Source organism: Streptomyces brasiliensis (assembly GCF_014647875.1).
GTDB classification, from domain to species: domain Bacteria; phylum Actinomycetota; class Actinomycetes; order Streptomycetales; family Streptomycetaceae; genus Streptomyces; species Streptomyces brasiliensis.
This window is the reverse complement of sequence record NZ_BMQA01000005.1, coordinates 172088-284881: the sequence shown is the minus strand read 5'-3', so window position 1 is coordinate 284881 and position 112794 is coordinate 172088. Positions and strand designations below refer to the sequence as shown.

The window sequence follows — 112794 nt, the reverse complement described above, 5'->3', positions numbered from 1 at the left end:
GTCAACGCGTCGTACCGCCCATGGGGCCGGGACCTGGACCTGGACCAATGGTGTAGACCAGTAGAGGGGAGCTTGGCCCAGACCAATAGGCCTGTCAAGGGTGTTCAGGCAGGCTCCCGGCGTCCGTGATGCGACCGAGATATGCAGGGACCTTTCATTCCCCAAGCGACAGATCGGACGGCCCGGTTGACGTGGACCACCGGCTCTTTGGCGACCCTGTGGACTAGACCAACTGGAGGTGCGGCGGTATACAGAGGGGATCACGGAGCGTGCGGGTGACCTCCCGCCGTACGAAGCCGTGCCACGATGTGAGCCGTGGCCGATGGAATGTCGGTCGCTTCGGCACGAGGAGCCGGGAAGGCAGAGCATGAGCACCGACGTCAGCAGTGCGGAGAACGAGGGTGGGGCGACCGTCCGTACCGCGCGCGTGCCCAAGTACTACCGCTTGAAGAAGCACCTGCTCGACATGACGGAGACGCAGTCGCCGGGCACCCCCGTGCCGCCCGAGCGCACCCTCGCCGCCGAGTTCGACACCTCGCGCACCACCGTCCGCCAGGCCCTGCAGGAGCTGGTGGTCGAAGGCCGCCTGGAGCGCATCCAGGGCAAGGGCACCTTCGTCGCCAAGCCGAAGGTCTCCCAGGCGCTGCAACTCACTTCCTACACCGAGGACATGCGCGCGCAGGGCCTGGAGCCGACCTCGCAGCTCCTCGACATCGGGTACATCACCGCCGACGACCGCCTCGCCGGACTGCTCGACATCGCGGCCGGCGGCCGGGTGCTGCGCATCGAACGGCTGCGCATGGCCAACGGCGAGCCGATGGCCATCGAGACCACACATCTGAGCGCGAAGCGCTTCCCCGCCCTGCGCAGGTCGCTCGTCAAGTACACGTCGCTCTACACCGCCCTGGCCGAGGTGTACGACGTCCATCTCGCGGAGGCCGAGGAGACCATCGAGACCTCGCTGGCCACCCCGCGCGAGGCGAGCCTGCTGGGCACCGACGTGGGCCTGCCGATGCTGATGCTCTCCCGCCACTCCCTGGACCGCGGGGGCAACCCGGTGGAGTGGGTGCGCTCGGTGTACCGCGGCGACCGCTACAAGTTCGTGGCCCGGCTCAAGCGGCCGACGGAATAAGCCTGCACCGGTCGCCACGAGGTGACCGTTCACCACGCGAGCAGTCGCCGAGCCGGGTGGGCCGACGATGTGCGTGCGCGAACTGAACGGCAAATCCGCGTATGCCCGGTATCTCACGCATGCCTGGAAGGTGTACCCGGAGGCGGAGATACTGCCCCCGGTGAGAATTCGAACGTATACGCATGGACCGCCAGGAGTCGGACCCGCGGCAGGGCTTCCGGTGCTGCTGAGATTTCCGTTCGGGACCGAAATACGGAAGGGGGCTTCCGCATAGTTGCACCGTCACCTACATTGCCTGCGCGTTGCACAGGTGTTCAGCGAGGGGACGGAGCCGTGGCATGTCAGATGCACCTGAAGTGAAACCGCCGGTCGTAACACCGGTACGGGTGGTGATCGCCCTGTGTCTGGTCGCGCCCTTCGTGGCGATGCTCTGGGTGAGCTCCTATGCCAAGACCGACCCCACGTTCATCGGGATCCCGTTCTTCTACTGGTACCAGATGGCGTGGGTGCTGATCTCCACCGCGTTGACGATGACCGCGTACCAGCTCTGGCAGCGTGACCAGCGCGCCCGCAAGGCCCGGAAGGACGGTGCGTCGGCATGAAGGACGGCGTGAACGGCGTCGCGCTCGGCGTCTTCATCTTCTTCTTCCTGGCCGTCACGGTCATGGGCTTCCTGGCCGCGCGCTGGCGCAGACCGGACAACGAGCACAGCCTCGACGAGTGGGGCCTGGGCGGCCGGTCCTTCGGCACCTGGATCACCTGGTTCCTGCTCGGCGGCGACCTCTACACGGCGTACACCTTCGTGGCCGTACCGGCGGCGATCTACGCGGCGGGCGCGGCGGGCTTCTTCGCGGTGCCGTACACGATCCTGGTCTACCCGCTGATCTTCACGTTCCTGCCCCGGCTGTGGTCGGTGTCGCACAAGCACGGTTACGTGACGCCGTCGGACTTCGTGCGCGGCCGCTTCGGTTCGAAGGGTCTGTCGCTGGCGGTGGCGGTCACCGGCATCCTGGCGACCATGCCGTACATCGCGCTCCAGCTGGTCGGCATCCAGGCGGTGCTCGACGTGATGGGCGTCGGCGGCGGCGAGAGCGCCAACTGGTTCGTGAAGGACCTGCCGCTGCTGATCGCCTTCGGCGTGCTGGCCGCCTACACGTACTCCTCGGGCCTCAGGGCCCCGGCGCTGATCGCGTTCGTGAAGGACGCGCTGATCTACATCGTCATCGCGGTGGCGATCATCTACATCCCGATCAAGCTCGGCGGCTTCGACGACATCTTCGCCAAGGCCGGCGACGCGTTCGCCCAGGTCAACCCGGCGACCGGGGCCCCGCGCGGAGCGCTCGCACCGGCTCCGGCGGGCCAGTGGACATACGCCACGCTGGCCCTCGGCTCGGCGCTCGCGCTGTTCATGTACCCGCACTCGATCACCGCGACGCTGTCCTCGCGCAGCCGTGAGGTGATCCGCCGCAACACCACGATCCTGCCGCTGTACTCCCTGATGCTCGGCCTGCTCGGCCTGCTGGGCTTCATGGCGATCGCGGCCGGCGTGAAGGTGCAGAACGGCCAGCTGGCGATCCCGCAGCTGTTCGAGAACATGTTCCCGGACTGGTTCGCGGGCGTGGCCTTCGCGGCGATCGGCATCGGCGCGCTGGTGCCGGCGGCGATCATGTCGATCGCTGCGGCGAACCTCTTCACCCGCAACATCTACAAGGACTTCATCAAGCCGAACGCCACAGCCAAGGAGGAGACCAAGGTCTCCAAGCTGGTCTCCCTGCTGGTGAAGGTGGGCGCGCTGGTCTTCGTCCTGACCATGGACAAGACGGTGGCGATCAACTTCCAGCTGCTCGGCGGCATCTGGATCCTGCAGACCTTCCCGGCCCTGGTCGGCGGCCTGTTCACCCGCTGGTTCCACCGCTGGGCGCTGCTCGTGGGCTGGGCGGTCGGCATGGTGTACGGCACGGTCGCCGCGTACGGGGTGGCCTCGCCGACCCAGAAGCACTTCGGCGGCTCGGCGAAGGAGATTCCGGGCATCGGCGAGATCGGCTACATCGGCCTCACGGCGTTCGTCATGAACGTCGTGGTCACGGTGGTCCTGACCTTCGTCCTGAAGGCCCTGAAGGCCCCCGAGGGAGTCGACGAGACAAGCCCGGAGGACTACACGTCGGACGCGGGCGACGCGGGCGTCCAGGTGGAACTGCCTCCGGCGACGGCGGGGTCGAGCCACTAGACACCGCACGGCCCCGCGCCCTCGAAAGGGCGCGGGGCCGTGTCGATATGCGGCTCCGCCGCGTGGGCGCGACCAGCCACCGACAACCCGCAGCGGGCCGCCGGGAGCAAGAAAATCGGCGGCCCGCTGCCATGCCCACCCGCACACTCGATGCCATGGGCATCGCAATCCGTACCGCCACCCCCGGCGACTACGCGCCCCTGGGCGACATCACCGCCCGCGCCTGTCTCGACGACGGCCTCCTCGGCTTCGGTGAGAACGACGCGTACCTCGATGAGTTGCGGAACGTGGCCAAGCGCGCGGCGTCCGCCGAAGTACTGGTGGCCGTGGCCGACGGACAAGTGCCGCCCCGGAGAGGCCGAGATACGGATGCTCGCCGCCGACCACCCCGCCCGCGGCCGGGGCGTCGGCGACGCGCTCGTGCGCGTTTGCGTCGAGCGGGCGAGGGGCGTCGAGGGCTGCGCACGGATCGTCCTGTCGACGCAGCGCACCATGCGCACCGCCCACCGCATCCACGAGCGCCTCGGCTTCGTCCGGGTCCCCGAGCGGGACTGACAGCCCCTTCCCGAAACTCGACGACATCCTGCTGCTCACCTATGAGTTGACGCTCTGACACGCTCCGAAATCACCGCGACACAACATATGGGGGTGCCGCCGGCGAGCGGCACAAGATGTATGCTCATGCTCGCTGTCGCCGCAGGGGAATCCGGTGCGAATCCGGAACTGTCCCGCAACGGTGTACATGCGTGCATCCGCACGCCTGCTTCAGTCCGAGGACCTGCCGACAGCGCGCCCGGCCGTCCGGTCGGGTGCCCTGACGTCCGGGCCTCGTGGAGTGGGCCGGTGGACGCGACGCCGCGTGCGCTCGTGTGCTGCCCCCTGCCCTCCGCAAGGCCCCGTGCCGAGCGAGGGAGAGTCCCACGTGACCATCGCGCCAGCCGAACCGGCTTCAGCCACCGGTCCGTCCGCCCCGGCCCCGGAGCCCGACGGTCCCGGAAGCGCGCTGCTGCGCACCCTGACCGAGCTGACCGCAGACCTCCCCGACGCCGACCCCGGCCGGGTCGTCGCCGCCGCGCTGCGCGGCCGGTCGGCGCACGCCGACGAGACGGAGCTGCGCGAGCTGGCGACCGAGGCCGCCGCCGGCCTGATCTCGGAGGACCCCGCCTACTCGCGGCTGGCCGCCCGCCTGCTGACCATCGGCATCCGCGCCGAGGCCGCCTCACAGGGCGTCACCTCGTTCACCGAGTCGGTCGCCGTGGGTCACCGCGAGGGCCTGATCGCCGACCGCACCGCCGAGTTCGTACGGCTGCACGCCCGGCGGCTCGACGCGCTGGCCGACCCTGCCGCCGACGACCGCTTCGGCTACTTCGGCCTGCGCACCCTGCACAGCCGCTATCTGCTGCGCCACCCGCACACCCGCAAGGTCGTCGAGACGCCCCAGCACTTCCTGCTGCGCGTGGCGGCCGGCCTCGCCGAGGACGACACGACCCGCTCGGTCGACGAAGTCGCCGCGCTGTACGGCTTGATGAGCCGCCTCGACTATCTGCCCTCCTCCCCCACGCTGTTCAACTCCGGTACGCGGCACCCCCAGATGTCGTCCTGCTACCTCCTCGACTCCCCGAAGGACGAGCTGGACTCGATCTACGATCGCTACCACCAGGTCGCCCGGCTCTCCAAGCACGCGGGCGGCATCGGGCTGGCGTACTCCCGTATCCGCTCCCGGGGTTCGCTGATCCGCGGCACCAACGGGCACTCCAACGGCATCGTCCCGTTCCTCAAGACCCTCGACGCGTCGGTGGCGGCGGTGAACCAGGGCGGCCGGCGCAAGGGTGCCGCGGCCGTCTACCTGGAGACCTGGCACTCCGACATCGAGGAGTTCCTTGAGCTGCGCGACAACACCGGTGAGGACGCCCGGCGCACCCACAACCTCAATCTCGCGCACTGGGTCCCGGACGAGTTCATGCGCCGGGTCGACTCCGACGGCCAGTGGTCGCTGTTCTCGCCGTCCGACGTACCGGAACTGGTCGACCTGTGGGGCGAGGAGTTCGACGCCGCGTACCGGGCGGCCGAGACGAAGGGCCTCGCGAAGAAGACGATCCAGGCCCGCGATCTGTACGGCCGTATGATGCGCACCCTCGCACAGACCGGCAACGGCTGGATGACCTTCAAGGACGCCGCCAATCGCACGGCCAACCAGACGGCGGCCCCGGGCAACGTCGTCCACTCCTCCAACCTCTGCACGGAGATCCTGGAGGTCACAGACGACGGGGAGACGGCGGTCTGCAACCTGGGGTCGGTCAACCTGGGTGCCTTTGTCGACACGGCGACGGGCGACCTCGACTGGGAGCGGCTGGACGAGACGGTCCGCACCGCCGTCACCTTCCTCGACCGCGTCGTCGACATCAACTTCTACCCCACCGAGCAGGCGGGCCGTTCCAACGCCAAGTGGCGTCCGGTGGGCCTGGGCGCGATGGGTCTCCAGGACGTCTTCTTCAAACTGCGCCTGCCCTTCGACTCGCCCGAGGCACGCGACCTGTCCACCCGCATCGCCGAGCGCATCATGCTCGCCGCGTACGAGGCCTCCGCCGATCTCGCCGAGCGGAGCGGCCCGCTCCCGGCCTGGGAGAAGACGCGTACCGCGCAGGGAGTCCTGCACCCCGACCACTACGGCGTCCAGCAGGCGTGGCCGGAGCGCTGGGCCGCGCTGCGCGAGCGGATCGCGTCCGTCGGCATGCGCAACGCGCTGCTGCTCGCCATCGCCCCGACGGCCACCATCGCCTCGATCGCGGGCGTGTACGAGTGCATCGAGCCGCAGGTGTCCAACCTGTTCAAGCGCGAGACCCTCTCCGGCGAGTTCCTCCAGGTCAACTCGTATCTGGTGAACGACCTCAAGGAGCTGGGTGTCTGGGACGCCCGCACCCGTGAGGCGCTGCGCGAGTCCAGCGGCTCGGTGCAGGACTTCGCCTGGATCCCCGAGGACGTACGGGCCCTGTACCGCACGGCGTGGGAGATCCCGCAGCGCGGACTGATCGACATGGCGGCGGCCCGCACCCCGTATCTGGACCAGTCCCAGTCGCTGAACCTCTTCATGGAGACGCCGACCATCGGCAAGCTCTCCTCGATGTACGCGTACGCCTGGAAGCAGGGCCTGAAGACGACGTACTACCTGCGCTCGCGCCCGGCGACCCGCATCGCCCGCGCGGCCCGGGCCACCGTCCCCGTCCAGCAGATCGCCGACCCCGACGCGGTCGCCTGCTCCCTCGAGAACCCCGAGTCCTGCGAGGCCTGCCAGTAATGCCCGCCCGCCACCCGACCACCGACCCTGGAGGACGGCGCTTCGCGCCGATTGCCATGACTGACCAGAATCTCCTCGACCCCGGCTTCGAGCTGACGCTCCGGCCCATGCGCTACCCCGACTTCTACGAGCGCTACCGGGACGCCATCAAGAACACCTGGACCGTCGAGGAGGTCGACCTCCACTCGGACGTCGCCGACCTCGCGAAGCTGACACCGGGTGAGCAGCATCTGATCGGCCGGCTGGTCGCGTTCTTCGCGACGGGCGACTCGATCGTCGCGAACAACCTGGTGCTGACGCTGTACAAGCACATCAACTCTCCCGAGGCGCGGCTGTACCTGAGCCGTCAGCTCTTCGAGGAGGCCGTGCACGTCCAGTTCTATCTGACGCTGCTGGACACGTATCTCCCCGATCCGGAGGACCGCGCCGCCGCCTTCGCGGCCGTGGAGAACATCCCGTCCATCCGCGAGAAGGCGGAGTTCTGCTTCAAGTGGATGGACTCCGTGGAGAAGCTGGACCGGCTGGAGTCCCGGGCCGACCGCCGCCGCTTCCTGCTCAACCTCGTCTGCTTCGCCGCGTGCATCGAGGGACTGTTCTTCTACGGCGCCTTCGCGTACGTCTACTGGTTCCGCAGCCGTGGTCTGCTGCACGGTCTCGCCACCGGCACCAACTGGGTGTTCCGCGACGAGACCATGCACATGTCCTTCGCCTTCGACGTGGTCGACACCGTCCGCAAGGAGGAGCCGGACCTCTTCGACGACGAACTCCGGGAGCAGGTCACCGACATGCTGCGGGAGGCCGTCGAGGCCGAGCTGCAGTTCGCGCGCGACCTGTGCGGTGACGGCCTCCCGGGCATGAACACCGACTCCATGCGGCAGTACCTCGAGTGCGTCGCCGACCAGCGGCTCACACGGCTCGGCTTCGCTCCGGTCCACGGCTCGGAGAACCCGTTCTCCTTCATGGAGTTGCAGGGGGTTCAGGAGCTGACCAACTTCTTCGAGCGGCGTCCTTCGGCGTACCAGGTGGCGGTGGAGGGCACCGTCGACCTGGACGAGGACTTCTGACCCTCCTCGCCGGCCCGCTCCTCCTGGGCCTCCCTGAGCTGCCGGTCGACGCGCCGGTCGCGTACGACTCCGATCAGCGACGGGAGGGCCAGGAGGACGAGGATCCCGAGGACGGTGACCATTCCGATCATGCCTTCGATCTGGTTCGTGTTCATGGACACCACTGTCGCGCCGAATGCTCCTTACCGTGAGTGGCAGGACTGCCGCACACCCTCGAATTGCTGCCACTTCTGAGGCACACTGGCGGCATGCTGACGAACGTGGCCGTCCCCCTGCTCGACGGCGTGCATCCCTTCGAACTCGGCGTGCTGTGCGAGGTGTTCGGGCTCGACCGCAGCGACGAGGGGCTGCCGGTGTACGACTTCGCCGTGGTCTCCGCCGAGGGCCCGTCGCTGGGCACCCATGTCGTCGGGCTCACCGTGTCGACGCCGTACGGGCTCGACCGGCTGGAGGACGCCGACCTGATCGCGATCCCGGCCTCGGACGCGAACGTCGACCGGGAGTATCCCCCCGAGCTGCTCGACGCCCTGCGCCGGGCCGTGGGCCGGGGCGCCCGGGTGCTGAGCGTCTGCTCGGGCGTCTTCGTGCTGGGCGCCGCCGGACTGCTCGACGGGCGGCGCTGCGCGGTGCACTGGCGGCACGCGGACCTGCTGGCCCGCCGCTTCCCGCGCACCCGGGTCCAGCCGGACGTGCTCTACGTGGACGAGGACCCGGTGATCACCTCCGCGGGCACCGCGGCCGGCATCGACGCCTGTCTGCACATCGTGCGCAAGGAGCAGGGCCCCGAGGTCGCCAACAAGATCGCCAGGCGCATGGTGGTGCCGCCGCACCGGGACGGCGGACAGACCCAGTACATCGAGCGGCCGCTGCCCAAGGACACCTGCGACACCGTGGGCGAGGTGCTGGCCTGGATGGAACAGCACCTCGACCGGGAGGTCACCGTCGAGCAGCTCGCCGCGCGCGCTCATATGGCGCCGCGCACCTTCGCCCGCCGCTTCCAGCAGGAGACCGGCACCACCCCCTACCGCTGGATCTTGCGCCAACGCGTACTGCTCGCCCAGGAGTTGCTGGAGGGGAGCGACGAGACGATGGACGCGATCGCCGACCGCACCGGCTTCGGCTCGGCGGCCGCGCTGCGTCACCAGTTCGTCCGGGCGCTGGGGACGACGCCGAACGCCTACCGGCGCGCGTTCCGGGGCCCGCAGGCCGCCTGAACGCGCGCCGGGATCAGCGGACGCCCCTCACCAGGGCAGGGGCTTGACCAGCAGGTTGTCCGGACGGAGCGTGATGCCGACCCGGGGCGTGTCCTTCGACCCGGCGACCTGCTCGAAGCGGTACTTGGCCGACAGCGCCGCGATGACCAGGCTGAGCATCGCCATCGAGAAGTGGTCGCTGGGGCACTTGCGGTTGCCGACGCTGAACGGACGCATGGCGTACTTGGGCACGTCCTTGGACCGCTCCGGCAGCCAGCGGTCGGGGTCGAACCCGAGGTTCTCCGAGTAGGAGCGGTGGTCGCGCTGGATGGCGTACGGGCTGTAGATGATGTCCGCCCCGGCCGGAATGCGGTACCCGCCGAGCTCGGTGTCGGCCACCGCCCGACGCGTCAATACCCATATGGCCGGCCGCAAACGCATGGCCTCGACCAGAACGTTGTTCGTGTACGAGAGCTTACGGACGTCATCGAATGCGACGGGCCGGTCGCCACCGGTCACGGATTCGACCTCGGCACGCACCTTCTCCGCGTGTTCCGGGTGTTCGGCGAGCACGTGAAGCAGCCACATGATCGTGGACCCGATCGTTTCGCTGCCCGCGGTGAGTATGTCGACGACCTGGTCGTGGATCTCCTGTTCCCCGATGGGGTCGCCATTGTCGTCCTTCGCCTCCAGCAACGCCGTCAGCAAATCGTCCGGCTTTTGACCGGACGCGCGGCGTTCGGCGACGATCTCGTCGACCAGCAGATGAAAATCGGCCAGGGCCCGGTTGAATTCGCGGTTGGCCGGAAGGGGCAGTTTGTACAGCGGTCCGAGCGGGACCACCATCCGCCGGTACATGCCCCGGAAGAGGGTGGCGAGCGCACCGCACAACCGATCAGCCGCCTCGTCCATGTAGTGGCCCCGCAGCAGACAGCGGGCCGCGACGCGCACGGCGATGCGGAAGGACTCGGACGTGCAGTCGACGGTCTCACCGGGCTTCCAGCGCTCGGTGAGCGCGTGCGCCTCCTCCTCCATGATCGGCCCGTAGGCGGGGATGGCGTCGAGCCTGAACGCGGGCTGGATGGTGCGTCGCTGACGCCGGTGCAGGGCGCCGTTGGCGGTGGCCACCCCCTCCTTCCCGAGCAGGTCTTCGAGGGACTCCCACAGCGGGCCCGCGACGTGGTAGTCGGGGCTGAGCGCCACCGCGCCGGTGAGGGCCGGGGTGGTGACGGCGTACACCGTCTTCGGGCCGAGCTTCAGCCGTACGACGTCGCCGTGGTCGCGCAGCTGCGACATGAAGGCCAGCGGGTCACGGACCAGTTTCCAGCCATGGCCCAGGAGCGGGACGGTGCCCCCCGCGAGGGGCGGCTCGATCGGCTCGGGCGCCTCGGGCGCCACGGGCTTCACGGGCTTCACGGATTCGACGGTCATTTCTCACCTGCCGATTCGTTGTTGACGTACGGGGGCGTGGACCGGTCGTCCCAGCTGTCGACCATGTACCGGCCGGACTCGTGATGGAACCAGTAGACCGAGCTGAACCAGTTCCGCATATTGCCGACGCAGGCCCGCATGGCGACGCTGACTTCCTTTCCGTGCGTCGTGCCGTCGGCGAGGTCGTCGGCGAACCGCAGCGATTCCTGCTCAACCGCAAGAAATTCGGTGATGCAGTCGTCCACGCGTCGCCTCACCTCCGCGACCGCCTCTTCCAGATTCAGCCCCTCATGCGTGATGAGACTGATTCCGAGATTGTGAACCTCGTCCCCCGCAATTTCTTTCGGAAGTGAACACAGATCGTTGTACCAGGCGGCGAATTCTTGACTCAGCAGCGCCGGACGGCGATATGCCGGGTGCTTGCGCACGGCGTCCGGAATTTCCAGTCCCGCGCTCGGCTCCAGCAGATCCGTCCAGATCCAGTGCGCGAAGGTCAGACGTCTGAGGGCGAGGTACTCCTCGACCTGCGGGACGTATCCCTCGGTCCGGTTGCGGAACTCCCGGTCGTACGCGTCGATCACCGCGTGGAAGTGCCGGGCGAAGCGCGCGTTCCAGGTGCGCGGCAGGAACGAGTACAGCCGCATCATGCTGTCCGCGAATCCCGCGACCAAGGGATCCGGGTGGTGCAGGTGGTGCCGTGGTGCATCCAGAGCCGCGTGCAGCCGCAGCCGCAGCCGTCGCCAGTCGCCGGTGCGGCCGTGCACGACATCGCGGTCGTGACGGTCGTCCCAGACGAAGAACCACGCACTGTAGTCGGCGATCGCCTGCATCACCTCGTCGGGGGCGCCCAGGTAGTACCCCGCCATCAGGTCCGTGTAGCAGAGGCCGTCGACATGTTCCTCAACCTTGTCCGCCGGCATCAGCCGCTTTTCGAGCAGCCAGAGGCGTGTCTTCTCCTGGAGCTTCGGCCAATACGGATGCAGCTCCCGTGGAAACTCCGCCTCGATCACCGGGAGGGCGAGCGACGGTGGAACGGTCACCGTCGTCGGCGTCGATGTGGTGCCGTGTGGTAAAGCGTGCACGAACAAACCCCTCTCAGCCGCCAGTAACGCACACCCCTCCCGTTGTGCCGGGCGTGCGCCGTTGCGTATCCCCGCACTTCCATTCAGCACCACAACTCAGCGCTCTGGGAACGGATTTGCTCCATTCGCTACCCCAAGGTGCCGAGAATCTCCCCTTGTGTGACTGAATAAGAGGCGCTAGACACAGGGAGCGGCCGAATGTACGGGGCACACATGAACGACGCCTGGTCAGAACGATTCTGACCAGGCGTCACAGGCGTCGTCGTGCGTCTCAGTCGTTGGCGACCACCGGGTAGCGCGGCTCGTTCTCGGCCATCTGCCGCAGCGCATCCCGGCGCTCACGCTTGGAGAGCCGGTCGATGTAGAGGTAGCCGTAGAGGTGGTCGGTCTCGTGCTGCAAACACCGCGCAAAGTAGCCGGTGCCGCGCACCTTGATCGGGTTGCCCTTCTCGTCCTGCCCGGTGACCTCGGCGTAGTCGGGCCGGGCGAGCGGCGCGTAGGCCGTCGGCACGGACAGACAGCCCTCGTTGCTCTCGTCCAGGTGGCGCTTGTCGGCGGGCAGGTCGACCAGCTTGGGGTTGCAGACCACACCGACGTGCCGGGTGCCCTCGTCGTCCTGGCAGTCGTAGACGAAGACCTTCAGGTCGACGCCGATCTGGTTGGCGGCCAGGCCCACGCCCTCGGCGGTGCGCTGGCTGGCGAACATGTCCGCGACCAGCTGCTCCAGCTCGGCGCCGAACTCGGTGACGTCCTTGCACTCCTTGTGCAGCACCGGGTTGCCGACGACCGTGATGGGCCGCGAGGTGCCGCGCTCACGCCAGGCGTGCTCGCGCTCGTCGGTGTCCACGATGTCGATGACGAAGCCCTCGTCGTTCACGGGAAGCACGCCCGCGTGCTGCTGATCGGTGTCCTGCTGCGCCATGACCGACGTATGCCTTCCTGCAAGTCCTGGAAAAATCTGGAGTACAGCCTAGTCGGGGTCCCTGCGGATGACCGGCTCAGCAGACCTCTTCCAAGTCCCGCCAATCCCTCGAGTCGGGGCTGTCCGCGACCCACCCGTCCAGCAGCCCCCTCACGAGCGTGGCGGGCGCGGCGACGCCGCACTCCCGCTCCGGCACCCACAGCTGCCCGTCGGTCCGGTGGCCGAGCGGGCCCGGGTGGCCCGGCTCGCTGTGGTCGTGCGGGTCGAGATGGACACCGTCGCCCTCGTCGGACGGCATCCGCGACTCCGAGCACATGCGGCACAGCAGCCGTACGGACGACGACCAGTCCTCCGCGGCGAATCCGGCGTCGGCCGCGAGCTGCTCCAGCGCGTCCCGGTCGGCCTCGGTCGCCGCCTCCAGGAGGACCACCCAGGTCGGCACGGGTGACGGCGCCCACAGCTCGATCTCGTCGAAGACCGGGTAGGCGTGACCCGTGGCGGTGGTGCGCTCGCCGTGGGGCACCCCGTCGTGCAGCACGACCTCGCCCCAGCGTCGCCCGGACGAGGGAAGCGGAATGGACAGCACCTCGATGCGCGCGGGATCGAGCCGCCGGCCCCAGACGACCTCGGCCTCCCCCTCCGGCGACATCCGCACGGCCGCGCTGCCCAGCTCCATGCCGAGTGGCTCCCCGGCGGCGGCACCTCCCCCAGCCTTCGGCCGGGAGGTGCCCCCGGGCACCCGCAGCCCGTAGGCCTGCCAGGCGCGGCGGGCCAGCGGCCAGTCCTGCAGGGCGGTGGCGGCGATGCCGACGTTCCACCAGTCGGGCGCGCCGGACTCCCGGTCGAGGAGGGCCACGGCGCGCAGTCCGGCGGCGCGGGCCTGCTCCCAGTCGTGCCGGAACTTGTGCAGCAGCGCGAGGTTGAACCAGGACTCCGACAGCCAGGGCTCCAGATCGGCGGCGCGGGTCAGCAGCTCGCCCGCGTCCTCGTACCGGCCGTCGCCGATGAGCGTGAACGCCCTGTCGGTGGCCTGCCGCCAGGAGGCGGAGGGCCGGTGCCGTCCCTTGCCGAAGATCCTCACGATTCCCGCCTGCCAGTTCCAGTTCCGCACAGTGGGCTGGCTTGTGCCCCCGGACACCCTCTCCCTCGCATCCAACCACGTACGGCGGGAGAGCCGCTCATTACCCATGGGTTACCCAGCCAGGGGCAACCTAAGGCCGCCCCGTGAGAGCACCCGGGCCAGCGATTCCACGACCTCGGGCGCATAGTCCCCGGCCGTTCCCAGCCGCAGTTCCTCGAGCGCCTTGAGCGGGCCTCCGGGTCCGGCGTCCCGGGCCTTCTCCTCGTAGGCGTTCACGGTCCGTACGATCCGCGCGGCCATGGGCTGTTCCGGGTAGGGGTCGGCCTGGCGCTCCACGACCACGGCGACCGCGGCGTCCACTCCGGTCTGCCGTACGACGGCGCCGCCGAGCAGAGCGATACGGCGCTGTTCGGCCGGAGGAAGTCCGGCGGTGGCCCCGGCGGGCACCGGGTCGACGAGGCTCAGCTGGCCGATGTCGTGCATCAGGGCGGCGTACTCCAGCACGGTCAGGTCGGGTCCTGACAGCCCGAGGTCACGGCCGACGGCCTGGCTGAGGGCGGCGACGCGGCGGGCGTGCCCGGCCGGGGTGCAGCCGGCCACCTCGGTGGCCCGGGCGAGGGAGGCGATCGTCTGCCGGTAGGTGGCGCGCACGGCGGCGTACCGGCGCACCGAGAGCTGGGTGAGCAGCAGCGGGAGACAGAACACGGGCAGCGCCCACAGGCCGACGACGGCGACCGCCAGCGCCATCACCGCGCCGGTCGCGCACACCGCGGACCCGATGCCGGGCAGTCCGCGCAGTTCGTCCCGCAGCAGGGGGCCGAACGGCCAGCCGGTGCGGCAGTGGGCCAGCGCGGCGGCGAGCACGGCGTCGCACAGGGCGGTGAGGACGAGGAGCGCGAGGAGCAGCAGGGCGTGGGCGGTGCCGCCCCAGGCGCCGAACAGACCCCTGGCGTAGAGGGGTTGGAAGCATATGGCGGCGAAGCCGACGGTGAGGACGCGGCGGGCGAGGCGATCGGGCACGTCGGTACGGCCGCGCCAGATGTGCGGGACGTTGCCGAGCAGGGAGGCGGCGAACACGACGCTGACGACCTGCGCGGCCCCGCCGGCGTCGGCGAGCAGGGCGTACGACAGGGCTGCCGCGGTCCCGAGCGGCGCTGCCTCCCGGTCATGGGCGCCGGTGGCGGGGGTGGCCCCGGCACGGACGGCCCCGGAATCCCGCGGCAGGCTCAGTTCCCCGACGACGATGAGCGCACCGAAGGCAAGGGCGACACCACGATCGTCGAGCCCGCCCCAGAAGGTCATCCCGAGGGCCCCGAGAACAAGCACTCCGGCACACCCGTGGACAACCCGGAGCCCGCTCACGGCTCCGCACCACTCGGGTCTGCCGCCCAACGCGGTCATCGAGGTGCTCGTGGGCCGGTGGACACGGGGGTGGCCCTGGGGTTCGCACTCGATGTCTCGTCCGCGGTCACCGTGGGGCGCCAGTCGTGGCGGCGCAGGGCCCGGGTCAGCGCGCCGACCATGCGGGGGTCGAACTGTGCCCCGGCGCACCGCTCCAGCTCCGCCAGCGCCGTCGGGACGGGCCGGGCCCTGCGGTAGGAGCGCGTGGAGGTCATCGCGTCGAAGGCGTCGGCGACCGCCACCACTCGTGCGCACTCGGGGATCTGAGTCCCCACCAGGCCGTACGGATATCCGCTCCCGTCCAGCCGCTCGTGGTGGTGCAGGATCGCCGCCCGGGCCTCGCCCAGGAAGGAGATGCCGCGAACCATCTCGTGCCCGTACTCGGGATGCAGTTCGATCACGCGCCGCTCCTCGGGCGTGAGCGGTCCGTCCTTGCGCAGCAGCCGCGTCGGCACGCCGAGCTTGCCGACGTCGTGCAGGATCCCGGCGAACCGCAGCACCTCGACGCGCTCGTCGTCCATGCCCAGCTCGCGGGCGATCATCACGGAGGCCTGTCCGACGCGTTCGCTGTGCCCACGCGTGTAGCGGTCCTTGATGTCGACGGCCTGCACCAGCGCGCGGATCGTCGCCTGGTGGGCCGCCCGCTCCCGGTGGTACTGCGCGAACACCCACCAGGACACGCCCATCGGCAGCAGCACGAGCAGCGCGGCGACGGGACCGTACGGACTGCGCCACAGCACGGCCATCATCAGTCCGGCGAGACCGTGCGCCCCGATCGGCGCCAGCGACCGCGGCAGCAGCCCGCGCCACGCCCGCCGCACCGGCACCGTCTCGGCAAGGGCGAGGACGCCGCCGTCGAGCACGGCCAGTACCAGGCAGAACGCCAGCACCGCGGCCCCGGCGGGCACGAGCGCGTAAGGGAAGTCGGAGCCGACGACCGCGTCCCGGCCGCCCAGCCCCTCGTGCACCTGCGCCGCGGCCCACACGGCCAGCGACGACTGCGCGGCGCGCCAGATCCGCCGCAGCGGCCGCGGCTGCGCGGCACCGGCGAGCAGGATCCCCGGCAGCGGTACGAGCGCGGCGACGGGCGGCGGCAGCAGAAAGGCCCCGGCGAGCAGCACGGGGTAGAACGTTCCGCCGAACCGGCGCAGCACGACGTGCTCGCAGACCGCGTACAGCGCGGCGAGCGGCGCGACCGCGCCCCAGGGCACGGGGGTGTCGGGCAGCGGCAGCAGACAGAGCACGGCGAGGACGGCGACCAGGGCGACGTACACACGTGCCCGCGCCGGCACCGCGTCCATGGCACCTCCCCCGACCATGCCTTTCCAGGCTCCGGAGCCTAGGACGGCGGTCGCGGGGGACGCGGGACTATGTCCGCAGAATTAGCACGTTCGGGTGAAACCTGCGGTCACCGGGGAGCGCGGGGACCCCGAGGAGTCAGGACTCCTGCGGTGTGGCGGGCGTGGCCGTCACGTCGTGTTCGGGGACCGTCTGCCCGGAGCGGATCAGGTCGATCCGCCCCATGACCTTGGCGCGCAGGTCCGTCGGTACGTCGTCGTGGCCGCAGCACCGCTTGACCAGCTTCTTCACCGCCTGCTCGAGGCCGTACTTCTCCAGGCACGGCGAGCATTCCTCGAAGTGGTGCTGGATCTTGTCGCGATCGACTTCCGGCATCTCACTGTCAAGGAACTCGTACAGATGATCGAGTACCTCACTGCAGTCCGTCTCGTGCGGCTCTCCGCAGCTCATGAGCCCGAGCCTTTCGCTTCGTCCGACTCTCCGGCGCCGGCCGGGACGAGCCCGCGCTCGCGGGCGTAGTCCTCGAGCATGCCGCGCAGTTGACGGCGGCCCCGGTGGAGCCGGGACATCACCGTACCGATGGGTGTCCCCATGATGTCCGCGATCTCCTTGTACGCAAAGCCCTCTACGTCCGCGAGGTAGACGGCGATGCGGAATTCCTCGGGGATCGCCTGCAGCGCTTCCTTCACGTCCGAGTCGGGCAGGTGGTCCAGCGCCTGCGACTCGGCGGAGCGCAGTCCGGTCGACATGTGCGACTCGGCGCGCGCCAGCTGCCAGTCCTCGATCTCCTCGGCCGCGCTGCGCTGCGGCTCGCGCTGCTTCTTGCGGTACGAGTTGATGAAGGTGTTCGTGAGGATCCGGTACAGCCACGCCTTGAGGTTCGTGCCCTCACGGAACTGGTGGAAGGACGCGTACGCCTTCGCGTACGTCTCCTGCACCAGGTCCTCGGCGTCGGCCGGATTGCGCGTCATGCGCAGTGCGGCCGAATACATCTGGTCGAGGAATTCGAGCGCATCCCGCTCGAAGCGCGCGCTGCGCTCCGTGCTGGACTCAGCGCCGGCGCCCTGGCCCTCGGGCAGCTCCGCCTGGCCGTTGTCGGTCCCTGCGTCGGTCCCAGTGACCGGACCCACCTCCTCAAGATCCTGGGCAGGACCGAGACCGGTCCCACTCGTTTTGGAGGATAGAACACGACCCGTGCCTGCCGCCGCTCGAATCGGAACGGTCTTGGCCGCGCGCAGCACCGACCAGTCCAGGTCAGGCTTGCTGCTGCTGCGGCTCGGGCAGATGGTCGAACCCATGCGGCGGACTTCCTCTCCTACGACGGCGGTGCCATGCCTCAAGCACTTCTGTCCGCCTCAACAGTGGGCCCGGCCGCCACATTCCCGTCCCTTTACCCGAGTGACGTGACCCACCGCGCGACACCCTCGGTGACGATCTCGAGTGCCCGTTCCTGTCCGATCTCCGCCCGTTTGGGCACGGCGAACCCGTGATCGCCGTACGGCACCTCGACCAGTTCGTAGGGCCCCTCGGGAAACTCCTCCGGCTTCCCGAACGGATCGTTGCCGCCCTGCACCACGAGCGTGGGCACCCCGGCGCCGAGCAGCTCGTCGGCACGGGACTTCTCGGGCCTGCCCGGCGGATGGAGCGGGAAACCCAGGGCGAGGACGGCGTGCGCGCCCAGCTCGGTCGCCGTACGACAGGCCACCCGGGCGCCCGCGCTCCGCCCGCCGGAGATCACCGGCAGACCGCTCTTGGCCAGCACGGGCCAGACGCCCCGCCATCCCACGTCGAGGGTCTTCGGGGCGGGTGCGACCTTCTTCCCGGCCACCCGCCACGGCTGCTCCACGAGCGCGACGCTCACCCCGCGCCCGGGCAGCACCTCCGCGAGCGCCCGCAGGTCCCGCGCCTCGATGCCGCCGCCGGCGCCATGGCTCACGGCCAGCAGGAACTTCGGCTTCTTCGCCTTGTGCCAGGTGACGCGGGCGTCCCCCGCGTCCGTGGCGATGATCTCCGTCGTCACGTCAGAAGAGTGTGCCCTCTTCGGGCCCGTCCAGCTCCTTCAGCAGCTCCGGGCTGTTGTTGCGGACGTTGCTGACGGCCGTGGCGACGGGGTACGCGCGCATCAGGCCGGGCGGCGGCGGTGCCAGCAGCGAGCGCAGGTCCTCGGGGTCGGTCCTGGCCGGGTCCAGCCATGCGTCCCAGCGGTCCGGGGTGAGCATCAGCGGCATCCGGGGGTGGATCTCGGCGAGCGTGTGCGGTCCCTCGGCAGGAGAGACGGCCAGCGGAGTGGTCTCCGCCTCGGTCGTGATCACCGAGCAGGTGACCCACCAGGCCTGCGGGTGTTCGTCCGGCAGAGTCCTGTCCCGCCAGAACTCGTACAGCCCGGCCATCGCGAACACCGACCCGTCGGCGGGCAGCACGAAGTACGGCTGCTTGCGCGGCCGCTTCTTCTTGCCCTCCTCCTCCAGGTCCCGCTCCTGCTTGCCGGTGACCCACTCGTAGTAGCCGTCGGCGGGCACGATGCAGCGGCGGGCGGCGAAGGCACGGCGGTACGACGGCTTCTCGTGCACGGTCTCGGCGCGTGCGTTGATCATCCGGGCGCCGCCCTCGGGCGACTTGGCCCACGAGGGCACGAGCCCCCACTTGAGCTTGCGCAGCTGCCGAACCGGCCGCGGGTCTCCGGTGTCTTTCACCGGACGGTCCAAAACGGCGTAGACCTCCTTGGTCGGAGCCACGTTGTAGTCGGGCTCCAGGGTCTCCTCGGGCTCCCATTTCTCGATCTCGAAGATTCCTGCGAGATCCTCGGGCCCACGACTCGCCGCATACCGTCCGCACATACGTGCCAGACTGCCAGGCCGACCCGTCGCCCGGCCACCACCCACCGACGACGGCGCTGCGCGCCGACCCCATTGCACTCAGGACAGGGAGCGACCACCGAACATGGACACCGCCGTCACCGCGCTGCCCGACCTCTGGGACCGGTTGTGGGGCACCCAGCCCGACCCCGATCTGTGGGTGGTGCTCGCCACCCTGGTCGCGGCGCTCGCCGTGGTCGTCCCGCACGGCTTCTGGCGCGTCTCGCGCAACGCCGTCACGATCGCGCACGAGGGCGGCCACGGTCTGGTGGCCCTGGTCACCGGGCGGCAGCTGACCGGCATCCGCCTGCACTCCGACACCAGCGGCCTCACGGTCAGCCGCGGCAAGCCGTACGGCCTCGGCATGATCCTGACGGCCGCGGCGGGCTACACCGCTCCCCCGCTGCTCGGCCTCGGCGGCGCGGCGCTCCTGGCCACGGGACGCATCACGCTCCTGCTGTGGCTGGCCACCGCTCTCCTGGTCGCCCTGCTGGTGATGATCCGCAACGCGTACGGAGCCCTGACCGTCGTCGTCACCGGCGGCACGTTCCTCCTGATCTCCTGGCTGACCGGGCCCCAGGTCCAGGCGGCGTTCGCGTACGCGGTGGTCTGGTTCCTCCTCCTCGGCGGAGTCCGCCCGGCCTTCGAGCTCCAGGCCAAGCGCGCGAGGGGCGGCGCGGGCGACTCGGACGCGGACCAGCTCTCCCGCCTCACCCATGCCCCGGCGGGCCTGTGGCTGTTCCTGTTCCACGCGGTGTCGCTGTGCGCACTGATAGGCGGAGGCAGGTGGCTGCTGGGAGTGTGACCCCGAGGTGATGCCCGCCGGAGGGCGAGTCACGGGGGCGCGGGGCGGTGTCGACATACGGCTCCGCCGCGTGGGCGCGACCGGCCCCCACGACGCCGCACCCGGCCACGCACTGCACCTCGTAGCCCGAAGAACACGCACCCGCACCCGACAACCCCTGCCCACTAAAGTGGGGCCATGGCCCCGAACAACGCACACACCGCCCTCTGGCCCGCCCCGCACGCGAGCGGAGCCGTCGACGCGACGGTCCACGTGCCCGGGTCCAAGTCCGTCACCAACCGCGCCCTCGTGCTCGCCGCCCTCGCCTCCGAACCCGGCTGGCTGCGCCGCCCCCTGCGCTCCCGCGACACCCTGCTGATGGCCGGGGCCCTGCGTGCCATGGGCGTCGGCATCGAGGAAGGGGTGGGCCCCGACGGCTCCGGTGAAGCCTGGCGCGTCCTGCCCACGGGACTGCACGGCCCGGCCACCGTCGACGTCGGCAACGCCGGCACCGTGATGCGCTTCCTGCCCCCGGTCGCCGCGCTGGCCGACGGTCCCGTCCGCTTCGACGGCGACCCTCGTTCGTACGAACGCCCCCTGAACGGCGTGATCGACGCCCTGCGCACGCTCGGCGCCCGGATCGACGACGACGGCCGGGGCGCGCTGCCGCTGACCGTGCACGGCGTGGGCGCGCTGGACGGCGGCCCAGTGTCGATCGACGCGTCCTCGTCGTCTCAGTTCGTGAGCGCCCTGCTGCTGTCCGGCCCGCGCTTCAACCAGGGCGTCGAGGTCCGTCACACCGGGGCCACGCTGCCGTCCATGCCGCACATCCGGATGACCGTCGACATGCTGCGCGCGGTCGGCGCACAGGTGGACACCCCGGAGTCGGGCGGCGAGCCGAACGTCTGGCGGGTGACGCCGGGCGCCCTGCTCGGCCGGGACCTGACCATCGAGCCGGACCTGTCGAACGCGCAGCCGTTCCTGGCGGCGGCCCTGGTGACCGGCGGCAAGGTGATCGTTCCTGACTGGCCGGCGCGGACGACCCAGCCGGGCGACCGGCTGCGGGAGGTCTTCACCGAAATGGGCGGTTCCTGCACGCTCACCGAGTACGGCCTGGAGTTCACCGGGTCCGGTTCCGTCCACGGCATCGACGTCGACCTGGGCGACGTCGGCGAGCTGACTCCGGGCATCGCGGCGGTCGCCGCCCTCGCGGACTCCCCCTCGACCCTGCGCGGGGTGTCCCATCTGCGGCTGCACGAGACGGACCGGCTGGCCGCGCTCACCAAGGAGATCAACGAGCTGGGCGGCGACGTGACGGAGACGGCCGACGGCCTGCACATCCGGCCGCGCCGGCTGCACGACGGGATCTTCCACACGTACGAGGACCACCGCATGGCGACGGCCGGCGCGATCATCGGCCTCGCGGTGGAAGGCGTGCAGATCGAGAACGTGGCGACGACGGCGAAGACCCTGCCGGACTTCCCCGACCTGTGGACCGGGATGCTCGGGGCGTAGGGACCCGGGGAACACGCCATGCGCCGCTACGGCAAGCACACCGACGAGGACGACATCCGCAGCCGCCCGAACCGCAAGGGCAACCGTCCGCGTACGCACATCCGCCCCAAGCACGAGGACGCTGCCGAGGGCATGGTCCTCACCGTCGACCGGGGCCGCCTGACCTGCCTCGTCGACGGCCGTCCGGTCGTGGCGATGAAGGCCCGCGAACTGGGCCGCAAGGCCGCGGTGGTGGGCGACCGGGTCGCCCTGGTCGGCGATCTGTCCGGCAAGAAGGACACCCTGGCCCGCATCGTCCGCATCGAGGAGCGGGTCTCGGTCCTGCGCCGTACCGCGGACGACGACGACCCGTACGAGCGGGTGGTCGTCGCCAACGCCGACCAGCTCGCCATCGTCACCGCCCTCGCCGACCCGGAGCCCCGGCCCCGGCTGATCGACCGCTGTCTGGTCGCGGCCTACGACGGCGGCCTCGAACCACTGCTGATCATGACCAAGTCGGACCTCGCACCGCCGGACAAGCTCCTGGAGCTGTACGGCGACCTGGACATCCCGTACGTCGTCACCAGCCGTGCGGAGCTGGAGAACGGCGACGCGGCCGAGCTGGTGCGCGAGCAGCTGGACGGCAAGATCACCGCCTTCGTCGGCCACTCCGGCGTCGGCAAGACGACACTGGTCAACGCGCTGGTACCGGAGGACAGGCGCCGTACGACGGGCCATGTGAACGCGGTGACGGGACGCGGCCGGCACACGACCACGTCCGCGCTGGCGCTGCCGCTGAGCGACGACGAGGGCTGGGTGATCGACACCCCGGGCGTACGGTCCTTCGGCCTCGCGCACATCGACCCGTCGCGTGTCATCCACGCCTTCCCCGACCTGGAGCCCGGCACGGTGGACTGCCCGCGCGGCTGCAGTCACGACGAGCCGGACTGCGCGCTGGACGAGTGGGTCGCCGAGGGCCACGCCGACCCGGCCCGGCTGTACTCCCTGCGCCGACTGCTGGGCACCCGCGAACGCAAGGAAGGTGACTGACCTCAGGGGTGTTTGCATGGTCGGCCGCATGGCAAGTGCATAATCGCACCGTGCCGGACTGCACCGTGCCGGACCTACGGGAGGACAGCACATGGCGTGGCTGCTGGTCATCGTGGCCGGGATGCTCGAGACCGGTTTCGCGGTGTGCCTGAAGCTCTCCCACGGCTTCACCCGGCTCTGGCCGACCATCGCGTTCGCCTCGTTCGCCCTCGGCAGCTTCGGCCTTCTCACCCTGTCCCTGCGCAAGCTGGACGTCGGCCCCGCGTACGCGGTGTGGACCGGCATCGGCGCGGCGGGCACCGCGATCTACGGCATGATCTTCCTCGGCGACCTGGTGTCGACCCTGAAGATCGTCTCGATCAGCCTGGTCATCATCGGCGTGATCGGCCTCCAGCTGTCGGGCTCTGCGCACTAGCAAGCGGGCGTCGGGACCGGCCACTTCGCGCGGTCAGGCCGCCGCTCACACCGACTGCTGCCGGTGGAGCGCGCCGCGCACCAGTTCGGCGACCCCGCCCTCCACGGGCGGCGCGGCCAGACAGGACAGGGCGAGCCGTACGACGAGTTCGCAGGAGCGGGCCAGCTCGGCGCTGTCGGCCTTCGGGGCACCGGGACCGGCGAGGACGGCGACGGCCCGGTCCCGCACCATCTGCACGAAGTCGCCGGGCGACGGCAGTGGTCCGTCGGCCCGGCGCTGCGCCGGAACAGCGGAGGAGGACGGGACGGCCGAGAGCGTCGGCGAGGGCAGCCGTTCGCTCCAGAATCCGGTGAGCATGGCCCGGACCAGCACGTTCTCCCGGGCGGCCGAGGCGGTCCACTCGGCGGCGGCGGTCAGCCGGTCACGGGGGTCACTGAACCCGGTCAGGGCGCGCTCGACGCCGGCGAGATACGCGTCGGCCTCCCGTCTGACGAGCGCCCGCGCGAGCCCCTCCTTGCTGCCGAACTCGTTGTAGAGGGTCTGCCGGGACACCCCGGCCGCCGCGGCCACGTCCACCATCCGCACGGCGGACCAGGGCCGGCGCGCGAGTGCCGTATAAGCGGCGTCCAGAAGGGATTCCCGGGCAGCAGGCATCATCGCCTCCCTGGGGCGAGCGGCTCTGCGCCCAGATTTGACGCGCCCGTGACCACTGTCAAGGGTCCGGGAACCACTGAAGCGACCCGTTCCGGCCACCCGGAGTTTCCGACGCCGACGACGTCCCGGTCGTCAAGAGCCGGCAAGGACGCCGCGCCGGCATCCCGCGGCACCGCCCATGACCGCCCGACGGACCCCGCCCCGGCCCCGTGTAGCCCCACATGGCTCCCGCCGGATACCGTTCACCATATGCCCGACTACCTGGACGACCTCCGCCTCGCGCACGTCCTCGCGGACGCGGCCGACGCCGCCACCATGGCCCGCTTCAAGGCTCTCGACCTCAAGGTCGAGACCAAGCCGGACATGACGCCCGTGAGTGAGGCGGACAAGGCCGCCGAGGAGCTGATCCGGGGCCAGCTCCAGCGGGCCCGGCCCCGGGACGCGATACTCGGCGAGGAGTACGGCATCGAGGGCACCGGCCCGCGCCGCTGGGTGATCGACCCGATCGACGGCACGAAGAACTACGTACGCGGGGTGCCAGTATGGGCCACCTTGATCTCCCTGATGGAGGCGGCGGAGGGCGGCTACCAGCCCGTCGTCGGCCTCGTCTCCGCGCCCGCCCTCGGCCGCCGCTGGTGGGCCGCGAAGGGCCACGGCGCGTTCACCGGCCGCAGCCTGTCCTCCGCGAGCCGTCTCCACGTCTCCAGCGTCTCCCGGCTGGCGGACGCGTCGTTCGCCTACTCCTCGCTGTCCGGCTGGGAGGAGCAGGGCCGGCTGAACGGCTTCCTCGACCTGACCCGCGAGGTCTGGCGCACGCGCGCGTACGGCGACTTCTGGCCGTACATGATGGTCGCCGAAGGCTCGGTGGACCTGTGCGCTGAGCCCGAGCTGTCCCTGTGGGACATGGCCGCCAACGCGATCATCGTCACAGAGGCCGGCGGCACCTTCACGGGCCTCGACGGCCGCCCGGGCCCGCACAGCGGCAACGCGGCGGCCTCCAACGGGCCGCTCCACGACGAGCTGCTGGGCTACCTCAACCAGCGCTGCTGATCAGGCGGCGCTGCTGATCACAACGTCTTGACCTGGCCGCCGTCGATCGTGAACTCCGCTCCCGTGATGTTCGCGGCGAGCGGGGAGGCGAGGAAAAGAGCCAGGTCGGCGACCTCATGCGGTTCGGTGACGCGTCCCGTGGAGATACCCATGTGCTGCGGCACCACGACGTCGATGGCCTCCTGCACGGTGGTACCCGCCTGAGCCGCCGTCATCTCGGCGAAGCCACCCGGCGCGGTCCAGAAGGGCGTACGCACCGGCCCCGGGGCGATCGCGTTGACCCGGACACCTCGCGGTGCGAACTCCTCGGACAGCGACTTGGTCAGGCTGCTCAGCCCGGCCTTGGCCGCGGAGTAGTCCACGACCATGGGGAAGGGCAGACGCGCGTTGATGGAGCTGATGTTGATGATCGAGCTGCCCTCCGAGTCCACCAGGTGCGGAAGCGCCGCGCGGCTGGCCCGGACCGCGCTGAACAGGGTCATGTTGAAGATCCGCTGCCACTCGGCGTCGTCGATGTCCAGGAAGCCCGAACGGGGTTTCGCGGCCCCCAGCGTGTTGATCAGGATGTCGAGCCTGCCGTACTGGTCCACCGCGCGCCGGACCAGGGTGTCCGGTCCGTCGTCGGTGGACAGATCGACCGGGACCGCGGTGACGCCGTAGCTCTCCTGGAGCTCTTCGAGTTCGGGCGTGCTGCTCCGGCTGCCGGCGACGACGTGGGCGCCCTCTCGGGCGAACGCTTCGGCGAGGGCGAGGCCGATGCCCTTGCTCGCTCCGGTGACGAGGGTGACGCTGTCCTTGAGCTGGAGATCCATGCCAGTCCTTTTCCGGGGGTTTCGCCCTTTTTATCCGGTATGGACTGCCCAGCGTAGACGGAACGACAGCCACCGGCTCAAGCACCCGCGGCTACCCGCACCCGAGTATTATCGAACGTGTGAGCGATAGTCGTCCCATCATCGTCCAGCCGCCGTCCCCGACGGGCGGCCGGCGGATCCGGGTGAACGGCGAAGTCCTGGGCCTGGCACACAACGTCGGTGACCTGGTGGAGTTCCTGCGCCGGGCCGGGTTGGAGGTCGAGCCGGAGGACGTGGCGGACTCGCCGCTCATCGACTGGCGCGGCGCGGGCCCGGGCCGATGGACGTACGAGTCGCACCCCTGACCGGAACCGGCCCTCGCACACGCCCTCAGCCGGCGTCACGCGCCCCCTTGTTGACCCCTGCTTTACCTGCAACCCTGAGAGGACCCTCACTTGTGAACTTGTGAATTCCTGAACTAGTTCGGGAATCCCGTAGGAGGTGGCTCCCGACCATGCTCGTCCGTGACGCCATGAGCACGGTGGTCCTCACCATCGGCCCCGCACACACCCTCCGCCAAGCTGCCGCCCTGATGTCCGCCCGCCACGTGGGCGCCGCCGTCGTCCTCGACCCCGACGCCGGCGGCATCGGCATTCTGACCGAGCGCGACATCCTCAACTCCGTTGGCCTCGGCCAGGATCCCGACACGGAGCGCGCGCAGGCCCACACCACCAACGACGTGGTGTTCGCCGCCCCGACCTGGACCCTGGAGGAGGCGGCCCGCGCGATGGCGCACGGCGGCTTCCGGCACCTGATCGTGCTGGACCGCGGCGAGCCCGTCGGCATCGTCTCGGTCCGCGACATCATCCGCTGCTGGGCCCCGGCACGTCAGCAGGTGCCGGCCTGAGGACGCCGATGGGCCGGGCCCCGTGAGGAACCCGGCCCATCCGCCACGACAAGCGGTCCAGTGCTGAAGTGTCAGCCGCGCAGGGCCTGGACCGCGGCCTCCAGCCGCTTGCCGAAGTCAGCGTCCGCCGCACGGAAGTTGGCGATCGCGCGCTCGGCGATCTCGTCGCGCGAGACCTTGGCGATGAAACCTGCCAGGTTCTCGACGAGGCGCGCCTGCTCGTCCTCGGACATCAGCCGGTAGAGGTTGCCGGCCTGCACGAAGTCGTCGTCCTCGGCGTGCGCGACGGCGGCGTGCTCGCCGGTCGCGCCGGTCACCGCGGCGGGCTGCCACAGCGGCCGGTCCGTCTGCGCGGGCCCGCCGAAGCTGTTGGGCTCGTAGTTCTTCGCACCCTTGTGGCGGCCGTCGTACAGGTAGCCGTCACGGGAGTGGGTGCGCGCCTCGGTGGCGTGCGGACGGTTCACCGGCAGGTGGTCGGCGTTGATGCCGACGCGGTAGCGGTGCGCGTCGCCGTACGCGAAGAGGCGGCCCTGGAGCATCTTGTCGGGCGAGGGCCCGATGCCCGGCACGAAGTGCGCGGGGCTGAAGATGCTCTGCTCGACCTCAGCGAAGATGTTCTCCGGGTTGCGGTTGAGCTCGAGCTTGCCGATCTCGATCGGCGGGTAGTCCGCGTGCGGCCACACCTTGGTGAGGTCGAACGGGTTGAAGCGGTACGCCGCAGCGTCCGCCGCCGGCATGATCTGCACCTGCACGGTCCAGGTCGGGAACTCGCCGCGCTCGATGGCCTCGCGCAGATCGCGCTGGTGGCTGTCCGGGTCCTCACCGGCGAGCCGGCCGGCCTCGTCCGCAGTGAGGTTCTTGATGCCCTGGTCGGTCTTGAAGTGGTACTTGACCCAGAAGACCTCGCCGGCCTCGTTGTTCCACTGGTAGGTGTGGGAGCCGTAGCCGTTCATGTGGCGGTACGACGCCGGGATGCCGCGGTCGCCGAACAGCCACGTCACCTGGTGCGTGGACTCGGGCGAGAGCCCCCAGAAGTCCCACACGTTGTCGGCTTCCTGGCTGCCCGTGTACGGGTCGCGCTTCTGCGTGTGGATGAAGTCGGGGAACTTGATGGCGTCCTTGATGAAGAACACCGGGGTGTTGTTGCCGACGAGGTCGTAGTTGCCCTCCTCGGTGTAGAACTTCAGCGCGAAGCCGCGCGGGTCCCGGACGGCGTCCGCGGCACCCAGGTTCCCGGCCACGGTCGAGAAGCGCAGGAACGTCTCCGTCTGCTTGCCGACCTCGGAGAGGAACGCGGCGCGCGTGTACGGCGTGACGTCCGCGGTGACCGTGAAGGTTCCGTAGGCGCCTGCGCCGCGGGCGTGTACGACGCGCTCCGGGATGCGTTCGCGGTTGAAGTGGGCCAGCTTCTCGAGCAGCAGCTGGTCCTGTACGAGAACAGGCCCGCCGACGCCCGCGGTCTCGCTGTTCTGGTTGTCCGCGACCGGAGCACCGGCCTCTGTGGTGAGCGGTCCCTGCGTCACGTGCGCCTCCTGCGTCACTTCTGTCAATCCTGTCGCTCGGCTAAGCGAAACTCGATCCTACATTAGACACAGTACAAGTCAATCTTGGCTCCAAAGTCACACCTGTTCGGAAAATGGTCCCTCTGCTGTTAGCATCTGGACTATGAGTGACCTTCTGGAACGGCTGCGCGGACGCGGATGGCGGATGACCGCGCAGCGGCGCGTAGTGGCCGAGGTCCTCGACGGCGAACACGTCCACCTGACGGCCGACGAGGTCCATGCGCGGGCCGTCGCCAAGCTGCCCGAGATCTCCCGGGCGACGGTCTACAACACCCTGGGCGAGCTGGTGTCCCTCGGCGAGGTCCTCGAGGTCGCCACCGACAAGCGCGCCAAGCGGTACGACCCGAACGCGCACCGGCCGCACCACCACCTGGTCTGCGCCCGCTGCGGCTCGATCCGCGACGTCCACCCGACGGGCAACCCGCTCGCCGACCTCCCCGACTCGGAGCGCTTCGGCTTCACGGTCTCGGACGTCGAGGTGACGTACCGCGGCCTGTGCCCGAACTGCGCGAGCGCGTAACCCACCACGCCCCGAAGCCCCGGCGCCGGAACGGCACCGGGGCTTCGCGCTGCCCGAAACGGCGGGCCGGCGCTTCACGCACACGGGGTTCCCGTTTCTGACGGGCCATCATATGGTCAACGGCACCCACCAGCCCGTACCGCACCGCGCGAGGAGCCCCCGTGGGAGAGCCGTATCCAAAACTCCACGCCCAGAACCTGACCCGCACCTTCGGCCGCGCGCCCCACCCGGTCGAGGCCCTCGGTCCGCTCGATCTCACCGTCGCCACCGGCGAGTCCGTCTGTCTCGTCGGCCCCTCGGGCTGCGGCAAGTCCACACTGCTGCGCATCGCGGCGGGCCTGCTGCGCCCGAGCACGGGCACGCTGGAGATCCGTACGTCGAGCCCGCGACCGGCCGCGATGATCTTCCAGGACTACGGCATCTACGACTGGAAGACGGTTCGCGCGAACGTCCGCTTCGGCCTCGACATCCTGCGCGTCCCGCGCCGCGAGGCGAACGCCCGCGCCGACGCCTGGCTGGCCCGCACGGGCCTCGCCGACTTCGCGCACGCGTACCCGGCGACGCTCTCGGGAGGTATGCGCCAGCGGGTGGCGATCGCTCGCGCGCTGACCGTGGAACCCGAACTCCTCCTCATGGACGAACTCTTCGCCGCTCTCGACGCCCAACTCCGCACGATCCTCCAGGACGAGCTGCTCGAACTGGCCCAGACCACCAGCACGACAACCCTCTTCATCACGCACAGCCTGGAAGAGGCGTTGGTCCTGGGCGATCGTGTCCTGGTGATGTCGGCCCGCCCCGGCCGGATCATCGCCGAGCACCGCCCGCCGTTCCCGCGCCCACGCACCGGCGACATCCGCTCCACCCCGGAATTCACCGCACTCAGGAGCGAACTCTGGGACCTGCTGCGGGAGGAGGCGACACCGGCATGACGACGACCACACACCCCGAACGGGAGTCGGTCCTGGTCCGCGCCCCGGGCCCGGACGAACTGCACCCGGCCCGCACCCACCGCCGGCGCCGTGCCCTGGAACTGACCCTGGCGGCGGCCGTCCCGTTCGCCCTGCTCCTCCTGTGGCAACTGGCCGCGAGCCGGGCCTGGATCGACGACCGCGTCTACCCGGCACCGTCCACGATCCTCGCCGACGGCTGGGACCGGGCGGCCGCGGGCGACCTGTGGCCGGACGTGTGGGCAACACTGCGCCGTGTGCTCGCGGGTTACGCGATCGGCACGGCGGCGGGCTACGTCCTCGGCCTCCTCATGGGCTCACCGCCCCTGGTACGCGCGGCCCTCGAACCCCTCCTCGACGCCCCGTACGTCGTCCCCAAGCTGGCGCTGCTGCCGGTGTTCCTGAACATGTTCGGCCTCGGCGAGGGTCCGCAGGTGGCCCTGGTCGCGGCCACCGTCTTCTTCTTCGTGTGGATCTCCACGATGGCGCCGGTGATCGCAGTCCCCTCCGGGCACCGCGACGCGGGCCGGGTCTTCGGCTTCGCCCTGGCAGATGTTCCGCCACGTCCTGCTGCCTGCGTCCCTTCCCTCCGTGCTGGTGGGCGCTCGGATCGCGGCAGGGGTGGCGGTCCTGGTCATCGTCGCGTCGGAACAGATAGCGGCGTCGAACGGCCTCGGCCATCTCATCTTCGACTCACGCGCGCTGTTCGAGAACGACGTGATGTTCGTGGGAATCGTCTGCGTGGCGGTCCTGGGCGTGGTTTTCTCCGAACTCGTACGGACAGCGGGACGCCTGCTCACTCCGTGGGCACCGAGGGACAGGGGACGAGGCCAGTCACGACGCGCCGCAGAAGACACGCCTACGGGCTCGGAGCACTTCTCGCACTGACCGCGCTGCTGGTGACGGCGGGCTGCTCCTCCCCGTACGCCGGGAACACGGCCCCGAAGACGGGCCCGGGCAACCGCACGATCCGGCCGATGGAGGGCTGCAGCACGTCGTCCTGGACGGACCCCGCCGACCTCTCCCCCACGCGCACGCCGGCCCGCTGCGAGCCACGGGCACCCGTGGCACAACCGCTGAGCCAACGGCGGAAGATCACGATCGCCACGGGAACCCTGAGCGCGGAGTACGTGGCACCGCTCGAAGTGGCCCTCGACAAAGGCGAGTTCAAGGCGGAGGGCCTGGACGTCACGCTCCGCGTCCTGCCCACCCCCGACGCACTCCCGCTGCTGGCGAAGGGCGACATGGACGCGCTCTGGGCAGCACCCGAAGCGGCGGTGATGAACGGCATCCGGGGCGGCTTCGACATCAAGTGGGTGGCGGGCAACTTCTCCCCCGACCCGAAGTCGAAGAGCGGCCTTTGGGTGAAGCTGAAGGACGGAGAAACGGCGTCACAGGCACGGCTGGCGAACCGCACGCTGGGCACGATGATCGGCAAGGGCTCGGTGATCGCGTACCCCGTGCAACGGACGCTGGCCCGGCACGGCGGCGGCCTGGACAAGATCCGCTACCAGCAACTGGGCTCGGCCGACGTCCTCACGGCGCTGCAGAACGGCGGCGTGGACTCGGCGTGGCTGCTCGACCCGGTGTGGCGCAAGGTGGCCGGCACGCCAGGCTATGCCTTCCTGGGCGGCCAGCCCCTGGGCGAACCCCTGGGCGGCATGCTGTACGGCCGCACGCTGCTCCAGGACGACGTGGACGCGGGGGTGGCGCTGCTGCGGGCGTACATCCGCACCGTGAACACGTACTTCTCCGGGGACTACAAGAGGAACGAGGGTTTCACCACGTACCTGGCAAAACTGCTGAAGACGGACAAAAGGGTTCTCGAGTCGACACCGTCGCTCCGCATGGACTGGGAGATCAGAGCGGGTACGACGATGCGCCTGCAGTCGGCGTACGAGGCACAGGGCGTGACAAAGGGCACACCGCTCCCCGAATCAAGAACGGTGAACCGGGCCCTGTACGAGGAGGCGGTGGGCCACGCCCCGTAGCGCCGTAAGCGACCTGCACGAACGCGAAACGCCAGGGGCCGGAATCCATTCCTGGATTCCGGCCCCTGGCCATCAGTAGCGGGGACAGGATTTGAACCTGCGACCTCTGGGTTATGAGCCCAGCGAGCTACCGAGCTGCTCCACCCCGCGTCGGTGAACTGAACATTACGTGAAGGACGCGGACCGAAGCAAATCGATATCGGGAGGCTCTGCCGGGGACAGGGCAACCTTCCAGCCCACGGACTCGGGCGGCGGGTGGACGAACGGAGCCTGGGCGAAGCCCCGCCGGGGGCACAGGGGACGGAGTCCCCGCCGGGGTCCGGGGCGAAGCTCCAGGGCGAGGGGACCTTTTCACCCCCCGAGCCGGGCGGGCGGGCAAGGACCCGCCGAATACCTCACGCCGACAACTCCGACCGCAACGCATCCCGCAACCGCTCCGCCCGCTCGGAAACCTCCGCCGGCCCCAGGTTCACCGCCCTCTCCGCCCACCGCTGCCCCTCCGCAAGCTCCCCACGACGCGCGTAGACGAGGGCCAGCCGAAGCGCCGCCCGACCGTGCCCCGCGTCAGCGGCCCGCGTCCACCACACCGCCGCCTCCGGCTCGCTCCCCTCCCGGGCCAGCAGCAACCCCAGATTGAACGCCCCGTTCCGCGACCCGGCCTCCGCCGCCTCCCGGTACCACCGCGCCGCTTCCACGACGTCGCCGCGCGCCGCCGCAAGCATCCCGACCCGCACCTGCGCCCGCCGATGCCCCTGCGAGGCCGCCCGCTCGTACCACTCCTCGCACTCGGTCTTCTCGTGCACGGACTCCCCCAGCCCGTGCTCGGACACCGCGGGCCGCCGCGCGTCGAGCAGCGCGGCCAGCCGGAAGGCCGCCTCCGCGCTCCCCGCCCCCGCCGCGCACCGCAGATGCCGCTCCGCGTCCCGCTCGTCCCCCTCCCGCAGCCGCGCCATGCCGACCTGCAGCGCAGCCTCGGTGTGCCCGGCGGCAGCGGCCCGCTCGTAGCACCGCAGCGCGACGCCGTCCTCGCCCCGCCCGGAGTACAGGATCCCCAGGTTGAACGCGGCGTCCACGCTCCCCGCCTCCGCCGCCTTGGAGAACCACGGCTCCGCCCCGGCCGCGTCTCCGCCCTGCAGCAGCAGCACCGCCAGCGCATTCGCGGCCTCCCGGTGCCCGGCGTACGCCGCCCGCCGGTACCACTGCTCGGCCTGCCCGGTCCGCCCCTGCTCGGCACAGAGCAGCCCGAGGTTGTACGCCCCGTTGTCGTCCCCGGCGTCCATCGCCGCCCGGTACCACCGCTCGGCGGTCTGCGTCTCACCGCGCTCGGCGTGCAGCGCACCCAGTGCGTTCGCCGCGTTGCCGTCGCCCTCCTGCGCGGCCCGCAGCCACCACACGGCCGCGCTCTCGGTGTCCCCGGCGTCCCGCAGCAGAAACCCCAGCGCGCAGGCGGCCCGCGCCTCACCGTCCTTGGCGGAGGTCAGATACCAGCGCCCGGCCTCCTTGAGGTCCCCGCGCTTCTCCAGGATCGCCCCGAGCTGCAGCGCGGCCCGCCGGTGCCCGCGCGCGGCGGCCTGCCGGTACCACTGCTCGGCGTCCGCGGCAGCGCCCGCCCCGACACCGTTGTCGGACCCGGCGTCCCCCTCGGACCCCGCCGCGCGATCAAGAGCGCGCGCCAGCCGGTACGCCGCCTCCCGGTGCCCGCGCTCGGCGGCGGCCCGCATCCACTGCTCGGCGCCGCCGTCCCCGCGGTGTTCGAGCAGGTCGGCGAGCGCGTACGCGCCCAGCACATGACCCTGCTCGGCGGACTGGCGCAGCCAGTACTCGGCCGCGGGTTCGTCCCCGCGCTCCCGGTGGTGCCGGCCCAGCGCGTGCGCGGCGGCCGCGGACCCGGCGACGGCGGCGATGCGCCACCAGCCGGCGGCCTCGTCGGGGTAGCCGCGCTGATGCAGAAGGACCCCGAGGTTGTTGGCGGCGGCACGGTCACCGGCGACGGTGGCGGCGCGCAACTGGGGCTCGGCTCCGTCGAGATCACCGCGGCGCAGCAGCATGGCCCCGAGGACGCTCATCGCCTCGACGTCACCGGCCTCGGCGGCGAGCCGTCGGCGCGCCTCCTCGGCGGCCTCCCCGGTCTCGTCGCGGTCGGACGACTGCGCCAAAGCGGCAGCCGCCTGCACAACGGCAGCAGCCTGCACAGAACCGGAAGACGGCGCAAAGCCGGAAGGCTGCGCAAAACGCCCTGTCTCCAACAGAGTTGCCTTGTCCCCCATAACGTCCATCGTCGCACCACCTGCAACCTCGGTACACCCGGTATACCGCAGCCCGGGAGGTCACTTCAGCGTTTTGTCGACATGCCCACAGAACGACAAGTCAAACACACATCTCCCAACTCCCCACGGCGGCACGGCGGCCCGCACACCGGTACATCCGTTCGTCGCCCGTCCGCACACCACGAAGGCCCGGATCCTTGGAGGATCCGGGCCTTCGACTTCAGTAGCGGGGACAGGATTTGAACCTGCGACCTCTGGGTTATGAGCCCAGCGAGCTACCGAGCTGCTCCACCCCGCGCCGTTGTCCGGCAACCGTACCACGGCACGGAGTGGTCTTGATCAACGGCAGTGGATCAACCGCTCCCACCGCTCGGACTGCCGCTCGGACTGCCGCTCGGACCAGGACTGCTGGTGGGACTCGGACTGCTGCCAGGCTTGGCGCCGCCGTTCTTGCCGCCGGCCGCCTTGTCCGCCTCGGTCTGCGCCTCCTCGGCCCGCTTCAGCGCCGACTCGAGGGCCTTCTGCGCCTTGTCGTACGCCACCCAGTCGGGCTTCTTCAGGGCCGCCTGGCCGTCGTCGAAGGCCTTCTGGGCGTCCTCCAGCGCCTGTTGGACCGTGGGATTACTGGACGTCGGCGGGTTGGTGCTCCCGGTGTCCGGTGGCGTGCTGGTCTCGCCCGCCGTGCCGAAGACCTTGTCGAGCGCCTCGCCGAGGGTGTTCTCGAACGCGGTGGTGCCGCCGTAGGTCACCAACACCTTGCGCAGCAAGGGGTACTTGAGCCCACCACCGCGGACGTAGACGGGCTCCGCGTAGAGCAGTCCCCCGTCGAGCGGGACGGTCAGCAGGTTGCCGTACTCGATCTCCGAGTCACCGCCTCTGATGAGCCGGACGAACTCGGCGATGTTCTGCTGCGAGTTGGAGTTGAACTGGCTCTGCACCTGTTTCGGACCGTCGACGGTTCTGCTCGTCGGCAGTTTCAGGATTCTGATCTGACCGTAGTCACTCGTCCCCGCCTCGGAGTCGACGGCCATGAACGCACTCAGGTTGTCGCGCCCGTTGGGCGTGAAGGTCGTCGTCAAAGAGAACGCCTGCCCCTGCTGCCCGGGCATCTTCATGCTCAGGTAGTAAGGCGGCACCGCGTTGCCCGACTTGTTGGTCGGGTCATCGGGCACCTGCCACACCTCGCTGCCGGTCAGGAAGGTCTGCGCGTCCGTGACGTGGTAGCGGGTGAGCAGCTCGCGCTGGACCTTGTACAGGTCCTGCGGGTAGCGGAGATGGGACATCAGGTCGGCCGAGATGTCGCTCTTCGGCTCCACCGTGCCCGGGAACGCCTTCATCCAGGTCTTCAGGACCGGGTCCTCGGTGTCCCACTGGTAGAGCTTGACATCGCCGGTGTACGCGTCGACGGTCGCCTTCACCGAGTTGCGGATGTAGTTGACCTGGTTCTGCTGGGCCACGACCGCACGGGAGTTGTTGGCCGCGGTCAGCGAGTCGGCCGTCGTGTCACCCAGGGTCGTACGCGAGGAGTACGGGTAGCCGTTCGACGTCGTGTAGGCGTCGACGATCCACTGTATACGGCCGTCCACGACCGCCGGATATGCGTCCCCGTCAATGGTCAGCCAGGGGGCGACGGCCTCGACGCGGTCCTTCGGCGTGCGGTTGTACAGGATCCGCGAACCCTCGCCGATGGCACCGGAGTAGAAGATCTGCGGCTCGTTGAACGCCACCGCGTACGCCGCCCGGTTGATCGGGCTGGCGAGGCTGACGCCGCTATCGCCCTTGTAGCTGGTCGTCTTCTCACTGCTGTCGTCGGAGTAGTCGATCTCCTTCTGGGGACCGCCGACGATCGAGTACGCGGTGGTCTTCTCGCCGTAGTAGATCTCCTGCTGGTACGTCCCCAGGTCGCCCTTGGACGGCAGGTCGGACTCGGTGAAGACGGGCGTGCCGTTCTTGGCGTCGGCCTCGGTGCCCTTGGCCGCGACCACACCGTAGCCGTGGGTGTAGCGGAAGTGGTCGTTGATCCAGTTCTTCTTCGGGATGCCGTCGAGGTTCAGCTCGCGCAGACCGATGACCGTGTCCTGGACCTTGCCGTCCTTCGTGTACCGGTCCACGTCCAGGTTGGTCGGGAACGAGTAGTAGCTCTTCATCTGCTGGAGCTGCTGGAACGTCGGCGAGAGGATGTTCGGGTCCAGGATGCGGATGCTCGCCGCCTTGTCGACGTCGTCACGCAGCTGCGGCTTGTCCGCGGTGGCGCTCTTGCCGTCGTACTCGGACACCTTGGCGTCGGCGATGCCGTACGCCTCGCGCGTGGCCTTGATGTTCTTCGCGACGTACGGCGCTTCCTTGGCCTGCTCGTTGGGCTGGACCTGGAACTTCTGGACGATCGCCGGGTACAGGCCGCCGATGAGGATCGCCGAGAGGACCATCAGGCCGAAGCCGATGACGGGCAGCTGCCAGGTGCGTCGCCACAGGGTGGCGAAGAACAGCAGCGCGCAGATGACCGCGATGCAGAACAGGATCGTCTTGGCGGGCAGATAGGCGTTGGCGTCGACGTAGCGCAGGCCCGTCCAGTTGCCGGTCGCCTTGAAGTCGCTGGACTTGACGGCCAGTCCGTACCGGTCGAGCCAGTAGGCGACCGCCTTGAGGGCTACGAAGATGCCGATGAGCACCGACAGATGCCCGGTGGCGGCGGCCGTGGCGCGCGCGCCCGGACTGGTGACGCGCAGCCCGCCGTACAGGTAGTGCGTGAGCGCGGCGGCGATCACGGACAGGATCGCGGCGGCGAAGCCGAAGCCGAGCAGGAAACGGTACCAGGGCAGCTCGAAGGCGTAGAAGGAGACGTCGAGGTGGAACTGGGGGTCCTTCTGGTGGAAGGGCACACCGTTGACCCACATCAGCCAGGTCCGCCACTGGCTAGACGCGGACGCCCCGGCGATCAGACCGACCAGGGCGGTGATGCCGAACAGCAGCCACTTCTTGTACGGCGCGATGCCCATCCGGTAACGGTCGAGGCTCTGCTGCTCCATGGACATGGCGCTCAGCGGCGGCCGCAGCCGGTGCGCGATCCAGATGTTGAAGCCGACGGCGGCCGCCATGAGCAGGCCGAAGACGAAGAACAGTCCGATCTTGGTCCACAGCGTGGTGGTGAACACCGACGAGTAGTGCACCGACCGGTACCAGAGCCAGTTCGTCCAGAAGCCCGCGAACATGGTGAACGCCATGCCGAGGACGGCAAGGACGCCCAGTGTCATGAGCAGGGTCCGGACACGCCGGGACGGGCGGCCCGCTCTGATCCGTGGCCCCGTCGGGCCTCCGCCGCGGTCCGGCATCTGGAAAGCCAAGGTGCGCACCTCGAAGTTCGCTGTTGGTTCGCTGTCGTTGCGTCAGGCCCCCGTGTCCGCGGACCGTACGGTGCGCCCGTGATCCTGGGCCCACACCTATGCAACTTACTCACCGTTTACTCGGTTCCCGATTCCGGCTGTGAACGAGGCAGGATTGTGACCATGTCCAACACTCCCATGGCAGCGAGCCCGCTCACCCGGGCCGTACTCGAGATCGACGAGTACGCCTCCGGCCTCGGCTGGGACCAGCCCGCCCGCCTCTTCGCCCTCGTCGACACCGCACGGCTGCGGTCCCAGGAACCCGCGCTCGCGGCCCAGCTCGGCCTGCAGGACGAGCCGGAGACCACCGGCCTCACCCCGATCGAGCAGGACGAGATTCCAGCGGACAAGCCGCTCGACGAGTTCCTGGGCACCATCGCCTGGCCCGACGCGGTGACCGGCTGCGCGCTCACGGTGGAGCGCCTGATGCTGCCGCCGTCCGCCGAGGCCCAGGTCCCGGACGGGCTGGACGAGGCCGGCCTGGCGAAGTGGGTGGCGAGCCACCCCGAGCGTCAGGAAGTCCGGATGACCGTGGCGGTGCTGCGCGACGGCACCCGCGAATCGGCCCTGCGCCTGCGCGAGAAGGACACCCCGACGGAGGTCCTCACGGGCCCCGACCTGGTGCCGGGCCTCGCGGAGGCGCTCACGGCGACGTTCGAGGACTGACGCCCACCGGTCTTCGGTCACGGTGTACGGCGATGGGGGCGCCCTCCGATGGGCGCCCCCAGCCATGCCGAGCGCGCGATCAGCCCTTGGTGGTGCACTTCGGCAGGGCCGCGGTGTCGCCGTCGCGGATGTCCTTGAGGGCGCCAAGGGCGTCGCCGATCGTCTTGACCTTGACGAGGGTGAGCCCGGCCGGGGTGTCCTTGGCGGCGGCCGCGCAGTTGTCGGCGGGCGTCAGGAAGTACTGGGCGCCCTTGCTGCGCGCGCCGGCGGTCTTCATCTCGACGCCGCCGATCGGGCCGACGGCGCCGCCGTCGTCGATCGTGCCCGTGCCGGCGACGAACTTGCCGCCGGTGAGGCTGCCCGGGGTGAGCTTGTCGTAGATGCCGAGCGCGAACATGAGGCCGGCGCTGGGGCCGCCGACGTCGGCGAGCTTGATGTCGATGGTGAACGGGAAGGTGTGGTCGGTCCCGGCGGAGATCCCGACGATCGCGCGTTTGGCCCCGCTGTCCTCGGAGGTCGCGGTGGTGATCGTCACGTCCTGGGTCTTCGTCGCCGTCCGGTTCTCCTTCTCGGCGGCGGCCTGCTCCTTGGCCGGGACGATGGTGAACACGACGTCCTGACCGGGCTTGTGCCCGGTCACCAGCTTGGCGACATCGGAGGGCTGCTTCACCGCCCTGCCGTCCACGGCCTTGATCACGTCACCGGCGTGCAGCCTGCCCTGGGCCGGGGAGCCCTTGATCACTGTGGAGACGATCACCCAGGACTTCACCGGGACGTGCAGTTCCTTCAGCGCGGCGACCTTGGCGCTCTCCTGCGACTGACTGAACTCCTCGGCGTTCTCCTGCGTGGACTGCTCCTCCGTCTTGCCGTCCGGATAGAGCGTGTCGTGCGGCACGACCTTGCTGTCGTGCGCGAGCCATCCGTACACGGCCTCGACCAGGTTCATCCGGTAGTCGGCACTGGTGACGCGGACGGTCGTCATGTTGAGGTGCCCGGACGTCGGGTACGTCTTACGCCCGGAGATCTGCAGCACCGGCTCGCCCCCGTGCTCACCGAGGGTGTTCACCGTCGGCCCCGGGGACATCTCCGCGTACGGCACGGGGGAGAGCACTCCCACGCACAGGAGCGCGATCAGCATCAGGGTGGAGGCGAGCATCGTCGCGGTGCGGCGTGGCATGCCTCGACAGTACGGGACGGGTCTGTCAGCACACCGTCAGGGCACCCCTGTCCTCTGAGTCAGGTGCGGGTGTGAGGCCTCTCCATCGCCTCGCGGAACCGGGCATAGCCGTCCAGCTCGGGACCGTCACTCCGTACCTTGCGGGTCCTGTTGGCCCAACTGCCCCACAGGCCAGCGCCTATCGCGGCCATAAGCGGAATCAGCAACCAGGCGAGCGCCGCCATGCCGACCTCCCAACCCCATGAGCGTCCGCAACCGAATGATCAGCAGATTAACCAGTCGCACTGACAACGCTCACGGCAGGGGTGCGGTTACGCAAGCGGAATGACCCGAAGGGATGCCGGAAGGCAACCGGACGGACGACGGCAGGGAACCTGGACGGATTCGGCAGGCGCCGACCCGCCCTCCCGCCACCCGACCACCACCCCCCAACGACAGCGCTACGCGCCGACCCGCCCTCCCGCCACCCGACCACCACCCCCCAACGACAGCGCTACGCGCCGACCCATTCATCGGTGCCGTCGGAGAACTTCTGGTGCTTCCAGATGGGCACTTCGTGCTTGATGTCGTCGATCAGCTTCCGGCAGGCGTCGAAGGCCTCCGCGCGGTGCGGACACGACACCGCGACCACGACGGCGAGATCCCCGATCCGCAGATCCCCCACCCGGTGGACGGCGGCGAGCGCCCGCACCGGGTACTCCGCGACGACCTTCTCGGCGATCCGACGCATCTCGGCCTCGGCACTGGGGTGGCACGAGTAGCCGAGCCGGTCGACATCGGCACCCGAGTCGTGGTTCCGCACGGTCCCCACGAACAGCGCGACGCCGCCCGCCGCGTCGTCACCGACGGCCTTGAACACCTCGTCGACGGAGAGCGCGGTCTCCTGAACGGCGATCAGCTTGACGGGCTCCTGAGCGGCCTGCTCACCGGGGTGGTCATTCGTGGGTGCCATACCCCCATCGTGCCGCACCGCACTCGCACACCGGAATACGGCTTTCACCAGTCCCGCGCGTGCGAGCGTTCGGAGTCTCCTACAACCGACAACGCAGGATGCCACCCGACACCGGCCGGCATCAGATGCCGCGTCGGGCCTTCCGAGCCCGCCGCACCACCGCCGCCGCCCCCAGCAGAGCGACCGTCGCCCCCGCGGCCCCCGCCGCCGTCGCATCCTTGCGGCCCAGCCGCCGCCCGGCGACCGTGTGCCGGCCGGACACCTCCTCCAGCAGCTCCGCGAGCACCTCCTCGTTGGTCCACTGCGGCCGCCACCCGGCGTCGTGCAGCCGGCTCCCGCTGACCACCCAGGGGTACATCGTGTACGCCAGGTCGCCCGCCGGAGACGGCGTGAGCCCGATCCGGTGCAGCCGCGCCGCCGCACCCAGCGCGACCGCCGACGGCAGTTCCATGCGCCGGATCCCGCTGAGCTCCTCGACCTCCTCCTGCTCGAGCCACCCGTCGCAGCCGACGGCGAGTTCCCCGTCGACCTTCTCCAGTACGGCGTACTCCAGCGCGCCGCACAGATCCTCGACGTGGCAGAACTGCCAGGCGGGCCGCGACCCGGCCACGACCAGCAGCCGGGGTGACTCGAAATACCTGGTCAGCGCGGTGTCGGTACCCCCGACGAGCACCGCGGGACGGACCACCGTGACGTTGAGCCCGGGATGCGCTCGCGGCGCCCGCCGGGCCAGCCGCTCGATCTCCAGCAGGTCCCCCACGCCCGTGGCCTCGGCCGTGGCCCGCAGCTCCGCGTCCTCCGAAAGTGGCAGTTCGTTGTCCGGCAGCGCTCCGTAGACCATCGCGGACGTGCACAGCACCACCCGGTGCACCCCGGCCGCCGCGGCGGCGGTCAGCACGGTCTGCGTCCCCCGTACGTTGTACGCCGTACGCGCCGCCGGGTCGGTCTCCAGGTCCAGGTCGAGCGCGAGATGCACGACCACGTCCGCGCCCCGCAGCTTGTCGGCGATCGCCGGGTCCCGCACGTCGAGGATGTGCCACTGGGCCGCCGCGCACTCCCCGCGCCGCTCGTCGATGGCGACGACCTGCTTGATCTCCTCGGAAGCCGCCAGCCGTTCGGTGAGCAGCGCGCCGATCCCGGTCGCGGCGCCGGTGACCGCGACGACGGGCCCGCGGGCGGCGGGAGTGGTTGACTGGTTTCGCGCTGCGCGAACCTGCGGATCTGGGGAACTCACCGGGCGTCTCCAGCGGTTGTCTTCAGTACGGGCGCGGGTGACGCGTACGTACCAGGTGGCATCCATCCTGCCGCAGGCCAAGAGTCGGCGAAGCACCGAGGCCCGATCGGGTTCTGGTGTCTACGCTGGGTGGTGTTGTCGGGCAGCCGCGCCGCCGGAAGAGCCGGCGGCCTTACCAGCCGAGGAACCCCGTGAGTGACACCCCATTCGGATTCGGCCTTCCGCCGGAGGAGCCGGACGACGGCGACGAGGGCAAGAAGAAGGACCAGCAGAGCGGCGGTGGTCAGGACCCGGCCAACCCGTTCGGATTCGGGCTGCCCGGTTTCGGCGGCCCGGGCGGTCCCGGCGGCGACAATCCGCTCGCTGCCATGTTCGGTTCACTGAACCCCACCGACCTGGGCGCCGCGTTCCAGCAACTGGGCCAGATGCTCTCGTACGAGGGCGGCCCGGTGAACTGGGACATGGCCAAGCAGATCGCCCGCCAGACGGTCTCCCAGGGCACCCCGGACGGCGTCAAGGACGCGAGCATCGGCCCCGCCGAGCGCACCGCGGTCCAGGAGGCCGTCCGCCTGGCCGACCTGTGGCTGGACGACGCGACGTCCCTGCCGTCGGGCTCCGGCTCCGCCGTGGCGTGGTCCCGCGCGGAGTGGGTCGAGGCCACGCTTCCGGCCTGGAAGGAGCTGGTCGACCCGGTCGCCGAGCGCGTCGGCGCGGCCATGGGCGACGTCCTGCCGGAGGAGATGCAGGCCATGGCGGGCCCGCTGATCGGCATGATGCGCTCGATGGGCGGCGCGATGTTCGGCACCCAGATCGGGCAGGCCGTCGGCGTGCTCGCGGGCGAGGTCGTCGGATCGACCGACATCGGCCTGCCGCTCGGCCCGGCCGGCCGGGCCGCGCTGCTGCCGGCGAACATCGAGGCGTTCGGCAAGGACCTGGGCGTGCCGAAGGACGAGGTGCGGCTCTACCTCGCCCTGCGTGAGGCCGCCCACCAGCGTCTGTTCGCGCACGTGCCGTGGCTGCGCTCGCACCTGTTCGGCGCGGTCGACGGGTACGCGCGCGGGATCAAGGTCGACACGGCGAAGCTGGAGGACGTGGTCGGCCAGTTCGACCCGCAGAACCCGGAGCAGCTGCAGGACGCTCTGCAGCAGGGCATGTTCCAGCCGGAGGACACACCGGAGCAGAAGGCGGCCCTGGCCCGTCTGGAGACGGCTCTGGCGCTCGTCGAGGGCTGGGTCGACGCGGTGGTCCACGCGGCCGCGAAGCCGCGCCTGTCGTCCGCCGACGCCCTGCGCGAGACGCTGCGCCGCCGCCGTGCCACGGGCGGCCCCGCCGAGCAGACGTTCGCGACGCTGATCGGTCTGGAGCTGCGCCCGCGCCGCCTGCGTGACGCCTCCCGACTGTGGGCCTCGCTCACGGACGCGCGCGGTGTCGACGGCCGGGACGCCCTGTGGGCCCACCCGGACATGCTGCCGACGGCCACCGACCTCGACGACCCGGACGGCTTCGTGCACCGCGAGCAGCTCGACTTCTCCGAGCTGGACAAGATGCTCGGCGAGGCGGCGGGCGGCTCCGGCGAGAAGCCGAACCTGAAGAAGGACGACGACAGCAAGGACGACGACACCGAGTGAGCCTGCACGACGACGCGGTCCTCGTACTGAAGGCTCACGAGGGCCAGGAAGAGCTGCGCCGGGCCTACCTGGAGCACTTGGAGGCCCACCCGGACGGTGTGTGGAAGGCCTGCGGGGCCGGGCACATCACGGCGAGCGCCCTGGTGATCGACCCCGAGCGCGGGCGGGTGCTGCTGACGCTGCACAGGAAGCTGCGGATGTGGCTGCAGATGGGCGGCCACTGCGAGCCGGAGGACACCTCGCTCGCCGCGGCGGCCCTGCGCGAGGCCACGGAGGAGTCCGGAGTCGCGGGCCTGACGCTACTTCCGGGCGGACCGGTGCGCCTGGACCGGCATCCGATCCCGCCGCCGTGCCACGTCCACTTCGACGTCCAGTTCGCGGCCGTGGCCCCGAGGGGCGCCGAGCACGCGATCAGCGACGAGTCGCTCGATCTGCGCTGGTTCGCCTACGACGAGGTGGCGGACGTGGCCGACGCGTCGGTCGTACGCCTGCTGAAGGCGACGCTCGACAGACTCTGAAACGAAGCTGGACAGGCCCTGGAACGGTAAGGGGCGCCGCACCCGAGCAGGCGCCCCTTACGTCGGCTTTCTGGACGCTCAGCTCCAGACGTTCCCCTGGTTCTGCCCACGCGCACCGTGCTGGCCCATGCCGAACTGCGCGGCGATGCCCTGACCGAACTGCGCGTGCTGGGGCGGCAGCAGTTCGCTGGGCTGGACGAGCGCGTAACCGCTGCCCATGAAGCTCAGCTCCCAGCCCTCACCGGTGCTACCGCGCCGCCGCCACACCCCGGAGGAATGCGTCTGGGCCTGCATCTGCACCCGCAGCCCGGTGGACCAGGCCACGATCGCGTCCGCGTCGCAGTTGACGTACTTGTCGGGCGTGACCTGCATCATCAGCGGAGCGCCCGAGGTCATCAGCGCGACCTTGCCGCGGCCGGTGATGTTGAGCTGGTACTTCCCGGACCCCGAGATGCCGTACTGGCTGTCGACGGCGATGACCTCGTGGTGCAGCGAGGAGTCCATGGCGAGGACGTAGTTGCTGTCCACCGTCAGCCCGTCCTGATCCACGTCGACCACGTGTACGTACTGGGCCAGGTTGGCGAGATAGACCGTGCCCTGCCCGTGGCAGCGCATGAGGTCCAGGCCCTCTCCCGTGTACGCACGCGCGCGTGCCTGGCTGTTGCTGCGGTACTCGCCGTCGAACTCGACGAGGCCCTGGTAGGCGACCATGGTGCCCTTGCGGGCGAGGAGGTCGTCGTGACCCGTGAGGGTGATGCGCAGCATCTGCTTGTTCTGCAGGCTCCAGCGTTCCTGGGTCTGCTGGTCGTTGAAGGCGAAAAGCGGGCTCTGCATGGCTTTCTGACTCCCCCTCAGCCCCGGACCCGGAGACGGTCGGTGCTGTCCTCGCTGGGCTGGACGACGACGATGCCCTGGCCGGAGAAGGCCATCTGGTAGGCCTCGCCGCTGCCCCGGCCGATCAGTGACTGCGCCTTGAAGCTGCGCTTGCCCTTCACCTTGAGGTTCGGGGACCAGGCGACGAGTGCGTCGGGGTCGACGTACGTCTCGTCCTCGCCGCCGCCGCAGTCGACGACGATCGGCTTGCCCCGGGAGGTCAGCGCGACCCAGCCCTGCCCGGAGATCTTCGTGTTCCACAGACCCTGACCGGCGAACTTCGCGAGCCCCTTGACCCGCTCGACGCCCCAGGTGAGGTGGGCGTCGAAGGCGAGCAGATTGGTGGCGTTGACGGAGATGCCGTCGCCATTGAGGTTGATCACGACGACGTTCGCGCCGTAGTCGGCGAGGTAGAGCAGGCCGTCGCCGGAGCACTTCATCAGGGGCGCGCCCTCGCCGGTCATCCAGTCGCGGGCGATCTGGCGCACGGCCGGCGGGTTGGGCTCGTACTGGACGAAGCCCTCGTAGGCGACCATCGAGCCCACGCGCGCCAGGAGATCGTTCCCGGTCTGCATGGCGACCTTCAGCATGTGGTCGCCATGGTTCTCCATACGGGCGGTGACGGGTGCGGGGGCGTAGCCCGCGAGCGGCTGGTTCATGACGGGCTCCCTCAGACCTCGTACGGCTGGACGACGATGAAGTTGCCGGGCGCGCCCCGGAACTGCAGGTTGATGCTCTCGCCGGTGTCCCCCGGGTACGCGTTGCGGCGCATGCGGACCTGGCTGGAGACGATCACCTGGGAGGCCGCCGACCAGGCGACAACCGCGTTGCAGTCGGCGAACGTGGTGGGCGTGACGGGCAGGACGACGGGCGTGCCGTGCGTCTTGACGACGACGGTGCCGGTGCCCTGGAACTGCATCGTGAACAGCGCGCCCCCGGGGATGCCGTGCCCCTCGATGCGGCGCACCTCGTACTGGAGGCTCTCGTCGAAGGCGAGGACGTTCTCGGCGGAGACGCAGATCGCGTCGCCCTGAAGCTCGACCGGGTGAAGGTGCGTGGCCTCCTCGGCGAGGAACACCTGGCCCTGGCCGCTACAGCGCATCAGCTGCATCTCCTGGCCGGTCGCGTTGCCCACGATCCGGCCGGCGAAGCCCGCGCCCTTGTAGCTGAAGTCGACCTTGCCCTGGTAGAGCACCATGCTGCCCTGGCGGGCGAGGACGGGCCGGCCGCCGATGCCGAGGTCGACGCGGATCAGTTTGGAGTTCTGCTGCGTCCAGCGCTGCCCGGTGGGCGTCTCCTTGAACTTCTGGAGAGCGGCGCTCACACCGGCGCCTTGCGGTGCGCCCTGCGGCACCCCGTACGGGGCGGCCTGCTGGCCGGGTACCTGCCCGAACGGCGGCTGCTGACCATAGCCCGGAGGCGCAGGCGCGGTCGGCTGCCCGTAGCCGGGCGGCGTCGGGGCCTGCGGGGCTGTGGGCCGGCCATAGCCAGGAGGCATGGGGGCGCTGGGCGCGGCGGGCTGGCCGCCGTACGACGGTTGGGGCTGACCGTACGGCGCGGGGGCAGGGGCCGGGGGCGGCACCGTGCCGCCCGGGGACGGGGTCAGGGGCGCGATGACGGTCGGGGCGGCGTGCACGTCGGGCATGGGCGCCGGGCCGGGCGCGGGAGGCGGCGTGGCTCCCGGGGGCGGCGGCGCGAAGCCCTGCGGGGCGGGGGCCGGAGCGGGTGCGGGCGCCGGTGCCGGGGCGGCCGGGACGCCGAACGCGGGCGGGGCCGCGGACTGGGCGGGCGGGGCGAAGCCCGGAGCGGCCGAGGTCTGCGGCTGCTGGGGTGCCGGGGCGGCGGGCGCGGGTGCCTCCTCCTCGAGCACCTCACCCCCGAAGTTCTTCAGCAGCGCCTCCAGGCCGCCGTCGAAGCCCTGGCCGACCGCGGCGAACCGCCACACGTCCTTGAGGTAGAAGTCGCCCAGCATCACGGCGCGTTCGGTGGTGAACTCCGAGCCGTTGAAGGCGTACCGGGCCACCTCCTCGCCGCCGGCCACGATGCGGATGTGTCCGGGGTTGATCTGGGACATCTGCCCGGCGCCGTCGATGGTCGCCGTGAACGACAGCTTCTGGATCTGCGGCGGGATCCGGTCCAGCGTGATCCGGAAGGACTCCGTGTCGCCCGCCTGCGCACCCAGCAACTGGATGGACTCCTCGGGGGACTTCGGCTGGTTGAAGAAGACGAAGTACCGGTCGTCCGAGAGACGTTCGTCGGCGTCGAGGCCGAAGCAGCTGATGTCGAAGGTCAGTCCGGGGGCGGAGATCTGCACGCCTACGTACAGATCCGTGCCCGCGGTGAGGTCACTGATCCTGGCCTTGTGGCCGCGTTGGAATTCCCTGGCCATGCGTAACGACCGTCCCCCATCCCGAATATGAGTGCGTCGCGCCAGGCTAACGGCAAACACCGACATCGGATGATGTCGGTACAGACCCGGTACACAACCGCGTTGGGCCACGCACGCGTGGGCGCGCGGCCCCGGGATCACTCGCTGCGCGCGCCGGGCACATGGGGCAGCCGGTCGGCGGCCACCACACCTTCGAGGTAGCCGCGGGCCCGCTCGGTCCGCGGGTACGCCTCCAGCAGCCGCCAGAAACGCGGACCGTGTCCGGGCACCAGCAGATGAGCGAGTTCATGGCAGAGCACGTAGTCGATGACGTACTCGGGCATGCCCTGCAACCGGTGCGAGAGCCGGATGCTGCCCTCAGCCGGGGTGCACGAACCCCAGCGCGTGTTCTGGTTGGTGACCCAGCGCACCGAAGCGGGCCGGGCCCGCCCGCCGAAGTACTGCTCCGACAGCTGCTGCGCGCGCTCGGCCAGGTCGCCGTCGCCCAGCGCCCGCTTGCTCTCCTGGGCGGCCAGTTTGTCGAGCATGACGGTCACCCAGCGCTGCTCCTCCGCCTCGGACATCCGGGCGGGGATGAGCACTACGGTGCGATCGCCCTCGCGATACGCGGAGACCGTCCGGCGTCGCCGGGCGCTCCTGCGGACCTCGATCGCGCTCGCCCCCGAGCCGCTCGGCGGCGGGCTCGTCGTGCTGCGCTGTGGTTTTCCGGCGCGGTGCAGTGGGTCGGCGGGCACGCCCCGACGTTACCCGCTGCATATGGGGGAAGTCCCGGGTCCGGGACGGTTCGATGCCGATCCCCCACCATGCGCTTGATTTGTACGACGACTCCCCGCTGCCTGTGGACAACTTGCGGCACCGGCTCGCGGCGGCGGGCATGCTGGCAGTCGTCGGCGGGATGTGACCGATTCCTCCGGCAAACACTGAAGTTCCAGGACTTGCCCATATCGATCCATGTCGACGGGGGGACTGTCATGCATCCACTGGTGAAGCCCGCGCTCAGGCGCGGCTGGCGCGACCTCAACACCGTGCAGTTCGGGATGACTCCGGCGCACGCGATGACGCTCGGGCCGATGGACACGGCGACGGGCAGTTTCCTCGACCTCCTCGACGGCGCACGTGGCCTACCGCTCCTGCGCGAGGAGGGGCGCCGCATGGACCTGCCGGACGGCCACGTCGACGCGCTGGCGGACCGGCTGACCAGGGCGGGGCTGCTCGACGACGCGCTCGGCGGTGGTCCGGCCGCTGACGCCCTGCGGGAGAAGAAGGACGTCCTCGACCGGCTGCGCCCGGATCTGGCGTCGCTCTCGCTGTACTCGCCCGAACCGGGCGGAGCGATCGGCCGCCTCGCGGCCCGGCGCTCCCTGCGCGTCCAGGTGAGAGGCGCGGGCCGGGTCGGCGCGCTGCTGGCCTCGCTGCTGTCGGGCGCGGGCGTCGGCGAGGTCGACGTGCGCGATGTCGGCCGCGTCGAGCCGTGGGACGTGGCGCCGGGCGGTCTGCCCGTCGAGTCCGTCGGTGAACGGCGGGACGAGGCCGCGCGCCAGGCCGTCCGACGGGCGGCGCCGGACCGCCCGTCCCGCCGCCGCGACCGCTCGGCCCCGCCGGATTCCGGCGCCCCCGGCTTCTCCCTGGTGCTCCTCGCCCCACGGGACGAGGTCGGCGTGCACGCCCCGGACCCGTTCGCCGCCGCGCCGCTCATGAGCTCCGGGACGCCTCATCTCTACGCCGGTGTGGTGGAGGGCACCGGCATCGTCGGCCCCTTGGTACTGCCGGGCGGGACGGGGTGCGCCGGCTGTCTCCACGAGGACCGCACGGACCGGGATCCGGCCTGGCCGCGGCTGGTCGCACAATGGCGTTCCGGGAAGGCGCGCCCGGTGACACCCTGTGATCTCGCGCTGGCGACGACGGTCGCGGGGCTCGCGGCCGCGCACGCCCTCGCCTTCCTCGACGGCGAGTCCCCGTCCAGCGCGGGTGCACGCTGGGAGGTGTCCGTGCCCGGCCTGCACTGGCACGCGAGGCCGGTGTGGCCGCACCCCGCGTGCCCCTGTGGTGCCGCGCGGAAAGCCGAGGGGGAACACTCCTCCACGGAAGAGGAGCCGCACGAGACAATGGCGAAGCAACGGCCGTCGACGGAGCGACCACGTACGGCGGAGACGGCGCGGCCGGCTGGGACTTGGAGGGCGCATGTCTGATCTTCCCCGGAAAGCGGTCACCCGGACCGCCAAGCTCGCCGCGCTTCCGCTCGGCTTCGCCGGCCGGGCGACCTGGGGGCTGGGCAAGCGGATCGTGGGCGAGTCCGCGGAGATCGTCGGCCGCGAGCTGCAACAGCGCACCGCGGAGCAGCTGTTCAAGGTCCTCGGCGAGCTGAAGGGGGGCGCGATGAAGTTCGGGCAGGCCCTGTCCGTCTTCGAATCGGCCCTGCCCGAGGAGGTCGCAGGCCCCTACCGAGCGGCCCTGACGAAGCTCCAGGAGGCGGCGCCACCCATGCCGACCCGCACCGTGCACTCCGTGCTCGAGGAGCGGCTGGGGGAGGACTGGCGGGAGCTGTTCCTGGAGTTCGAGGACAAGCCCGCCGCGGCGGCCTCGATCGGACAGGTACACCGGGCGGTGTGGCAGGACGGCCGCGAGGTGGCGGTCAAGGTGCAGTACCCCGGGGCCGGCGAGGCACTACTGTCCGACTTGAACCAATTGAGCCGCTTCGCCCGCCTGTTGGGGCCGCTGATCCCGGGGATGGACGTCAAACCGTTGATCGCCGAGCTGCGGGACCGCGTCTCGGAGGAGCTGGACTACGGCCTGGAGGCCCAGGCCCAGCAGGCACACGCGGAGGAGTTCGCGGGCGATCCCGACGTCGTCGTCCCGGCTGTGGTGCACCAGTGCGAGCAGGTGCTGGTCACGGAGTGGATCGACGGGATCCCGCTCTCCGAGGTGATCACGGACGGCACCACCGAGCAGCGTGATCGCGCCGGTCAGCTCCTGGCCCGCTTCCTCTTCTCGGGCCCGGCCCGCACCGGCCTCCTGCACGCCGATCCGCACCCGGGCAATTTCCGCCTGCTGCCCGGCGACACGGACGAGCAGGGCGACTGGCGCCTGGGCGTCCTCGACTTCGGCACCGTCGACCGCCTCCCCGGCGGTCTGCCGACCCCCATCGGCGACGCCCTGCGCATGACCCTGGACGGCGAGGCCGATGCGGTCTACGAGATGCTCCGGGCCGAGGGCTTCGTCAAGGAGTCGATAGAGCTCGACCCCGATGCCGTCCTCGACTACCTCCTGCCGATCATCGAACCGGCCCGGGTGGACGAGTTCACCTTCACCCGCACCTGGATGCGCAGCCAGGCGGCCCGTATCGCCGACCCCCGCTCCCCCGCGTATCAGCTGGGCAAGCAGCTGAACCTGCCTCCGGCGTACCTGCTGATACACCGGGTGACCCTCAGCACGATCGGTGTCCTGTGCCAGCTCGGCGCCACGGTACGGCTGCGACAGGAACTGGAGGAGTGGCTGCCCGGCTTCGTTCCCGAGGAGGAATGGCAGGAGGAAGTGGTGGAGGAGTCGGCGGCGGAGGCATGACGGCGGGCGGAGGCGTTCCGACGGGGCTACCGACGGCACCCGTTCTCCCGGTCTTCTGGTCCCCCGCCGGCGCGGATCACCACCAGGCCGAGTCCAGCCGCCCCTCGATCGCCCTGAGGTTCTCCCGGGCACAGGTGTCGCAGAAGTAGTGACGGACGCCGTTCTCGACGGAGCAGATCCAGGTGGGCAGGGGCTGCTCGGCCCAGGTGCCGCAGCGAGCGCAGACGAAGGCTTGCGGCTCCGTGGTGGGGCGGCCGTGGTCACTGTCTCCGGAAAGACTCGTCACTCGGCGACGATATCCCCGCCCGCGGTGGTTCGCCGGGCACAACGCACCGCGGGGGCCAGTCCGTTCGGACGGACCGGCCCCCGCGGGGGAAGTCATCGCCTCCCGAGGCCGGGAGGCCACCGCTTCAGGTGTGATCGGTTACTGCATGACCGCCATGGCGAGCGCACGGCGCGCGCGCAGCGAGGCGCGCTCCGCCCGGCGCTGCATCCGACGGGCGGTCGCCAGGCGCACGGCCCGGCGCTCCCGCTCGGCGTCCTGCAGCCGGTCGTGCATATGCGCACGAGCCAGGGCTTCTGGGATGAGTTGCATCTCCCGGGTCCTGTTCTGACGCGAGTCGGTCGCGCCGGTGGTGGTGACGTCTGAGGTTGCGGAGCCTGCGGGCTCGCTGGTGGACGGCTTCATCGGGGCCTGCTTCTTGGGGTCGTGCGTGACGGGGCGATCGATCGTTCCTGCGGTGTTCATGCCGTGACCGGGTTCTTGCGCGGGCGACCACGCGGCCGCTTCCGGGCGACGACGACACCCTGGACGAACAGCTCGCCACCCCAGACGCCCCAGGGCTCACGCCGCTCCTTGGCGCCGGCGAGGCAGGCCTCGATCAGCGGGCAGGTGCGGCAGAGGGACTTGGCGTACTCGACGTCCGCCGGCGACTCGGCGAAGAAGACCTCCGGGTCGTAGGAACGGCAGGGGACGGGTACGCCAAGGTTCTCGATGGCGTCATCGAGCGCGGTGAGCGCGGTGAGCGGAGTCAAGGTGAAGTCCTCCGTGGGGCCGGGCGGGGGGATCGTTTCGGAAGGCGGTACGGACGGGGCGTGCGCTTCGAGTTGCACGGTTCGTCTTCCTCGTCTGGTCGTTCCGGTCGGGTTGGACCGGGTGGCGGCTGGTACCGGGTTCTTTTCTTGTCCCGAGGCCCCTTCGCCCGTTGACCAAGTTCTCTTGGACAAACAGAAGGGCCGCGGATCCCGGATGGGGTTCCGCGGCCCTGAAGGCGCCGGCCTGATCTTCGTCAGGCTGGATCACTCCAGGGTTCTGGCCCACGGAAGGCCCACATCAGGTGGTGCTGCGTCGTCTGCTTCCGGAATCCGGCACCGGCCGCCGCAAAGGCATAGGCCTGGGCCTGTGCCACTACTGCTTCCAGCGCCTTGGTCGGTCGCTCGTTGCGCTCACGGACGGAGAGACCCGCGAGAGAAACGGAGGACGCCGGACGCGCGGCAGGAATGCCGGGCAGACCGGTGCCCAGGTTCGAGACGCCGAGCATGCACAGGGAGACGGCCGAGCGATCGCTCATTTTGGCCGCGCTGACGTTGCTGGTCTTGATGCTGATCACTGGACTCGCCTCCTCTCGGCGTCTCTGGGACTGGGATGAACCAGTCCGCGGATATGCAAGTACAACACGGAATCAGCGCCTCGAGAAGGCCGCCGTTTCCGTGTCTAGAACCTATGGGGATCGCTGGGGCATGCGCAAACTATTTTTTCGACGAGTTCGTATCAGCCGTCCCCGTCGTCCCCCGCGACCTCACGGCCTGCGCAGATGGCCAGAACATCGGCCCCGTAGCGGTTGAGCTTGCGCACTCCGACACCGGGGATACGCGCCAGTTCGGCGTCGTCCTCCGGGGCGGCCTCGGCGATGGCGATCAGGGTTTTGTCGGTGAAGACGCAGAAGGCGGGCTGTCCGCTGCGTACGGCCTGGTCCTGGCGCCATGTGCGCAGCCGCTCGTAGAGGCCCTCGTCCATGTCGGACGGACAGTCCTCGCAGCGCATCAGCTTCATCTCGCCGGCGTCGGTGAGCGTGCGGCCGCACACCCGGCAGCGGGCGGGGGTGCGCTGGGCGCGTCGGAGCGCGGTGGGACCGCCGCTCGCCCGGCCGCGCTCGATGCCACCGGAGGCAGTGGCGGCGGAACGGACGGCGGCGGCCGTGGAGCCGGGGCGCAGCCCGTCGAGGAAGCGACTGGGACGGCGGCTGGGACGGCCGCCCGGGGATCTGGCGAGCGCCCAGGACACATGAAGCCGTTCTCGAGCGCGGGTCACGCCGACGTAGAGGAGCCGGCGCTCCTCCTCGATCTGCTCGGCGGTCTTTGCGTAGGTGATCGGCACCATGCCCTCGGCGACGCCGACCAGGAAGACGACGTCCCACTCCAGTCCCTTGGCCGAGTGCAGCGAGGCGAGGGTGACCCCCTGGACGGTGGGGGCGTGCTGGGCGTTGGCCCGCTCGTCGAGTTCGGCGACGAAGTCGCTCAGCGTGGCACCGGTTCTGGCGGCGGCGAAGCCGTGCGCCAGAGCGACCAGGGCGGCCAGGGATTCCCACCGCTCTCTGACCGCACCCGAGCCGGCCGGGGGCTCGCTGGTCCAGCCCTCCCCCGACAGGACCGCGCGCACCTGGGACGGCAGGTCGACGACGTCGTCGAGCAGGGAGTCGTTGCCGCCGAAGCGGGCCGCACCGCGCAGTGCCATGCCTGCCTTGCGCACCTCGGGACGCTCGAAGAACCGCTCGGCACCGCGCAGCTGATAGGGGACACCGGCGTCGGCCAGGGCCTGCTCAAAGGTCTCGGACTGGGAGTTCGTGCGGAACAGGATCGCGATCTCACTGGCCGGAACCCCGGCGTCGATCAGGTCCCGGATGCGGCGGGCGGCGCCCTCGGCCTCGGCGGGCTCGTCGCCGTACTCGCTGTAGACGGGCTCGGGGCCTGCGTCGCGCTGGGAGATCAGCTCGAGACGGTGGTCGGCGGCGCGGCCGCGGGCCTGGGCGAGCAGGCCGTTGGCGAGGTGGACGACCTGCGGGGTGGAGCGGTAGTCGCGGACAAGCTTGACGACCGTGGCGCCGGGGTGGCGGGTGCGGAAGTCCAGGAGATGGTCCGGAGTTGCTCCGGTGAACGAGTAGATCGTCTGGCTGGCGTCGCCGACGACGCACAGGTTGTCCCGCTCGCCGAGCCACAGCTCCAGCAGGCGCTGCTGGAGCGGGCTGACGTCCTGGTACTCGTCGACCACGAAGTGCTGGTACTGCGAGCGGACCTGCTCGGCGATGTCGTGCCGGTCCTGGAGGACCGCGACGGTCAGCAGCAGGACGTCCTCGAAGTCGATGACCGCGCGATCGCGCTTGAGGGCCTCGTACGCCGAGTAGAGCTGGGCGATCTCGGCCGGGTCGCGGGGAGCTTCGCGCCCGGCCTTGACGATGGCGAGCGGATAGTCGGCGGGGACGGTCTGGGTGACCTTGGACCACTCGATCTCCGCGGTGACGTCGCGCAGCTCGCCGCGGTCGAGGCGGATGCGGCAGGCGGCGGATGCGTCGGCCACGAGCTGGATCTTGCGGTCGACGAGCCGGGGCATGGAGCCACCGACGGCTTTCGGCCAGAAGTACTGGAGCTGGCGCAGGGCAGCGGAGTGGAAGGTGCGGGCCTGCACGCCGTGGGCGCCGAGCTGGCGCAGGCGGCCGCGCATCTCGCCTGCGGCGCGGTTGGTGAAGGTGACGGCGAGCACGGTGGAGGGCTGGAGGATGCCTGCATGCACTCCGTAGGCGATGCGGTGGGTGATCGCCCGTGTCTTGCCGGTGCCGGCGCCGGCGAGCACGCACACCGGTCCGTGCAGGGCGGTGGCCACTTCGCGCTGCTCGGGGTCCAGTCCTTCGAGCACCGCGTCGGCCCCGCTCGGCGTGGCCGGGTACGGAGAGCTGCCGGTGCCCTGCGGGAAGAGGGTGGAGTGCGTTGCTGGTGTCACACCGCCATGCTGCCAGGTCGCCGGAGACGGCTGTGTCAGTTGTCCACAGGGAGGCCCTTGCAGTCGTACTGATGCGGCAGGCGTCACGTCGGGGCCCTGCGGCGGGCGTCGCGCAGGGTCGATGCGGCGGGCGTCACGTCCGGCCGCCGCCCTGGATACCCCCCGCGGGAATGGCGGACGGGTCGCGTACGTTGCCACCACGGACGTTCTTCACCGACCCGCCTAAGGAGCGCGAGAGACATGCAGGGCACTGTGACGATGTACAGCACGACTTGGTGCGGCTACTGCCGTCGGCTGAAGAGCCAGCTGGATCGCGAGGGCATCGCGTACACCGAGATCAACATCGAGCAGGACCCGGAGTCCGCGGCGTTCGTGGAGAAGGCCAATGGCGGAAACCAGACGGTTCCGACTGTCCTCTTCGCCGACGGCTCCACCCTGACGAACCCGTCCCTGGCGCAGGTGAAGCAGAAGATCAGCGCGTAAGCAGACTGGCGTCGAAGCCTTGTGGAAGGCGGTCCCTGAGGTGACTCAGGGACTGCCTTCTCGTGGTTTGTCCCACACCACGATGTAGCGCCACAGCAGCCGGCGCCGGAAGCGGCACCCGGGCAGAAGTCGGCGTGCGGCCCGCCGTACCTCACCCCAGTCCAGGGCCGGGTCCTCCATGGGCATGCCCGCCGGGCCGCGCTTTCCGCCGCGCAGCAGCGCGAGAAGCCGGTTCGCGGGCACCCCGCAGCCGCTGATCAACCAGTCCAGGAGGGACCCGTTGCGGGCCAGGCCGACGACCACGAGGCGGCCACCGGGTGCGAGCAGCCGGGTCAGTCGGTCCACCGCGTCCTCGAACCGGGTGTGGTGGACGACGGCGACCGCGCTGACGAAGTCGTACACGCCTGCCTCCACCACATCGCCGGCGAGGTAGTCCGCTTCGCGGAAGACCACGTTTCCGGCTCCGCTCGCCCGCGCGAGCCGGATCATCTCCGGTGAGCGGTCCACGCCCGTCACCGACCCGCACCGGGCGGCGAGCTTGCGGGCCAGCAGCCCGTCGCCGCAGCCGACGTCCAGGGCCCTGCGGCAGCCGTCCGGGACGGCGGCGAGCACCACGGAGTGGTAGTGGACGTTGTGGTTCCAGTACGGGTCGGCGCTCACCCGTGGCGCCTCAGACGAAGCTCCGTGTCGGCAGCGGCTTGCCGTACCAGAGCTCGATCAGGCGGGCCGCGATGGAGATGCCGTACGGGGGCAGCACCTCACCGGACTCGAAGGCCGCGCGCAGCTCGTCCCTGGAGAACCAGCGGGCCTCGTGGATCTCGTCCCCGTCGACGTCGATGCCGGTCGTGGTGGCGTGGGCCAGGAAGCCCAGCATCAGGCTGGACGGGAACGGCCAGGGCTGGCTGGCGACGTACTCGACCTGGCCGACCGTGATGCCGACCTCTTCGCTGACCTCGCGGCGCACCGCCTGCTCGATGGACTCGCCGGGTTCGACGAAACCGGCGAGCGTCGAGAAACGGCCCTCGGGCCAGTGGACCTGGCGGCCGAGCAGGATGCGGTCGTCGGCGTCGGTGACGGCCATGATCACGGCGGGGTCGGTGCGTGGGTAGTGCTCGGCGCCGCAGGCGGGGCAGCGGCGGATGTGACCGGCGGCGGCGATGATCGTGCGCTCGCCGCAACGCGAGCAGAAGCGGTGGGTGCGCTGCCAGTTCTCCAGACCGACCGCGTGCACCATCAGGCCGACGTCCCGGGCCGACAGGAGCAGGCCCGCCTCGCGCAGCCCCGCCGGGCGGGCGGACTGGTCGATCCGGCCGGGCAGGGAGTCCTTCTGCAGCGCGAAGTAGCTGACGCCGTCCTCGTCGGTGCCCAGGAAGTAGCGGTGTGCTTCGGTGAGGGGGGCTTCGAAGGAGGGGGTCATGACGAGTTCGGTGCGGCCGTCGGCCGTCTCGTCGATGAGGACCTGGCCGCCGGAGACCACGAAGCAGCGGGTCGAGGGGTGACTCCAGGCCGCCGCGAGCCAGGCCTCGTCGAGCCGGTGGTGGGCGGCCCGGTCGATGCCGCTCGGAGCGGTGAGCGAGATGGGTCGGTCGGCGGTGTGGTCGGTCCAGGTGGTCACGGGTGCTTCCAACTCCCCCAGTGCAAAGGTTTGTTTTGGCGGGCGGTTCAGCGGGATGTAGCGCGGGAGGGGACCGGGTCGGGTGCGGGCGGGCTGTGCGGGGCGGTTCTTCCAGTGTGCCCCGCGCGCGGAGCCGCTCCGGAGGGCGCCGGATCAGGGGGCACGGCGCCAGTTCTCCCCGAGGTCGCCCCACAGGTACGCGGTGGTCTCGACGCCCTTGAGGAGCAGGTCCAGCTCGACCTTCTCGTTCGGCGCGTGCCAGCCGTCGGACGGGACGGAGATGCCCAGGAACAGGACGGGCGCGCCGAGGACCTCCTGGAGATCGGCAGCCGGTCCGGAGCCGCCCTCGCGGGTGAAGCGGACCGGTGTCTGGAAGGCGCGGGCCATGGCGCGGGTCACGGACTGCAGGGCGGGGTGGTCGAGCGGGGTCAGGCACGGGCGCGTGGCGGCGCCGAAGTCGATCTCGCAGCGGATTCCGGCGGGCACCTGGCCGGCGGCCCAGGCGCGCACGGCCTTCTCGATGCGGTCGGGGTCCTGGCCCGCGACCAGTCGGAAGGACAGTTTCACCATCGCCGTGGCCGGGATGATCGTCTTGCTGCCGGGGCCCTGGTAACCGCCGCCGATGCCGTTGACCTCGGCGGTGGGGCGGGCCCAGATGCGCTCCAGGGTGGTGTGCCCGGCCTCGCCGTGGGTGGCGTACGACTTGGCGGTGCTCAGCCACTGCTTCTCGTCGAAGGGCAGCTCGGCGAAGAGTGCGCGTTCGCGGTCGGTCGACTCGACGATCCCGTCGTAGAAGCCGGGGATCGCCACGCGCGCGTGCTCGTCGTGCAGGGCGGCGACGAGGCGGGCGGCGGCGGTCGCCGGGTTGGGCACGGCGCCGCCGAAGGAGCCGGAGTGGATGTCCTGGTCGGGGCCGTACAGCTGGATCTCGCACTCGGCGAGGCCGCGCATGCCGGTGCACACCGTGGGGGTGTCCGCGGACCACATGCCGGTGTCGGAGACGATCACGGCGTCGGCGGCGAGCCGGTCCGCGTGCTCCTCGACGAGGGCCCGGAAGTGCGGGGACCCGGACTCCTCCTCGCCCTCGACGAGCAGCTTCAGATGGACGGCGGGGGCGGTGCGGCCGGTGGCGGCGAGATGGGCGCGGACGCCGAGTGTGTGGAAGAACACCTGGCCCTTGTCGTCGGCGGCCCCGCGCGCGTGAAGTCGGTTGTCCCGGACCACCGGCTCGAAGGGGTCGCTGTCCCAGCCGTCCTCGCGGGCGGCGGGCTGGACGTCGTGGTGGCCGTAGACGAGGACCGTGGGCGCCTCGGGGTCGTCGGCGGGCCACTCGGCGAAGACGGCCGGGGCGCCCGGCGTCTCCCAGACCTCGGCGGTCGGGAAGCCGGTCTCGGCGAGCCTGGCGGCGAGCCAGTCGGCGCTGCGGCGTACATCGGGCGCGTGGTCGGGCTGGGCCGACACGGAGGGGATGCGCAGCCATTCGGCAAGGTCGTCGAGGAAGGCGGCGCGGTGCTGCTCGATGTACGCGCGGACGGCGCTGTCCGGGGTCTGGCTCATGCATCGAGCCTATCGGCCCGAGCCGGCATCCCGATTGGGCGGTGCGTCACACTCGGCGTCCCCGGTGAGCAGCCGTTCGAGCGCGGTCCGGTCCGGGAGCCCGTCGGGTCGTACGACCTCGCCGGTGCGCACGTACAGGAACGTGGCCGTGACCGACTCGGGGGGCACGCCCTGCTGCTCGGCCCAGCCGAGTCGGTACACGGCGAGCTGGAGCGGGTCGGCGGTGCGGGTGCGGCTGGTCTTCCAGTCGACGATCTCGTAGGTCGCCTCGTCCCCGTCGCCGGTTCTGTAGACGGCGTCGATACGGCCCCGTACGACGCGGCCCGCGAGGGTGAGCTGGAAGGGGACCTCGACACGGTAGGGCGTGCGATGAGCGTACTCGGTGCGTTCGAAGGCCTCCTTGAGGACTTCGAGGTCGCGTTCGTCGGCGATCTCGGCCTCGCTGCCGGGCAGGTCCTCCGGCTCCAGCATCGGGAGCGTCAACTCCTCGAAGCGGGTCTCCACCCAGGCGTGGAACCGGGTGCCTCGGCGCGCGGCCGGTTGCGGGGGGCGCGGCATGGGGCGTGCGAGTTCCTGCGCGAGTCCGTCCGGGTACTCGGCGAGGCGCAGCAGCTGGGTCGCGGTGAGGGTGGCGGGCAGTGGTACGTCGGTGACGCTCTGCCGGGCGCGCAGGAGTTCACCGGTGAGTGCGTCCAGATCACGGTCCCAGGAGGCGAGGGTGCGGGCCTCCTCGGGAGTGAGGGGCTCGCGCTCCGGATCGGCGGGGTGGGGGCGTGCGTCGGCCGGGACGGTGGGGGCGGTCGCCTGGTGCGGGACGGTCGGGCGGGCGGTGGTCCAGGTGTCCCAGTCGGCGGGGTCGTCGGCGAAGGGCGGTTCGTCGAGGTCGGCCGGTTGCGTGTCGGTCGGCTCGTGCTCCAGGAGTGCCTCGTCGAAGTGGGGCTCGTCGTCCGGTGGAGTGGGCCAGTCCGGGTCGTCGTAGGTGTCCGGATCGTGGGTGGCCGACGGATGGGTGTCCTCGTGGGCGGCGAGGTTCTCCAGATGGGCGAGAACCGTCTCGGCCGCGGCGCGGCGGCGGGCCAGGGCGTCGGCGTCGAGGGGCAGCGGCCAGGCCTGGTCGGCGGTCGCCCGGTGCAGGACGGGGTTCTCCTCGTCCTCCCCGGGGGCGTCCTCCCAGGCCTCGATCTCGCCGTGCCCGGCGGCGCAGTGCTCGTACAGGGCGAGCAGGAAGTCGGAGGGGCCGCGGGGTTTCTTCTGGGTGGGCCCCCACCAGTGTCCGGAGCCCAGCAGCAGGGAGCGGGGGCGGGTGAAGGTGACGTAGCCGAGGCGCAGTTCCTCGGTGTGCTGGTGGTCCTTCATGGCCTCGTGGAAGGCCTTCATGCCGCGTGAGTCCCAGGCCCCGACGTCGGGCAGGGTGTCGCTGTCGCCGCGCAGGGCGTGCGGCAGCACCTTGGCCTGGGAGGTCCACTTCTCGCGGCCCTGGGCGCTGGGAAAGGTGCCGGTGACGAGGCCGGGGACGGCGACGACGTCCCACTCCAGGCCCTTGGACCTGTGTGCGGTGAGCACCTTGACGGTGTTCTCGCCGCCGGGGAGGGCGTTGTCGAGGCCCTTCTCGTACTGGGCGGCGGTGCGCAGGAAGCCGAGGAAGGCCAGCAGGGTGGCCTCGTTGTCGCCCGCGGCGAAGGAGGCGGCGACGTCGAGGAAGTTGGACAGGGTCTCGCGGCGGCGGGCGGCGAGGGCGTGCGGGGAGGCCGACAGTTCGACCTCGAGGCCGGTGACGGCGAGGACGCGGTGCAGGACGTCCATCAGCGGGTCGGACAGGGAGCGGCGCAGCTCGCGCAGTTCGGCGGCCAGGCGGGCGAAGCGGACGCGCGCGTCCGGCGAGAAGGGCAGCCCGTCGTCGTCCCCGTCGCCCTCCCAGGGGGTTTCCAGGAACGTGTCGAGGGCATCCGCGAGCGAGATCACCTCGGACGGGTCGACCCCCTCCACGGCCTCGGCGAGCCGGCGGTCCGGGTCGTCGTCCCCGCCCACGCGCGCGTGTGCCACCAGCAGGCGGGCGCGGCGGCCGAGCAGGGCGAGGTCGCGGGGCCCGATGCGCCAGCGCGGTCCAGTCAGCAGACGGACGAGGGAGGCGTTGGCTCCGGGGTCCTGGAGGACTTCGCAGACGGCCACGAGGTCGGCTACCTCGGGCAGGTGCAGCAGCCCGGACAGGCCGACCACCTCGACGGGGACGTCCCGCGCGACGAGGGCACCCTGGATCTCCGCGAAGTCGCCGGCCGTCCGGCACAGGACGGCGATCTCGCCGGGCGCCTTGCCGGTCCGGACGAGGTGGGCGACGGAGTCGGCGAGCCAGTCGATCTCCTCGGCGTGGGTGCGCAGCAGGGCGCAGCGGACCGTGCCGTCGCGTTCGGCGCCCGGGGCCGGGTGGAGCGCCTCCACGCCCGCGTGCATGGCGCGCAGGGGTTCGGCGAGGCCGTTGGCGAGGTCGAGGAGGCGGCCACCGCTGCGGCGGTTCTCGCTGAGGGCCTGGCGGGCGGCGGGGCGGCCGTCGGCGTGGGTGAAGTGCTCGGGGAAGTCGTCGAGGTTGGCGACGGAGGCGCCGCGCCAGCCGTAGATGGCCTGGCAGGGGTCGCCGACGGCGGTGACCGGGTGGCCGGTGCCGTCGCCGAACAGGCCTGCCAACAGGACGCGTTGGGCCACCGACGTGTCCTGGTACTCGTCGAGGAGGACGACGCGGAACTCGTCGCGCAGGATGCGGCCCACCTCGGGAACGCGGGCGAGGGCGGCGGAGAGGGCGATCTGGTCGCCGAAGTCGAGCAGGTCGCGTTCGCGTTTGGCCGCGCGGTAGCGCAGCACCAGCTCGGCGAGTTCCCGGCGGGCGGCGGCCGTCTCGGGGACCTTGCGCAGATCGGCGTTGCTCAGCCGGGTGCCCTCGAGGGTGTGCAGCAGGCCGGCGTCCCAGGCACGCAGATCCTCGGGGCGTACGAGGTGTTCGGCCAGCTCGGCGTCGAGGGCGAGCAGGTCGCTGACCAGGTCGGCGAAGGAGCGGGTCAGGGACGGGTAGGGGCCGGGGGCCTCGCGCAGCACGCGCGCGGCGAGCTGGTAGCGGGTGGCGTCGGCCAGCAGGCGGGAGGCCGGTTCGAGCCCGATGCGCAGGCCGTGGTCGGTGAGGAGGCGGCCCGCGAAGGCGTGGTACGTGGAGATGACCGGCTCGCCCGGCGGGTTGTCCGGGTCGATGACGTCGGGGTCGGTGACACCGGCCCTGACGAGCGCCGTGCGGACGCGCTCGGCGAGTTCACCGGCCGCCTTGTTGGTGAAGGTCAGGCCGAGGACCTGGTCGGCGGCGACCTGCCCGGTGCCGACCAGCCACACCACGCGCGCGGCCATCACCGTGGTCTTGCCCGAACCGGCTCCGGCCACGATCACCTGCGGGGCGGGCGGCGCGACGATGCAGGCCGTCTGCTCCGGAGTGAACGGGATGCCGAGGAGCTCCTTGAGCTGCTCGGGGTCGGTGATACGGGCGGGCATGCCGGAGAGGCTAGCCGCGGCCACTGACAGCGGGTGCCCAATCGGCGGCCGGACCGGGAGAAACGCAGGTCAGTGCGTGTGGTGCGATGCGTCACGCGGGTCACTCGACCACGTGTTTGCCCTCCGGTCTTGCACTGCACGAGGCCCGGAAGGCGCAGTGCGCGCAGTGCTGCCCCGAGGTCGGCGTGAACCGTTCGTCGAGGACCTTGCCGGCCGCCGTCGCCAGCAGGTCGCCGACCCACTCCCCCTCCAGCGGCGCCTGGGCCTGCACCTTGGGCAGCGTCTCGCCGCCGTCCCGCTGGGCGGCACCCTGCCTGAGGTGGACCAGTTCGGCGCCGCCCGGCTCGGGCCGTACGCCGTCGAAGGCGTCGTCGACGGCGCCCTCGCGGACGGCGAGCTGGTAGACGGCCAGCTGCGGATGGCGGGCCACCTCGGCCGCGCTGGGCGCCTGCTTGCCGGTCTTGAAGTCGACGACGTAGGCGCGGCCCTCGCCGTCCTCCTCGACGCGGTCCATCTGGCCGCGGATGCGCACTTCGTAGTCGCCGGCCTCGAGGGTGACGTCGAAGTCGTGCTCGCTGGCCACCGGTGTGCGCGCCCGGTTGGAGTCGACGTGCCACTTCAGGAAGCGTTCGAGCGCCACGCGCGCGTTGGCCTTCTCCTGCGCCGACTTCCAGGGCGCGTCGAAGGCGAGCGCGTTCCACACGGACTCCAGGCGCTCCATCAGCACGGCGAGGTCGGCGGGGGTGCGCCCGGAGGCGACCTCGTCGGCGAGGACGTGCACGACGTTGCCGAAGCCCTGGGCGGTGGTGGAGGGCGCGTCGGCCTTCACCTCACGGCCCAGGAACCACTGCAGGGCGCAGGTGTTGGCCAGCTGGTCGAGGGCGCTGCCGGAGAGTACGACGGGCTGGTCGCGGTTGCGCAGCGGCACCTTGCTCTCGGTCGGCTCGAACATGCCCCACCAGCGGTAGGGGTGCGCGGACGGCACCAGGGGGCGGCCGTCCTCGTCCGCGAGCGCGGCCAGCCGGGCCAGCCGGCGGGCGGCGGCCTCGCGCAGGGCGGCGGACGCGCGCGGGTCGACGGTCGTGGCGCGCAGCTCGGCGACGAGCGCGGCCACCGACAGGGGGCGGCGGGGCCTGCCGGTGACGTCCTGGGGTTTGACGCCCAGTTCCGTGAGGAACCGGGAGGGCTGGTCACCGTCGTCCGCGGGGGCCTTCACCGCGGTGACGACCAGGCGTTCACGCGCGCGCGTGGCGGCGACGTAGAACAGGCGGCGCTCCTCGGCGAGCAGCGCGCCTGGGGTGAGCGGTTCGGCGAGTCCGTCGCGTCCGATGCGGTCGGCCTCCAAGAGGGAGCCGCGGCGCCGCAGGTCCGGCCACAGACCCTCCTGGACACCGGCGACGACGACCAGGCGCCACTCCAGGCCCTTGGCACGGTGCGCGGTCATGAGGCGTACGGCATCGGGGCGTACCGTCCGCCGGGCGAGCGTGTCGGCGGCGATGTCCTCGGCGTCGATCTCCTCGAGGAAGTTGAGGGCGCCCCGGCCTCCGATGCGCTCCTCCGCGCGCGCGGCGGTCGCGAACAGCGCGCACACGGCGTCCAGGTCGCGGTCGGCGTTGCGGCCGGCGGCACCGCCGCGCCGGGCGAGCCGCTCCAGCCTGGCGGGCCACGGCGTGCCGTCCCACAGATCCCAGAGGGCCTCCTCGGCCGTGCCGCCGCCCGCGAGGCGCTGCCGGGCCTTGCGCAGCAGGCCGCCGAGGCGCTGGGCACCCCGGGCGTACGCGGGATCGTGCGCGACCAGCCGCTCCGGCTCGGCGAGCGCCCGCGCGAGCAGGTCGTCCGAGGGCGGCGGCAGCGGGTTGCCGGCCGCCCGCTCCTCCTCGCGCAGGGCCCGGCCGAGGCGGCGCAGATCGGCGGCGTCCATGCCGGCGAGCGGCGAGGTGAGCAGGGTGAGCGCGGTCTCGGTGTCGAGCCACGGGGTGTCCGGGACGGGTTCCTCCGGCGCGGGGCGCGATGCGGCTTCCGCCGTCGCGACCGCCCTGAGGGCGGTGAGAAGCGGCGCCACCGCCGGTTCGTGGCGCAGCGGCAGGTCGTCGCCGTCTATGTCCAGCGGCACGCCGGCGGCCGTCAGGGCGCGGCGGACCACGGGAATGGTGCGTGCTCCGGCGCGCACCAGGACGGCCATCTCACTCCAGGCCACGCCGTCCTCGAGATGCGCTCTGCGGACGATGTCGGCGATGTTGTCCAGCTCCGTGCCGGGCGTGGGGTAGATGTGCACGTCGACGCGGCCGCCGTCCCGTACCGGGGTGAGGTCGCGGTGGGCGCGCACCTTGTCGGCGGGCAGGCGGGTCAGGGGCATGCGCTGGGTCAGCAGACGGGTCGCGGCGAGCAGGGCGGCGCCGGAGCGGCGGGAGGTGCGCAGGACCTCGACGGGGGCCGGGCGGCCGTCCGCGCGTGGGAAGGCCGACGGGAAGTCGAGGATGCCGTTCACGTCGGCGCCGCGGAACGTGTAGATCGACTGGTCGGGGTCGCCGAAGGCGACGAGGGTGCGGCCGCCGCCCGCCAGCGCGTGCAGGAGGCGCACCTGGGCCGGGTCGGTGTCCTGGTACTCGTCGACGTACACGGCGTCGTACTGGCCGGCCAGCCGCTCGGCGACCTGCGGGCGGCGGGCGAGCAGCACGGCACGGTGGACGAGTTCCGCGTAGTCGAGGACGCCCTGCAGGTCGAGCACGTCGAGGTACTCGGCGAGGAACGCGGCCGCCGCCCGCCAGTCCGGGCGGCCGATGCGGCGGGCGAACGCGTCCAGGGCCCCGGGGCCCAGGCCCAGTTCCCGGCTGCGGGCGAGGACCGCGCGGACCTCGTCGGCGAAGCCCCTCGTGGTCAGGCAGGCGCGCAGCTCGTCCGGCCAGCGCACATGGGTCAGGCCGAGCCGTTCCAGGTCGGGCTGGCCCGCGAGCAGCTCGCGGACGGTCACATCCTGCTCGGGGCCCGAGAGCAGACGCAGCGGCTCCACGAACAGCTCGCTGTCCTGGTGGGCGCGGACCAGGGCGTAGCAGTACGAGTGGAAGGTGGTCGCCCGGGGCGCGCGGGCGGCGCCGACGCGCAGGGCCATGCGGTCGCGGAGTTCGACGGCGGCCTTGCGGCTGAAGGTCAGCACCAGGATCCGCTCGGGGTCCGCGCCGCGGGCGATCCGCGCAGCCACGGACTCGACGAGCGTGGTGGTCTTGCCGGTGCCCGGACCCGCCAGTACGAGAAGCGGTCCGGACCCGTGGTCAACCACCGCGCGCTGAGCGGCGTCCAGACGAAGGGGATCGGGTCGGTCCGGCGGAGTACGGACCAGTCGGTAAGCGCCACGGTTCCCCTGCCGCACCTGAGGGTGCGGCAGGCGCTCGGTGGAAGAAGAGGAGCTCACGTGGTTCGCCGGTCCTGGTGCTTGTGCTCGGGGCTGTCTCTGTCGGCGCGATGCGCCGCCGTCGGGGGACGGCCGGGTGTCGGGTGGGCGGGCCACCGCGCGTGGAAGGCGGTGACCGCGGGGTGAGCGGGACACGTGCAGCCGACGCTACGCCGGTGAACGGGACGGAAGCAGGGCTTCCGATTCTTCCCTCGCGGCACTCGCGCCACGCGCGTCCCACGACTCTCGAACGTACGGCATGCCACGCACGTCCCCTGTGTCCCCCGTACGGGCCACACGCTCCCCTCTCGGGGGTCCGATGGCGGAAGCTGTCAGGTGTGACCCTCCGCGCCCGCGCCGCCGTCCCACCTGGCCCGCTTCATGTCGAGTCGCGGCAGGTGGCCGTCGGCGGCCCTGCCCGCCACCTTCAGCGGGGTGCCCTCCGCGCGGTAGCGTTCGAGGGCGCGCAGTTCGTGCCCCGGGAGCAGGACCCCGTCGGCGCGCACCACGCGCCACCACGGGACGGCGCCGCCGTAGAGGGCCATCACGCGTCCGACCTGGCGCGGACCGCCCTCCTCCAGCCACTCGGCGACGTCCCCGTACGTCATGACCCGCCCCGGCGGGATCCGCTCGGCGACGTCGAGGACCCGCTCGGCATACTCCGGCAGCGCGTCCCCGTCCTCGCCGGTGTCATCCGGAAGCCTCTCCTCGCTCATTCGCCCCATCCTGCCCCACCCCACCGACAACGTGACTCCCGCGGCGCCACGTCTCCGCCTCGCCCTTCAGCGGCGCTTCCGGCAGACTGTGCGCCCCCGCACTTGCACCCTGACGTCACCGTGTGTCGGTGGGGCATGCCACCATCGTGCGGGCGGTGACAGGTGATACGAGACCAAGAAGAGACGATGAAACAGCAGGGTGTGCACCCCGAAGGCGCGGAGGGCACCTCTGACGCCGGGGCGCGCCCGGACGCCGCCGACCCGCGCGCGAAGGACTCCGCCGGCTCGCCCGTGAACGACTCCTCGGGCAAGCCCACCAAAACCGAGCGTCCCGCACCGGACACCGACTGTCCCGAGGAAGCGCACGTCGACGAGGTCGAGGGCGACGAACCGCTCCTCCCCGCGCGCGTGCACCGTCCCTCCGACCTGATGCGGCTCCTGGTGGGCGTGCTCGCCATCGCCGTCCTGCTCGCCATCGCCGCCTTCGCCCACGGCACCACCTCGGGTCTCGAACAGGACATCAACAAGGGCACGGGCCAGGCGCCCGACCTGCTGATCAAGATCGCGGGGCTGGCGTCCAGCATCGCGATCCTGCTCGTGCCGGTCGCTTTCGCCATCGAGCGGCTGATCAAGCGGGACGGGCTGCGCATCGCCGACGGCGTGCTCGCGGCGGTCCTCGCGCACGGGGTGACCCTCGCCACCGACCTGTGGGTCGCCAGAGCCGCCCCGGACTCGATCCAGGAGGCGCTCACCCAGCCCTCCCCCGGGGACATCCACGCCCTGACCGACCCGGTGCACGGCTATCTCGCGCCCGTCATCGCGTACATGACGGCCGTCGGCATGTCCCGCAGACCGCGCTGGCGTGCCGTGCTGTGGATCGTGCTGCTGCTCGACGCGTTCTCCATGCTGGTCACCGGCTACACGACGCCGTTCTCGATCATCCTGACGGTGCTGATCGGCTGGACCGTCGCCTACGGCACCCTGTACGCGGTGGGCTCGCCCAACGTCCGGCCCACGGGACAGACCCTGCTGGCGGGACTGCGACACGTCGGCTTCCACCCCGTCGGCGCGGCGCGCGAGGAGGCCGCCGACACCGAGAACGGCGACCGCGGACGGCGCTACTTCGTGACCCTGGAGGACGGCCCGCCGCTGGACGTCACCGTCGTCGACCGGGAGCAGCAGGCCCAGGGCTTCTTCTACCGCGCGTGGCGCAATCTGACGCTGCGCGGCTTCGCCACCCGCAGCAGCCTCCAGTCCCTGCGCCAGGCGCTGGAGCAGGAGGCCCTGCTGGCGTACGCCGCCATCGCGGCCGGCGCGAACGCCCCCAAGCTGATCGCGACCTCCGAGCTGGGGCCCGACGCCGTCATGCTCATCTACGAGCACACCGGCGGCCGCACCCTGGACTCGCTGGCCGACGACGAGATCACCGACGAACTGCTGCACAACACCTGGCACCAGGTGCGCGCCCTGCAGTCCCGGCGCATCGCGCACCGCAGGCTGGCGGGCGACGCGATTGTGGTGGATCGTTCCGGGGCGGTGATCCTCACCGACCTGCGCGGTGGCGAGATCGCGGCCGGTGATCTGCTGCTGCGCATGGACGTCGCCCAGCTCGTCACCACACTCGGGCTGCGGGTCGGCGCGGAGCGCGCCGTGGCCTCCGCGGTGGGCGTCCTCGGCCCCGACGCCGTCGCCGACTGTCTGCCGATGCTCCAGCCGATCGCCCTGACGCGCTCCACGCGCGCGACGCTGCGCCGACTCGCACGCGAGCGTGCCCAGCGCGAACGCGAGGCCGTCCTGGAGGCTTCCCGGCAGGCCAAGCTCGCCCGGCTCGAGGAAGCCTCGGAGGACACCCGGACCGCGCTGGAGAATCCCGACAAGAAGACGGTGCGTGCCGAGCAGCGGGCCGAGAAGCGGGCCATCGACGAGGCGCTGGAGGAGGCCCGCGAGGAGGACCTGCTCACGCAGATCCGGCACCAGGTGCTGCTCATCAGGCCGCAGGCGCCCGTGGAACCGGCCCGTCTGGAGCGGGTGCGGCCACGCACGCTGATCAGCTTCATCGCCGGCGCCATCGGCGCGTACTTCCTGCTGACGCAGCTCACGCACATCGAGTTCGGCACCCTGTTCGCGCAGGCCCAATGGGGCTGGCTCATCGCGGCGGTGCTCTTCTCGGCGCTCAGCTATGTGGCCGCGGCCATGGCGCTGCTCGGGTTCGTGCCCGAGCGGGTGCCGTTCCTGCGCACCGTGGCCGCTCAGGTCGCCGGGTCGTTCGTGAAGATCGTCGCACCGGCCGCCGTCGGCGGTGTCGCCCTCAACACCCGCTTCCTGCAGCGCTCGGGCGTGCGGCCCGGGCTGGCGGTGGCGAGCGTCGGTGCCTCGCAGCTGTTCGGACTCGGCTGTCACATCCTGATGCTGCTGTCCTTCGGCTATCTGACCGGCACCGAGAAGACGCCGTCCCTGTCGCCGTCCCGCACGGTCATCGCGGGTCTGCTGACGGTGGCGGTGCTGGTGCTCGTGGTGACCTCGGTGCCGTTCCTGCGGAAATTCCTCGTCACGCGCGTGAGGTCGCTGTTCGCGGGTGTCGTCCCGCGCATGCTCGACGTGCTGCAGCGGCCGCAGAAGCTGGTCACCGGCATCGGCGGCATGCTGCTGCTGACCGCCTGCTTCGTGATGTGCCTGGACGCGTCGATCCGCGCGTTCGGCGACGAGTCGACATCCCTGAGCATCGCCAGCGTCGCGGTCGTCTTCCTCGCCGGCAACGCCCTCGGGTCCGCGGCGCCGACCCCGGGCGGCGTCGGCGCGGTGGAGGCCACCCTGACGGTCGGTCTGATCGCCGTCGGCCTCCCCAAGGAGGTCGCCGCACCGGCCGTGCTGCTGTTCCGGCTGCTCACGCTGTGGCTGCCCGTGCTGCCCGGCTGGCTGGCCTTCAACCACCTCACGCGCAAGGGCGCCCTGTAGGGCCGTACCTCTTACGGCCCGTGCCCCGAGCGCCCCGCCGTGCGCGACCGCAGGATGGGTTCATGCCGAACCCATCCCGGATCCGCGCCGCCCTGACCGCCGCCGTCCTGCTGCCCTCGCTGCTCGTGGGCTGCGGCGACGGCTCCAGGAACGAGGACCTGACGGCGCAGAAACTGGACTGGAAGGACTGCCCGGCCCCATCCCAGGCGGAGGGTGGCGGCACTTCCCCGTCCCCGCTGCCGGGCGGCGGCTCATGGCAGTGCGCCACCCTGAAGGCGCCGCTCAACTGGAGCGACCCCAAGGGCGACACCATCGGGCTGGCCCTGATCCGGGCCCGGGCCAGCGGCCCCGCGAGCAAGCGGATCGGCTCGCTCGTCTTCAACTTCGGCGGACCCGGCGGCAGCGGTGTCACCACGCTGCCCGCCTTCGGCGAGGACTACGCGACGCTGCGCACCCGCTACGACCTGGTGAGCTTCGACCCGCGGGGCGTCGGGCGCAGTGCCCCCGTGGAGTGCAAGAGCGACGCGCAGCTCGACGTGTTCTTCCAGCAGGACGCGACGCCCGACAACAGCGCCGAGCGCACCCAGCTCCTGGACCGCACCAGGAATTTCAACGCGGCCTGCGAGAAGAACTCGAAGAAGATCCTGCCGCACGTGCGCACCACCGACGCGGCCCGTGACATGGACCTGATGCGCCAGGTCCTCGGGGACAGCAAGCTGCACTACTTCGGCATCTCGTACGGCACCGAACTGGGCGGTGTCTACGCCCACTTGTTCCCCAAGAACGTCGGCCGGGCCGTGTTCGACGCCGTCGTGGACCCCACGCAGAACCCCGAACAGAGCTCCCTCGCGCAGGCGAAGGGCTTCCAGCTCGCGCTCGGCAACTTCGCCGAGGACTGCACGTCGAAGACGACGGAGTGCCCGATCGGGAACACCCCGCAGGACGTCAAGGACCGTATCGCCAAGCTGCTCGCGGACCTCGAGAAGAAGCCGATCCCGGGCATCTTCCCGCGCGAGCTGACCCAGACCGCCGCTACCAACGGCATCGCGCAGTCCCTGTACTCCAAGGACTTCTGGGAGTACCTCACCGAGGGCCTGCAGGACGCTTACGACGGCGACGGAAAGATCCTGATGCTGCTGTCCGACTCGATGAACGGCCGCAGCGAGAACGGCGAGTACAGCAACATCATGTCGGCGAACGTGGCCATCAACTGTTCCGACGAGAAGCCGCGTTACAGCGCCGGCTTCGTCCAGCAGAGGCTGCCCGAGTTCCGCGCCGCCTCCCCTCTGTTCGGGGACTACCTGGCCTGGGGCATGGTCACCTGCACCGACTGGGCGGTGCCGGGCGCCGCCGACCATCCCGATGTGAGTGCGCCCGGATCGGCGCCGATCCTCGTCGTGGGCAACACCGGCGACCCGGCGACTCCCTTCGAGGGGGCGCGGAAGATGGTGGAAGCGCTCGGCAAGGGAGTCGGCGTCGAGCTGACGTACAAGGGGCAGGGGCACGGCGCCTACGACAGCAAGAACAAGTGCGTGCAGAGCGCCGTGAACGGCTATCTGCTCGACGGCAAGGTGCCCGCGGCCGGGACGGTCTGCTCCTGACTCACCCCCGAATTCCGGAAAACTCGCAGGTCAAAAGGTTATCCACAGGCGACGATCGGCTCGGCTCGATCCGCCTACTATGGCCTGACCGCTCTCCGCCGGATGCGCGGAGGGCTTGCGAGGGGGGTTGGGCATGTCGCGTTTCGTGCGGTGGACGGCCGCGGTCGCCGCGGCCGTGCTGCTGGCCGGGTGCGGTGGTGGTTCGTCCGGCGGGGACGAGGACGAGGGGAAGGGCGGGTCCGGCGCTCCGGCGACGTCACCCGCCGCCACGTCCGCCGACCTGCCCTCCTCTCTCACCTCGCAGAAACTCGACTGGGGTCGCTGCAAGGGCACGGCGGACACGGCCGCGCCGGGCGGCGACTGGCAGTGCGCGACGCTCAAGGTCCCGCTGGACTGGGCACATCCGGACGGCGCGACCATCGGCCTCGCGCTGATCCGGACCCGCGCCACCGGAAGCGACCGCATCGGCTCGCTCCTGTTCAACTTCGGCGGACCGGGCGGCTCGGGCGTGTCGACGATGCCGTACTACGCCGCCACGGTCTCCCAACTGCGCGAGCGCTACGACCTCGTGAGCTGGGACCCGCGCGGCGTCGGCGCCAGTGAGGGCATCCGCTGCCGCAGTGACCGGGACATCCGGGCCGCCGAGACGATCGACGCCACCCCGGACACCCCGGCCGAGGAGAAGGCGTACTTCCAGGACGCCGCCGACTTCGGCAAGGGCTGCGAGCGGGCGGCCGGCACGCTGATGGCCCATGTCTCGACGACCGACACGGCCCGCGACATGGACCTGATGCGCCAGGTGCTGGGCGACACGACGATGCACTACTTCGGCATCTCGTACGGCACCGAACTGGGCGGCGTGTACGCCCACTTGTTCCCGAAGAACGTGGGGCGGACGGTCCTCGACGCGGTGGTCGACCCGGCCGCCGACTCGGTGGGCCACGCCGAGAACCAGGCCAGGGGGTTCCAGCGGGCCCTCGACGACTACCTCAAGTCCACGGGCCAGGACCCGAAGCAGGGCTCGCAGAAGATCGCCGCCCTGCTGAAGCGGATCGACGCGGAGCCCTTGTCCACCTCGTCGGGCCGCAAGCTGACCCAGAGCCTCGCGGTCACCGGCATCGTGCTGCCCCTGTACAGCAAGGCCAGCTGGCCGACGCTGACCAGTGCCCTGAAGTCCGCGGAGGAGGGTGACGGTTCGGGGCTGCTGTCGCTGGCCGACAACTACAACGAGCGTGACTCCTCGGGCCACTACGGCACGACGGCCCACGCACAACGGGTCATATCGTGCTTGGACGACAAGCAGCGGCCCACGCTCGCGGAGACGAAGAAGCTGCTGCCGGAGTTCGAGAGGATCTCACCGGTGTTCGGGGACTTCCTCGGCTGGGACACGGCCGGGTGGTGCCACGACTGGCCGGTGGCCGGGCAGTACGACACCCCGGAGGTCGGCGCGCCGGGCGCGGCGCCGATCCTGCTGGTCGGCAACACCGGGGACCCCGCGACGCCGTACGAAGGGGCCCGCAGGATGGCCGACGAACTGGGCAAGGACGTCGGTGTGGAGCTGACCTGGAAGGGCGAGGGTCACGGGGCGTACGGCAACGGGAGCGACTGCGTGGACTCGACGGTGAACGCGTATCTGCTGGACGGGACGGTGCCGAAGGACGGCAAGGTCTGCTCGTAGCGCCGGACGCCCGCGAGCAACTCCGGGCAGCGCGAAGGGGCCCGGCACACCAGGTGCCGAGCCCCTCCGGGGCCGGGGAAGGCCCGTGTCTAGTAGACCGGCTTGGTCGGCTCGATCTGGTTGACCCAGCCGATCACACCGCCGCCGACGTGCACGGCGTCCGCGAAGCCCGCGGACTTCAGCACGGCGAGGACCTCGGCACTGCGGACACCCGTCTTGCAGTGCAGGACGATCTTCTTGTCCTGCGGGAGGGTCTCCAGGGCGCTGCCCATGAGGAACTCGTTCTTCGGGATCAGCTTGGCACCCGGGATGGAGACGATCTCGTACTCGTTCGGCTCGCGGACGTCGATGATCTCGATGTTCTCGCCGTCGTCGATCCACTCCTTGAGCTGCTTGGGAGTGATCGTGGAGTCGGCGGCCGCCGCCTGGGCCTCCTCGGAGACGACGCCACAGAAGGCCTCGTAGTCGATGAGCTCGGTGACGGTCGGGTTCTCGCCGCAGACCGCGCAGTTCGGGTCCTTGCGGACCTTGACCTGGCGGTACTGCATCTCCAGGGCGTCGTAGATCATCAGCCGGCCGACCAGCGGCTCGCCGGTGCCGGTGAGGACCTTGATCGCCTCGGTGACCTGGATGGAGCCGATGGACGCGCACAGCACGCCCAGGACGCCGCCCTCGGCGCAGGACGGGACCATGCCCGGGGGCGGGGGCTCCGGGTAGAGGCAGCGGTAGCAGGGGCCGTGCTCGGACCAGAAGACCGAGGCCTGGCCGTCGAAGCGGTAGATCGAGCCCCATACGTACGGCTTGTTCAGCAGCACGCAGGCATCGTTGACCAGGTAACGGGTCGCGAAGTTGTCCGTGCCGTCGACGATCAGGTCGTACTGGCTGAAGATGTCCATCACGTTGTCGGCCTCGAGCCGCTCCTCGTGAAGGATCACGTCCACGTACGGGTTGATGCCCTTGACACTGTCGCGGGCGGACTCGGCCTTGGACCGGCCGATGTCGGACTGGCTGTGGATGATCTGGCGCTGCAGGTTCGACTCGTCGACCTCGTCGAACTCCACGATGCCGAGCGTGCCCACGCCGGCCGCGGCCAGGTACATCAGCGCCGGCGAGCCCAGGCCGCCGGCGCCCACACAGAGCACCTTGGCGTTCTTCAGCCGCTTCTGCCCGTCCATCCCCACGTCGGGGATGATCAGGTGGCGGGAGTACCTGCGGACCTCGTCTACGGTGAGCTCAGAAGCTGGCTCGACCAGGGGTGGCAGCGACACGGGGACTCCGTTGGTCGGTCAATCACTACGGTTGTTCTGTGTGTAACACTGCCATGGCCTTCTTCATTCCGAGACACCCGTTCCGACCCGCGAGACGATTTCGTCCCAGTAACCGGGCATGGTCCCCCAAGGGTCGGTGCGCCCGCCGCGATCGGTGTGGTCGGTGAAGTAGATCGTGGCGGCTCCCTGCCAGCGCGCGATGCGCAGCGCCTCCTCGAGGTGACCGCGGGGCACACCGTGCACGAAGTGGCAGAAGCGGTCCGGCGGATAGTCCGCGGTCCACTCGGCCACCTGCGACCAGCGGTACTCGGTCCAGGGGCCGGAGAAGGTTACCAACTGGTCGGCGTTCTCGGCGTAGCCCGCATGGGGATGGCTGCCGTGGCCGAGGACGATGTGGGCATTGTCACGCAGGGCCCGCAGCGCGGTGACGGCGTGCCGGACCTCGGGGAGCGCGCCGCGCTCGGTGGGACAACGGTTCAGAAGGAAGCCGTCGACGCGGTACCAGTCGACGTAGAGCCGCGCGTCGGACAGGAGGTCGATCACGGGCCGGGCGCCGTACGCCGTGTCGAGGTGGCCCAGGACACGGACACCGGCGTTGCTCAGCCGCCCGGCCGCCTCCAGGCAGTGCGGGTCGGGGCGGGTGCCGGGGCCGTCCGCGACGTTGAGGGCGACCCAGTGCAGAGGTGTGCCGGGCCGGGTGAGCTCGGCCCATTCGGCGGGGGCGACGAGGGGGTGGGCGTAGCCGGGGATGCCGAAGGCGGTGCTGAGTCCTGTGCTCGTGGCGCTCGGTTTGGTGCTGGTCAGATGCGGCATGCCGCCTCCATCCAGATGTCTGCGAGGGATTCTTCGAGGTTGATCCGGGGGCGCCAGCCGAGCCGGTCGCGTGCGGTGCGCACGTCGGCCTGCTGCCAGCTGCCGCAGCCGTCGGGGTACGGGTACGCGACCGGGGCCGCGTGGTCGGATTCGCTGCGGGGGTGGCCGATGGATGCCCGCAGCGGGCCGGGAGGTCCGTCGAGTTCGTGCAGGGTGCCCCCGTATCCGGCGACGCGGGCGAGGACGGCGGCGGCGTCCCGGAGACGGACGGCACGGCCCGAACCGATGTTGATGACGCCCTGCGCGGCGGAGAGAGAGGCCGCGTGCACGGCGCGCGCGACGTCGCGGACGTCGATGAAGTCGCGCTGGGCGCCCAGGCCGCCGAGCTTGAGTTCACCGTCGCCGGACTGCATGGCACGGCGCATGGCCTCGGCGAGCCTGCCGAGCGGGGAGCCCGCCGGGGTGCCGGGTCCGGCGGGTGAGAACACCCTCAGGATGACGGCGTCCAGGCCCGAGCCCAGGACGAGTTCGGTGGCGGCGAGTTTGCTGACGCCGTACGGGCCTCCGGGGCGGGGTACGGCGTCCTCGGCCGTGGAGGAGCCCGGCTGGCTCGGACCGTACTCGGCGCTGCACCCGATCTGCACCAGACGGGCTCCGCAGCCGCTGCGGCGCAGGGCCTCGCAGACGGTGGCGACGGCGACGGTGTTGTGCCGGGTGAGTTCGCGGGCGCCGCCGCGGGTGGCGCCGGCGCAGTTGACGACGACACCGGGGTGGACCGCGTCCAGGAAGCGGGTGAGCGCGCCGGGGCTGCCGCTGGCGAGGTCGAAGCGGACGTCGGCGTCGTCACCGCGGCCGAGTGCGGTGAGCTGGACGGCCGGGTCGGCGAGCAGGCGGTCGGCGACGAAGCGGCCCAGGTAGCCGTTGGCTCCGATCAGCAGGACCCTCATCGGGCGGCTCCCGGGGTGTGCGCGCCGGCCGCTCCGGTGGCTCCGGATGCTCCGGATCGGGAGGTGGTCATCTGGTCTTCTCCTTCAAAGGCGTGATGCGGTTGCCTCCGGCTGCGGGGCCGGTCGCCTGCGGCAGGGGGCGGGTGTGGTCCTGGAGGTGGCTTCCGCTCGGCGGGGGCGGGTGCCCCGGTGCGGGTGCCCTCCGAGCGCGGGCCGGTGCGGGCGTGTTCATGTCTGCTCTCCCGTCGGCGCGTGGGCCGAGGCCCGGGACAGGGCGCGGGTCGCGTGCCACAGCAGCGTCAGTGCGGCCGCCGCGCAGGCGAGCGTCGGGACGCCGCCCGCGCCCCAGTGGTCCACGAGGGTCTGGACCGCCACGGCCAGGAAGGAGCACCCGGGGAGGTGGCCGATGAGGACCAGTCCGGGCGCCAGTGCCTCGGCGCCGGCGGCAGCGGCGAGGGCGAGGAAGGCCGTATGAGGTTGGTGGTGGACGGTCAGAAGGCGGGCCAGCAGGAGGAGAGCGCCCAGCGCGAGGGTCTCGGGGTAGAGCGCGGGCTCGTCCAGGGCCGTGCCGGACAGGGCGGCGAGGGCCGCGAGAGCGCACAGGAACAGGGCGAACGTGCCGAGCAGCAGCGGCTGTACGGCGGCGGAGAACTCCTCCAGGCCACGGCTCGCCGCGAGCCTGCGGCGCGCGTACGCGGCGAAGAGGTGGGCGCTCCAGGCCGCGGGGGCGCAGGCCAGGGTGAGGGCCAGGACGGGTGCGGCGGTCAAGGGCCAGGGGCCGTCGGTGGTGCCGTTCGGCAGGTCGTCGGGGCCGCCTGCCAGGACGGCCCCGAGCAGACCGTCGCCGAGGAGGGCGTAGGCGAGGAGCCACCAGGTCCACGCGCGTGTGTGAGCAGTGGAGCGCCACGCGTGCGTGCCGGGTGGGACGGCGAGCGGGCCCCGGCGGAATGCCGCGCGCACGCCGATGCTCACGGCGAGGACGCCGCCGGCGGCCACGAAGAAGCGGGTGCGGCCGTGGGTGAGGTGCAGCCCGGCCACGGTTGCCGCGCACAACACGCCGGGAAGGAGGGCGAGCAGGGCCCAGTCGGCGCGGGCGCGGGGAGCGGCGGCGGGTGTGGGGCGAGGGCGCGGCTCGGCGTCGCGGGGTACGCGCGCGTACATCTCCTCGGCGAGGGAGAAGACGTCGCGGTGGCGGAAGCGGGCGGCGGTGCGGTCGGTGACACCGTGGGCCTCGAGCCCGGCCGCGATCTCCAGCGGGTCCACGGCGCGTTCGCACAGCTCGCGGTGACGGTGCATCAGCGATTTCACCGGGTCGGCCGCACCGCGCCGGGCGGCGGGTCTGCGGTCCTTGCCGTCTTCCGGGTCGGCCGCGGGGCTCGTGCGCGCCGCCGCGTCGGCCTCGGCGGGAACACCCGGGTCGCGAGGAGACTCCGTCTCGTCAGCGAGGTCCGCGTCGCCGTCCCCCGCCAGCCACTCCTCGGATCGCGTGTCCCACGCGCCGGTGCTGCCCGGGGTCCCGGGGGGGTCGAGTTCGCCCAGGCCGGTCATCGGGCGCCCTCCGAGGTCGCGAGGCGAGCGCCCCGTACCGGCGTGTCGGAGGCCCAGCCGGGGCCGCCGCGGGCGACGGCGCGCGCCGGGGACCCGGTCCAGCGCCCGGGGATGTGCGCCTCGGCGGGAGCGGCGAACGGAAGGGGCTCACCGGCGTCGTCGAGGACGACGCGGCGTACCGGGCAGTGCGCGACGATCTCCAGGTAAATGCTGTGAAATGCCGTGATGTTCTGCTCGACCGTGAACAGTTCGAGCGCACGAGCGCGGGCGGCGGCGCCCAGGCGCTCGCGGCGCTCCGGGTCGCGCATCAGTGCCACGCACGATTCGGCGAGCGCTCGCGGATTGCGGGGGGGCACGACGAGTCCGGTGCCGCCGATGACCTCCACCACCGCTCCGACGTCCGTGGAGACCGTCGCGCGGCCGCAGAACATGGCCTCGACCAGGCTGATCGGGAAGCCCTCGACGACGCTGGACAGCACGACCACGGCACCCGAGGCGTAGGCGTCGGCGAGGGTCGGGGCCTCCGGGGCACCGATCTCCTCGAAGGACACGGGGTTGTCGCCGACCGCGTGGACGCCCTCGGCCTCGTCGGGGAAGAGCTGTGCGGCGAGCGCACGGCAATGGCCCAGGTACGCCCGCCCCTCGGCGCCGGCCGGGGCACCGAGGATCCGCAGGCGGGCCTTGGGTTCGGCCCGGCGCACCTCCGCGAAGGCGTGCAGCAGCGACACCAGGTCCTTGGCGGGCTCGACCCGGCCGACCCAGACGAGGGTGTCCGGGTCGCCGCGGTCCGGGGCCTCGCCGACCTCGGCGAAGCGGGAGGCCTCCATGCCCGGGTGGACGGTGCGGATCCTGGCGCGGTCGGCGCCGCAGCGCTCCTGCCAGCGGCGTGCGTGCGCGTTGCCGGGCGTGAGGATCGCGGCGCGCTGGTAGACCTCGCCGACGAGCCTGCGGTGAAAGGCGGCGAGCAGCGCCCGTACGGACGGGGCGTCCTCGGCGGCGCCCGCGGCCAGGTAGTGCGAGCGCAGTTGCACGCCGTACTCCGTCACCAGCAGGGGCACTCCGCAGAAGTGGCGGGCTAGCAGGCCGGACAGGGCCGCCGGGCCGCCTGCCGTCGCGTGGCACAGGTCGGCCGAACCGAGGCCGTCGTCCTCGTACCAATCGAGGGAGAGGGGGCGCAGAGCGCGTTCGAGGAGAGCGGCGACGGTGAGCAGTTCGGGCACGCGCGCCTCGCGCGCGGCGCGCAGGGCGGCGGGTGCGCGGCAGGCGCGCTCCAGTGCGCGTACGGCGGTCTCGGAGCGCAGCGCTCCCACCAGTCCGCCCTCGTCGCGGGCCAGTTCGGCGAGCCCGTACAGCGCGCCGGCGAAACGGTCCGCCTGGTCATCGGAGCCGGCGCAGACCGCGCCGGCGAGCTCCTCGTAGCATTCGGCGAAGCGCCGGCGTGCGCGGCGCCCGTGGCCGGCGCCGTCGTCGTCGGCGGTCCACAGTGGTGCCGTGCGCACCCGCGTGACGTGCGGCGGGAGCGGGATCCAGCCCTCGTCCTCCTGGCGCCGGGTACGGCTGAGCGCGTAGATGTCGAACTCGTGCTGCCCGAGCCCGCGCACGAGCCGGTCGCACCAGAGCCTGGCGTCACCGCTCACATACGGATAGCCACCCTCCGTAAGCAGTCCGATGCGCACGTGTGCACCCCCGATCTCCCGTATGGGGAGCCGCCGTTGTCCCGGCGGCTCGCAGCGGGACGAACGTATGCGGACAAGGCGGTGGTGCGATGGACGGTTGTCCATCGCACCACCAAAAGGGGTGAACGGTCGTAACTTTCCCGTGCGGATTGCGTTCGGTCGCGCTAGGAGATCATGTGCGTACAGATCGTCACATCGCGTGCCCGCCCGAGCCTATGCCGCGGCCAACTCCCGCCGTGCCGCCCGCCGCCGGGCCGCGACCTCGGGGTCGAGGGCGGGCACGGCGGCCAGGAGCTGCTTGGTGTAGGGGTCCTGAGGGGAGTCGTACACCTCGTCGGCGGGGCCCTCCTCGACGACGCGGCCCTTGCGCATCACCGCGACCCGGTCGCTGACCTGGCGGACGACGGCGAGGTCGTGCGCGACGAAGACCAGTGCCAGCCCGAGTTCCTTCTGCAACTCGCCCAGCAGGGCGACCACCTGGGCCTGGGTGGTGACATCCAGCGCGGAGACGGGCTCGTCGCAGACGATGACGTGCGGGTCGGCCGCGAGCGCCCGCGCGATACCCACGCGCTGGCGCTGTCCGCCGCTGAACTCGTGGGGATAGCGGCCGTAGTGCGCCCCCTCGAGTCCCACCCGCTCCAGCAGCTCCGTCACGCGCCTCCTGATGCGCCCCTCGTCGCGCTCTCCTCGCGCGCGCAGCGGGTCGGCGATGGACTCCCCCACGCTGCGGCGGGGGTTGAGGGAGGAGACGGGGTCCTGGAACACCATCTGCACGGCCGGGTTCACGCCGGTGTGTGCCTGTCCTTCGTAGCGGATCGCGCCCGCCGTCGGCTCCAGCAATCCGACCAGCATGCGGCCCAGGGTCGTCTTGCCGCTGCCGCTCTCGCCCACGATGCCGAGGGTCTCGCCCCGGCGGATCGTCAGCGACACGTCGTCCACGGCCGCGAGCGCCCGCTTCCCCCGCCCGAACTCGCGCCGCACGCCGGTGGCTTCCAGGACGACCTCGTCGGTCGCCTGTGAGCCGGTGCGCGGTACGTCCACGCGCGGGACGGCGCCGAGCAGTTCGCGGGTGTACGCGTGCGACGGCGATCCCAGGACGGCGGAGACCCGACCGTGTTCGACCACCCGCCCGTGCCGCATGACGAGCACCTCGTCGACGCTCTCGGCGGCGACGCCCACGTCATGGGTGACGAGCAGCAGGCCCATGCCGGTCTCCTCGCGCAGGGTGTGCAGCAGATCGAGGATCTGGGCCTGGACGGTGACGTCCAGCGCGGTGGTCGGTTCGTCGGCGATCAGCAGGTCCGGTTCGCAGGCGAGCGCCATGGCGATCAGGGCGCGCTGGCGCATGCCTCCGCTGAACTCGTGCGGGCGGGAACGGGCCCGCCGCCGCGCGTCCGGGATGCCGACCTGCTCGAGGACCTCGACGGCACGCGCGCGTGCCGCCCGTCGCGAGGCACGCGTGTGCACGCGATAGACCTCCGCGATCTGGTCGCCGATCGCGTAGTACGGATCGAGCGACGACAGCGGGTCCTGGAAGACCATGGCGGCCTTTCCGCCGCGCAACCGCCGCAACTCCTCGTCGGAGGCGCCCTGTACGTCGGTGCCGGCGACGTGGACCGAGCCGCCGACCCGGGCCCCGGTGCCGTGGTGCAGCCCCAGCAGTGCGGAGGCGACCGTGGACTTGCCGGAGCCGGACTCGCCGACCAGGGCCAGGGCGGCACCGCGCTCCAGCCGGAACGACAGTCCGTCCACGGCCCGCAGGGACCCGAACTCGACGGTCAGGTCCGTGACTTCCACCAGGCTCATGCGAGCACCACCCGTCGGTCGGCCACCGCGTACAGCACGTCCGCGACGGCGTTGGCGAGGACCACGAAGAAGCCGGTGACGAGCACGAGGCCGACCACCACCGGCAGGTCCTCGGTCCGCACCGAGTCCACGAGGCTCTTGCCGAGCCCGGGTATGCCGAAGAGCGACTCGGTGAGCACCGCGCTGCCGAACATCGTCCCCAGGTCCAGCGCGGACAGCGCGATGATCGGCGGCACGGCGCCGCGCAACGCGTGCCGCCCGATGATGGAGCGCTCGCGGACGCCGTAGGCGCGGAAGGTGCGCACATGGTCCTCGGCGAGCGTCTCCAGGAGGGAACTGCGGGTCAGCCGGGAGTACTTGGCGCTCTCCAGGATGGCCAGAGAGAGCCAGGGCAGCACGAGGTTCCACGCCCACTGCTCGGGGTCGTCGGTCAGCGGAACGTACGACGGGAAGGGCAGCCAGCCGAGTACGGAGACGAACAGCAGCATCAGCAGGATGCCGATGATGAAGACGGGCACGGCGTTGCCCGCCAGGGTCAGCGCGGTCAGCACGCGCTCGGTGAGCCCGCCGTGGCGCAGCGCCGAGAGCAGACCGGTGGCGATACCGAGGATCAGCCACAGCACCATCGCGCCGAGGGCGAGGGAGGCGGTGGCCGGCAGGCGCTGGGCGAGCAGCGAGGTGACCTGTTCACCGTTCTGGTACGAGAAGCCGAGGCACGGCGCGCCGCAGTGCTCGGTCCCGACGCCGGTGCTGATGTCCGTACCGGCGAACAGACCCTGCAGGAAGTGGGCGTACTGCACATAGACCGGGTGGCCGAGGCCGAGCTGGGCGCGCACCTGGTCGACCTGGGCGGTGGTGCACTTGGGTCCGCAGGCCAGCCGGGCGGGGTCGCCGGGCAGGACGTAGAACAGCGCGTAGATCACGATGCTCAGCACGAGGAGGACCAGCAGCGCCCCCAGCAGCCTGCGCAGCGCGAACCGGGCGAAGAGCGTCATGCCCGCGCCTCCTTGCGCCGCCGTGCGCGGCCCCGCACCCGGCTGGCCGCGCGCGGGTCGAGAGCGGTGCGGACTCCGTCGCCGAGCGTCGTGAAGGCGAAGACGGTGACGAAGATCAGCCCGGCGGGCAGCAGCACGTAGGCCGGGTCGGCCTCGTACCAGGTGGTGGCCGTGGACAGCATCTGCCCCCAGGAGGGGGTGGGCGGCTTCACTCCGATACCGAGGAAGGACAGTCCCGCCTCAGAGGCGATGTTGCTCGGCACCAGCAGCGCCGTGTACGTAGCCACGGGTGCGGCGAGTGACGGCAGCAGTTCACGGCGCGCGATGCGCCACCGGCCGGCGCCGCCGAGCCGGGCCGCGGCCACGTAGTCCAGGGACTTCAGGGTCAGGGTCTGGGCGCGGACGATGCGGGAGGTGCCGCCCCAGCCGAGCAGGCCGAGGACGAGCACCAGCAGGACCGGGCGCGGGAAGCCGGCGGGAACGATCGCAAGCAGCGCGATGGCGAAGACCAGCGAGGGCAGCGCCAGCATGACGTCGGTGGTCCGGCTGAGCAGGTTGTCCAGGAAGCGGTTGCCGAGTCCGGCGGCGAGGCCGACGCCGACCCCGAGGACCACCTGGACGACGGTGGCGGCGAGGCCGACGCCGAGCGAGATCCGAGCGCCGTACACGAGCCGGGCGAACAGGTCGCGGCCGGTGCCGGGTTCGACGCCGAGCCAGTGGTCGGCGCCGATGCCCCCGAAGGAGCCGAGCGGGACCCCGCCGAGGGCGGAGTCGACGGCATCGGCGTGGTACGCGTCCGGGTCCTGCCCTTCCAGGGCGGCGAGCAGGGGAGCGGCGAGCGCCATGACAGTGAGGAGAACGATCACGGAGGCGCCGGCGAGGGCGGCGCGCTGGGCGCGCAGCCGTCGCCAGACCTGCCGGGCGCCGTCAGAGGGTCGGTGGTCGTCACTTGACCGCGACCTGCGCGACGTCGAGGACACCGGTCCAGTCGCTGATGACGACGTTCTTGACGTCCTTGCCGAACAGGCGCTTGTAGACCGGGTGCACCAGCGGCACGGTCAGCGCCTGCTCGCCGATCTTCTTGTCCAGTGCGCCCCAGCGCGTGGCGGCGGCCTGAAGGTCGGTCAGCTTGTTGATCTCGTCGATCTCCTTGTTGACGGCCGTGTCGTCCAGCTGGGCGCCGTTGAAGTTGTAGCCGTCCTTGACGATCTGGCGGCCGTCGAAGATCGGGGCGAGGAACGGACCGCCGGACGGCCAGTCGGCGCCCCAGCCGGTGAGGAAGAAGCCGGGCTCGGTCTTGACGCTGTGGATCTTCTCGCTGTAGGCGCTGGACTCCAGCCCCTGCAGCTTGACGGTGATCCCGGCCTTCTTCAGTGCGTCCTGCAGGGCGGTGGCGACCTCGGGGCCCTGCTCGTCACCCGCGCTGCTGTCGTGGGTGAGGGTGACCGTCAGGCCCTTGGCGTAACCGGCCTCCTTGAGCAGCTCCTTCGCCTTGGCCGCGGTGCCGCTCTCGCCCGCCGGGAAGGGGTCGTACGGCGTGTAGCCGAAGGCCTTCTGGTCGGGCAGGAAGGTGGTCGCGGGCTTGGCGAGAGAGGAGCCGCCGAGCGCGTTGACCACGGTGCTGCGGTCGACGGCGTAGGCGATGGCCTGACGCACCTTGGGGTTGTCGAACGGCTTCACCTTCGGGTTGAAGGCGATGTAGTCGGTGTAGCCGAACTGGCCGGTGCCGACGCGGGCGGCCAGCTGCTTGTCGCCGGTGATCTTGGCGAGCTCGGCGGCGGTGAGGTTGGTGTCGGTCGTGACGGCGGCGGCGTCCTTGCCCGCACCGGCCGACAGCCGCTGGTTGATGACAGCCCCGTCGAGACCGGACTGGACGTCGATGCGATCGGGATAGGCCTTGCGCTCGGCGTCGGTCTTCGGGTCCCAGTAGGTGTTGCGCTCCAGGACCAGGTGCTGGCCGTCGTTCTGGTTCGAGACGACCTTGTACGGGCCGGAGGAGTACGGGTGGTTCTCGTACTTGGTGCCGGTGTCCTTGTCCTTCGGCACCGGGGCGAAGGAGGTCTGGGTGGCCAGGAACGGGAAGTCGCCCTCGGGCTTGTTCAGACGGAAGACGATGGTCTTGTCGTCCGGCGTCTCGATGGAGTCCAGGCCCTTCTTGTCCTTGTAGGGGCCCTGGTAGTCCTTGCCGCCGATCAGCCAGTCGCGCAGGTAGGGGGCACCGCCGGAGAGTTCGGCGGCGAAGGAGCGCTCGATGCCGTACTTGATGTCGGCCGTGGTGATGGGCGTGCCGTCCTCGAACTTCAGCCCGTCCTTGAGGTGGTACGTCCACACGGTGGCGTTCTTGCTGGGCGTGCCCAGGTCGGTGGCCAGGTCCGGGACCACCTTGGCGCCGGCGGCGCCGTTCTCCCGGTTGCGGGTGGTGAGGGTCCGGAAGACCAGTCCGGGCACGTTTCCGCCGCCGGAGGTGTACAGGCGGGCCGGGTCGAAGTCCTCCTGCGGGGAGGTGTTCAGGACGGTCAGTGTGCCGCCCTTGTGGGGCGCGGAGTCGCCACCGGCGGCACCCTTGACATCGTTGTCCTTCGGGCCGCAGGCGACGGCGCCCGCTGCCACGACCAGGCCGACGGATGCCGCTGCCAAGCGGCGCGCTGTGACGGACGGTTGACGCATGGGAATGACGACCTCTCGGGGTAGCTCTCAAGTCCGTGTCTCACGGTCATCTCGGATGGCGAGACAAATGGACGAAGGGTGAGACGAAAGTGAACAGACGTCTGCCCCGGCGCCGGGTCGTCGGAAAACCGTGACGGAGCCACGGTGAAAGTGAAGGTCGCGACGCGAACGCCAGGGGCGGGGCGTCAGCGACAGTGGATGTCGGCCACGCAGAGCGCGGTCACGCCGATGAGCGCCAGCTCGATGGCGGCGCTGTTCGTGACGGCATGACTAGACCACATGGGCAGAAATATGAACGAACATTCTGCGCATGTCAACGTGACCCCGGTGACGCCCGTCAACTCCCTGGATATGGCCAGGGGTTGGGCAGACAGTGGATCCCGTCGTGGTCGAGGAACTTGGTCTGCTGCTGCATGACCGGGGCGAGCCCGCCGTCCTCCTCACAGGTGACGTGGCCGTAGCCGAGGCGGTGGCCGACCTCGTGGTTGATCAGCATCTGCCGGTAGGCATGAATCTCGTCACCATAGGTCTTCGAGCCCTGGGCCCATCGATAAGCGTTGATCATCACGCGCTCGGTGGACGCCGAGTCGCACGACACGTTGTCCTCGGTGGTGTCGAGGCCGGACTTGGCGCACCAGTCGGCGGTGGTGCCGGGGCTGGCGAGCGTGATGACGAAGTCGGGCTTGCCGGAGTCGACGCGCTCGAAGGTACGGGCACCGTCGTGGGCCCAGCTCCGGCGGTCGTTCAGCGTCTTCTGCACGGCCTGGGCGAAGAGCTCGCCGTCCAGGCCGAGTCCCTGTTCCACGTCGACGCGGTAGGTGTACTTGCGCCCCTTGCCGGGTGCCTTGGCGGTTCCCGGCACCGAGTCGAACTTCCCCGAGCCCTTGAGGGTGGCGCCGAGGGCGTACGTCCGGTCCATCTTCTGCTCGTAGGTCAGCGGGACCGCGGCCGGCACCGCCGACGGTGTCGTACGGCCGTTGCCGCGCGAGGCGGGATCCTGGGCGCCGCGGGCCTGGTCGGCTGAGCGCGCCTGCACGTCGCTGCCACCGTGCTCCTCGGCGACCTGTCCGGCGACGATCACCGCGAGCACGGTGGTGACGGCGGCGGCGGCGATCCCCGTGAACGCCCGCCCCTTGCCACCCTTGGCCGGCGCGGGCGGGCCCGTGGGCGGTACGTCGTCGCCGTCGCCGGCCTCGTCGGTCGCGGGGTCGGCATCGGGGCCCTGCGAGCCGTACGGCTCGACGCGTTGCGCACCGGTCCCGGGCCGGGGAGCGAAGACGTCGATGTCACCGTCGACGTCGTCGAAAGCGTCGATGTACTCCTGCCGGGGCCTCCCCGGAGGGCCCCCACGCTGCCGCGGCAGGGCCACCCCGGGCCCGGCCGCACCGGCACCCGGCACAGCCCCAGCACGCCCCCGGGACGCGCCCCAGCCACCCCCGCTCTCCCGCTGCTCGGGATGCCCACCACGGACTTCCGGAACACCGTGCGCAGGGGTGCCGTCGGCAACCCGGGGGATGCCATGGGCGGGCGTGCCATCGGCGAAACGGGGCACCCCGCGCGCGGGCGTCCCGTCCGGCAACCGCGGCACACCACGAGCCGGCGTGCCATCAGCAACCCGCGGCACACCACGAGCCGGCGTCCCGTCAGGCAAACGCGGAACCCCCCGCGCCGGCGTACCGTCAGGAAGCCGCGGTACCCCGCCCCCCGACGCGGGCCGTGGCCCGGGCAGCGCGCCGGGTCGTCCGGTCGCCGGCCCCGGCCCGGATCCAGGTGCCTCCCCCGGCCGCGCCATGCCCGGAGCGTCCTGCGCCCCCCGTCCCGGAGTTATGTCCTCGGCGTCGGCCCCGGTGGCGGCAAGCCCCCGGCGGCTGTGGCGTCCCACGTCGCCCCTCAGCTCCCCGCGCCCGTACCGGAACCAGCACCCGCAGCGGATCCCGAGCCCCCGGCGTCGTTGCCGGTCGCGCCGGAACCCCCCGGCCCCGGCGTCCCCGATCCCGGCACCCCCGCCAACTCCCCCACGTCCACAAGCAGTTCCCGGAACGCCCCGGCCACCGTCTCCGGGTACTCCATCATCGCGACGTGCCCGGCGTCCGGCAGGGACAGGAGGCGGGACTCGCGGAAGGAACGCGCCGCCTTCCGGGCCATCCGGTAGCCGACGAGCTGGTCGCGGCCGCCGTAGATCAGGAGGGTCGGGGCGAGGACGCGCTCGGCCTGGCGCCACAGCCCGTGCTGGCCGCCCAGCGTGTACGCGTTCACCAGCCCGCGCGCGGAACGCGCCATCACGTCCCAGAAGTACGGCAGTTGCAGCCGCCGCTCCAGCTCCTCCACCGCGTGCTGGAACGCCTCCGGCGTGACGCGCCCGGGGTCGCCGTAGCACAGCCCCAGCACCCCGCGGACGCGCTGCTCGGCCGTCCACTCTCGGGTGAAGCGCGTGAACAGCGCGGACACTCCCGGCAGGCCCAGCAGGGCCGTGGGCACGGCGGTGCGCTGCACGCGCAGCTCCGGCAGCGCGGGAGAGATCAGCGTGAGGGTCCGTACGAGATCCGGACGGACCGCGGACACGCGCGTGGCGACCGCGCCGCCCAGTGAGTTGCCGAACAGATGCACCGGACCGCGCCCGGCCGCGTCGAGGTAGCGGATCACCGCGCGCGCGTGCCCGGTGACCGAGTAGTCGCCGTCGTCCGGCGGCGGGGAGTCGCCGAAGCCCGGAAGGTCGACCGCCTCGCCGTCGACGAGACCGTCGAGCTCCTGCATCAGCGTCGACCAGTTCTGCGAGGAACCGCCGAGCCCGTGGAGGTACAGCGCCGGCGGCAGCCCCTCGCGCGCGGGTGGTCGCGACCGGATCGACAGCGTCACCCCCGGCAGCCCCACCGACCGCAGCCGCTCGCCCTCCGCGACCCTGACGAGCGCCACCTTGGGAAGGACATGGGTGGTGGCCGGCACGGACGGCAGCTCGGTCGAAGACATGCGGCAATGTTACGAGACGATCACGCTGCGACTCATGTGTTCGCCGTCACACATTGTGGGCATCATCATGGGCGACGCCCACAGCGAACGGAGGCCGATGGCATAGCGTCGGCATCGGGTGTCTCCTACGCTCGTACTGAGGGCACCCGTGTGGCCCCTGCTTCTTCCAGGGACGTTCGTAGGAAGGGAGCCCACCATGGCCTATGACCCCAGCGATCCCGAGACGCTCGAGGACCTGCAGGTCGACGAGGTTCCGGAGATCGACGTCGAGGCCCCCGAGAACGACGCGGCGGAGCAGCATGCGGACGTTTCCGAGGACCGCGACGAACCTCTGACCGGCGTCGACGCGGACCGCGCGAACGAGGCCGACCTCATCGAGCAGGCGCGTGTCGTCTCCCTCGACGAGGACGACTACCGCTGACACCGGCGAGGACACGGGGAGTGACCTGTCCCCGTTCAGGGAGTCGGGTCCGGCTTTCGCCCGCCGTCCGGTACGTGAAATTCTGCGCTCGCACCGCGCACACCACGGTTACCGAAAAGTACGATGGCCGAGCGGCGCACACCGCACGTGGACGACATTGGGAGGCGGCGTGACAGCCATCGAGCAGACAGAGGCGGCACGCCCGCGGGGCACTCGCCTGCCGCGCCGAGCCCGGCGGAACCAACTGCTGGGCGCCGCCCAGGAAGTCTTCGTGGCCCAGGGCTACCACGCGGCAGCGATGGACGACATCGCCGAGCGCGCCGGCGTCAGCAAGCCGGTGCTCTACCAGCACTTCCCGGGCAAGCTCGACCTCTACCTGGCGCTGCTGGACCAGCACTGCGAGGCGCTGATCCAGTCCGTACGGAACGCGCTCGCGTCGACGACCGACAACAAGCAGCGCGTGCGGGCGACCATGGACGCCTACTTCGCGTACGTCGAGGACGACGGCGGTGCTTTCCGCCTGGTCTTCGAGTCGGACCTGACGAACGAGCCCGCGGTGCGCGAGCGCGTCGACAAGGTCACCAACGACTGCGCCGAGGCGATCTGCGACGTCATCGCCGAGGACACCGGCCTCTCGCGTGCCGAGTCGATGCTGCTCGCCTCCGGCCTCGGCGGACTCGCCCAGGTCGTCGCGCGCTCCTGGCTGCACAGCGACCGCAGCGTGCCGCGCGACCAGGCGGTGCAGCTGCTGACGTCGCTGGCCTGGCGGGGCATCGCGGGATTCCCGCTGCACGGCACCGAACAGGTCCACTGAGGCGAGGCGCGGCCCGCCGCGATTTGTTCCCGCCCGCTGTTCGCTCCTGGCGTTCTCGGGCGGAGCGTGTCCGTCCCCTCACCGGGCTAATGTGTGCTGGGTACGGCGCGGAAGGTCGCGCACTTCACTGACCGTCGGAGGGACATAGCCGTGGAGGTCAAGATCGGCGTGCAGCACGCGCCCCGCGAGATCGTTCTGGAGAGCGGTCAGAGCACGGAGGAGATCGAGCGCGTCGTGGCCGAGGCACTGGCCGGCAAGACGCAGCTGCTGAGCCTCGAGGACGAGAAGGGCCGCAAGATCCTGGTCCCGGCCGATCGCGTGGCGTACGTCGAGCTCGGCGAGCCGACGGTCCGCAAGGTGGGCTTCAGCGCTCTGTAGGACGTACGCGCGCAGCCGTGGTTCGTCCGCGCGCCGCGGTGGAGGGTGCGCGCGCTGTAGTCCGTGCGAGGGACGTCATCCGCGTGCGGTCGCGGAGAAAAAGGGCCCTGTGGCGACCGGCCACAGGGCCCCTTTCCGTGTTTCGGGATTTCATATCGGCCGCACAAGTTGCGCACAGAGGAGGATTGCATTCCGCAGGTCACGGGTATGACGCGCTACGACCGCGAAGCTCAGTCCGGCCGTGTGGGAGGGAACCCGTCATGATCCTGGAAGCTCTCGGCTCGGCCCTGCTGGGACTGTTGCTGGCCTGGGTCGCCGTGCGCCGTCTGGCGCACCGGCTGCCGGCCCGGATCCTGGTGCTCGGCACGGGCGTGGCCGGAGCCCTCTTCGGTGACTTCATCACCCACAGCGCGCTGGGTCCCGGCACGGCCCCGCTGAACCTCCTCGGCGCCGCGATCGTCTCCGCGGCGTCGCTGTCGCTACTGCTGCGCCCGGCGGGCCGACTGCGCCGACGATCAGCCCCGGCGTGAGCCCGAAGGCTCCGCCGGACCGATCCCGCTCCATGGCCGCCCGGCCCGGTGCCGCCGTCAGGCGGCCAGGCCCAGGGCGGCCATCCGCTTGGTGTGCGCCTCCGTGATGCGGGAGAACATCCTGCCGACCTCGGCGAGGTCGAAGCCGTCCGCGACGCCGCCGACGAGCATCGTGGACAGCGCGTCCCGGTCGGCGACGACCCGCTGGGACTGCGACAGGGCCTCGCCCATCAGGCGACGGGCCCACAGCGCGAGCCGGCCGCCCACGCGCGGGTCCGCGTCGATCGCCGCGCGTACCTTCTCGACGGCGAAGCCCGCGTGCCCGGTGTCGTCGAGGACGGCCAGCACCAGCTCGCGCGTGTCGGAGTCGAGGCGGGCCGCGACCTCCCGGTAGAAGTCGCTGGCGATCGAGTCGCCGACGTACGCCTTGACCAGGCCCTCCAGCCAGTCCGATGGCGCCGTCTGCTTGTGGAAGCCGTCCAGCGCCGCGACGAACGGCTCCATCGCCCGGGTCGACTCCTCGCCGATCTCCGTGAGCCGGTCCCGCAGCCGCTCGAAGTGGTGGAACTCGGCCGAGGCCATCTTGGCCAGCTCCGCCTTGTCCGCCAGCGTCGGCGCCAGCTTGGCGTCCTCCGCCAGCCGCTCGAACGCCGCCAGCTCGCCGTACGCGAGCGCGCCGAGCAGATCGACCACCGCGGCACGGTACTGCGGCTCGGCCGAGGCCTTGGCCCAGTCCTGGGCGGCGACACCGGTGGGTTCGGCGGAGGCGTGGTCAGGCTTGTCAGAGCTCGTCATGAAGCGCACAATAGCCCGCTCGCGGCGTCCGAGAGCCCCTGGTCAACCACTGTGACGAGCACTACGTGACCAAATCGGCCATCACGTGTGCGGGATTCCGGGGTATGGTGGTAATGCGCCTGCTGGTACGTCGCCGTACCTCGACAGGCCGCACGTATGAGGATGCCCGGTCGGTGGCCCGATCGGCTCCGACCCGACAGCCCTCTTGGCCGTACGGCACTGTGCGTACGACAACCGGAGGGACCCTCAGCGGTTCGAGCGCTAGAGCGTCGGCAGTGGTCCCGTGTCTTACGGCCGGCCCGTAGGGCGGCCGACGTCCCCCGGCACGGTTCGACACGACCCCCGCGCTCGCCTCGCACCGCGCACACAGAAGAGGCAGCACCCTGACTACGACGTTTCGAGAACTCGGAATCCTTCCCGAGACCGCCGAGGCCCTGGAGGCCGTCGGCATCATCAACCCCTTCCCCATCCAGGAGATGACGCTCCCCGTCGCCCTCTCGGGCACCGACGTCATCGGCCAGGCCAAGACCGGTACGGGCAAGACCCTCGGCTTCGGCCTCCCGCTCCTCGAGCGCGTCACCGTCCCCGCCGACGTCGAGGCCGGACGCGCCGCTCCCGAAGCCCTCACCGAGGCCCCGCAGGCGCTCGTCGTCGTCCCCACGCGTGAGCTGTGCACGCAGGTCACCAACGACCTGCTGACCGCGGGCAAGGTGCGCAACGTGCGCGTCACCGCGATCTACGGCGGCCGCGCCTACGAGCCACAGGTCGAGGCCCTGAGGAAGGGCGTCGACGTGGTCGTCGGCACCCCGGGCCGCCTGCTCGACCTGGCCGGCCAGAAGAAGCTGAACCTGCAGCACGTGAAGTGCCTGGTCCTCGACGAGGCCGACGAGATGCTCGACCTGGGCTTCCTGCCCGATGTCGAGAAGATCATCGACATGCTCCCGGCCAAGCGCCAGACGATGCTGTTCTCGGCCACCATGCCGGGCGCGGTCATCGGTCTCGCCCGCCGCTACATGTCCCGGCCCACGCACATCCGCGCCACGGCGCCGGACGACGAGGGCGCGACGGTCGCGAACATCAAGCAGTTCGTCTACCGCGGGCACTCCATGGACAAGCCGGAGATGGTCGCGCGCATCCTGCAGGCCGAGGGCCGCGGACTCGCGATGATCTTCTGCCGTACGAAGCGCACGGCCGCCGACATCGCCGAGCAGCTCCAGCGGCGCGGGTTCGCCTCCGGCGCGGTCCACGGCGACCTCGGCCAGGGCGCGCGTGAGCAGGCGCTGCGCGCGTTCCGCAACGGCAAGGTCGACGTCCTCGTCTGCACCGACGTCGCCGCGCGCGGCATCGACGTCGAGGGCGTGACCCACGTCATCAACTACCAGTCCCCCGAGGACGAGAAGACGTATCTGCACCGCATCGGCCGCACCGGCCGCGCGGGCGCCAAGGGTACGGCGATCACGTTCGTCGACTGGGACGACATCCCGCGCTGGCAGCTCATCAACAAGGCGCTGGAGCTGGACTTCAACGACCCGGCGGAGACGTACTCCACTTCGCCGCACCTGTTCTCGGACCTCGGCATCCCCGAGGGCACCAAGGGTGTCCTGCCGCGCTCGGAGCGCACGCGCGCCGGGCTTGAGGCGGAGGAGCTCGAGGACCTGGGCGAGACCGGTGGCCGCGGGATGCGCGGTCGCGGTGGCCGGGGCGGTCGCGGTGAGGCTCGTTCCGCCGAGCGCGAGCGTCCGGAGCGCACGCCGCGCCGTCGCCGCCGCACCCGCGGCGGGACGGCGCTGGGGCCGGAGTCCACGGCCGCGCCGGCCGCCGAGGCAGTGACCGACGACGAGTCGACGGCGACCCGTACACCACGCCGCCGTCGCCGCACGCGCAGCGGAGCGTCGGCCGAGTCGACGCCGGTGACCACGCCGGCCGCCGAGTCCGCCGTGGAGACCGCGGAGGGTCCGGCCGAGCCGGACACCCCCGAGAAGCCGCGCCGCCGCACGCGCAAGTCGGCGGAGCAGACGGTGACACCGGTCGAGACGACGGTGACCGAGCCCGAGGCCCCGGTGACCCCGGAAGCGGCGGAGGAGAAGCCGCGCCGCCGCACCCGCAGGTCCATGGAGGCGGCCGAGACGGCGGTCACGACGGCCGAGGGCACGGAGGAGGCTCCGGCGACGAAGCCGCGCCGCACCCGCAAGACGGCGGCTGCCACCGAGACTGCGGTCGACACCGCCGAGGCCACGGAGACGACGCCGCGCCGCCGGACCACCCGGAAGACCGCCGCGACAGCCGAGACTGCGCTGGACACGGCGGACGCCACCGAGACCAAGCCGCGCCGCACCCGCAAGACGGCGGCTGCCACCGAGACTGCAGTCGACACCGCCGAGGCCACGGAGACGACGCCGCGCCGCCGGACCCGGAAGACCGCCGCGACAGCCGAGACTGCGCTGGACACGGCGGACGCCACCGAGACCAAGCCGCGCCGCACCCGCAAGACGGCGGCTGCCGTGGAGACGGCCGAGGGTGCCGAGGCCAAGCCGCGGCGGACGCGCAAGACGGTCGCCGCCGCCGAGGCCGCGGTGGACACCGCCGAGGGCACGGAGGCCAAGCCGCGCCGCACGCGCAAGACCGCGGCGACCGCCGAGACCGCCGTCGAGGCCGACGGTGCCGAGGCCAAGGTGCGCCGGCCCCGTAAGGCCGTTGCCGGGACGGTGACCGCGGAGATCCCGGCGCAGGCCACCGAGGAGCCGGAGGTCAAGCCGAGGCGCCGTACGCGCAAGGCGACGACCACCACCGCCGAGGCCACCGCCGAGGCCACCGCCGACGCGACGGAGGCGAAGCCGAAGACGCGCCGGACTCGGAAGACCGCGGCGGCCGTGGAGGCCCCGGAGGCCTGACCCACCCCCGCAACACCCGTACGGCCCGGCCCACTTCACGTGGACCGGGCCGTCGCCGTTCTCCCGCACGACGGCGGTTCGGCGGCGTGGCGGTGCGATGGTGAGAGGCGGGACGACGGCACGGCGGCGCCACAGACCAGCGGCTCACGACGCTCCCTCTCCTCCACCTCTCCCGCCACACACCCTCCGGCCATTCAGCGCCCCGTTCCCGCCCCGTCTGCGGCCTGTCCCCCTCTCCCCCGCCCGCGCCCGATAGCCTCTGCTCATGAGCCGGCCTCCCACCTTTGTCCCGCCCCCCGGTGCGCGCGCCTACGCGTTGCGCACCGCACGCGGTGAGTTCGCCGTCGTCGACGCTCCCGTGGCCGACGGGGTCGAGCCTCGGGGCGTGGTGTTGCTCGTGCCCGGGTTCACCGGGAGCAAGGAGGACTTCAATCCCCTGCATGGGCCGCTCGCGCGGCGCGGGTACCGGACCGTGGCCGTGGACGGGCGGGGTCAGTTCGAGTCCGGTGGGCCCGAGCACGACGAATCGGCGTACGCGCAAAGCGAGTTGGCACGGGACCTGCTCGCGCAGGTGGAGGCGGTCGGTGCGCCCGTGCATCTGCTGGGGCACTCCCTCGGCGGGCAGATCTCGCGCGCGGCCGTACTGCTCGACCACTCCCCCTTCCGCTCCCTGACCCTCATGGCCTCGGGACCGGCGCAGATCTCCGTCTCCCAGCAGCAGCGCGTGAAGCTGTTGCGGGACGCACTCGCCGTGATGTCGATGGCCGAGGTGTGGGAGACGATCCAGGCGATGGAGCCGCCGGAGGAGACGGACACCGGCGAAGTCGACGGCGGCCTCGACGACCGCGAGGACCTGCGGCGGCGCTGGCTCGGCAACAAGCCCGCCCAACTCATCGCCACCGGCCGCCAGTTGTGCACGGAACCGGACCGCGTCGCCGAACTCGCCGCGGTACCGCTGCCGGTCCACGTGCTGTCGGGCGCGCTCGACGACACCTGGCCGGTGCCGCTGCTCGACGACATGGCCGCACGGCTCGGCGCCCGCCGGACCATCGTCGACAACGCGGAGCACTCCCCCAACACCGACCAGCCGCTCGCGACCGCCCGCGCGATCGCCGACTTCTGGGACGAGGCCGGCGGGGGCGACGACCACTAGTACTGCGTCTGCAGGTGCCCCCAGAAGCCGTCCCGCAGCGCGCGGCGCAGGTCGGCCTGGCCGCGCAGGGAGTACTGGAGCAGGCCCTCGGCCTCGACGAGAAGGTCCTGGTCGACCGAGCCGGGGAGGTAGGGGTGGCCGGGCAGCAGCTCCATCAGGGCCTCGCGGCCCCTGGCGGACAGCCACTTCGCCGCGATCTGGGCGCCGACGAAGCGGACGTCCTCGCGAGTGGGCCGGCTCGTCGTGGCGTCGTAGGCGGGTGCGGTGCGCCGGGAGACGTACGGCTTGAAGAAGTCGAGGTCGAAGGTGCGCTGGCTGTCGACCTCCCAGAGCAGCGGTTCCGCCTGGTTACGGCCTTCGGGCGCCTCGATGCCCCACAGATGGACGCGTGCGCCGTACCCCTGGGCCGCCTCCACCGCCGACACCAGGTCCTCGTCGCCGCCGATGAGCGCCGCGTCGCTGATGGCCCGGTGGCGGGCCAGGGACTCCAGGTCGGTGCGGATGAGTGAATCGACGCCCTTCTGCTGGTTGTTGGCGTTGAGGTTACCGAGGCGCACCTTGACGTCGGGGAGTTCGGCGATGGACTGCTGCTCGGCCGTGTGGATGCGGCGCCGTGCGCCGTCGTACCAGTAGACTCGGAGCAGCCGGCTGTCCGCGAAGATCGTGCGGGCACGGTCGATCAGTGCCTCGATCAGGCCCTCCGCGTCGAGGTCGAAGGCCCGGCGGTCCTCGGTCCCGGCGACCAGCCGGCCCGCGGCGGCGTAGAGATAACCCGCGTCGACGAAGATCGCATGGGTCGAGGGTGTCTTCGCCACTTCGGCGAGCATGCGCGTCAGCAGCTCGTTCGTGCGGTCGATTCGGGCCTGGAGAGCCGAGAGGTCGTCGTTCATCACCTCCATTGTCCCGGCGGTCACGCAGCGAACACAACCGGTCCCGGTCAGTCTCGCGATGACCACTTATCACTCAGTAATTAGGCGTTCGAAAATTTTCCTTAGCGTAGGGAATGTTTGTAACGCGCCTGCCGTTGACTCAGACAGAACAACGAGACGAAGGGAGAGGCCATGCGCTTCGAAATCAGGCGACTCGACGAGGTCGACGGCACGACCGTGGACAGCACCGTCGTGGACGCCGCCTCCGTCAACCGGATCGTTCAGAAGGCCGCCGCCATCGGACAGCGGCTCTGGATCCGTCCGGCCGAGAGCACTGCCTCGTAACAGACGCGACAGACACGACGAAGACGAAGACCGCGTAGAGAAGACGTAGACGACCCAGAGACGTAGACGAGCCAGAGACACTGGACGCGGATCACCGCAGAAGCTTCGGAGCCCCCGCACGGCAGCGACGCCGTACGGGGGCTCCGCCGTTTCGCTCAGGAACCCTGGATCACCCGGGTGATCCCGTTGATGATCTGCTGCACGGCGATCGCGGAGAGCATCATGCCCGCGAGCCGTGTCACCAGGACGACGCCGCCGTCCTTGATGACACGGATGATCAGCAGCGAGTAGCGCATCACCAGCCACAGCACGACGTGGATCGCGAGGATCGCGGACCACACCGACACCTGGGCGGCGACACCGTCGGCCTTCTGCACCGCCAGGATGACGGACACGATGGCGCCCGGACCGGCCAGCAGCGGCATGCCCAGCGGGACGAGCGCGACATTGACGTCCTTGGTCTGCTTCGGCTCGTCGTTCTTGCCGGTGAGCAGGTCGAGCGCAATCAGCAGGAGCAGCAGTCCGCCCGAGATCATCAGCGCGGGGACCGAGACGTGCAGGTAGTTCAGGATCTGGTGGCCGAGCAACCCGAAGACGGTGATCACGCCGCCGGCCACGCAGACGGCCTGGAAGGCCATCCGCTTCTGCACCTTGCCGGGGCGGCCGGCGGTCAGCGCCAGAAATATCGGGGTGATCCCGGGGGGATCCATGATGACGAAGAGGGTCAGGAACAGGGAGCCGAAGACAGCGATGTCGAACATGCGTGAAGGGCCTTGCGGAAAAGAAAGGTGAACGTGGGCGCGGGGACGAAGCTCAGGGCCCGCCTGTCCCCGGCACCGGGAACGCCCCGGTGGCCCGCCGGGTGATCTCCCCGTACACCTCGGGGTCCGTCGTGTACCGCCCCAGCGACACCGTCTTGCGACTGCCGTGGTAGTCGGAGGACCCCGTGACCAGCAGCCCCAGCTCGGCGGCGAGTCCACGCAGCCGGACGCGGGTGTCGGCGTCGTGATCCGTATGGTCGACCTCGATGCCGTCGAGCCCGGCCGCGGCCATCTCGGCGATCGCGGACTCGGGCACCGTACGGCCCCGCCTGCTTGCCGCCGGGTGCGCGAAGACGGTGACCCCGCCCGCCGCCTTGACCAGCCGGATCGCCTCGAAGGGGTCCGTCTCGTGCTTGTCCACATGGGCCCGGCCGCCGTCGGCCAGCCAGTCCTTGGTGAACGCGTCGTCCACCGTCGGGACGACTCCCAGCTCGACGAGCGCGGTGGCGACATGCGGGCGCCCGACGGAGCCGCCGGCGGCGATGCGCTCGACCTGCTCCCAGGTCACCGGCACACCCAGCTCGTTCAGCTTGGCGACCATGCCCTTGGCCCGTGGCACCCGGTCGTCCCGGACCAGCTCGCGCTCGGCGAGCAGGGCGGGCTCCTCGGGATCGAAGAGGTAGGCCAGCATGTGCATGGGGATGCCGTCGATACGGCAGGACAACTCGGCACCGGTGACGAGCGTGAGCCCCTCGGGCAGCGCGGCGATGGCCTCGGCGTACCCACGGGTGGTGTCGTGATCGGTCAGCGCGACGACGTCCAGCCCGGCCGCGGCAGCGTTCCGCATCAACTCGGCCGGCGTGTCCGTACCGTCGGAGGCGGTGGAGTGGCAGTGCAGATCGATACGCACGACACGACTCCAGGCGGGACAGAACGGTAGGGACGCTCAAGGATAACGGTCCGACAGGACCGCCCTGTCACACCCGCACCTCACAGGCGCCCCCTACAGGCGCGAAGCACCTGCCAGCGGCGCGGGACTGAGTCGATTTGCGGCTCCGCCGCGCGGGCGCGACCAGCCCCGGACAACCCGCACCCGGCCGACAGCCGCACGCACCCGAACTGTGCCGCTCTACGGCTTGAGCAAGCGCGGCGAAAGCGCTCCGCAGGGCACCAGATCCACCTCAGCCCCCGCGTCCCGCAGATCCGTGAGCACCAGCTCGTCGTACATGAGCAGCCCCGTCTGCTCGGGCCACACCACCGCCCACAGCCACAGCCCGCGCGCCTCGCCGGCGAAGACCGCGCGGTCGTCGGGGGCGCCGGTGACATGCCACAGGGGGGTCGGACGGCCCCCGGCGAGAACCTTGGCCTGGGGCGGCTTCTCGACGTTCATGTACGGCCCCGGGTCCGGGCCGTCGATGCCCGCGTACCGCGCGCCGAGGCCGACGCCGAGTTCCTCGGCGACCAGGATCAGTTCCCCCATGCCGCCGAGCGGTCCGGGACCCGAGCACGCCACGGCGGTCGCCCGGCCCCCGCTGCGGTCGTCGCCCGCGCAGGCCACGCCGGTGAAAAGCCAGCCGACCGGCAGCGGCCACGGCATCCACACCGGGACCTGCGTGCGGTGCACCACGACGCTGAGGGCCTCGACGCTAGGCGGGATCACGGGCTGCAGCGGATGCACCGTCCCGTGTACATCGCACTGCCAGGAATCGGCGAAGAGTCCGGGAGCCCTGACCCGGCCACCACACTTCGGGCAACTGGGTTCGCCCCTCATAGGGCCCCACGGTCCTACCCTCGGTCCGCCACGTCAAGGACGATCACCCGTCCGGGCGGTATCACCTGACCAGGGGAAGTAGATGTAGTTTGCATTAATTAGCAGAGCTAACTTACTATGTGCATATACCAACTATCTCGGCCCGGGATTGGAGCACACATGGACCCCTTCGACGCGGGAGCGGGAGGCATCCTGCGGCAGCCCAAGGCGGTCTGGGCGACGGCGGGCGCCTCCGTCGTCGCCTTCATGGGCATCGGCCTGGTCGATCCGATCCTGCCGTCCATCGCCCAGGGCCTCGACGCCACCCCCAGCCAGGTCTCCCTCCTGTTCACCTCGTACTTCCTGATCACCGCCGTGGCGATGCTGCTCACCGGATTCGTCTCGAGCCGTATCGGCGGCCGCAAGACGCTGCTGGTGGGCCTGGCGTTCGTCGTGGTCTTCGCGGGCCTCGCCGGCACCTCGGACACGGTCGGCCAGCTCGTCGGCTTCCGGGCGGGCTGGGGGCTGGGCAACGCGCTGTTCGTGTCCACCGCGCTCGCGGTCATCGTCGGCGCGGCCGCGGGCGGAAGCGCCGCGGCGATCCTGCTGTACGAGTCGGCGCTCGGTCTCGGCCTGGCGTGCGGCCCGCTGCTGGGCGCGGCCCTCGGCAACGTCAGCTGGCGCTACCCCTTCTTCGGCACGGCCACGCTGATGGCGATCGGATTCGTGTGCATCGCGGTGTTCCTGAAGGAGCAGCCGAAGCCCTCGCGCAGGACCTCGCTGCTCGACCCGATCAAGGCGCTGGGCCACGGCGGCCTCGCCTCGGCGGCGGTCTCGGCGTTCTTCTACAACTACACGTTCTTCACGGTGCTGGCCTTCACCCCGTTCGTGCTGAACATGACCCCGTACCGCTCGGGCGCCGTGTTCTTCGCCTGGGGCGTGCTGCTCGCCGTCTTCTCGGTGGTCGTGGCCCCGCGGATGCAGGAGCGGTTCGGCTCGCTGAAGGTGCTCGGCGGCTCGCTGGTGCTGCTCGCCGCCGATGTGCTCGTCCTCGGCTACGGCAACCACACCGCGGCCGTCGTCTGCACCATCCTGTCGGGCGCGTTCATCGGCGCGAACAACACGGTGTACACCGAACTGGCCCTGGGTGTCTCGGACGCGCCGCGCCCGGTGGCGAGCGCGGGCTACAACTTCGTGCGCTGGTTCGCGGCCGCGGCGGCGCCGTACTTCGCGCCGAAGATCGAGGAGTGGACCGACGCGCGCATGCCGTTCGTGGTGGCGGCGGTCACCGCGCTGCTGGGCACGGTCGTGGTGGTCGTACGGCGTGCCGCACTCACGCACGAGGCCGAGGAGCTGGAGCCGCGGCACGCCACCGAGGACGGTGTCACGGTCTTCGCCAACTGACCGGGCGCCCAAGGGCGTTGGTGAGATCCGTCACTTGACGCTCAGTCGAGCGGGACGGACCTGCGGGCGGGATCACGCAGGTCCGTCCCGCTCGTGAGCCAGCGCTCCTGGAGGGCCTGGGCGCCGTGCACGCGCTTCCAGGCGGCCTCGTTCGGGGTCATCGGGAGCAGTGGCAGGAACCGTACGGGATCCATCGGCTCGCCGAGCTCCAGGTCCTCGACGAGGCCGCCCGGCTCGGCGACCAGGACCGACGAGAAGGGGGCCCCGGGCCACAGAGGTTCACCGACGTCGAGGGACGCGCCGGGCGCCACCACGACGCCCTCCACCTGCGGGGACGCGCCGAGCACGGCCAGCGGTCGGAGCACCTTGTCGGTCTCGGCGAGGCCGGCCCGGACGGAGAGGACCAGCTCGGCGCGGGGGCCCTTGACCGGGTCAGCGAGCATCGCCGTGGGGTCGGTCATGGGGTGCGCGGACATGCCGAGGGTGGCGTACCGGACGATGTCGCCCTCCTGGAAACGCAGCACCTCGATGCGGTCCGTACCGAGGAAGGTGACCGCGGCGCGCGCGTCCGGACGGCCCAGCGCGGTGCTCAACCGTGCCTCGACAAGAGGAAGAACATCAACCATGCGGCGAGCATAGAACTCGTCAGTAGCGGGCAAAGAGGCGCCTTGACACTTCGGGCGGCTGCTACTCTGGCCGATGGTTCGGGGCAGCACGCTGTGATGCCCCCAGGCCTTCGAGGCACTGGGGGAGTCGCGATCGGGTCCCGACGCCGATGAGTTCCCGTACGGGAATGGATCGTCCCTCACGGGGGACCGGCCGGAGGAGGTGGGGCTGCGATGGATCGAAGTCGACCGTGCAGTACCACCCGCTCTTCCGGCCGCTGATGTAGCTGCTCTCGCTCGCTGCCGCCTCTCGCGTTGTCGTCATTCACACGGAAGAGCACTTCGTTTCGTTCTGCTTGATCCCCATCAGTGACGAAGCGCGCCACCGCGACGGTGCGGTGCTCCCCGCTTTGTGGACGTGCCAAACATCGGCAGTCGGAGAACGTCCTCATTCCGGGTAGTTCCAGCCGTCACAGCGGCCCTTCCGCGCTTCGCCGCCCGCTGCGAAGGAGCCTGCCATGTCGATGATCCGCGACCTGCGTGCCGCCGTCCGTCCCTCCCGTCCGTCGCTGCGCAAGGGCGGACTGCGTATGGACACCGGCGCGTACGACACCACCCGCGACCCGTCGACGCCCTCGGCCGTGGTCGACTGCGCCGTCTACCGCGACGGGGCGCGCGTGGAGAGCGCGAAGCCGCTGACGCCGCACGAGGCGATGCGGCTGGTCCGCCGCGACGGAGGGTTTGTGTGGATCGGTCTGCACGAGCCGACCGAGTCCGAATTCTCGGGTATCGCGGGCGAGTTCGGGCTGCACCCGCTGGCCGTCGAGGACGCCGTGCAGGCGCACCAGCGGCCGAAGCTGGAGCGGTACGACGACTCGCTCTTCACCGTCTTCAAGACCATCCACTACGTCGAGCACGACCAGCTCACCGCCAACAGCGAGGTCGTGGAGACCGGCGAGGTCATGTGCTTCACCGGCCGGGACTTCTTCATCACCGTCCGGCACGGCGGGCAGGGGTCGCTGCGGGCTCTGCGGCACCGCCTCCAGGACGACCCCGAGCTGCTCGCGAAGGGGCCCTCGGCCGTGCTGCACGCCATCGCAGACCACGTCGTCGACGGGTACATCGCGGTCGCGGACGCCGTGCAGGACGACATCGACGAGGTGGAGACGGAGGTCTTCTCACCGGGCCGCAAGGGCGGGGTGTCGCGCGGTGTGGACTCGGCGCGTATCTACCAGCTCAAGCGCGAGGTACTGGAGTTCAAGCGCGCGGTGTCGCCGCTGCTGCGTCCCATGCAGCTGCTGAGCGAGCGGCCGATGCGGCTGATCGACCCCGAGATCCAGAAGTACTTCCGGGACGTCGCCGACCATGTCGCCCGCGTCCACGAGCAGGTCTTCGGCTTCGACGAACTGCTCAACTCCATCCTCCAGGCCAACCTGGCGCAGGCGTCCGTCGCGCAGAACGAGGACATGCGCAAGATCACGGCGTGGGCGGCGATCATCGCCGTGCCGACGATGGTGTGCGGAGTATACGGCATGAACTTCAAACACATGCCCGAGCTGCACTGGAAGTTCGGCTACCCGGTGATCATGGGCATTACCGTCGCGCTCTGCCTCGCCATCCACCGCACGCTGAAGCGCAATGGCTGGCTGTGAGCGGGGCCCGCGGCGGCCGGGCCGCTGGATAGGCTGGGTCGCATGACAAGTGAGCTGCTGCTCGACCGGGCCCTCATCGAGGAGGCCACGAAGAAGTCGGGTCTCGTGTGGGTCAGGGGCGCGGGCGCTCCGGCCGCGCGGGCACTGTGGCACGTGTGGCACGAGGGTGCGATGTGTCTGGTCGGCGACGGGCCCGGGGAGCAGCCGCTGCCGGGCCTGGCCGACGGCGGCGCTGCCGAGGTGACGGTGCGCAGCAAGGACAAGGGCGGGCGTCTGGTCGGCTGGACGGCTGCCGTGTCCGAACTGGCACCGGGGACTCCCGAGTGGGAGGCGGCGGTGGCGGAGCTCAAGGGCAAGCGCCTCAACGCGCCGGACGGTGAGGCGATGCCGGAGCGCTGGGCGCGGGAGTGCCGGGTGCTGCGCCTGACACCGACGGGCACGACGGCCTCACTGCCGGACGCCAGCCTGGCGGCACCCCCGCTGCCGTCCCCGGCGACGACCCGGCAGCCGATCCCGGCGGGGTTGCCACGGTTGCTGGCTCGGCGACGGGGTCGGTAGGCCGGCCAGGGGCTGAGCCCGGTTCGGCACCGCGGTCGCCGTTGCGGCGGGATCGGGGGGCCGGTGTTCTGAAGCAGCCCCGCCCTACGACGTCGGCAACTGCCGGCCGTAGTCCACCGTCTCGGTCTTCGGAGGTTCCTTCAGGGCGAAGCCCTTGCCCCAGTCCGAGAAACTGAGCGTTCCCGCGTTGCCGGCTCGTTCCAGGCGGAGTGGGTACGGCTTGCCCTGCAGGGAGACGTCGAGCGTGCCGCCGGAGCCGTTGTCGCCGGTGATGCGGATCGTGCGGGTGCCCGACTGCTTGTGGTGACCGGCCGTCGCCAGCTTGCCGTGCAGCGTCAGCAGGCCGTCGAGGAGCACGTCCTTGTCGGTGAAGCCGCTGAACTTCTTGTACGAGGGGTCGCCCTGCGGCACCTTCACGTACTTGCCGCCCAGCTTGTCCGCGGCCGCCGTCTCCGGATGCTTGTCGTCGCCGTCATCGGTGTGGCTCCAGAAGCCCGCGTCGGCCTTCAGGAACAGCTGCTCACCGATCCGCAGCAGCCGGAACGTCGCCCCCTTCGAGGTGACCGACCCCGTCCCGCCGTCGTCCTTGAGCTGCATGTCGAGCGTGTACGTACGCCCGCTGGTGACCACGGTCCCCGACAGCCGTACCGTCCCGGCCGACTCCGCCGCCGCACGCGTCATCGACTGGATCTTCCCGGCCGGCAGTTTGCCCACACCGTTGGTACCCGCGTCCGGGTCCTCGTCACTGCACCCCGCGAGCGTCGCCGTTCCCGTCACGACCAGTGCGCACGTCGCGGTGAGCAGCGCGGCGCGGCGGGTTCGGCCCCGGGGAATCGCAGTCACAGATGGGCCGCCTTTCTGACGGATCCTGAGCGGCGTACGGCAGCGTACCGGGGTCGCGGACCAACAGCGGAGCCAGTCCGTCCGGACCGCTCACCAGGGCGTACCCGATGGGGACGGGCTAGCCTGAAGCCCACGGAGCGGGCAATTCGGAATCGTGATCGGGAAAGGCCCGAAAGGAACGCGATCAGCAGCAGTCTTGTCTGAAAAGACCATGCGAAGGACCACGCGAAGGAAGCACAGCCATGGCAGCGGGCGCCCCCCGGATCTTCGTCTCGCACCTCGCCGCTGTCCCCGTCTTCGATCCGAACGGCGACCAAGTGGGCCGGGTGCGGGACCTGGTCGTGATGCTGCGTGTCGGCCGCCGTCCCCCGCGGCTGCTCGGCCTCGTCGTCGAACTGTCCACCCGGCGCCGCATCTTCCTGCCCATGACCCGGGTGACCGGCGTGGACTCGGGCCAGGTCATCACCACCGGCGTCCTCAACGTCCGCCGCTTCGAGCAGCGGCCCACCGAGCGGCTCGTCTTCGGGGAACTGCTGGACCGGCGGGTCAAGCTCGTCGAGACCGGCGAGGAGGTCACCGTCCTGGATCTTTCGGTGCAGCAGTTGCCGGCCCGGCGGGACTGGGAGGTCGACCGGGTCTTCGTGCGAAGGGGCAGGAAGGGCGGCGCGTTCCGGCGCGCCAAGGGTGAGACGCTGACCGTCGAGTGGTCGGCCGTGACCGGGTTCTCCCTGGAGGAGCACGGGCAGGGCGCCGAGAACCTGCTCGCCACCTTCGAGCAGTTGCGCCCCGCCGACCTCGCCAACGTCCTGCACCACCTCTCCGCCAAACGCCGCGCCGAGGTCGCCGCCGCCCTCGACGACGACCGCCTCGCCGACGTACTGGAGGAGCTGCCGGAGGACGACCAGATCGAGATCCTCGGCAAGCTGAAGGAGGAGCGCGCGGCGGACGTCCTGGAGGCCATGGACCCGGACGACGCGGCCGACCTGCTCGCCGAACTCCCCGAGGCGGACAAGGAGCGGCTGCTGAACCTGATGAAGCCGGACGACGCGGCCGACATGCGCCGTCTGATGTCGTACGAGGAGCACACCGCCGGCGGACTCATGACCACCGAGCCGATCGTGCTGCGGCCGGACGCCACCGTCGCCGACGCCCTCGCCCGCGTCCGCAACCCCGACCTGTCCCCCGCCCTCGCCGCCCAGGTCTACGTCTGCCGCCCGCCCGACGAGACGCCCACCGGCAAGTACCTCGGCACAGTGCACTTCCAGCGCCTGCTGCGCGATCCGCCGTACACGCTGGTCAGTTCGCTCGTCGACGACGACCTGCAGACCCTCGCGCCGAGCGCCGCACTGCCCGTCATCGCCGGGTTCTTCGCCACGTACGACATGGTCGCCGCACCGGTCGTGGACGAGTCGGGTTCGCTGCTGGGCGCGGTCACCGTGGACGACGTACTGGACCACATGCTGCCCGAGGACTGGCGGGAGACGGAGTTCCATCTGGACGAGGAGGCGACCGCGGATGGCGCCTGAGCGCGAGGGCACCGCCCGTGAGCGCACCCCGGCCGGAGCGACGGCCGCCGGCCGGCCGCGCGCCCCGCGGCTGGACCAGCCGCGCCCGCCGCGGCGCAGGCTGCTGCCCGAGTGGGACCCGGAGGCCTTCGGGCGGCTGTCGGAGAAGATCGCGCGCTTCCTGGGCACCGGACGCTTCATCGTCTGGATGACGGTCGTCATCATCATCTGGGTGCTGTGGAACGTGGCGGCGCCGGTGTTCCTGCGCTTCGACCAGTACCCGTTCATCTTCCTGACCCTGATGCTGTCGCTCCAGGCGTCCTACGCGGCCCCGCTGATCCTGCTCGCACAGAACCGGCAGGACGACCGCGACCGCGTCAACCTCGAGCAGGACCGCAAGCAGAACGAACGGTCCATCGCCGACACCGAGTATCTGACCCGTGAGGTCGCCGCGCTGCGCACGGGCCTGGGCGAGGTGGCGACCCGTGACTGGATGCGCTCCGAGTTCCAGGACCTGCTCAAGGACTTCGACGACCGGCGGCGCCACGACGGACATATCCCATTTCCGGCAGAGCGGGCGGAACGGTCGCAGGGGCGTGACGTAGAAGACCGGTGACGGGCTTTCCGAGGCCCGGGCGGTGCGCCGTACCATCGTCCTTATGGCTACGGAAGACGCGGTGCGCGAGGCACTGGCGACGGTGAACGACCCCGAGATCAACCGACCCATCACCGAACTCGGGATGGTCAAATCGGTGGAGATCGGCGCGGACGGAGCGGTCTCGGTCACCGTGTACCTGACGGTCTCCGGCTGCCCGATGCGCGAGACCATCACGCAGCGGGTGACCGACGCGGTCTCCCGGGTCGACGGCGTGACCGGCGTCGACGTCGCGCTCGACGTGATGAGCGACGAACAGCGCAAGGAGCTGGCGAACGCCCTGCGCGGCGGCCAGGCCGAGCGCGAGGTCCCCTTCGCCAAGCCCGGCAGCCTCACCCGCGTGTACGCGGTCGCCTCCGGCAAGGGCGGCGTCGGCAAGTCCTCGGTGACGGTGAACCTGGCGGCGGCGATGGCGGCCGACGGCCTCAAGGTCGGTGTCGTCGACGCCGACATCTACGGCCACAGCGTGCCGCGCATGCTGGGCGCCGACGGGCGTCCCACCCAGGTCGAGAACATGATCATGCCGCCGTCGGCGCACGGCGTGAAGGTCATCTCGATCGGCATGTTCACGCCGGGCAACGCCCCGGTCGTCTGGCGCGGCCCGATGCTCCACCGCGCGCTCCAGCAGTTCCTGGCGGACGTGTACTGGGGCGACCTGGACGTCCTCCTCCTCGACCTCCCGCCCGGCACCGGCGACATCGCGATCTCCGTGGCCCAGCTGGTCCCGAACGCCGAGATCCTGGTCGTGACGACGCCTCAGCAGGCGGCGGCCGAGGTCGCCGAGCGCGCCGGCTCGATCGCCGTCCAGACGCACCAGAAGATCGTCGGCGTCGTCGAGAACATGTCGGGCCTGCCCTGTCCGCACTGCGGCGAGATGGTCGACGTCTTCGGCACGGGCGGCGGCCAGGTGGTCGCCGACGGCCTGACCCGCACGACGGGTACCACGGTCCCGGTCCTCGGCAGCATCCCGATCGACGTCCGCCTCCGCGAGGGCGGCGACGAGGGCAAGCCGGTGGTCCTGACCGACCCGGACTCCCCGGCGGGCACGGCCCTGCGAGGCATCGCGGGCAAGCTGGGCGGCCGGCAGAGGGGCCTGGCAGGCCTTTCGCTGGGGATCACGCCCCGGAACAAGTTCTAACGGGGCAAAAGGGACTCAAGGGGAGCGCCCCGTAAGGGGCGCGGGGCTGTGTCGATGTGCGGCTCCGCCGCGCGGGCGCGACCAGCCGCAACGGAACCCGCACCCGCGAACACGCACAGGTCCCTACGGCGAAGGGGCGCCAAGAACACCGGCGCCCCTTTTCTCATGCGTACGCGGCAACGTCCTTGATCACGGCGAACCCAAGACCATACGCGCTCATCCCCCGACCGTACGACCCCACATGCACGCCCTCCCCGGTGGTACCGGCAAGAACCCACCCGAACTCGGACTCCCGGTAGTGGAACGGCGCCGGAACCCCGTCCACGGGCAGCGACAACGTCGACCACTCCGGCCCGGACAGATCGTCGGCCAACGCCCACGCCGTCTCCGTCTGCTGCTCCAGCCAGTCGTCCCGCAGGCTGTGGTCCATGTGTCCGGGCCAGGTGAAGGACAGCAGTCCGACACCGGCCAGCCAGGCCGCCGAGGACACCGACGTGGCCTCCAGGAGGCCCGTGCCGTCCGCACTCCGCCGTACGGGGTTCGCCGCGACGGTCACCACGACGGCGAACTTCTCCCGGTCGTTCGCGGCGGCGGCCGCGACGTACTCGTTGCGTACGGAGGGTTCGTCGCCGTGCCCGATCGAACCGTGCTCGACGGCGCCGTCCGCCGCCGTACCGACCTGCATCAGCCACCGCGGCCCCGTGAAGGCCTCGTCGAGGCCGTACCACGGGAAGTCCGCCAGCAGGTAGCCGTCGACCGTGCGCCGGGCGAAGGGGGCCTGCTGTCCGCCCTCCGCGGCCGGCGCCTGCGCGACTGCCCGACTTGTCGTCTCCATGTGCCCGGACGCCTCCTCGCTCTCGTCGGATCGGGCGGCCCGCCCCCCTTCGGGCGTACTCGTCCGGTCCGCACAACGACTCGGCAGCATAACCACACACCTTCGGGCTGCTGGGAATCCGCCTGGTACGTGTGGGCGTACGGACGGCCGGTTCCGGTGGCACCTGGGGCGCACGTCGTATGAAACGCGTCACGTCCCGGCGCGGGGGCGCGCCGGGACGTGCAGTTCAGGGGCGTGAGCCGCCCGGGAGATACGCGGACTCAGGTGGCGTCGGCGTCGAAAGGCGGGCGCTCGTCCTTGCCGGGGTCCTCGGGCTTCTTGGTCATGTCGATTCGGCCACCCGAGGAAGAGGACGACGAAGAGGACGACGAGGCCTCGTTGTCGCGGCTGTGGACCGCGTCCGTGACCTCGGCCATCTCCTTCTTCAGGTCGAAGCCGTTGCGGATCTCCTTCAGCCCCAGCTCGTCGTTGTCCAACTGCTTGCGGATGAACGTCTTGGGGTTGAGGTCCTCGAACTCGAAGTCCTTGAACTCCGGGCCCAGTTCCTCACGGATGTCGTTCTTGGCGCTCTCCGAGAACTCACGGATCTTCCGGATCGTGCGCATCACGTCCTGGATGACCTTCGGGAGCTTGTCCGGACCGAAGACGAGCACGGCCAGCACGACGATCGTCACCAGCTCAAGCGGTCCTATGTCATTGAACACCTGAAGCTCCTTGCGATGTCCTCGGTCCTCGGCCCTCGGTGGTTTCCGGTGCGGGTGTTTCCGTGGTCCGGGCCGGGTCCACGGTACCCGGCGTACCTGTCCGACCGGTACTGTCCCGAGGTGAGGTTTCCGTCAGATCGGGTCAGTTCCGGTCGGACGAGCCGAGAACGAGTGAGACCCGCCGCTCCTTGCCGTCGCGCTCGACGGTCAGGGCGAGCCGGTCGCCGGGGCGGTGGGCGCGTGTCTTGACGATCAGTTCCTCGCCCGAGTGGACGCGCAGTCCGTCGACCTCGGTGATGACGTCGCCGGGCTCGAGTCCGGCGCGGGCGCCGGGGCCGCCCGGGGTGACCGCAGGTCCGCCGTCGCCGCCCTCGGTGCCGATGCGGGCGCCGTCGTCGGCGTAGCCCATGTCGAGGGTCACCCCGATCACCGGATGGGTCGCCTTCCCCTTGTTGATCAGCTCCTCGGCGACGCGTTTGGCCTGGTTGACGGGGATGGCGAAGCCGAGTCCAATGGAACCGGCCTGCCCGTCCTCGGTGTCGGAGCCGTCGTCGGCGGAGCGGATGGCGGAGTTGATGCCGACGACACGGGCCTTGGCGTCGAGCAGCGGGCCGCCGGAGTTGCCGGGGTTGATGGGGGCATCGGTCTGCAACGCGTCCACGTACGACACGTCGCTGCCGTCCCCGCTCCCGCCGCCGGCCGTGATGGGCCGTTCCTTGGCGCTGATGATGCCGGAGGTGACGGTGTTGGCGAGGTCGAAGGGGGCGCCGATCGCCACGACGGGGTCGCCCACCTGCACGTTGTCGGAGTTGCCGAGGGGCAGGGGCCTGAGCCCGTGCACACCGCGGACCCGGACGACGGCGAGGTCGTACCCGCTGTCCCGGCCGACCACCTCGGCCTTGGCGGTGTCGCCGCTGCTGAAGGTCACGGTTATCCCGCCATTCGCGCCCGCCGGCTCGACCACGTGGTTGTTGGTAAGGATGTGGCCGCGGGTGTCGAGGACGAATCCGGTACCGGTGCCCTGCTCGCTGCTGCCGGTCACATGCAGGGTGACGACGCCGGGCAGCGCGCGGGCGGCGATCCCGGCCACGCTGTCGGCGGGCCGGTCGGTGGGCTCCTTACCGGCCTGCGGCAGCTGTACGTCCCGCACACCCCCGTTCCGCTCGAGATAGGCCCCCGCTACCCCACCGACACCGCCGGACACGAGAGCGACGACCAGAGCACCACCGAGGACCACTTTCCAGCCCCTCCGCCGCCGCTGCCGCACGCTGAGAACCGGCACGCCGGTCTGCTGGAGAGGGGCCGGGGCGGCCCAGGGGTCGTAGCGGCGCCAGGGGTCGGGGCCGGGGTGGGGGGTGACTGCGCTGGCCGGGTCGGGGTCGGGGGGTGGGAACGGGGCGGCAGATTCGGGGCCGGCGGGTGGGAGCGCGGCGACGGAGCCGGGGTCGGCGGGTGGGGCCGGGGTGGCCGCGGGGCCGGGCACCGTGGGCGTGTGTGCGACGTCCTCGGGTGCCGCGGGTGTGGGTACGGCTGTGAAGGGCGGCTTCGGCTGCGGCGGCACGGGGGTCTGCTGAACCGGAGCGGAAGCCACCGGTGCGGGGTATTGCCCGGCCGGGGCGGAGGGCCCCGGTGCCGGGATCGTCGTCCCGTGCGCCGGGGTGGACGCCGGGTGCTGCACCGGTGGAGCGGGCGCCCAGGGACCGGGGTCGCCGTAGGGCGGGGTGCTGTAGGGATCGGGGTCGTGCAGGGGTTTGGGGCGGTCTGCCGACGCGACGGGGTCCGCCGGCGGGACGACGGGAACGGAGACGTCGGCCTCGGGAATGGACTCATGGGCCACAGGAGCAGGCGTGTCGGCCAGGGGCTCGGAAGCCGGTTCGGTCAGCTCGAAATCCCCGTCGTGACCGCCGCCGGAAGCTTCCCGGACCGACACGGGCCGAGCCAGCTCGAAGTCACCCTCGTCACCACGGGCCCCACCACCCGACCCCCGCATCGCACCCTCCGGCCCCGAACCCGGCACCCGCTCACCGTCCGAACCCTCGGTCGGGGCAAGCGCGGCGTCACGGTTGGCCTCGTTCATGCTCTCCCCACGGCCGGCCGCGGTCCCGCGTGTCGGCTGGGCCACGGATGTCTCCTGCGCGCCCCGGATCTCCGCCGTGGGCACGGCACTTCACAGGATTCAACCAGGTTCGTGGGCCGTCGCGCAGGGACCGGTCAGGGAGCCGGGTGGGAGGCGGAGGAAGCGGAGGGGGTGGAGGTCGTGTCGGGGACGGGTGCGGCGAGCAGACCGGGCGTGGCGGGCTGGGGAGTCGTGGTCCACGCGGTCAGGGCGATCGGCGGGTTCGTGTCGAGCGGCCGTATCAGGGGCGATACGGCGGCCGCACCGGCCATCAGTGGCGCGGTCAGCCTGTGCACGGCCTCCTGGCCCGGCGCACCGGCCGGCGCCGGTACTCCGGGCAGCAGCGGCGCGGACACCGAGGTCGGTGCCGCTGGTGTCGCGCCGAGCACCGTGCCCTGCACGAGGAGCGGTCCGACGGCGCGCCGGCGCTGCGTCTCGGTCGCCCCGCCTGAGCCCGCCGTACGCGCCGGGGTGACATTGCTGCCCGCGCCCGAGCCGCCACGGGCGTCGGCGGCGGAATCACCGGGGATGCCCGTGGTCACGCCGCCCAGCGCGACCGCGGCCAGTGACACCGCCCCCGCCGCGACGAACGCGAACCGCATCCCGCGCGAGGCGCCCCGGTCGGCGGAAGGGTGGCCGACGGGGTGGATGCGGAAGCCGCGGTCCACGGACGTGCCGTGCGGGCGGACGGGCACGTAACCGAACTCGAAACGGTCCTGCGAGGGCACGTCGAAGACGCCTTCCTCGGCGGACCCGCCGAGGAAGGCTCCTCCGCCCAGCGGTGAGCCCGCGTCGGGGTCACCTCCCCCGGGGAGCCCCTGGAGGCGGGCCAGGAAGCTCTCGGAGGGGGGCGGGGGTGCCGCCTCCGCGAAGACGTTCTTCAGTCGGCGCTGGGCGTCCGCCTCGGCCTTGCACTTGGCACAGGTGGCCAGGTGGGCCAGGACGCGCTCACGCGACTCATGACCGAGCTCCCCGTCCACCAGGGCGGAGAGCCGGTCTCCCAGATGCTGCTCTGCGAGGTGTCCCCCCGCAGCTTTCGGCCATGATCCACTCACGCGGTCGCGCCCCCTCCTCCCAGAGCGGGAACGCGGGCCACGAAGGACCGGCGCTCGGCCGCGCGCGCCTCGGGGGCCCGGTGCGCGAGCGCCTTGCGGAGCTGGGAGCGGCCGCGGTGGATCCGGGAGCGGACCGTGCCGAGCTTCACACCGAGGGTCGCGGCGATCTCCTCGTACGACAGTCCTTCGATGTCGCACAGGACGACCGCCGCCCGGAACTCGGGCGCGAGGGTGTCGAGGGCCTGCTGGACGTCCGCGTCGAAGTGGGCGTCGTTGAAAGCCTGCTGGGGCGTGGGCTCGCGGCTGGGCAGCCGCTCGGCCGCGTCCTCGCCCAGCGCGTCGAAGCGAATGCGCTGCTTGCGCCGGACCATGTCCAGGAAGAGGTTCGTGGTGATGCGGTGCAGCCAGCCCTCGAAGGTGCCCGGCGTGTACGTCGACAGGGAGCGGAAGACCCGGACGAAGACCTCCTGGGTGAGGTCCTCGGCGTCGTGCTGGTTGCCCGTGAGGCGGTAGGCCAGGCGGTAGACCCGGCCGCTGTGCATGCTGACGATCTCCTCCCACGTGGGCGGAGTCCACGCCTGCCCGTCCGCGTCGGTGGCGAAGGTCGCGGTCTGGGCCTCGCCCGCGGCAGGGCTGCCGGCGGCGTGGCTGTGGTCAGCAGCGGTGTCGTTCACGGATTTCGGCCTGCCTGCCGACCCGAGAAAGCGCCGCAGCACTCCTCCCCGATCCACAGGCGCAGCCGCACCTCCCCTGTCGGCTCTGGTGGTGTCCAGTGGAGCCCCTACCATAGCCACCTCGCCCGTTAGCTCCGGATAAGCGGTTTTACGAGAATTTGATCTGGGCTGATACGGCTCGTGCGGCTGCGTCAGCACTTGCTCGGCGTCCTCTTCCATCTCCTACCCCCGTCGCGCCCTCCACCACCGGCTCATCCCTATAAACGCCCGGTCCCATCTGCGGGTTCCCGTGGGCAACGGATACAGTCACGCCGAGGCAACCACGGGGACAGGAGAGGGTCATTACCGGCAACCGGCAGACGAGCTGGGCGTTCGCCGACGCCTTTGTCGCCGAGGACGACGCGCTGCGCTGGGCCCGCGAACGGGCCCGCGAGGCCGGGCTGCGCTCGGTCTCGCCCAGCACGGGCGCCGCCCTGCGGTTGCTGGCCGCCTCGGTGGGCGCGAAGGCGGTCGCCGAGATCGGCACCGGCTGCGGCGTCTCCGGCATGCATCTGCTGGCCGGCATGCGGCCGGACGGGGTGCTGACCACCGTGGACCCCGAGCCGGAGCACCAGCAGTTCGCCCGGCAGGCCTTCCGCGCCTGCGGTTTCGCCAGCAACCGTGCCCGCTTCATCCCGGGCCGCGCCCTGGACGTGCTCCCACGCCTCGCGGACGCGGGCTACGACCTGGTCTTCTGCGACGGCGACCGACTGGAGTACCTCGACTACCTAGCTGAATCGTTGCGCCTGCTGAGGCCCGGCGGCCTGGTGGTCTTCGAGGGCGTCTTCGCCAACGGCCGCACCGTCGACTCGGGGCCCCAGCCCACCGAGGTACTGCGGCTGCGGGAGCTTCTGCGCACGGTGCGGGAGAGCCAGGAGCTGATGCCGTCGCTGCTGCCGGTCGGTGACGGACTGCTGTGCGCGGTCAAGCGCTGACCGGCACGCCCGCGTGTCGTGAGGACCGTACACACTCCCGGAATACGGCTGCCCCGGCACCGCGTACGGTACCGGGGCAGCCGAAAAGACATGGTCGCTTGCGCGTCAGACGACGACCTTCTTGAGGGCGTCGCCGAGCGCTTCGGCCTCGTCAGGGGTCAGCTCGACGACGAGCCGACCGCCGCCTTCGAGCGGAACGCGCATGACGATGCCCCGCCCCTCCTTGGTCACCTCGAGCGGGCCATCGCCCGTCCGCGGCTTCATGGCCGCCATGCTCGTTCCCCTTCCTGAAACCAGCTCATCGTCAAAGCCGACGGCCCTGGAGGGCACGCGCGGCCCGGCATGGGACACGCGACACCGGCATCGAACACATTGCTTCCAAGCCATTATCCCGCATCGCAGGACCCGATGACCAACATCAGTCGGCATCGCTTGGGCAACGCGCGCGAGCAAAACCACTCAATTCGGCGATGTGACTGCGATACTGCGCCACCTCACGGACACCCCACCCAGGCTGATAGGTTCCGAAATTCTTTGACGCAGGTCACACGTCCGGTCCGGCCCTTGGCCGGAGATCTCCGCCATGCTGTGATCGGACGACGACGTACCGTGCGGTTCGCCCGAGCCGCGACACCGGAGGGGATGTGCCATGGCCGACACCGTGCTCTACGAGGTGAGCGACGGGCTCGCGACGATCACGCTGAACCGCCCCGAGGCGATGAACGCGCTGAACATCGCGACGAAGGTCGCCCTTCGCGACGCGGTACGGACCGCCGCCGCCGACGACGCCGTACGGGCCGTGCTGCTGACCGCGGCCGGGGACCGGGCGTTCTGCGTGGGCCAGGACCTCAAGGAGCACATCGGGCTGCTCGCGGCCGACCGGGAGACGGGCTCCGGGCAGACTATGAGCACGGTGCGGGAGCACTACAACCCGATCGTGCGGGCCCTCGCCGGGGCGGCCAAGCCGGTCGTCGCCGCCGTGAACGGGGTCGCGGCCGGGGCCGGCTTCGGCTTCGCGCTCGCGGCCGACTACCGGGTGGTGGCGGACACGGCGGCCTTCAACACCTCGTTCGCGGGTGTCGCCCTGACCGCCGACTCCGGGATCTCCTGGACGCTGCCGCGCGTCGTCGGCCCGGCGCGCGCCGCCGACCTGCTGCTCTTCCCCCGCAGCATCAGCGCGCAGGACGCGTACGAACTGGGCATCGCCAACCGGGTGGTACCCGCGGCCGAGCTGCGGGCCGAGGCCGAGAGGGTCGCGCGCAAGCTCGCCGAGGGGCCGACGGTGGCCTACGCGGCGATCAAGGAGGCGGTCGCCTACGGGCTGACGCATTCCCTGGACGAGACGCTCGACAAGGAGGAGGAGCTCCAGGTGCGGGCG

99 protein-coding genes, 2 tRNA genes, 2 pseudogenes and 1 riboswitch (1 of these 104 running past the window's edge) are annotated in these 112794 nt (G+C 71.0%); of the genes and pseudogenes, 42 read left to right on the top strand and 61 right to left on the bottom strand.

Annotated elements, in window-relative coordinates; genetic code table 11:
* The first annotated feature begins 367 nt into the window (after positions 1-367).
* From IEZ19_RS10695 to IEZ19_RS10670, 6 genes and pseudogenes are all read left to right on the top strand, one after another.
* Positions 368-1132 (top strand): GntR family transcriptional regulator, encoded by a 765-nt coding sequence (locus tag IEZ19_RS10695; RefSeq protein WP_189310883.1) that lies wholly within the window; start codon positions 368-370, stop codon positions 1130-1132.
* A gap of 338 nt (positions 1133-1470) precedes the next feature.
* A complete protein-coding gene (locus IEZ19_RS10690; protein WP_189310882.1) occupies positions 1471-1734 on the top strand; it encodes a DUF3311 domain-containing protein in 264 nt (87 codons plus the stop codon).
* The gene (gene mctP, locus IEZ19_RS10685; protein WP_189310881.1) at positions 1731-3359 is read left to right on the top strand and encodes a monocarboxylate uptake permease MctP; all 1629 of its coding nucleotides are present in this window, start codon (positions 1731-1733) and stop codon (positions 3357-3359) included. Before IEZ19_RS10690 ends, mctP begins: the two co-directional genes overlap by 4 nt.
* Before the next feature lie 155 nt (positions 3360-3514).
* A pseudogene (locus IEZ19_RS10680) lies at positions 3515-3972 on the top strand (GNAT family N-acetyltransferase).
* 25 nt (positions 3973-3997) lie between these two features.
* Positions 3998-4159, top strand: a riboswitch (cobalamin riboswitch).
* Between the two features lie 122 nt (positions 4160-4281).
* Positions 4282-6654 (top strand): ribonucleoside-diphosphate reductase subunit alpha, encoded by a 2373-nt coding sequence (locus IEZ19_RS10675; RefSeq protein WP_189310880.1) that lies wholly within the window; start codon positions 4282-4284, stop codon positions 6652-6654.
* Between the two features lie 56 nt (positions 6655-6710).
* The gene (locus tag IEZ19_RS10670) at positions 6711-7718 is read left to right on the top strand and encodes a ribonucleotide-diphosphate reductase subunit beta (protein ID WP_189310879.1); all 1008 of its coding nucleotides are present in this window, start codon (positions 6711-6713) and stop codon (positions 7716-7718) included.
* Here IEZ19_RS10670 and IEZ19_RS10665 read toward each other — a convergent pair.
* Entirely contained in the window at positions 7631-7873 is a 243-nt protein-coding gene (locus IEZ19_RS10665; protein ID WP_189310878.1) for a hypothetical protein, read from the bottom strand. The two genes, IEZ19_RS10670 and IEZ19_RS10665, sit on opposite strands and share 88 nt — an antisense overlap.
* Before the next feature lie 93 nt (positions 7874-7966).
* Between IEZ19_RS10665 and IEZ19_RS10660 the strand changes: the two genes are divergently transcribed.
* Positions 7967-8932: a helix-turn-helix domain-containing protein gene (locus IEZ19_RS10660; RefSeq protein ID WP_189310877.1), complete on the top strand. Its 966-nt coding sequence runs from the start codon at positions 7967-7969 to the stop codon at positions 8930-8932.
* Positions 8933-8959: 27 nt separating this feature from the next.
* On the opposite strand, the gene IEZ19_RS10655 is transcribed toward IEZ19_RS10660, so the two are convergent.
* The 10 genes from IEZ19_RS10655 to IEZ19_RS10610 all read right to left on the bottom strand — a co-directional run bounded on the left by IEZ19_RS10655 (position 8960) and on the right by IEZ19_RS10610 (position 18964).
* Positions 8960-10342, bottom strand: a complete 1383-nt coding sequence (locus IEZ19_RS10655; protein WP_189310876.1) for a bifunctional albaflavenone monooxygenase/terpene synthase — start codon at positions 10340-10342, stop codon at positions 8960-8962.
* The gene (cyc1, locus tag IEZ19_RS10650; RefSeq protein ID WP_189310956.1) at positions 10339-11424 is read right to left on the bottom strand and encodes an epi-isozizaene synthase; all 1086 of its coding nucleotides are present in this window, start codon (positions 11422-11424) and stop codon (positions 10339-10341) included. The genes IEZ19_RS10655 and cyc1 overlap by 4 nt, the downstream gene beginning before the upstream one ends.
* A 271-nt stretch (positions 11425-11695) precedes the next feature.
* Positions 11696-12346 (bottom strand): peptide deformylase, encoded by a 651-nt coding sequence (def, locus tag IEZ19_RS10645; protein WP_189310875.1) that lies wholly within the window; start codon positions 12344-12346, stop codon positions 11696-11698.
* Between the two features lie 76 nt (positions 12347-12422).
* Positions 12423-13427 carry a tetratricopeptide repeat protein gene (locus IEZ19_RS10640; protein WP_189310874.1) on the bottom strand — a complete coding sequence of 335 codons (1005 nt, stop codon included), beginning with the start codon at positions 13425-13427 and terminating at the stop codon, positions 12423-12425.
* 111 nt (positions 13428-13538) lie between these two features.
* A complete protein-coding gene (locus IEZ19_RS10635; protein ID WP_189310873.1) occupies positions 13539-14828 on the bottom strand; it encodes an HD-GYP domain-containing protein in 1290 nt (429 codons plus the stop codon).
* Positions 14825-16129 (bottom strand): HD-GYP domain-containing protein, encoded by a 1305-nt coding sequence (locus tag IEZ19_RS10630; RefSeq protein ID WP_189310872.1) that lies wholly within the window; start codon positions 16127-16129, stop codon positions 14825-14827. The genes IEZ19_RS10635 and IEZ19_RS10630 overlap by 4 nt, the downstream gene beginning before the upstream one ends.
* A gap of 136 nt (positions 16130-16265) precedes the next feature.
* Complete coding sequence (rsrA, locus tag IEZ19_RS10625) at positions 16266-16577, bottom strand: mycothiol system anti-sigma-R factor (protein WP_189310871.1); 312 nt, start codon at positions 16575-16577, stop codon at positions 16266-16268.
* Positions 16574-17257, bottom strand: a complete 684-nt coding sequence (sigR, locus tag IEZ19_RS10620) for an RNA polymerase sigma factor SigR (RefSeq protein ID WP_189310870.1) — start codon at positions 17255-17257, stop codon at positions 16574-16576. The genes rsrA and sigR overlap by 4 nt, the downstream gene beginning before the upstream one ends.
* A gap of 260 nt (positions 17258-17517) precedes the next feature.
* Positions 17518-18147, bottom strand: a complete 630-nt coding sequence (locus tag IEZ19_RS10615; protein WP_189310869.1) for an alpha/beta hydrolase family protein — start codon at positions 18145-18147, stop codon at positions 17518-17520.
* A 1-nt stretch (position 18148) separates the two neighbouring features.
* Positions 18149-18964, bottom strand: coding sequence for an SOS response-associated peptidase (locus IEZ19_RS10610; RefSeq protein ID WP_189310868.1), 816 nt, complete (start codon positions 18962-18964; stop codon positions 18149-18151).
* A 103-nt stretch (positions 18965-19067) separates the two neighbouring features.
* On the opposite strand from IEZ19_RS10610, the gene IEZ19_RS10605 reads away from it, so the two are divergent.
* The 4 genes from IEZ19_RS10605 to IEZ19_RS10590 all read left to right on the top strand — a co-directional run bounded on the left by IEZ19_RS10605 (position 19068) and on the right by IEZ19_RS10590 (position 22725).
* Entirely contained in the window at positions 19068-19787 is a 720-nt protein-coding gene (locus tag IEZ19_RS10605; RefSeq protein ID WP_189310867.1) for a M50 family metallopeptidase, read from the top strand.
* A 177-nt stretch (positions 19788-19964) separates the two neighbouring features.
* On the top strand, positions 19965-21281 hold the full coding sequence (aroA, locus tag IEZ19_RS10600) for a 3-phosphoshikimate 1-carboxyvinyltransferase (RefSeq protein ID WP_189310866.1): 1317 nt from the start codon (positions 19965-19967) through the stop codon (positions 21279-21281).
* Between the two features lie 18 nt (positions 21282-21299).
* Complete coding sequence (gene rsgA / locus IEZ19_RS10595) at positions 21300-22310, top strand: ribosome small subunit-dependent GTPase A (protein WP_189310865.1); 1011 nt, start codon at positions 21300-21302, stop codon at positions 22308-22310.
* A gap of 91 nt (positions 22311-22401) precedes the next feature.
* Complete coding sequence (locus IEZ19_RS10590; RefSeq protein WP_189310864.1) at positions 22402-22725, top strand: DMT family transporter; 324 nt, start codon at positions 22402-22404, stop codon at positions 22723-22725.
* 45 nt (positions 22726-22770) lie between these two features.
* Here IEZ19_RS10590 and IEZ19_RS10585 read toward each other — a convergent pair whose 3' ends face one another.
* A complete protein-coding gene (locus tag IEZ19_RS10585; protein WP_189310863.1) occupies positions 22771-23379 on the bottom strand; it encodes a TetR/AcrR family transcriptional regulator in 609 nt (202 codons plus the stop codon).
* Between the two features lie 249 nt (positions 23380-23628).
* Here IEZ19_RS10585 and hisN point away from each other — a divergent pair, with 249 nt between their 5' ends.
* Positions 23629-24429, top strand: coding sequence for a histidinol-phosphatase (hisN, locus tag IEZ19_RS10580; protein WP_189310862.1), 801 nt, complete (start codon positions 23629-23631; stop codon positions 24427-24429).
* Positions 24430-24446: 17 nt separating this feature from the next.
* On the opposite strand, the gene IEZ19_RS10575 is transcribed toward hisN, so the two are convergent.
* Positions 24447-25241 (bottom strand): SDR family NAD(P)-dependent oxidoreductase, encoded by a 795-nt coding sequence (locus IEZ19_RS10575; protein WP_189310861.1) that lies wholly within the window; start codon positions 25239-25241, stop codon positions 24447-24449.
* Positions 25242-25360: 119 nt separating this feature from the next.
* Between IEZ19_RS10575 and IEZ19_RS10570 the strand changes: the two genes are divergently transcribed.
* A complete protein-coding gene (locus tag IEZ19_RS10570; protein ID WP_189310860.1) occupies positions 25361-25585 on the top strand; it encodes a hypothetical protein in 225 nt (74 codons plus the stop codon).
* A 149-nt stretch (positions 25586-25734) separates the two neighbouring features.
* Complete coding sequence (locus tag IEZ19_RS10565; RefSeq protein ID WP_189310859.1) at positions 25735-26127, top strand: CBS domain-containing protein; 393 nt, start codon at positions 25735-25737, stop codon at positions 26125-26127.
* Positions 26128-26198: 71 nt separating this feature from the next.
* Here IEZ19_RS10565 and IEZ19_RS10560 read toward each other — a convergent pair whose 3' ends face one another.
* On the bottom strand, positions 26199-27668 hold the full coding sequence (locus IEZ19_RS10560) for a catalase (protein ID WP_189310858.1): 1470 nt from the start codon (positions 27666-27668) through the stop codon (positions 26199-26201).
* Positions 27669-27792: 124 nt separating this feature from the next.
* On the opposite strand from IEZ19_RS10560, the gene IEZ19_RS10555 reads away from it, so the two are divergent.
* The 4 genes and pseudogenes from IEZ19_RS10555 (at position 27793) to IEZ19_RS10540 (ending at position 31147) form a co-directional block, all read left to right on the top strand.
* Positions 27793-28209, top strand: a complete 417-nt coding sequence (locus tag IEZ19_RS10555) for a Fur family transcriptional regulator (RefSeq protein WP_189310857.1) — start codon at positions 27793-27795, stop codon at positions 28207-28209.
* 161 nt (positions 28210-28370) lie between these two features.
* Positions 28371-29138 (top strand): ABC transporter ATP-binding protein, encoded by a 768-nt coding sequence (locus IEZ19_RS10550; RefSeq protein WP_189310856.1) that lies wholly within the window; start codon positions 28371-28373, stop codon positions 29136-29138.
* Positions 29135-30044 (top strand): annotated as a pseudogene (locus IEZ19_RS10545) (ABC transporter permease). Before IEZ19_RS10550 ends, IEZ19_RS10545 begins: the two are co-directional and overlap by 4 nt.
* Positions 30041-31147, top strand: coding sequence for an ABC transporter substrate-binding protein (locus IEZ19_RS10540; protein WP_373296949.1), 1107 nt, complete (start codon positions 30041-30043; stop codon positions 31145-31147). The pseudogene IEZ19_RS10545 and the gene IEZ19_RS10540 overlap by 4 nt, the downstream one beginning before the upstream one ends.
* A 76-nt stretch (positions 31148-31223) precedes the next feature.
* Here IEZ19_RS10540 and IEZ19_RS10535 read toward each other — a convergent pair.
* The 4 genes from IEZ19_RS10535 to IEZ19_RS10520 form a co-directional block, all read right to left on the bottom strand.
* A tRNA-Met gene (locus IEZ19_RS10535) sits at positions 31224-31297 on the bottom strand.
* Positions 31298-31542: 245 nt separating this feature from the next.
* Complete coding sequence (locus IEZ19_RS10530; RefSeq protein ID WP_189310854.1) at positions 31543-33423, bottom strand: tetratricopeptide repeat protein; 1881 nt, start codon at positions 33421-33423, stop codon at positions 31543-31545.
* Between the two features lie 215 nt (positions 33424-33638).
* Positions 33639-33712, bottom strand: a tRNA-Met gene (locus IEZ19_RS10525).
* Positions 33713-33767: 55 nt separating this feature from the next.
* Positions 33768-36743 (bottom strand): UPF0182 family membrane protein, encoded by a 2976-nt coding sequence (locus IEZ19_RS10520; RefSeq protein ID WP_189310955.1) that lies wholly within the window; start codon positions 36741-36743, stop codon positions 33768-33770.
* Between the two features lie 174 nt (positions 36744-36917).
* Here IEZ19_RS10520 and IEZ19_RS10515 point away from each other — a divergent pair, with 174 nt between their 5' ends.
* Positions 36918-37460 carry a PPA1309 family protein gene (locus IEZ19_RS10515; RefSeq protein ID WP_189310853.1) on the top strand — a complete coding sequence of 181 codons (543 nt, stop codon included), beginning with the start codon at positions 36918-36920 and terminating at the stop codon, positions 37458-37460.
* Positions 37461-37539: 79 nt separating this feature from the next.
* Here IEZ19_RS10515 and IEZ19_RS10510 read toward each other — a convergent pair whose 3' ends face one another.
* The 3 genes from IEZ19_RS10510 to IEZ19_RS10500 all read right to left on the bottom strand — a co-directional run bounded on the left by IEZ19_RS10510 (position 37540) and on the right by IEZ19_RS10500 (position 40823).
* Positions 37540-38637: a YlbL family protein gene (locus tag IEZ19_RS10510; protein WP_189310852.1), complete on the bottom strand. Its 1098-nt coding sequence runs from the start codon at positions 38635-38637 to the stop codon at positions 37540-37542.
* Between the two features lie 493 nt (positions 38638-39130).
* Positions 39131-39589, bottom strand: coding sequence for a molybdenum cofactor biosynthesis protein MoaE (locus IEZ19_RS10505; protein WP_189310851.1), 459 nt, complete (start codon positions 39587-39589; stop codon positions 39131-39133).
* A gap of 121 nt (positions 39590-39710) precedes the next feature.
* Positions 39711-40823 (bottom strand): SDR family oxidoreductase, encoded by a 1113-nt coding sequence (locus IEZ19_RS10500; RefSeq protein WP_189310850.1) that lies wholly within the window; start codon positions 40821-40823, stop codon positions 39711-39713.
* A gap of 191 nt (positions 40824-41014) precedes the next feature.
* Here IEZ19_RS10500 and IEZ19_RS10495 point away from each other — a divergent pair, with 191 nt between their 5' ends.
* Both IEZ19_RS10495 and IEZ19_RS10490 read left to right on the top strand, forming a co-directional pair.
* On the top strand, positions 41015-42451 hold the full coding sequence (locus IEZ19_RS10495) for a zinc-dependent metalloprotease (protein ID WP_189310849.1): 1437 nt from the start codon (positions 41015-41017) through the stop codon (positions 42449-42451).
* Positions 42448-42969 carry an NUDIX hydrolase gene (locus tag IEZ19_RS10490; RefSeq protein WP_189310848.1) on the top strand — a complete coding sequence of 174 codons (522 nt, stop codon included), beginning with the start codon at positions 42448-42450 and terminating at the stop codon, positions 42967-42969. Before IEZ19_RS10495 ends, IEZ19_RS10490 begins: the two co-directional genes overlap by 4 nt.
* Positions 42970-43047: 78 nt before the next feature.
* Here IEZ19_RS10490 and IEZ19_RS10485 read toward each other — a convergent pair whose 3' ends face one another.
* The 4 genes from IEZ19_RS10485 to IEZ19_RS10470 form a co-directional block, all read right to left on the bottom strand.
* Entirely contained in the window at positions 43048-43803 is a 756-nt protein-coding gene (locus tag IEZ19_RS10485; protein WP_189310847.1) for an AIM24 family protein, read from the bottom strand.
* A gap of 17 nt (positions 43804-43820) precedes the next feature.
* On the bottom strand, positions 43821-44501 hold the full coding sequence (locus IEZ19_RS10480; RefSeq protein ID WP_189310846.1) for an AIM24 family protein: 681 nt from the start codon (positions 44499-44501) through the stop codon (positions 43821-43823).
* An 11-nt stretch (positions 44502-44512) separates the two neighbouring features.
* The gene (locus tag IEZ19_RS10475; protein ID WP_189310845.1) at positions 44513-46231 is read right to left on the bottom strand and encodes a TerD family protein; all 1719 of its coding nucleotides are present in this window, start codon (positions 46229-46231) and stop codon (positions 44513-44515) included.
* Positions 46232-46368: 137 nt separating this feature from the next.
* On the bottom strand, positions 46369-46965 hold the full coding sequence (locus IEZ19_RS10470) for a M48 metallopeptidase family protein (protein ID WP_189310844.1): 597 nt from the start codon (positions 46963-46965) through the stop codon (positions 46369-46371).
* A gap of 237 nt (positions 46966-47202) precedes the next feature.
* On the opposite strand from IEZ19_RS10470, the gene IEZ19_RS10465 reads away from it, so the two are divergent.
* A complete protein-coding gene (locus IEZ19_RS10465; protein ID WP_189310843.1) occupies positions 47203-48420 on the top strand; it encodes a TOMM precursor leader peptide-binding protein in 1218 nt (405 codons plus the stop codon).
* Positions 48413-49792: an ABC1 kinase family protein gene (locus IEZ19_RS10460; RefSeq protein ID WP_189310842.1), complete on the top strand. Its 1380-nt coding sequence runs from the start codon at positions 48413-48415 to the stop codon at positions 49790-49792. The genes IEZ19_RS10465 and IEZ19_RS10460 overlap by 8 nt, the downstream gene beginning before the upstream one ends.
* Before the next feature lie 76 nt (positions 49793-49868).
* Here IEZ19_RS10460 and IEZ19_RS10455 read toward each other — a convergent pair whose 3' ends face one another.
* The 5 genes from IEZ19_RS10455 to IEZ19_RS10435 form a co-directional block, all read right to left on the bottom strand.
* Complete coding sequence (locus IEZ19_RS10455; protein WP_189310841.1) at positions 49869-50078, bottom strand: hypothetical protein; 210 nt, start codon at positions 50076-50078, stop codon at positions 49869-49871.
* A gap of 138 nt (positions 50079-50216) precedes the next feature.
* Positions 50217-50540: a putative WhiB-interacting protein gene (locus tag IEZ19_RS10450; RefSeq protein ID WP_189310840.1), complete on the bottom strand. Its 324-nt coding sequence runs from the start codon at positions 50538-50540 to the stop codon at positions 50217-50219.
* Complete coding sequence (locus IEZ19_RS10445) at positions 50537-50905, bottom strand: WhiB family transcriptional regulator (protein ID WP_189310839.1); 369 nt, start codon at positions 50903-50905, stop codon at positions 50537-50539. The genes IEZ19_RS10450 and IEZ19_RS10445 overlap by 4 nt, the downstream gene beginning before the upstream one ends.
* Positions 50906-51081: 176 nt before the next feature.
* Positions 51082-51402: a hypothetical protein gene (locus tag IEZ19_RS10440; RefSeq protein WP_189310838.1), complete on the bottom strand. Its 321-nt coding sequence runs from the start codon at positions 51400-51402 to the stop codon at positions 51082-51084.
* Between the two features lie 161 nt (positions 51403-51563).
* Entirely contained in the window at positions 51564-53786 is a 2223-nt protein-coding gene (locus IEZ19_RS10435; protein WP_373296945.1) for an ATP-dependent DNA helicase UvrD2, read from the bottom strand.
* Positions 53787-54026: 240 nt separating this feature from the next.
* On the opposite strand from IEZ19_RS10435, the gene IEZ19_RS10430 reads away from it, so the two are divergent.
* Positions 54027-54269, top strand: a complete 243-nt coding sequence (locus IEZ19_RS10430) for a mycoredoxin (RefSeq protein WP_093499206.1) — start codon at positions 54027-54029, stop codon at positions 54267-54269.
* 45 nt (positions 54270-54314) lie between these two features.
* On the opposite strand, the gene IEZ19_RS10425 is transcribed toward IEZ19_RS10430, so the two are convergent.
* The 6 genes from IEZ19_RS10425 to IEZ19_RS10400 form a co-directional block, all read right to left on the bottom strand.
* Complete coding sequence (locus tag IEZ19_RS10425) at positions 54315-54929, bottom strand: class I SAM-dependent methyltransferase (protein WP_189310836.1); 615 nt, start codon at positions 54927-54929, stop codon at positions 54315-54317.
* Between the two features lie 10 nt (positions 54930-54939).
* A complete protein-coding gene (gene nudC, locus IEZ19_RS10420) occupies positions 54940-55884 on the bottom strand; it encodes an NAD(+) diphosphatase (protein WP_189310835.1) in 945 nt (314 codons plus the stop codon).
* A gap of 153 nt (positions 55885-56037) precedes the next feature.
* Positions 56038-57441, bottom strand: coding sequence for a dipeptidase (locus IEZ19_RS10415; protein ID WP_189310834.1), 1404 nt, complete (start codon positions 57439-57441; stop codon positions 56038-56040).
* Between the two features lie 9 nt (positions 57442-57450).
* The gene (locus IEZ19_RS10410) at positions 57451-60966 is read right to left on the bottom strand and encodes an ATP-dependent helicase (RefSeq protein WP_189310833.1); all 3516 of its coding nucleotides are present in this window, start codon (positions 60964-60966) and stop codon (positions 57451-57453) included.
* Positions 60967-61066: 100 nt separating this feature from the next.
* Positions 61067-64375 carry an ATP-dependent helicase gene (locus tag IEZ19_RS10405; RefSeq protein WP_189310832.1) on the bottom strand — a complete coding sequence of 1103 codons (3309 nt, stop codon included), beginning with the start codon at positions 64373-64375 and terminating at the stop codon, positions 61067-61069.
* Between the two features lie 311 nt (positions 64376-64686).
* Positions 64687-65070, bottom strand: a complete 384-nt coding sequence (locus tag IEZ19_RS10400) for an MGMT family protein (protein WP_189310831.1) — start codon at positions 65068-65070, stop codon at positions 64687-64689.
* A gap of 186 nt (positions 65071-65256) precedes the next feature.
* On the opposite strand from IEZ19_RS10400, the gene IEZ19_RS10395 reads away from it, so the two are divergent.
* The 3 genes from IEZ19_RS10395 (at position 65257) to IEZ19_RS10385 (ending at position 71304) form a co-directional block, all read left to right on the top strand.
* Entirely contained in the window at positions 65257-68025 is a 2769-nt protein-coding gene (locus tag IEZ19_RS10395) for a lysylphosphatidylglycerol synthase domain-containing protein (protein ID WP_189310830.1), read from the top strand.
* A gap of 62 nt (positions 68026-68087) precedes the next feature.
* Complete coding sequence (locus IEZ19_RS10390) at positions 68088-69626, top strand: alpha/beta hydrolase (protein WP_189310829.1); 1539 nt, start codon at positions 68088-68090, stop codon at positions 69624-69626.
* Positions 69627-69759: 133 nt separating this feature from the next.
* Positions 69760-71304 carry an alpha/beta hydrolase gene (locus IEZ19_RS10385; protein ID WP_189310828.1) on the top strand — a complete coding sequence of 515 codons (1545 nt, stop codon included), beginning with the start codon at positions 69760-69762 and terminating at the stop codon, positions 71302-71304.
* A gap of 89 nt (positions 71305-71393) precedes the next feature.
* Here IEZ19_RS10385 and moeZ read toward each other — a convergent pair whose 3' ends face one another.
* The 12 genes from moeZ to IEZ19_RS10330 form a co-directional block, all read right to left on the bottom strand.
* Positions 71394-72572: an adenylyltransferase/sulfurtransferase MoeZ gene (gene moeZ / locus IEZ19_RS10380; protein ID WP_189310827.1), complete on the bottom strand. Its 1179-nt coding sequence runs from the start codon at positions 72570-72572 to the stop codon at positions 71394-71396.
* 63 nt (positions 72573-72635) lie between these two features.
* Positions 72636-73385: a spherulation-specific family 4 protein gene (locus tag IEZ19_RS10375; protein ID WP_189310826.1), complete on the bottom strand. Its 750-nt coding sequence runs from the start codon at positions 73383-73385 to the stop codon at positions 72636-72638.
* Complete coding sequence (locus IEZ19_RS10370; protein WP_189310825.1) at positions 73373-74332, bottom strand: NAD-dependent epimerase/dehydratase family protein; 960 nt, start codon at positions 74330-74332, stop codon at positions 73373-73375. The genes IEZ19_RS10375 and IEZ19_RS10370 overlap by 13 nt, the downstream gene beginning before the upstream one ends.
* A gap of 228 nt (positions 74333-74560) precedes the next feature.
* A complete protein-coding gene (locus IEZ19_RS10365; RefSeq protein ID WP_189310824.1) occupies positions 74561-75880 on the bottom strand; it encodes a hypothetical protein in 1320 nt (439 codons plus the stop codon).
* A complete protein-coding gene (gene pelF / locus IEZ19_RS10360) occupies positions 75877-77556 on the bottom strand; it encodes a GT4 family glycosyltransferase PelF (RefSeq protein ID WP_229840156.1) in 1680 nt (559 codons plus the stop codon). Before pelF ends, IEZ19_RS10365 begins: the two co-directional genes overlap by 4 nt.
* Positions 77557-77769: 213 nt before the next feature.
* Positions 77770-79362: a dipeptide ABC transporter ATP-binding protein gene (locus IEZ19_RS10355; protein WP_189310822.1), complete on the bottom strand. Its 1593-nt coding sequence runs from the start codon at positions 79360-79362 to the stop codon at positions 77770-77772.
* Positions 79359-80357, bottom strand: coding sequence for an ABC transporter permease (locus tag IEZ19_RS10350; protein WP_189310821.1), 999 nt, complete (start codon positions 80355-80357; stop codon positions 79359-79361). The genes IEZ19_RS10355 and IEZ19_RS10350 overlap by 4 nt, the downstream gene beginning before the upstream one ends.
* Entirely contained in the window at positions 80354-81337 is a 984-nt protein-coding gene (locus IEZ19_RS10345) for an ABC transporter permease (RefSeq protein ID WP_229840154.1), read from the bottom strand. The genes IEZ19_RS10350 and IEZ19_RS10345 overlap by 4 nt, the downstream gene beginning before the upstream one ends.
* Positions 81303-83024, bottom strand: coding sequence for an ABC transporter substrate-binding protein (locus IEZ19_RS10340; protein WP_189310820.1), 1722 nt, complete (start codon positions 83022-83024; stop codon positions 81303-81305). The genes IEZ19_RS10345 and IEZ19_RS10340 overlap by 35 nt, the downstream gene beginning before the upstream one ends.
* A gap of 185 nt (positions 83025-83209) precedes the next feature.
* Positions 83210-83305 carry an Ms4533A family Cys-rich leader peptide gene (locus IEZ19_RS53415; protein WP_373296943.1) on the bottom strand — a complete coding sequence of 32 codons (96 nt, stop codon included), beginning with the start codon at positions 83303-83305 and terminating at the stop codon, positions 83210-83212.
* A 56-nt stretch (positions 83306-83361) separates the two neighbouring features.
* Complete coding sequence (locus IEZ19_RS10335) at positions 83362-84906, bottom strand: DUF3152 domain-containing protein (RefSeq protein WP_229840152.1); 1545 nt, start codon at positions 84904-84906, stop codon at positions 83362-83364.
* 8 nt (positions 84907-84914) lie between these two features.
* Positions 84915-85991: an alpha/beta fold hydrolase gene (locus tag IEZ19_RS10330; protein ID WP_189310818.1), complete on the bottom strand. Its 1077-nt coding sequence runs from the start codon at positions 85989-85991 to the stop codon at positions 84915-84917.
* A gap of 196 nt (positions 85992-86187) precedes the next feature.
* Between IEZ19_RS10330 and IEZ19_RS10325 the strand changes: the two genes are divergently transcribed.
* From IEZ19_RS10325 to IEZ19_RS10310, 4 genes are all read left to right on the top strand, one after another.
* Positions 86188-86412: an Rv3202a family protein gene (locus tag IEZ19_RS10325; protein WP_189310817.1), complete on the top strand. Its 225-nt coding sequence runs from the start codon at positions 86188-86190 to the stop codon at positions 86410-86412.
* A gap of 169 nt (positions 86413-86581) precedes the next feature.
* A complete protein-coding gene (locus IEZ19_RS10320; RefSeq protein ID WP_189310816.1) occupies positions 86582-87226 on the top strand; it encodes a TetR/AcrR family transcriptional regulator in 645 nt (214 codons plus the stop codon).
* 150 nt (positions 87227-87376) lie between these two features.
* Positions 87377-87604, top strand: a complete 228-nt coding sequence (locus IEZ19_RS10315) for a DUF3107 domain-containing protein (protein WP_189310815.1) — start codon at positions 87377-87379, stop codon at positions 87602-87604.
* 260 nt (positions 87605-87864) lie between these two features.
* Entirely contained in the window at positions 87865-88134 is a 270-nt protein-coding gene (locus tag IEZ19_RS10310; RefSeq protein ID WP_189310814.1) for a hypothetical protein, read from the top strand.
* 57 nt (positions 88135-88191) lie between these two features.
* Here IEZ19_RS10310 and IEZ19_RS10305 read toward each other — a convergent pair whose 3' ends face one another.
* The gene (locus tag IEZ19_RS10305; protein WP_373296942.1) at positions 88192-88938 is read right to left on the bottom strand and encodes a ferritin-like fold-containing protein; all 747 of its coding nucleotides are present in this window, start codon (positions 88936-88938) and stop codon (positions 88192-88194) included.
* Between the two features lie 467 nt (positions 88939-89405).
* Between IEZ19_RS10305 and IEZ19_RS10300 the strand changes: the two genes are divergently transcribed.
* Both IEZ19_RS10300 and IEZ19_RS10295 read left to right on the top strand, forming a co-directional pair.
* A complete protein-coding gene (locus tag IEZ19_RS10300) occupies positions 89406-91820 on the top strand; it encodes a DEAD/DEAH box helicase (protein WP_189310812.1) in 2415 nt (804 codons plus the stop codon).
* Between the two features lie 265 nt (positions 91821-92085).
* Positions 92086-92973 carry an alpha/beta fold hydrolase gene (locus IEZ19_RS10295; RefSeq protein ID WP_189310811.1) on the top strand — a complete coding sequence of 296 codons (888 nt, stop codon included), beginning with the start codon at positions 92086-92088 and terminating at the stop codon, positions 92971-92973.
* Here IEZ19_RS10295 and IEZ19_RS10290 read toward each other — a convergent pair.
* On the bottom strand, positions 92970-93863 hold the full coding sequence (locus IEZ19_RS10290; protein ID WP_189310810.1) for an NYN domain-containing protein: 894 nt from the start codon (positions 93861-93863) through the stop codon (positions 92970-92972). The genes IEZ19_RS10295 and IEZ19_RS10290 overlap by 4 nt on opposite strands.
* A 171-nt stretch (positions 93864-94034) precedes the next feature.
* Here IEZ19_RS10290 and IEZ19_RS10285 point away from each other — a divergent pair, with 171 nt between their 5' ends.
* The gene (locus tag IEZ19_RS10285) at positions 94035-94187 is read left to right on the top strand and encodes a DUF8834 family protein (RefSeq protein WP_189310809.1); all 153 of its coding nucleotides are present in this window, start codon (positions 94035-94037) and stop codon (positions 94185-94187) included.
* Between the two features lie 155 nt (positions 94188-94342).
* Here the strand turns inward: IEZ19_RS10285 and IEZ19_RS10280 are convergent, their stop codons facing one another.
* The 3 genes from IEZ19_RS10280 to IEZ19_RS10270 all read right to left on the bottom strand — a co-directional run bounded on the left by IEZ19_RS10280 (position 94343) and on the right by IEZ19_RS10270 (position 96719).
* Positions 94343-94948 (bottom strand): MarC family protein, encoded by a 606-nt coding sequence (locus IEZ19_RS10280; protein ID WP_189310808.1) that lies wholly within the window; start codon positions 94946-94948, stop codon positions 94343-94345.
* A 52-nt stretch (positions 94949-95000) separates the two neighbouring features.
* Positions 95001-95858 carry a PHP domain-containing protein gene (locus tag IEZ19_RS10275; protein WP_189310807.1) on the bottom strand — a complete coding sequence of 286 codons (858 nt, stop codon included), beginning with the start codon at positions 95856-95858 and terminating at the stop codon, positions 95001-95003.
* Between the two features lie 219 nt (positions 95859-96077).
* On the bottom strand, positions 96078-96719 hold the full coding sequence (locus tag IEZ19_RS10270; protein WP_189310806.1) for a DUF6758 family protein: 642 nt from the start codon (positions 96717-96719) through the stop codon (positions 96078-96080).
* Positions 96720-96878: 159 nt separating this feature from the next.
* On the opposite strand from IEZ19_RS10270, the gene IEZ19_RS10265 reads away from it, so the two are divergent.
* Positions 96879-98102, top strand: a complete 1224-nt coding sequence (locus tag IEZ19_RS10265; protein WP_189310805.1) for an MFS transporter — start codon at positions 96879-96881, stop codon at positions 98100-98102.
* A gap of 41 nt (positions 98103-98143) precedes the next feature.
* On the opposite strand, the gene IEZ19_RS10260 is transcribed toward IEZ19_RS10265, so the two are convergent.
* Positions 98144-98728, bottom strand: a complete 585-nt coding sequence (locus tag IEZ19_RS10260; RefSeq protein WP_189310804.1) for a suppressor of fused domain protein — start codon at positions 98726-98728, stop codon at positions 98144-98146.
* Between the two features lie 497 nt (positions 98729-99225).
* Here IEZ19_RS10260 and IEZ19_RS10255 point away from each other — a divergent pair, with 497 nt between their 5' ends.
* Positions 99226-100359 (top strand): magnesium and cobalt transport protein CorA, encoded by a 1134-nt coding sequence (locus IEZ19_RS10255; protein ID WP_189310803.1) that lies wholly within the window; start codon positions 99226-99228, stop codon positions 100357-100359.
* 42 nt (positions 100360-100401) lie between these two features.
* Complete coding sequence (locus IEZ19_RS10250; RefSeq protein ID WP_189310802.1) at positions 100402-100917, top strand: hypothetical protein; 516 nt, start codon at positions 100402-100404, stop codon at positions 100915-100917.
* Positions 100918-101001: 84 nt separating this feature from the next.
* On the opposite strand, the gene IEZ19_RS10245 is transcribed toward IEZ19_RS10250, so the two are convergent.
* A complete protein-coding gene (locus IEZ19_RS10245) occupies positions 101002-101760 on the bottom strand; it encodes a hypothetical protein (protein ID WP_189310801.1) in 759 nt (252 codons plus the stop codon).
* A 242-nt stretch (positions 101761-102002) separates the two neighbouring features.
* Between IEZ19_RS10245 and IEZ19_RS10240 the strand changes: the two genes are divergently transcribed.
* Genes IEZ19_RS10240 through IEZ19_RS10230 form a run of 3 tightly spaced genes read left to right on the top strand, consistent with a single transcriptional unit; the run spans position 102003 to position 105058 of the window.
* Positions 102003-103286 (top strand): magnesium transporter MgtE N-terminal domain-containing protein, encoded by a 1284-nt coding sequence (locus IEZ19_RS10240; RefSeq protein ID WP_189310800.1) that lies wholly within the window; start codon positions 102003-102005, stop codon positions 103284-103286.
* Positions 103276-103881 carry a DUF1003 domain-containing protein gene (locus tag IEZ19_RS10235; protein WP_189310799.1) on the top strand — a complete coding sequence of 202 codons (606 nt, stop codon included), beginning with the start codon at positions 103276-103278 and terminating at the stop codon, positions 103879-103881. Before IEZ19_RS10240 ends, IEZ19_RS10235 begins: the two co-directional genes overlap by 11 nt.
* Positions 103882-103924: 43 nt before the next feature.
* Positions 103925-105058: an Mrp/NBP35 family ATP-binding protein gene (locus tag IEZ19_RS10230; protein WP_189310798.1), complete on the top strand. Its 1134-nt coding sequence runs from the start codon at positions 103925-103927 to the stop codon at positions 105056-105058.
* A 163-nt stretch (positions 105059-105221) separates the two neighbouring features.
* On the opposite strand, the gene IEZ19_RS10225 is transcribed toward IEZ19_RS10230, so the two are convergent.
* The 5 genes from IEZ19_RS10225 to sigE all read right to left on the bottom strand — a co-directional run bounded on the left by IEZ19_RS10225 (position 105222) and on the right by sigE (position 110484).
* Entirely contained in the window at positions 105222-105893 is a 672-nt protein-coding gene (locus IEZ19_RS10225; RefSeq protein WP_189310797.1) for a hypothetical protein, read from the bottom strand.
* A gap of 260 nt (positions 105894-106153) precedes the next feature.
* Positions 106154-106597 (bottom strand): sec-independent translocase, encoded by a 444-nt coding sequence (locus tag IEZ19_RS10220; RefSeq protein WP_189310796.1) that lies wholly within the window; start codon positions 106595-106597, stop codon positions 106154-106156.
* A 142-nt stretch (positions 106598-106739) separates the two neighbouring features.
* A complete protein-coding gene (locus tag IEZ19_RS10215; RefSeq protein WP_189310954.1) occupies positions 106740-108587 on the bottom strand; it encodes a S1C family serine protease in 1848 nt (615 codons plus the stop codon).
* A gap of 221 nt (positions 108588-108808) precedes the next feature.
* The gene (locus tag IEZ19_RS10210; RefSeq protein WP_189310795.1) at positions 108809-109768 is read right to left on the bottom strand and encodes an anti-sigma factor family protein; all 960 of its coding nucleotides are present in this window, start codon (positions 109766-109768) and stop codon (positions 108809-108811) included.
* On the bottom strand, positions 109765-110484 hold the full coding sequence (sigE, locus tag IEZ19_RS10205; RefSeq protein ID WP_189310953.1) for an RNA polymerase sigma factor SigE: 720 nt from the start codon (positions 110482-110484) through the stop codon (positions 109765-109767). The genes IEZ19_RS10210 and sigE overlap by 4 nt, the downstream gene beginning before the upstream one ends.
* 233 nt (positions 110485-110717) lie before the next feature.
* Between sigE and IEZ19_RS10200 the strand changes: the two genes are divergently transcribed.
* On the top strand, positions 110718-111416 hold the full coding sequence (locus IEZ19_RS10200) for an O-methyltransferase (RefSeq protein ID WP_308428945.1): 699 nt from the start codon (positions 110718-110720) through the stop codon (positions 111414-111416).
* Between the two features lie 105 nt (positions 111417-111521).
* On the opposite strand, the gene IEZ19_RS10195 is transcribed toward IEZ19_RS10200, so the two are convergent.
* The gene (locus tag IEZ19_RS10195) at positions 111522-111689 is read right to left on the bottom strand and encodes a DUF3117 domain-containing protein (RefSeq protein WP_018544333.1); all 168 of its coding nucleotides are present in this window, start codon (positions 111687-111689) and stop codon (positions 111522-111524) included.
* Positions 111690-112065: 376 nt separating this feature from the next.
* Here IEZ19_RS10195 and chcB point away from each other — a divergent pair, with 376 nt between their 5' ends.
* Positions 112066-112794, top strand: the 5' portion of a protein-coding gene (chcB, locus tag IEZ19_RS10190; RefSeq protein ID WP_189310794.1) for a 2-cyclohexenylcarbonyl CoA isomerase. The gene runs 75 nt beyond the window's last position; the window shows 729 of its 804 coding nt (coding positions 1-729); the start codon lies at positions 112066-112068; its stop codon lies off the right edge, out of view.

What these genes read in the sequence shown, in the direction of transcription:
- IEZ19_RS10635 (WP_189310873.1), bottom strand. Translation starts at nt 14,828, where the DNA reads ATGACCGCGTTGGGCGGCAGACCCGAGTGGTGCGGAGCCGTGAGCGGG.
- IEZ19_RS10530 (WP_189310854.1), bottom strand. Translation starts at nt 33,423, where the DNA reads ATGGACGTTATGGGGGACAAGGCAACTCTGTTGGAGACAGGGCGTTTT.
- IEZ19_RS10240 (WP_189310800.1), top strand. Translation starts at nt 102,003, where the DNA reads ATGGCAGCGGGCGCCCCCCGGATCTTCGTCTCGCACCTCGCCGCTGTC.
- IEZ19_RS10195 (WP_018544333.1), bottom strand. Translation starts at nt 111,689, where the DNA reads ATGGCGGCCATGAAGCCGCGGACGGGCGATGGCCCGCTCGAGGTGACC.
- IEZ19_RS10690 (WP_189310882.1), top strand. Translation starts at nt 1,471, where the DNA reads ATGTCAGATGCACCTGAAGTGAAACCGCCGGTCGTAACACCGGTACGG.
- IEZ19_RS10325 (WP_189310817.1), top strand. Translation starts at nt 86,188, where the DNA reads ATGGCCTATGACCCCAGCGATCCCGAGACGCTCGAGGACCTGCAGGTC.
- IEZ19_RS10365 (WP_189310824.1), bottom strand. Translation starts at nt 75,880, where the DNA reads ATGACCGGCCTGGGCGAACTCGACCCCCCCGGGACCCCGGGCAGCACC.
- IEZ19_RS10610 (WP_189310868.1), bottom strand. Translation starts at nt 18,964, where the DNA reads ATGTGCGGACGGTATGCGGCGAGTCGTGGGCCCGAGGATCTCGCAGGA.
- IEZ19_RS10505 (WP_189310851.1), bottom strand. Translation starts at nt 39,589, where the DNA reads ATGGCACCCACGAATGACCACCCCGGTGAGCAGGCCGCTCAGGAGCCC.
- IEZ19_RS10280 (WP_189310808.1), bottom strand. Translation starts at nt 94,948, where the DNA reads ATGTTCGACATCGCTGTCTTCGGCTCCCTGTTCCTGACCCTCTTCGTC.
- IEZ19_RS10480 (WP_189310846.1), bottom strand. Translation starts at nt 44,501, where the DNA reads ATGAACCAGCCGCTCGCGGGCTACGCCCCCGCACCCGTCACCGCCCGT.
- IEZ19_RS10390 (WP_189310829.1), top strand. Translation starts at nt 68,088, where the DNA reads ATGCCGAACCCATCCCGGATCCGCGCCGCCCTGACCGCCGCCGTCCTG.
- IEZ19_RS10410 (WP_189310833.1), bottom strand. Translation starts at nt 60,966, where the DNA reads ATGCCCGCCCGTATCACCGACCCCGAGCAGCTCAAGGAGCTCCTCGGC.
- IEZ19_RS10395 (WP_189310830.1), top strand. Translation starts at nt 65,257, where the DNA reads ATGAAACAGCAGGGTGTGCACCCCGAAGGCGCGGAGGGCACCTCTGAC.
- IEZ19_RS10460 (WP_189310842.1), top strand. Translation starts at nt 48,413, where the DNA reads ATGTCTGATCTTCCCCGGAAAGCGGTCACCCGGACCGCCAAGCTCGCC.
- IEZ19_RS53415 (WP_373296943.1), bottom strand. Translation starts at nt 83,305, where the DNA reads ATGTGGTCTAGTCATGCCGTCACGAACAGCGCCGCCATCGAGCTGGCG.
- IEZ19_RS10575 (WP_189310861.1), bottom strand. Translation starts at nt 25,241, where the DNA reads ATGGATCTCCAGCTCAAGGACAGCGTCACCCTCGTCACCGGAGCGAGC.
- IEZ19_RS10520 (WP_189310955.1), bottom strand. Translation starts at nt 36,743, where the DNA reads ATGCCGGACCGCGGCGGAGGCCCGACGGGGCCACGGATCAGAGCGGGC.
- IEZ19_RS10355 (WP_189310822.1), bottom strand. Translation starts at nt 79,362, where the DNA reads ATGAGCCTGGTGGAAGTCACGGACCTGACCGTCGAGTTCGGGTCCCTG.
- IEZ19_RS10235 (WP_189310799.1), top strand. Translation starts at nt 103,276, where the DNA reads ATGGCGCCTGAGCGCGAGGGCACCGCCCGTGAGCGCACCCCGGCCGGA.
- IEZ19_RS10350 (WP_189310821.1), bottom strand. Translation starts at nt 80,357, where the DNA reads ATGACGCTCTTCGCCCGGTTCGCGCTGCGCAGGCTGCTGGGGGCGCTG.
- IEZ19_RS10260 (WP_189310804.1), bottom strand. Translation starts at nt 98,728, where the DNA reads ATGGTTGATGTTCTTCCTCTTGTCGAGGCACGGTTGAGCACCGCGCTG.
- mctP (WP_189310881.1), top strand. Translation starts at nt 1,731, where the DNA reads ATGAAGGACGGCGTGAACGGCGTCGCGCTCGGCGTCTTCATCTTCTTC.
- IEZ19_RS10475 (WP_189310845.1), bottom strand. Translation starts at nt 46,231, where the DNA reads ATGGCCAGGGAATTCCAACGCGGCCACAAGGCCAGGATCAGTGACCTC.
- IEZ19_RS10295 (WP_189310811.1), top strand. Translation starts at nt 92,086, where the DNA reads ATGAGCCGGCCTCCCACCTTTGTCCCGCCCCCCGGTGCGCGCGCCTAC.
- IEZ19_RS10385 (WP_189310828.1), top strand. Translation starts at nt 69,760, where the DNA reads ATGTCGCGTTTCGTGCGGTGGACGGCCGCGGTCGCCGCGGCCGTGCTG.
- hisN (WP_189310862.1), top strand. Translation starts at nt 23,629, where the DNA reads ATGCCCGACTACCTGGACGACCTCCGCCTCGCGCACGTCCTCGCGGAC.
- IEZ19_RS10665 (WP_189310878.1), bottom strand. Translation starts at nt 7,873, where the DNA reads ATGAACACGAACCAGATCGAAGGCATGATCGGAATGGTCACCGTCCTC.
- IEZ19_RS10250 (WP_189310802.1), top strand. Translation starts at nt 100,402, where the DNA reads ATGACAAGTGAGCTGCTGCTCGACCGGGCCCTCATCGAGGAGGCCACG.
- IEZ19_RS10605 (WP_189310867.1), top strand. Translation starts at nt 19,068, where the DNA reads ATGGACACCGCCGTCACCGCGCTGCCCGACCTCTGGGACCGGTTGTGG.
- IEZ19_RS10230 (WP_189310798.1), top strand. Translation starts at nt 103,925, where the DNA reads ATGGCTACGGAAGACGCGGTGCGCGAGGCACTGGCGACGGTGAACGAC.
- IEZ19_RS10370 (WP_189310825.1), bottom strand. Translation starts at nt 74,332, where the DNA reads ATGAGGGTCCTGCTGATCGGAGCCAACGGCTACCTGGGCCGCTTCGTC.
- IEZ19_RS10225 (WP_189310797.1), bottom strand. Translation starts at nt 105,893, where the DNA reads ATGGAGACGACAAGTCGGGCAGTCGCGCAGGCGCCGGCCGCGGAGGGC.
- IEZ19_RS10430 (WP_093499206.1), top strand. Translation starts at nt 54,027, where the DNA reads ATGCAGGGCACTGTGACGATGTACAGCACGACTTGGTGCGGCTACTGC.
- IEZ19_RS10300 (WP_189310812.1), top strand. Translation starts at nt 89,406, where the DNA reads ATGACGCTCCCCGTCGCCCTCTCGGGCACCGACGTCATCGGCCAGGCC.
- def (WP_189310875.1), bottom strand. Translation starts at nt 12,346, where the DNA reads ATGGCGCAGCAGGACACCGATCAGCAGCACGCGGGCGTGCTTCCCGTG.
- IEZ19_RS10285 (WP_189310809.1), top strand. Translation starts at nt 94,035, where the DNA reads ATGCGCTTCGAAATCAGGCGACTCGACGAGGTCGACGGCACGACCGTG.
- IEZ19_RS10515 (WP_189310853.1), top strand. Translation starts at nt 36,918, where the DNA reads ATGTCCAACACTCCCATGGCAGCGAGCCCGCTCACCCGGGCCGTACTC.
- rsrA (WP_189310871.1), bottom strand. Translation starts at nt 16,577, where the DNA reads ATGAGCTGCGGAGAGCCGCACGAGACGGACTGCAGTGAGGTACTCGAT.
- IEZ19_RS10695 (WP_189310883.1), top strand. Translation starts at nt 368, where the DNA reads ATGAGCACCGACGTCAGCAGTGCGGAGAACGAGGGTGGGGCGACCGTC.
- IEZ19_RS10565 (WP_189310859.1), top strand. Translation starts at nt 25,735, where the DNA reads ATGCTCGTCCGTGACGCCATGAGCACGGTGGTCCTCACCATCGGCCCC.
- IEZ19_RS10415 (WP_189310834.1), bottom strand. Translation starts at nt 57,441, where the DNA reads ATGAGCCAGACCCCGGACAGCGCCGTCCGCGCGTACATCGAGCAGCAC.
- IEZ19_RS10670 (WP_189310879.1), top strand. Translation starts at nt 6,711, where the DNA reads ATGACTGACCAGAATCTCCTCGACCCCGGCTTCGAGCTGACGCTCCGG.
- IEZ19_RS10555 (WP_189310857.1), top strand. Translation starts at nt 27,793, where the DNA reads ATGAGTGACCTTCTGGAACGGCTGCGCGGACGCGGATGGCGGATGACC.
- IEZ19_RS10270 (WP_189310806.1), bottom strand. Translation starts at nt 96,719, where the DNA reads ATGAGGGGCGAACCCAGTTGCCCGAAGTGTGGTGGCCGGGTCAGGGCT.
- rsgA (WP_189310865.1), top strand. Translation starts at nt 21,300, where the DNA reads ATGCGCCGCTACGGCAAGCACACCGACGAGGACGACATCCGCAGCCGC.
- IEZ19_RS10590 (WP_189310864.1), top strand. Translation starts at nt 22,402, where the DNA reads ATGGCGTGGCTGCTGGTCATCGTGGCCGGGATGCTCGAGACCGGTTTC.
- IEZ19_RS10330 (WP_189310818.1), bottom strand. Translation starts at nt 85,991, where the DNA reads ATGTCTTCGACCGAGCTGCCGTCCGTGCCGGCCACCACCCATGTCCTT.
- IEZ19_RS10310 (WP_189310814.1), top strand. Translation starts at nt 87,865, where the DNA reads ATGATCCTGGAAGCTCTCGGCTCGGCCCTGCTGGGACTGTTGCTGGCC.
- aroA (WP_189310866.1), top strand. Translation starts at nt 19,965, where the DNA reads ATGGCCCCGAACAACGCACACACCGCCCTCTGGCCCGCCCCGCACGCG.
- IEZ19_RS10465 (WP_189310843.1), top strand. Translation starts at nt 47,203, where the DNA reads ATGCATCCACTGGTGAAGCCCGCGCTCAGGCGCGGCTGGCGCGACCTC.
- IEZ19_RS10660 (WP_189310877.1), top strand. Translation starts at nt 7,967, where the DNA reads ATGCTGACGAACGTGGCCGTCCCCCTGCTCGACGGCGTGCATCCCTTC.
- IEZ19_RS10450 (WP_189310840.1), bottom strand. Translation starts at nt 50,540, where the DNA reads ATGAACACCGCAGGAACGATCGATCGCCCCGTCACGCACGACCCCAAG.
- IEZ19_RS10255 (WP_189310803.1), top strand. Translation starts at nt 99,226, where the DNA reads ATGTCGATGATCCGCGACCTGCGTGCCGCCGTCCGTCCCTCCCGTCCG.
- IEZ19_RS10655 (WP_189310876.1), bottom strand. Translation starts at nt 10,342, where the DNA reads ATGACCGTCGAATCCGTGAAGCCCGTGAAGCCCGTGGCGCCCGAGGCG.
- IEZ19_RS10485 (WP_189310847.1), bottom strand. Translation starts at nt 43,803, where the DNA reads ATGCAGAGCCCGCTTTTCGCCTTCAACGACCAGCAGACCCAGGAACGC.
- IEZ19_RS10340 (WP_189310820.1), bottom strand. Translation starts at nt 83,024, where the DNA reads ATGCGTCAACCGTCCGTCACAGCGCGCCGCTTGGCAGCGGCATCCGTC.
- IEZ19_RS10265 (WP_189310805.1), top strand. Translation starts at nt 96,879, where the DNA reads ATGGACCCCTTCGACGCGGGAGCGGGAGGCATCCTGCGGCAGCCCAAG.
- IEZ19_RS10630 (WP_189310872.1), bottom strand. Translation starts at nt 16,129, where the DNA reads ATGGACGCGGTGCCGGCGCGGGCACGTGTGTACGTCGCCCTGGTCGCC.
- IEZ19_RS10400 (WP_189310831.1), bottom strand. Translation starts at nt 65,070, where the DNA reads ATGAGCGAGGAGAGGCTTCCGGATGACACCGGCGAGGACGGGGACGCG.
- IEZ19_RS10290 (WP_189310810.1), bottom strand. Translation starts at nt 93,863, where the DNA reads ATGAACGACGACCTCTCGGCTCTCCAGGCCCGAATCGACCGCACGAAC.
- IEZ19_RS10585 (WP_189310863.1), bottom strand. Translation starts at nt 23,379, where the DNA reads ATGCCTGCTGCCCGGGAATCCCTTCTGGACGCCGCTTATACGGCACTC.
- IEZ19_RS10375 (WP_189310826.1), bottom strand. Translation starts at nt 73,385, where the DNA reads ATGCCGCATCTGACCAGCACCAAACCGAGCGCCACGAGCACAGGACTC.
- IEZ19_RS10215 (WP_189310954.1), bottom strand. Translation starts at nt 108,587, where the DNA reads ATGCGGGGGTCGGGTGGTGGGGCCCGTGGTGACGAGGGTGACTTCGAG.
- IEZ19_RS10510 (WP_189310852.1), bottom strand. Translation starts at nt 38,637, where the DNA reads ATGCCACGCCGCACCGCGACGATGCTCGCCTCCACCCTGATGCTGATC.